This window comes from Clostridium sp. UBA1652 (assembly GCF_002320975.1).
In the GTDB taxonomy this organism is placed as follows: domain Bacteria; phylum Bacillota; class Clostridia; order Clostridiales; family Clostridiaceae; genus Clostridium_T; species Clostridium_T intestinale.
In genome coordinates this window covers 1-90,541 of the sequence record NZ_DCLI01000070.1, presented here as the reverse complement: position 1 = coordinate 90,541, position 90,541 = coordinate 1, and the positions used below count along the sequence as shown (strand labels likewise).

At 29.4% G+C, this 90,541-nt stretch carries 89 protein-coding genes; 72 read left to right on the top strand and 17 right to left on the bottom strand.

Going from position 1 to position 90,541, the window contains the following annotated elements:
• Positions 1 to 90 precede the first annotated feature (90 nt).
• The 19 genes from B3N22_RS14440 to B3N22_RS14350 all read left to right on the top strand — a co-directional run bounded on the left by B3N22_RS14440 (position 91) and on the right by B3N22_RS14350 (position 18,451).
• A complete protein-coding gene (locus B3N22_RS14440) occupies positions 91 to 1,641 on the top strand; it encodes an ATP-binding protein (protein WP_286908222.1) in 1,551 nt (516 codons plus the stop codon).
• Positions 1,642 to 1,657: 16 nt separating this feature from the next.
• Positions 1,658 to 2,344 (top strand): response regulator, encoded by a 687-nt coding sequence (locus B3N22_RS14435; protein WP_286908221.1) that lies wholly within the window; start codon positions 1,658 to 1,660, stop codon positions 2,342 to 2,344.
• A gap of 330 nt (positions 2,345 to 2,674) precedes the next feature.
• Positions 2,675 to 4,105 carry a flavocytochrome c gene (locus B3N22_RS14430; RefSeq protein ID WP_286908219.1) on the top strand — a complete coding sequence of 477 codons (1,431 nt, stop codon included), beginning with the start codon at positions 2,675 to 2,677 and terminating at the stop codon, positions 4,103 to 4,105.
• A 32-nt stretch (positions 4,106 to 4,137) separates the two neighbouring features.
• Positions 4,138 to 4,476 carry an FMN-binding protein gene (locus B3N22_RS14425; RefSeq protein ID WP_021802438.1) on the top strand — a complete coding sequence of 113 codons (339 nt, stop codon included), beginning with the start codon at positions 4,138 to 4,140 and terminating at the stop codon, positions 4,474 to 4,476.
• Between the two features lie 173 nt (positions 4,477 to 4,649).
• Positions 4,650 to 5,222 carry a CatB-related O-acetyltransferase gene (locus B3N22_RS14420; protein WP_286908216.1) on the top strand — a complete coding sequence of 191 codons (573 nt, stop codon included), beginning with the start codon at positions 4,650 to 4,652 and terminating at the stop codon, positions 5,220 to 5,222.
• Positions 5,223 to 5,282: 60 nt separating this feature from the next.
• Entirely contained in the window at positions 5,283 to 5,813 is a 531-nt protein-coding gene (locus B3N22_RS14415) for a CDP-alcohol phosphatidyltransferase family protein (RefSeq protein WP_286908214.1), read from the top strand.
• Between the two features lie 100 nt (positions 5,814 to 5,913).
• Positions 5,914 to 6,636, top strand: a complete 723-nt coding sequence (locus B3N22_RS14410; protein WP_286908212.1) for a DUF421 domain-containing protein — start codon at positions 5,914 to 5,916, stop codon at positions 6,634 to 6,636.
• 149 nt (positions 6,637 to 6,785) lie between these two features.
• Positions 6,786 to 7,808, top strand: coding sequence for an ROK family transcriptional regulator (locus tag B3N22_RS14405; RefSeq protein ID WP_286908211.1), 1,023 nt, complete (start codon positions 6,786 to 6,788; stop codon positions 7,806 to 7,808).
• 19 nt (positions 7,809 to 7,827) lie between these two features.
• The gene (locus tag B3N22_RS14400) at positions 7,828 to 8,709 is read left to right on the top strand and encodes a PHP domain-containing protein (protein WP_286908209.1); all 882 of its coding nucleotides are present in this window, start codon (positions 7,828 to 7,830) and stop codon (positions 8,707 to 8,709) included.
• Positions 8,710 to 8,825: 116 nt separating this feature from the next.
• On the top strand, positions 8,826 to 9,458 hold the full coding sequence (locus B3N22_RS14395) for a DeoR/GlpR family DNA-binding transcription regulator (RefSeq protein WP_073017002.1): 633 nt from the start codon (positions 8,826 to 8,828) through the stop codon (positions 9,456 to 9,458).
• A gap of 14 nt (positions 9,459 to 9,472) precedes the next feature.
• On the top strand, positions 9,473 to 10,225 hold the full coding sequence (locus tag B3N22_RS14390; protein ID WP_286908206.1) for a DeoR/GlpR family DNA-binding transcription regulator: 753 nt from the start codon (positions 9,473 to 9,475) through the stop codon (positions 10,223 to 10,225).
• 128 nt (positions 10,226 to 10,353) lie between these two features.
• Positions 10,354 to 11,736, top strand: coding sequence for a L,D-transpeptidase family protein (locus B3N22_RS14385; protein ID WP_286908204.1), 1,383 nt, complete (start codon positions 10,354 to 10,356; stop codon positions 11,734 to 11,736).
• Positions 11,737 to 11,849: 113 nt separating this feature from the next.
• The gene (locus tag B3N22_RS14380; protein ID WP_286908202.1) at positions 11,850 to 12,041 is read left to right on the top strand and encodes a hypothetical protein; all 192 of its coding nucleotides are present in this window, start codon (positions 11,850 to 11,852) and stop codon (positions 12,039 to 12,041) included.
• 62 nt (positions 12,042 to 12,103) lie between these two features.
• Entirely contained in the window at positions 12,104 to 12,973 is an 870-nt protein-coding gene (locus B3N22_RS14375) for a methionyl aminopeptidase (RefSeq protein ID WP_238904144.1), read from the top strand.
• 84 nt (positions 12,974 to 13,057) lie between these two features.
• Positions 13,058 to 13,804: an N-acetyltransferase gene (locus B3N22_RS14370; RefSeq protein ID WP_286908199.1), complete on the top strand. Its 747-nt coding sequence runs from the start codon at positions 13,058 to 13,060 to the stop codon at positions 13,802 to 13,804.
• Positions 13,805 to 13,914: 110 nt separating this feature from the next.
• Entirely contained in the window at positions 13,915 to 14,475 is a 561-nt protein-coding gene (locus B3N22_RS14365) for a sigma-70 family RNA polymerase sigma factor (RefSeq protein ID WP_238904148.1), read from the top strand.
• Positions 14,472 to 15,548 (top strand): DUF4179 domain-containing protein, encoded by a 1,077-nt coding sequence (locus B3N22_RS14360; RefSeq protein ID WP_286908196.1) that lies wholly within the window; start codon positions 14,472 to 14,474, stop codon positions 15,546 to 15,548. Before B3N22_RS14365 ends, B3N22_RS14360 begins: the two co-directional genes overlap by 4 nt.
• Before the next feature lie 322 nt (positions 15,549 to 15,870).
• Positions 15,871 to 17,553, top strand: a complete 1,683-nt coding sequence (locus B3N22_RS14355; protein WP_073016987.1) for a ribonuclease J — start codon at positions 15,871 to 15,873, stop codon at positions 17,551 to 17,553.
• A gap of 208 nt (positions 17,554 to 17,761) precedes the next feature.
• On the top strand, positions 17,762 to 18,451 hold the full coding sequence (locus tag B3N22_RS14350; RefSeq protein WP_286908193.1) for a 23S rRNA pseudouridine(2604) synthase RluF: 690 nt from the start codon (positions 17,762 to 17,764) through the stop codon (positions 18,449 to 18,451).
• A gap of 27 nt (positions 18,452 to 18,478) precedes the next feature.
• Here the strand turns inward: B3N22_RS14350 and B3N22_RS14345 are convergent, their stop codons facing one another.
• Positions 18,479 to 18,820, bottom strand: a complete 342-nt coding sequence (locus B3N22_RS14345) for a cupin domain-containing protein (RefSeq protein ID WP_286908191.1) — start codon at positions 18,818 to 18,820, stop codon at positions 18,479 to 18,481.
• Between the two features lie 203 nt (positions 18,821 to 19,023).
• Between B3N22_RS14345 and B3N22_RS14340 the strand changes: the two genes are divergently transcribed.
• From B3N22_RS14340 to B3N22_RS14320, 5 genes are all read left to right on the top strand, one after another.
• Positions 19,024 to 19,980, top strand: coding sequence for a DUF2087 domain-containing protein (locus tag B3N22_RS14340; RefSeq protein ID WP_286908189.1), 957 nt, complete (start codon positions 19,024 to 19,026; stop codon positions 19,978 to 19,980).
• Positions 19,981 to 19,991: 11 nt separating this feature from the next.
• Positions 19,992 to 20,780 (top strand): GNAT family N-acetyltransferase, encoded by a 789-nt coding sequence (locus tag B3N22_RS14335; protein ID WP_286908187.1) that lies wholly within the window; start codon positions 19,992 to 19,994, stop codon positions 20,778 to 20,780.
• Between the two features lie 213 nt (positions 20,781 to 20,993).
• Positions 20,994 to 21,116 carry a hypothetical protein gene (locus B3N22_RS14330; protein ID WP_286908186.1) on the top strand — a complete coding sequence of 41 codons (123 nt, stop codon included), beginning with the start codon at positions 20,994 to 20,996 and terminating at the stop codon, positions 21,114 to 21,116.
• 143 nt (positions 21,117 to 21,259) lie between these two features.
• A complete protein-coding gene (locus tag B3N22_RS14325; RefSeq protein WP_286908184.1) occupies positions 21,260 to 21,922 on the top strand; it encodes a Crp/Fnr family transcriptional regulator in 663 nt (220 codons plus the stop codon).
• Positions 21,915 to 22,235, top strand: coding sequence for a rhodanese-like domain-containing protein (locus tag B3N22_RS14320; protein WP_073016974.1), 321 nt, complete (start codon positions 21,915 to 21,917; stop codon positions 22,233 to 22,235). Before B3N22_RS14325 ends, B3N22_RS14320 begins: the two co-directional genes overlap by 8 nt.
• A gap of 56 nt (positions 22,236 to 22,291) precedes the next feature.
• On the opposite strand, the gene B3N22_RS14315 is transcribed toward B3N22_RS14320, so the two are convergent.
• Complete coding sequence (locus B3N22_RS14315) at positions 22,292 to 23,203, bottom strand: DMT family transporter (RefSeq protein WP_286908181.1); 912 nt, start codon at positions 23,201 to 23,203, stop codon at positions 22,292 to 22,294.
• A gap of 301 nt (positions 23,204 to 23,504) precedes the next feature.
• Between B3N22_RS14315 and B3N22_RS14310 the strand changes: the two genes are divergently transcribed.
• On the top strand, positions 23,505 to 23,999 hold the full coding sequence (locus B3N22_RS14310) for an HAD family hydrolase (RefSeq protein ID WP_286908179.1): 495 nt from the start codon (positions 23,505 to 23,507) through the stop codon (positions 23,997 to 23,999).
• Between the two features lie 42 nt (positions 24,000 to 24,041).
• Here the strand turns inward: B3N22_RS14310 and B3N22_RS14305 are convergent, their stop codons facing one another.
• Positions 24,042 to 24,656 carry a manganese efflux pump gene (locus B3N22_RS14305; RefSeq protein ID WP_238904164.1) on the bottom strand — a complete coding sequence of 205 codons (615 nt, stop codon included), beginning with the start codon at positions 24,654 to 24,656 and terminating at the stop codon, positions 24,042 to 24,044.
• A 230-nt stretch (positions 24,657 to 24,886) separates the two neighbouring features.
• Here B3N22_RS14305 and B3N22_RS14300 point away from each other — a divergent pair, with 230 nt between their 5' ends.
• Positions 24,887 to 26,251 carry a DUF2334 domain-containing protein gene (locus B3N22_RS14300; RefSeq protein WP_286908176.1) on the top strand — a complete coding sequence of 455 codons (1,365 nt, stop codon included), beginning with the start codon at positions 24,887 to 24,889 and terminating at the stop codon, positions 26,249 to 26,251.
• Between the two features lie 46 nt (positions 26,252 to 26,297).
• Here the strand turns inward: B3N22_RS14300 and B3N22_RS14295 are convergent, their stop codons facing one another.
• A complete protein-coding gene (locus B3N22_RS14295) occupies positions 26,298 to 28,808 on the bottom strand; it encodes a vitamin B12-dependent ribonucleotide reductase (RefSeq protein ID WP_286908174.1) in 2,511 nt (836 codons plus the stop codon).
• Positions 28,809 to 29,069: 261 nt separating this feature from the next.
• On the opposite strand from B3N22_RS14295, the gene B3N22_RS14290 reads away from it, so the two are divergent.
• On the top strand, positions 29,070 to 29,756 hold the full coding sequence (locus B3N22_RS14290; protein WP_238904170.1) for a putative ABC transporter permease: 687 nt from the start codon (positions 29,070 to 29,072) through the stop codon (positions 29,754 to 29,756).
• Positions 29,757 to 29,794: 38 nt separating this feature from the next.
• Here the strand turns inward: B3N22_RS14290 and B3N22_RS14285 are convergent, their stop codons facing one another.
• Entirely contained in the window at positions 29,795 to 31,180 is a 1,386-nt protein-coding gene (locus tag B3N22_RS14285; protein WP_286908172.1) for an NAD(P)H-dependent oxidoreductase, read from the bottom strand.
• 130 nt (positions 31,181 to 31,310) lie between these two features.
• Here B3N22_RS14285 and B3N22_RS14280 point away from each other — a divergent pair, with 130 nt between their 5' ends.
• The 3 genes from B3N22_RS14280 to B3N22_RS14270 all read left to right on the top strand — a co-directional run bounded on the left by B3N22_RS14280 (position 31,311) and on the right by B3N22_RS14270 (position 35,442).
• Entirely contained in the window at positions 31,311 to 31,904 is a 594-nt protein-coding gene (locus tag B3N22_RS14280; RefSeq protein ID WP_238904174.1) for a TetR/AcrR family transcriptional regulator, read from the top strand.
• A gap of 178 nt (positions 31,905 to 32,082) precedes the next feature.
• Positions 32,083 to 33,744, top strand: a complete 1,662-nt coding sequence (locus tag B3N22_RS14275) for a GH3 auxin-responsive promoter family protein (RefSeq protein ID WP_286908169.1) — start codon at positions 32,083 to 32,085, stop codon at positions 33,742 to 33,744.
• Between the two features lie 150 nt (positions 33,745 to 33,894).
• Positions 33,895 to 35,442 (top strand): carbohydrate-binding protein, encoded by a 1,548-nt coding sequence (locus B3N22_RS14270; protein ID WP_286908167.1) that lies wholly within the window; start codon positions 33,895 to 33,897, stop codon positions 35,440 to 35,442.
• Between the two features lie 64 nt (positions 35,443 to 35,506).
• Here the strand turns inward: B3N22_RS14270 and B3N22_RS14265 are convergent, their stop codons facing one another.
• Positions 35,507 to 36,505 (bottom strand): 3-oxoacyl-[acyl-carrier-protein] synthase III C-terminal domain-containing protein, encoded by a 999-nt coding sequence (locus B3N22_RS14265; RefSeq protein WP_286908165.1) that lies wholly within the window; start codon positions 36,503 to 36,505, stop codon positions 35,507 to 35,509.
• 293 nt (positions 36,506 to 36,798) lie between these two features.
• On the opposite strand from B3N22_RS14265, the gene B3N22_RS14260 reads away from it, so the two are divergent.
• The 7 genes from B3N22_RS14260 (at position 36,799) to B3N22_RS14230 (ending at position 43,677) form a co-directional block, all read left to right on the top strand.
• Positions 36,799 to 38,259 carry a methyl-accepting chemotaxis protein gene (locus tag B3N22_RS14260; RefSeq protein WP_238904180.1) on the top strand — a complete coding sequence of 487 codons (1,461 nt, stop codon included), beginning with the start codon at positions 36,799 to 36,801 and terminating at the stop codon, positions 38,257 to 38,259.
• 152 nt (positions 38,260 to 38,411) lie between these two features.
• Positions 38,412 to 39,581 (top strand): AI-2E family transporter, encoded by a 1,170-nt coding sequence (locus tag B3N22_RS14255; protein WP_238904182.1) that lies wholly within the window; start codon positions 38,412 to 38,414, stop codon positions 39,579 to 39,581.
• A 259-nt stretch (positions 39,582 to 39,840) separates the two neighbouring features.
• Positions 39,841 to 40,635 carry a MerR family transcriptional regulator gene (locus B3N22_RS14250; RefSeq protein ID WP_286908161.1) on the top strand — a complete coding sequence of 265 codons (795 nt, stop codon included), beginning with the start codon at positions 39,841 to 39,843 and terminating at the stop codon, positions 40,633 to 40,635.
• Positions 40,636 to 40,649: 14 nt separating this feature from the next.
• Entirely contained in the window at positions 40,650 to 41,309 is a 660-nt protein-coding gene (locus B3N22_RS14245) for a GyrI-like domain-containing protein (RefSeq protein WP_286908159.1), read from the top strand.
• A 179-nt stretch (positions 41,310 to 41,488) separates the two neighbouring features.
• The gene (locus B3N22_RS14240; protein ID WP_073016933.1) at positions 41,489 to 41,905 is read left to right on the top strand and encodes an EamA family transporter; all 417 of its coding nucleotides are present in this window, start codon (positions 41,489 to 41,491) and stop codon (positions 41,903 to 41,905) included.
• Positions 41,906 to 42,042: 137 nt separating this feature from the next.
• Positions 42,043 to 42,795, top strand: coding sequence for a phosphatase (locus B3N22_RS14235; RefSeq protein WP_286908157.1), 753 nt, complete (start codon positions 42,043 to 42,045; stop codon positions 42,793 to 42,795).
• A 159-nt stretch (positions 42,796 to 42,954) separates the two neighbouring features.
• Positions 42,955 to 43,677 (top strand): MBL fold metallo-hydrolase, encoded by a 723-nt coding sequence (locus B3N22_RS14230; RefSeq protein WP_286908155.1) that lies wholly within the window; start codon positions 42,955 to 42,957, stop codon positions 43,675 to 43,677.
• Positions 43,678 to 43,794: 117 nt separating this feature from the next.
• Here B3N22_RS14230 and B3N22_RS14225 read toward each other — a convergent pair whose 3' ends face one another.
• Positions 43,795 to 44,895, bottom strand: a complete 1,101-nt coding sequence (locus B3N22_RS14225; protein ID WP_286908153.1) for a DNA alkylation repair protein — start codon at positions 44,893 to 44,895, stop codon at positions 43,795 to 43,797.
• 180 nt (positions 44,896 to 45,075) lie between these two features.
• Here B3N22_RS14225 and B3N22_RS14220 point away from each other — a divergent pair, with 180 nt between their 5' ends.
• Together B3N22_RS14220 and B3N22_RS14215 are read left to right on the top strand one after the other, a co-directional pair.
• On the top strand, positions 45,076 to 46,143 hold the full coding sequence (locus B3N22_RS14220) for a sugar ABC transporter substrate-binding protein (RefSeq protein WP_286908151.1): 1,068 nt from the start codon (positions 45,076 to 45,078) through the stop codon (positions 46,141 to 46,143).
• 15 nt (positions 46,144 to 46,158) lie between these two features.
• Complete coding sequence (locus B3N22_RS14215; RefSeq protein ID WP_238904198.1) at positions 46,159 to 46,782, top strand: DUF488 domain-containing protein; 624 nt, start codon at positions 46,159 to 46,161, stop codon at positions 46,780 to 46,782.
• A gap of 32 nt (positions 46,783 to 46,814) precedes the next feature.
• Here the strand turns inward: B3N22_RS14215 and B3N22_RS14210 are convergent, their stop codons facing one another.
• Positions 46,815 to 48,845, bottom strand: coding sequence for a penicillin-binding transpeptidase domain-containing protein (locus B3N22_RS14210; protein ID WP_238904201.1), 2,031 nt, complete (start codon positions 48,843 to 48,845; stop codon positions 46,815 to 46,817).
• A 156-nt stretch (positions 48,846 to 49,001) separates the two neighbouring features.
• Here B3N22_RS14210 and B3N22_RS14205 point away from each other — a divergent pair, with 156 nt between their 5' ends.
• The 6 genes from B3N22_RS14205 (at position 49,002) to ppaX (ending at position 53,464) form a co-directional block, all read left to right on the top strand.
• The gene (locus tag B3N22_RS14205) at positions 49,002 to 49,226 is read left to right on the top strand and encodes a TIGR04540 family protein (protein WP_021802393.1); all 225 of its coding nucleotides are present in this window, start codon (positions 49,002 to 49,004) and stop codon (positions 49,224 to 49,226) included.
• Between the two features lie 107 nt (positions 49,227 to 49,333).
• Positions 49,334 to 49,531 (top strand): hypothetical protein, encoded by a 198-nt coding sequence (locus B3N22_RS14200; RefSeq protein WP_021802392.1) that lies wholly within the window; start codon positions 49,334 to 49,336, stop codon positions 49,529 to 49,531.
• Between the two features lie 122 nt (positions 49,532 to 49,653).
• Positions 49,654 to 50,811 carry a beta-N-acetylhexosaminidase gene (gene nagZ / locus B3N22_RS14195; RefSeq protein ID WP_286908148.1) on the top strand — a complete coding sequence of 386 codons (1,158 nt, stop codon included), beginning with the start codon at positions 49,654 to 49,656 and terminating at the stop codon, positions 50,809 to 50,811.
• Between the two features lie 88 nt (positions 50,812 to 50,899).
• Entirely contained in the window at positions 50,900 to 51,289 is a 390-nt protein-coding gene (locus tag B3N22_RS14190) for a bacteriohemerythrin (protein WP_286908146.1), read from the top strand.
• 52 nt (positions 51,290 to 51,341) lie between these two features.
• On the top strand, positions 51,342 to 52,757 hold the full coding sequence (locus tag B3N22_RS14185) for a glycogen synthase (RefSeq protein ID WP_286908144.1): 1,416 nt from the start codon (positions 51,342 to 51,344) through the stop codon (positions 52,755 to 52,757).
• 59 nt (positions 52,758 to 52,816) lie between these two features.
• The gene (ppaX, locus tag B3N22_RS14180; RefSeq protein WP_286908142.1) at positions 52,817 to 53,464 is read left to right on the top strand and encodes a pyrophosphatase PpaX; all 648 of its coding nucleotides are present in this window, start codon (positions 52,817 to 52,819) and stop codon (positions 53,462 to 53,464) included.
• A gap of 48 nt (positions 53,465 to 53,512) precedes the next feature.
• Here the strand turns inward: ppaX and B3N22_RS14175 are convergent, their stop codons facing one another.
• On the bottom strand, positions 53,513 to 54,781 hold the full coding sequence (locus B3N22_RS14175; protein WP_286908140.1) for a D-alanyl-D-alanine carboxypeptidase family protein: 1,269 nt from the start codon (positions 54,779 to 54,781) through the stop codon (positions 53,513 to 53,515).
• Between the two features lie 121 nt (positions 54,782 to 54,902).
• On the opposite strand from B3N22_RS14175, the gene B3N22_RS14170 reads away from it, so the two are divergent.
• Positions 54,903 to 55,520 carry an NUDIX hydrolase gene (locus tag B3N22_RS14170; RefSeq protein ID WP_286908138.1) on the top strand — a complete coding sequence of 206 codons (618 nt, stop codon included), beginning with the start codon at positions 54,903 to 54,905 and terminating at the stop codon, positions 55,518 to 55,520.
• On the opposite strand, the gene B3N22_RS14165 is transcribed toward B3N22_RS14170, so the two are convergent.
• Both B3N22_RS14165 and B3N22_RS14160 read right to left on the bottom strand, forming a co-directional pair.
• Positions 55,517 to 56,251: a type 1 glutamine amidotransferase gene (locus tag B3N22_RS14165; RefSeq protein ID WP_286908136.1), complete on the bottom strand. Its 735-nt coding sequence runs from the start codon at positions 56,249 to 56,251 to the stop codon at positions 55,517 to 55,519. The genes B3N22_RS14170 and B3N22_RS14165 overlap by 4 nt on opposite strands.
• Before the next feature lie 11 nt (positions 56,252 to 56,262).
• Entirely contained in the window at positions 56,263 to 57,618 is a 1,356-nt protein-coding gene (locus tag B3N22_RS14160) for a Mur ligase family protein (RefSeq protein ID WP_286908224.1), read from the bottom strand.
• A gap of 216 nt (positions 57,619 to 57,834) precedes the next feature.
• Between B3N22_RS14160 and B3N22_RS14155 the strand changes: the two genes are divergently transcribed.
• From B3N22_RS14155 to B3N22_RS14135, 5 genes are all read left to right on the top strand, one after another.
• On the top strand, positions 57,835 to 59,613 hold the full coding sequence (locus tag B3N22_RS14155; protein ID WP_286908134.1) for a tetratricopeptide repeat protein: 1,779 nt from the start codon (positions 57,835 to 57,837) through the stop codon (positions 59,611 to 59,613).
• Positions 59,614 to 59,675: 62 nt separating this feature from the next.
• Complete coding sequence (gene manA / locus B3N22_RS14150; RefSeq protein WP_286908132.1) at positions 59,676 to 60,653, top strand: mannose-6-phosphate isomerase, class I; 978 nt, start codon at positions 59,676 to 59,678, stop codon at positions 60,651 to 60,653.
• Between the two features lie 629 nt (positions 60,654 to 61,282).
• Positions 61,283 to 62,149 carry an undecaprenyl-diphosphate phosphatase gene (locus B3N22_RS14145; protein ID WP_238904219.1) on the top strand — a complete coding sequence of 289 codons (867 nt, stop codon included), beginning with the start codon at positions 61,283 to 61,285 and terminating at the stop codon, positions 62,147 to 62,149.
• Positions 62,150 to 62,454: 305 nt separating this feature from the next.
• On the top strand, positions 62,455 to 63,552 hold the full coding sequence (locus B3N22_RS14140) for a 6-phosphofructokinase (protein ID WP_073016907.1): 1,098 nt from the start codon (positions 62,455 to 62,457) through the stop codon (positions 63,550 to 63,552).
• Positions 63,553 to 63,692: 140 nt separating this feature from the next.
• Positions 63,693 to 64,472 (top strand): serine hydrolase, encoded by a 780-nt coding sequence (locus B3N22_RS14135; RefSeq protein ID WP_286908129.1) that lies wholly within the window; start codon positions 63,693 to 63,695, stop codon positions 64,470 to 64,472.
• Between the two features lie 123 nt (positions 64,473 to 64,595).
• Here the strand turns inward: B3N22_RS14135 and B3N22_RS14130 are convergent, their stop codons facing one another.
• Both B3N22_RS14130 and B3N22_RS14125 read right to left on the bottom strand, forming a co-directional pair.
• Positions 64,596 to 64,913, bottom strand: a complete 318-nt coding sequence (locus B3N22_RS14130) for a hypothetical protein (protein WP_286908127.1) — start codon at positions 64,911 to 64,913, stop codon at positions 64,596 to 64,598.
• A gap of 267 nt (positions 64,914 to 65,180) precedes the next feature.
• Positions 65,181 to 65,498 carry a hypothetical protein gene (locus tag B3N22_RS14125; RefSeq protein ID WP_286908125.1) on the bottom strand — a complete coding sequence of 106 codons (318 nt, stop codon included), beginning with the start codon at positions 65,496 to 65,498 and terminating at the stop codon, positions 65,181 to 65,183.
• 188 nt (positions 65,499 to 65,686) lie between these two features.
• Between B3N22_RS14125 and B3N22_RS14120 the strand changes: the two genes are divergently transcribed.
• The 14 genes from B3N22_RS14120 (at position 65,687) to pflA (ending at position 79,570) form a co-directional block, all read left to right on the top strand.
• Positions 65,687 to 65,878, top strand: coding sequence for an aspartyl-phosphate phosphatase Spo0E family protein (locus B3N22_RS14120; protein WP_286908123.1), 192 nt, complete (start codon positions 65,687 to 65,689; stop codon positions 65,876 to 65,878).
• Between the two features lie 114 nt (positions 65,879 to 65,992).
• Positions 65,993 to 66,232 (top strand): AbrB/MazE/SpoVT family DNA-binding domain-containing protein, encoded by a 240-nt coding sequence (locus B3N22_RS14115; RefSeq protein WP_286908121.1) that lies wholly within the window; start codon positions 65,993 to 65,995, stop codon positions 66,230 to 66,232.
• A 1,029-nt stretch (positions 66,233 to 67,261) separates the two neighbouring features.
• On the top strand, positions 67,262 to 68,158 hold the full coding sequence (locus B3N22_RS14110; RefSeq protein WP_286908119.1) for a DMT family transporter: 897 nt from the start codon (positions 67,262 to 67,264) through the stop codon (positions 68,156 to 68,158).
• Positions 68,159 to 68,320: 162 nt separating this feature from the next.
• Complete coding sequence (locus tag B3N22_RS14105; RefSeq protein WP_286908117.1) at positions 68,321 to 69,826, top strand: methyl-accepting chemotaxis protein; 1,506 nt, start codon at positions 68,321 to 68,323, stop codon at positions 69,824 to 69,826.
• A 151-nt stretch (positions 69,827 to 69,977) separates the two neighbouring features.
• Positions 69,978 to 70,358 (top strand): PilZ domain-containing protein, encoded by a 381-nt coding sequence (locus B3N22_RS14100; RefSeq protein WP_286908115.1) that lies wholly within the window; start codon positions 69,978 to 69,980, stop codon positions 70,356 to 70,358.
• A gap of 232 nt (positions 70,359 to 70,590) precedes the next feature.
• On the top strand, positions 70,591 to 71,514 hold the full coding sequence (gene pyrB / locus B3N22_RS14095; RefSeq protein WP_286908113.1) for an aspartate carbamoyltransferase: 924 nt from the start codon (positions 70,591 to 70,593) through the stop codon (positions 71,512 to 71,514).
• On the top strand, positions 71,514 to 71,945 hold the full coding sequence (locus B3N22_RS14090; protein WP_286908110.1) for an aspartate carbamoyltransferase regulatory subunit: 432 nt from the start codon (positions 71,514 to 71,516) through the stop codon (positions 71,943 to 71,945). Before pyrB ends, B3N22_RS14090 begins: the two co-directional genes overlap by 1 nt.
• 15 nt (positions 71,946 to 71,960) lie before the next feature.
• Positions 71,961 to 73,157 carry a dihydroorotase gene (locus tag B3N22_RS14085; RefSeq protein ID WP_286908108.1) on the top strand — a complete coding sequence of 399 codons (1,197 nt, stop codon included), beginning with the start codon at positions 71,961 to 71,963 and terminating at the stop codon, positions 73,155 to 73,157.
• 8 nt (positions 73,158 to 73,165) lie between these two features.
• Entirely contained in the window at positions 73,166 to 74,038 is an 873-nt protein-coding gene (gene pyrF / locus B3N22_RS14080) for an orotidine-5'-phosphate decarboxylase (protein WP_286908106.1), read from the top strand.
• Between the two features lie 9 nt (positions 74,039 to 74,047).
• A complete protein-coding gene (locus B3N22_RS14075) occupies positions 74,048 to 74,785 on the top strand; it encodes a dihydroorotate dehydrogenase electron transfer subunit (protein WP_286908104.1) in 738 nt (245 codons plus the stop codon).
• A 13-nt stretch (positions 74,786 to 74,798) separates the two neighbouring features.
• Positions 74,799 to 75,701 (top strand): dihydroorotate dehydrogenase, encoded by a 903-nt coding sequence (locus tag B3N22_RS14070; RefSeq protein ID WP_286908102.1) that lies wholly within the window; start codon positions 74,799 to 74,801, stop codon positions 75,699 to 75,701.
• 22 nt (positions 75,702 to 75,723) lie between these two features.
• Positions 75,724 to 76,398 (top strand): orotate phosphoribosyltransferase, encoded by a 675-nt coding sequence (gene pyrE / locus B3N22_RS14065; RefSeq protein ID WP_286908100.1) that lies wholly within the window; start codon positions 75,724 to 75,726, stop codon positions 76,396 to 76,398.
• Positions 76,399 to 76,570: 172 nt separating this feature from the next.
• On the top strand, positions 76,571 to 78,796 hold the full coding sequence (gene pflB / locus B3N22_RS14060) for a formate C-acetyltransferase (RefSeq protein WP_073016871.1): 2,226 nt from the start codon (positions 76,571 to 76,573) through the stop codon (positions 78,794 to 78,796).
• A 54-nt stretch (positions 78,797 to 78,850) separates the two neighbouring features.
• On the top strand, positions 78,851 to 79,570 hold the full coding sequence (pflA, locus tag B3N22_RS14055) for a pyruvate formate-lyase-activating protein (RefSeq protein ID WP_238904237.1): 720 nt from the start codon (positions 78,851 to 78,853) through the stop codon (positions 79,568 to 79,570).
• Positions 79,571 to 79,598: 28 nt separating this feature from the next.
• Here pflA and rd read toward each other — a convergent pair whose 3' ends face one another.
• Positions 79,599 to 79,760, bottom strand: coding sequence for a rubredoxin (gene rd / locus B3N22_RS14050; RefSeq protein WP_073016866.1), 162 nt, complete (start codon positions 79,758 to 79,760; stop codon positions 79,599 to 79,601).
• 189 nt (positions 79,761 to 79,949) lie between these two features.
• Here rd and B3N22_RS14045 point away from each other — a divergent pair, with 189 nt between their 5' ends.
• The gene (locus B3N22_RS14045; RefSeq protein ID WP_286908096.1) at positions 79,950 to 81,206 is read left to right on the top strand and encodes a M48 family metallopeptidase; all 1,257 of its coding nucleotides are present in this window, start codon (positions 79,950 to 79,952) and stop codon (positions 81,204 to 81,206) included.
• Positions 81,207 to 81,313: 107 nt separating this feature from the next.
• Here B3N22_RS14045 and B3N22_RS14040 read toward each other — a convergent pair whose 3' ends face one another.
• On the bottom strand, positions 81,314 to 81,925 hold the full coding sequence (locus tag B3N22_RS14040) for a 3'-5' exonuclease (protein WP_286908094.1): 612 nt from the start codon (positions 81,923 to 81,925) through the stop codon (positions 81,314 to 81,316).
• 96 nt (positions 81,926 to 82,021) lie between these two features.
• Positions 82,022 to 82,924, bottom strand: a complete 903-nt coding sequence (gene rocF / locus B3N22_RS14035) for an arginase (RefSeq protein ID WP_286908092.1) — start codon at positions 82,922 to 82,924, stop codon at positions 82,022 to 82,024.
• A gap of 276 nt (positions 82,925 to 83,200) precedes the next feature.
• Between rocF and B3N22_RS14030 the strand changes: the two genes are divergently transcribed.
• Positions 83,201 to 84,154, top strand: a complete 954-nt coding sequence (locus tag B3N22_RS14030; protein ID WP_286908090.1) for an L-lactate dehydrogenase — start codon at positions 83,201 to 83,203, stop codon at positions 84,152 to 84,154.
• Positions 84,155 to 84,183: 29 nt separating this feature from the next.
• On the opposite strand, the gene B3N22_RS14025 is transcribed toward B3N22_RS14030, so the two are convergent.
• A complete protein-coding gene (locus tag B3N22_RS14025) occupies positions 84,184 to 85,158 on the bottom strand; it encodes a biotin--[acetyl-CoA-carboxylase] ligase (protein WP_286908088.1) in 975 nt (324 codons plus the stop codon).
• Positions 85,159 to 85,291: 133 nt separating this feature from the next.
• Between B3N22_RS14025 and B3N22_RS14020 the strand changes: the two genes are divergently transcribed.
• The 5 genes from B3N22_RS14020 to trmB all read left to right on the top strand — a co-directional run bounded on the left by B3N22_RS14020 (position 85,292) and on the right by trmB (position 90,017).
• On the top strand, positions 85,292 to 86,416 hold the full coding sequence (locus B3N22_RS14020) for an LCP family protein (protein ID WP_286908087.1): 1,125 nt from the start codon (positions 85,292 to 85,294) through the stop codon (positions 86,414 to 86,416).
• A gap of 191 nt (positions 86,417 to 86,607) precedes the next feature.
• On the top strand, positions 86,608 to 87,621 hold the full coding sequence (locus B3N22_RS14015) for a phosphodiester glycosidase family protein (RefSeq protein ID WP_286908086.1): 1,014 nt from the start codon (positions 86,608 to 86,610) through the stop codon (positions 87,619 to 87,621).
• A gap of 15 nt (positions 87,622 to 87,636) precedes the next feature.
• Entirely contained in the window at positions 87,637 to 88,656 is a 1,020-nt protein-coding gene (locus tag B3N22_RS14010; RefSeq protein WP_286908084.1) for a dipeptidyl-peptidase IV, read from the top strand.
• A gap of 75 nt (positions 88,657 to 88,731) precedes the next feature.
• Positions 88,732 to 89,367 carry a site-2 protease family protein gene (locus B3N22_RS14005; RefSeq protein ID WP_286908083.1) on the top strand — a complete coding sequence of 212 codons (636 nt, stop codon included), beginning with the start codon at positions 88,732 to 88,734 and terminating at the stop codon, positions 89,365 to 89,367.
• A gap of 8 nt (positions 89,368 to 89,375) precedes the next feature.
• A complete protein-coding gene (gene trmB, locus B3N22_RS14000) occupies positions 89,376 to 90,017 on the top strand; it encodes a tRNA (guanosine(46)-N7)-methyltransferase TrmB (protein WP_286908081.1) in 642 nt (213 codons plus the stop codon).
• The last annotated feature ends 524 nt before the right edge of the window (positions 90,018 to 90,541 follow it).

Sequence of the window (90,541 nt, the reverse complement as noted above, 5' to 3'; positions counted from 1 at the left end):
TGAGCCGGTGGTACTTGACTTAGCAAAGAAAAAATGCATTAGGAAAATCTCTGTGATATAATTAAGAAAAAAAGCAGAGTAAGAGGAATTATGAAATTACAAAATAAAATCACTACCATGGTTATGATTATAATTATTTCTGTTGTATCTTTAGCGACCTTTATATCAGTATTTGAGATTAATAGAAAAATAAGAGAAAAAGTTGAAAATGGACTCATGGACATGGCGATAACGTTGTCAAAAAGTCCTGTACTAATTGATAATGTTGGAGAGCTAGGTGGAGAGTTAATAATAAATCCCTACGTAAATAATATTAGAGAAGAAGCAGGAATTACATTTATAACTGTCACTGACATGAATAGAGTGAGATATTCTCATCCGCATATTGAAAAAGTAGGTGGGCAGTTTTCAAATAGCACTATAGATAGAGCAATAAAGTATGGTGAAGTTTATGCTGATGAAGGAATTGGAACAATGGGAGCAACAGTTAAGGCTTTTTCGCCAATATTTAGAGGAGATAGACAAGTAGGTGTTGTTTGTGTTGGTACATTAAAAGTAAATATATTTGATGAATACATACAATTCTCAAAAAATCTTCTTCCATTTATAATACTTGTTGCTTTATTTGGGTTGTTTCTTGCTAAGTTTGTTGCCGTAAGTATAAAGAAAACAATATTTGGTTTAGAACCTGAAGAAATCTCCTTATTATTAAAGGAAAGAGAAGTAACTTTAAATAATATAACTGATGGAATCATCGCAGTAAATAAAGATGGCACAATATCATTAATCAACAATAAGGCTATGAAAATATTAGAGGTTCATCAAGATATCAAAAACATGAGTGTAGATAATTTAGATAACAATATAGGAGATACTTTGAGAACGTTATTAGATAAGGAAGAATCAATATTAAATCTAGAACAAACACTAAATAATAATACGAAAATTATAAGTAACTATTCAATAGTTAAAGACAACGAAACAACTGTAGGAGCAATTGTTTCATTTAAAAATATGATAGATGTAGAGGAGCTTGTTGAAGAACTTCAAGTTATTAAAAAGCTTAATTGGGATTTAAGAGCACAAAATCATGAGTTTATGAATAAACTTCATACTATTTTAGGGTTAATACACTTAGAAGCCTATGATGATGCAAAAGAATATATACTTAAAACCAGCAAAAAGCGAAATGAGGTAATGCTTGTTTTAGATAACATAAAAGATAAATCCATATCAGCCTTATTATTAGCAAAGTATAATAGAGCTGCTGAGGCGAAAATTGATATGGCGATTGATAAAGAAAGTAATTATGAAAATGTTGATAATCCTATAGGTCAAGATAAAATAGGATGTATAATAGGAAATCTAGTAGAAAACTCAATTGAGGCTCTTAAAGGAATAAAGAATGGTAAAATATACTTTTCAATAATTCAAAAAGATAAGTTAAAGATAACGGTTAAAAATAACGGACCTAAGATTGAGGATGAGGATTTTGAAAAGATATTTAAAGCTGGGTTTAGTACAAAAGGAGAAAATAGAGGATTAGGTTTATTTAACGTAATCAATATAATAGAAAATGCTAATGGGAAAATATATGTTGAATCAGATGAAGAAGAAACTGTGTGGCATGTAGAGTTATGAAGGGAGAAATGTTAATATGATAAAAATAATGATTGTTGAAGATGACCCTATGGTTAGAAAGATAAACGAAAATTATTCAAATCAATTTGAAAGTATGAATATTGTTTCTTCAGTTTCAGATATAGAGGAAGCAAAAGAATATCTCTTGAAAAACGAAGTGGATTTAATACTTTTAGATGTTTTTCTACCTTCAGGAAATGGACTAGATTTTCTAAAGTGGATTAGAGGAAATGAAATTTCTTCAGATGTAATATTAATAACAGCAGAAAACAAAATAAATTCTATAAATGAAGCCTTTAGATATGGGGTTATGGATTATTTAGTTAAACCCTTTACTTTTGAAAGATTTGAAGAGGCAATGAAGAAATATCTTGTAAGATATAAGGATATAGGATGTTCTGATAGAATAGGACAGGAGTATATAGATAAATATATAACAGGAATAAATCTTAATAAAGATAAAAAAGAATCAAAAGAAAAGGTGCTTATAAGAGGCTTAAATATAGATACCTATAACCAAATTAAAGATCATATTGATAGTTTAGATGATAGCAATACAGCAGAAGTAATTGCAGATGGAGTTGGACTCGCAAGGGTTACTGTAAGAAGATATTTAGACTACATGGTTAAAGAAGGAGACTTAAAACTTATTAGGGTTTATGGAAAAGTAGGAAGACCAATACATCTTTATAAAAAGAAATAATATAAGAAACTGTAATATCAATATTTAGTTAAAGTTGATATTACAGTTTTTTTATGTCCCAGTATTAACTTTCATAGTACTTTTGATAAAACATAAAAGGCCCATCATAATGTGCATCAAAAGTTTAATCAAAAAGCATATCAAAGAGGCCCATCAGAAGGTATATCAAGAGGCCCAAGACAAACATGAACAAGAAATTAATATTTGATGGGACAAGTAAAAACATCAGACCAAAAAGATAAAAAAGATTAAAAAGACCTTAAGATTGAGTTTTTTTTAACAATCAAATAGTATGTATTTGGTGGTAAAAATAATGCGGAGGTAAGGAAAATGAATAAGAAAAAAATAGTTATCGCATTAAGTCTTGTAGTAATGTCTATGGCTACAATGATGGGATGTGGAGCAAAAACAAAATCAAAATCAGAAAGTGCTGACCTTGTAGTAATAGGTGCAGGTGGAGCAGGACTAGCAGCAGCAGTACAGGCAAAGGAAGAGGGAGTAGAAAAAATAGTCGTTCTTGAGAAAATGCCTATGGTTGGAGGAAATACAAACAAAGCAACTGGTGGTATGAATGCAGCAGAGTCTACACCTCAAAAAGCAGCTGGTATAAAAGATAGCATACAAACTATGATAGATGACACAATGAAGGGTGGAAAGAACCTTAATGACCCTGAATTGGTTAAAAAGTTAGCAAACGAAGCTAAAGACGGAGTAGACTGGCTAATTGGGTTAGGCGCAGACTTAAATGAAGTTGCAAGAGCAGGTGGAGCTACTAATGATAGAATACATAGACCAGTAGGTGGAGCCGCTGTTGGAGCAACAATAGTAAAAACTTTAAAAACTGAAGCTGAAAAACAAGGAGTAGATATAAGAACTCTTAATGAAGCAACTGAAATAGTTAAAGATTCAGAAGGAAATATTTCAGGTGTTAAGGCTAAGGATAAAGAAGGAAAAGAGTATACAATAAACACTAAAGTTGTAGTAGTTGCAGCTGGTGGTTTTGGAGCTAACATGGAAATGATTACTGGGTATAAGCCAGAGTTAGAAGGCTTTGCTACAACAAATCATCCAGGAGCTACAGGTGATGGTATAAAACTAGTTGAGAGTCTTGGCGGTGCATTAAGAGATATGGAACAAATCCAAACTCACCCAACAGGAGTAGCTTCTCAAGGGCTTCTTATTAGTGAAGGTGTTAGAGGTGATGGTGCAATATTAGTAAACAAAAGTGCAAAGAGATTCTATAATGAATTAGATACAAGAGATAAAGTATCTAAAGCAGTTTTAGAACAAGAAGGTAAAGAAGCATTTTTAGTTTTTGATGATAATGTTAAAGATGGATTACACGCTATTGAAGAATATGTTGGAGCTGGAGTTGTAGTTGAAGGAAATTCTATAGAAGATTTAGCTAGCAAAATAGGAGTAGATGGAGCTACATTAAAATCAACTATAGATGAATACAACACTTCAGTAGATACTCAAAATGATCCACTAGGAAGAACAAGTCTTTTAAAGAAATTAAACAAAGGTAAGTTCTATGCAATACAAATAACTCCAATAATACATCACACTATGGGTGGAGTTGTTATAAATACAAATGCAGAAGTTTTAGATAGTAACGGAAAAGTAATAAAAGGATTATTTGCAGCTGGAGAAGTTACTGGAGGAGTACATGGAGCAAACAGACTTGGTGGAAACGCAGTAGCAGATATAATAGTATATGGTAGACAAGCTGGAAAAAGCGCAGCAGAATTAATTAAATAATAAGAATGTGGATTTAGGAGGAATAGAATATTATGAAAATAAAAGCATTGATACCAGTAGCAGTTTTAGCAGCAACTTTATTAGTAGGTTGTGGTGGATCAGATAAATTTAAAGATGGAACATATAAAGGTAAAAGTGACGGTCTTAAAGGACCTATAGAAGTTGAAGTTAAAGTTGCAGATGGAAAATTATCTGATATTGTTATTCTTGATAATAAAGAGACTGAAACAATATTTGAATCAATCAAAGAATATTTAATTCCAGATATGATTAAGAAAAATACATCAGAAGTTGAGACAGTAAGTGGAGCAACAACATCTAGTAAAGCAGTTATTAAAGCTGTTGGAAATGCTTTGGAAGAAGCAAAATAGTAGTTTTCATTTGAGTAATTCCCCGATTATTCAATAGATTTAAGGGCAAGTTTAGAAGTAGCAACTAAACTTGCCCTAATTTTATAAAAATTTATTGAGGTAGAACATTAATTTGCTTGTTCATATAATATCAGTGGAATATATTGTAGTAAATTATATGGAGGAAAAAAATTATGGGTACAGATATAAATACAAGTTTTCCAGATAGATATATGTTATATGGAAGAGTTCATATGGGATTTGGAACCTATGGAATACCAATAGTTAGAACATGGGGAGAAAACACAACTCTTGATATAGGTAAGTTTTCTTCTATAGCAGATGCAGTAACAATATTTTTAGGGGGAGAACACAGGAGTGATTGGGTTACAACTTATCCCTTTAATGCGTTTTTAGATGAATATGCTTATATAACTGGGCATCCAAAAACAAAAGGAAATGTGGTAATTGGAAATGATGTTTGGTTATGTCATGGTGCAACAATACTTTCTGGGGTTAATATAGGTGATGGAGCTGTTATTGGATGTAATGCTCTTGTAACAAGAGATGTTCCTCCATATGGAGTAGTTGCTGGAAATCCAGGAAAGGTAGTTAAATATAGATTTGATGAAGCTACTATTAAAGAGTTACTTGAAATTAAATGGTGGGATTGGGATCTAGAAATAATAAAAAAATCAGTTCCATTACTAATGAATGAGGATATTAAATCCTTTATAGAATATGCTAAGAAAATAGAATGTCCATAGTCGCCTTGAGTATCTTTTTATTATATAATTAAGTATAAATATGTATCAGGAGGCAGTTTCGTGAAAAATGTTGCAAACATTATATCTATAAGCAGAATAATATTGTTATCTGGATTATTTTTTACTTTCAATAATATTATAGTATTTATAAGCATTTACCTTATATGTGGATTTACTGATATTTTAGATGGGTATATCGCAAGGAAAACTAATACCCAAAGTGTATTAGGATCTAAATTAGATTCATTTGCAGATCTGATTCTTTTTTTAGTAATAACAACTTCTATAATCATATACTTAGGAGAAAAAATATTAGTTTTTATTCCAGGAGTTATCATAACTTTTATAATTCGTATAATTAACATGGGGGTTGTGGCATATAAATATCACTGTTTTGGAATTTTGCACACTTGGGGAAATAAACTTACAGGCCTCCTTCTTTTTACAGCTCCACTATTTATTATGTTTAATAAAATTCAACTATTATGGATTATAGTTTTAGTTGCAGTGTTATCCTCTATAGAGGAACTAATTATACACCTTACTTCTTCAAAACTTGAATTGGATAGAAAAAGTATATTTAAACAATAAAGTATATGAATGTATGTTTCATGGAGGAGCAATTAAGTAATTTTTTAAGTTAAAATAGGGCAAAGTAACAACATAAATATGTTGTTAGGGAGCTGAAGAAATGAATTTATTTAAGGACTTTATGATAGTATTTTTAAGGATTTTTACTATTTTACCATTCATGCTTATGGTTACTTTATTCATGGGAAGAAGAACAATAGGAGAAATGCCTATATTTGATTTTTTAGTAGTTATAGTAATAGGTGCATTAGTAGGTTCAGATATATCAGAGCCTAATATACCACATATACATACAGTTGTAGCGCTTATCTTTGTAGGGATTTTGCAAAAAATAATATCTACTCTCATGATTAAATATAGGAAAATTGGAAAGCTAATAACCTTTGAGCCAGTGATAGTTATTCAAGATGGGAAATTTATAGCTAAAAGCCTTAAAAAGATTGGATATTCAATAGACAATGTACTTCAGATGCTAAGAGAACAAGAAGTATTTGATGCTGGAGAGATACATTTAGGGATAATAGAGGCTAGTGGTAAGTTGTCTTTGCTTAAAAAACAAAACAAAGCAACTGTTACTATAGAAGATATGCAACTAACTAAAAAGTCCCCATCTTTATCCTACGTTGTTATAATTCGAGGAGAGGTAATTAAAGATGCACTAGATAAACTTAAGCTTTCAACAATATGGTTAGAGGAAGAGCTAATGAAGCTTAATATTACTGCAATTGATGATGTATTTTTTGCTACAGTAAATGATAACAAAGAACTTAGTGTATCACTAAAAGAATATACAGGGGAAGAAACAATCCCTATATATAACTAAAAAAGGCAGATTTATTCTGCCTTTTTAGTTATAATGTTCTAAGTATTAATATTCAATTACACGGATTGACAACATGAAAGCAACATGATAACCTTAATATATACTTATTAAAACACTTTTAAAAAGTATTTTAATAAAAGGAGGAGTAAATGAAAAATATAGGAGGAAATTCTTTAGTTATTAAAGAAATAAATATAAATCTTGTAAAAAAAGCCTTGAAGATTGAAAAATACGCAACGAAGCAGGAAATTGCAAAAGTTACAGGGTTAAGTATTGTTACAGTAAGTACAGTTCTTCAATATTTGGTAAAGCAAAATGAGGTTATTGAAACTGAGTTAATTTCATCTAGAGGGGGAAGACCTGCACAGCAATATAAATATAACGAAGATTTTAATCTTGTACTCGTAATTTTTCCTTATGATAAAGATGATAAAAGCATAGTAAGTGTTTCTGTAGTAAATCTAGGTGGCAATTGTGTCTATGAAAAAGAACATAGAGTTAAGGTTGTAAATATAGCAACTCTTGAAGATATAATTAAGCCTATATTGGAAGAGTATAAACTCATAAAAGCAATAGGATTTGGTAATCCAGGAGTTGAAATTGATGGAGAAATCATACACTCAGATTATTGGATGTTAAAAGGGGTAAATATAATTGAATACTTTAGTAATCTTTATGGAATTAAAGCTGTAATTGAAAATGATGTCAATGCGGCAGTTATTGGATTTAGTGATTCCAATAATTTAAAAGATAAAGGAACTTTTGTGTATTTATATTTTCCAGATAAATATCCTCCTGGTGCAGGTATCTTTATTAACGGAAAAATATTTAAAGGCGGAAGAAATTTTGCAGGAGAAGTTGCAACTATGCCTTTAGGAATAACTTGGAATAAGGAGCTTTATGATACATTTGAGGACTTTTGTGAGGCTGTATCTAAATTAATTGTTTCAGTTTGCAGTATTTTAAATCCAGATGAGATCATAATGAATGGTACTTTCATAAGTGATAAACATATTGAATTAATTAATGGTAAGTGTGAGAGAAAGCTTACAAAAAATATATTGCCTAAATTTTCTCTTTCAAATAACTTCTTAGATGATTATAAAAAAGGGTTAATTGTTGAAGCTTTAAGTGTGTTAGAGCCAGATGTTACATTAATTAAAAATAAATAAAAGAAAGTGAGGATTTATTATGAGTTATATAGACTTGCATATGCATTCATTTTACAGTGATGATGGAGAATTTAGCCCTAAGGAATTGGTTGACTTATGTGTAGGTAAGGGTATCAAATATTTTTCCATAGCTGATCATAATTCGGTTAAGGGAATAAAAGAAGCAAAGGAGTATTGTAAAGATAAAGAGATAAATATAATTCCAGCAGTTGAATTAGATTGTACAGTTGATGGAGTGAATCTTCATGTATTAGGATATGGAATAGATTATAACAATGATATTTTTGATAGAATAGAAGAAGATATCATAAAACAAGAACAAGGTGCATCAAAAAAGAGAATGAAGTTAATAAGAGAGCTTGGAATTGATTTTTCTGATGAAGTAATAAAGAAATTATCTAAAAATGGAGTAGTTAATGGAGAGATGATAGCTGAAGCTGCCATGGAATTTGATAAACATAAAAAAAATCTATTACTACAACCTTACTATGAAAATGGGAATAGAAGTGATAATCCATACGTAAATTTTTATTGGGACTACTGCGCTCAAGGAAAACCAGCTTATGCTGAGGTTAAATATATAAGTTTAGAAAAAGCAATAGAAGTAATTAAAACAAGTGGTGGAATTCCTGTTTTAGCTCACCCAGGAAATAATGTTAAAGAAAAGCATTCGCTTCTTGAATCTATAAGAGTTTGCGGAATAGAAGGAATAGAAGTTTATAGCAGCTATCATAGTAAAGAGCAGGTTGAATATTATAAAGAATATGCTATGAAGAATAAACTTATATTAACTTGTGGTAGTGATTTTCATGGAAAAACCAAACCAAGTATAGCTATTGGATCTACAGATTGTGAAAACAAAGAAAATGATATTATTTCAGAAATAATCAAAGAGGTTTAAACTTTAATGCAGATGAGTGATGATCATCTGCATTTTTGTTACAAAACAATTAATATTACTTAAAGGTGTTGATAAATTACTTAAAATTACTTAAAATTGAAATAAGAGGTGATATCATGAATGATAAAAATGAAATTATAAACCTGTATAAAACTACTAAAGAAGTTGTTAACTTATCACATGAAGAAAGACTTCAATTAAATATTTCAGAAAAAAAGAGTATAGCTGAAAAGGCCTTGATATTTGTTCATAATAACAAAAAGTATTTTTTAGACTCATCTACAAGTGTTCAGCTTTTAGCAAATCTTATAGAAAAGTCTGTAGATGTATATACAAATTCTCTAGATAACATAGAAATTCTTTCTAAAAAAGAAAATGTTGTTATTCATACAACAGGAGAATATCTAAATAAGAATAATAGATTTTTCTATAATAAAGGTGATATCAGTTATTTCAGTGATGATACAGAGTTTGATGTAGCTTTTTTAGGTGCATCAGCGGTACATGAAGATGGTGTGTACTATGTAGATGAAGAAGATGTTGTAATAAAAAAAGAGGTAGTAAGTAAATCAAAGAGGGTGATATTACTTGCCGAACATCAAAAATATCAAAGAAAAGCTATTTATAAGGGGCTAGACTTAAAAGATATACACATCATAATTCTTGATGATATATCATCAAGTCATTTTGCTGATATCATGAACTCAGAAAACATCAAGATAAAACCAGAAACTTTATTGATTATGTAAGGAGATGTTTTTAGATGTACCAAGAAGAAAGACAGTTAAAGATATTAGATTATTTAAATGAAAACATCAATATGTCTGTACATGATATATGTGAGCTTCTTGATGTATCTAGAGATACAGCTAGACGTGATATATTAAAGCTCATAGAAAAAGGTGCTGCCATACGTACTCATGGAGGAATTTCTCTGCCTGTAATAAGAAATACTATTGAAGCTTACAAGGAAAGAGTATTAAAATATTCTACAGAGAAAAAAGATATAGCAAATAAAGCTTTGGAATTTATTAATGAGAAGGAGCACTATTACTTTGATGTTTCTACTACAGTATGTTATTTAGCTGAACTAATTGATAAGAAAATCACAGTAGTAACACATTCCTTAGATAATATACAAATACTTTCAGAAAATCATAAAGTAAATATATGTTCAACGGGAGGAGCCTTTAATAAAAACAATAGATTTTTTTATGGAGATAATGCAAAAACATATATTGAAAATAGATTTTTTGATGTAGCTTTTTTGGGAGCAGGAGCAATAATGCAAGATGGGGTTTATCTCATAGATGAAGAAGATGCAGTAATAAAGCAGACTGTAATAAGAAGAGCTAGAAAGGTTATAGTTCTTGCTGACTCAAAAAAGTTTAATATTTTAAGTTATTATAAAGGTGCAAGTTGGAATCAAATAGACGTTATAATTACAGATAAAAAGCCGCCGGCAATCTTTTTAGATATTATTGAAGATAATAATATACAACTTATTATTACTTAAGTTTAAAAGCTTTTACATATTTTATGTAAGGCTTTTTTTATTATAAATAGGAATATAATGGAGTTTTGTAGATATATTTATAAAGATTGATATTAAATATAGTTAAGTTTTAAAAGAAAGGTATAATTATGGATAAACAAAAAATAAAATCTAATAAAACTTTATTAATGCTTTTAATATTGCTTTCAATATCTATTTTAATATATTTTATGATGTCATTATATTTCATGAAACATTTTTATTTTGGCACTGTAGTTAATTCTGTTAATATTTCTGGAAAAAGTCTAAAAAAAGCTAATGAAAAGATGGAAAATGAATTTAATAACTATACAATCACTCTTAAAGAACGTGGTGATGATGAAAAGATTAATGGAGTTGATATAGTACTAAAATATATACCTAATAATAATCTTGTAGAGTTAAAAAGACAGCAAAATCCATTTTTGTGGATGACTATGTTTTTTAATAAAGAATCCATAAATTTAGATATACTTACTTATGATGAAAAGCTACTAAAAGAAAGTTATGATAAACTTTCTTGCATCACAAACCCCAATATAATAAATCCTGAAAATCCTAAATTAAAGTATGTAGAGGGTGGATATGAAGTTCAAGAGGAGATTTATGGAAATAAGATAAAAAAAGAAAATCTATATAATAGTATAGTAGAAGCTATTAAAAAAGGAGAAAAGACTTTAGATTTAGAAACTAATAATTGTTATGAGAACCCTAAGTATGTTGCATATTCTAAAGAAGTTGTTGATGCTAAGGAGCTTCTTAATAAATACATTAAAGCTGAAATAACTTATATTGTTGGAAAAGAATCTGAAGAACTTGATGGATCCATAATAAATAATTGGATAAATATTAAAGATAATTATGAAGTTGAGATTGATGAAAACAAGGTCAAAAGCTATGTAAAAGAACTAGCAAATACCTATGATACCTATGAAGCGGAGCGAGATTTTCTAACATCGGTAGGGAAGAACGTAAAGGTTTCTGGAGGAAATTATGGCTGGTTAATTGATACTAATAAAGAAACGAAGGAAATTATTTGGACTATAAAACAGGGAGAAAAAGTTTCTAGGGAACCTATTTATGCACAAACTGCTCTTTCAAGAGAAGAAAATGATATTGGGGATACCTATGTAGAAATCAATATGACAAGACAGCAGCTTTGGTTTTATAAAAACGGTAAGCTTTTAACAACAGGAGATGTTGTTACAGGAAATATCAACAGAAGTAGATCAACCCCAACAGGTGTCTTTAGATTAAACTATAAACAAGAAAATGCAACTCTGCAAGGAGAAAACTATAGTGCACCAGTTAAGTTTTGGATGCCTTTTTACGGAAATGTTGGTATTCATGATGCTACATGGAGATCTTCATTTGGCGGTAATATATACAAAACAGATGGCTCTCATGGATGTGTAAATGCTCCTCTTTATTTAGCTAAAACTATTTATGCAAACATTGAATCGGGAACCCCTGTAATTTGTTATTATGAATAAACAATAAGAAATGATTGTACTTTGACAGTAGTACAATCATTTTTTCTATGTTACTATTTATTTATAAGTAAATATGGATATTTTTACAAGATTAGTTTTAAGAGGAGAAGTATATGAGTAATTCAATTAAAGAGATGATTGTAAAGTTTATTGTTATGTTTTGTTTATGGTGCTTAATGGGATTTTTGTGGAAAAGCTCAAATATAGATCTAGAAACAGCTTTTTTTGTAGCGTTAGGGACAGAAATAGTTGATTTTCTAATCTATATAGTAAGAAAATATAGAAATAAGAAAAAGATAGAGTAACACAACTATATTTGTGTTACTACAATATTAAGATAAAAAGATTAAATTAAGGAGAATAATAAATGAGTATTGGTAGAAACGATAGTTGTTGGTGTGGTAGTGGAGTAAAATATAAAAAATGTCATATGAATTTTGATGAAAAGCTAGAGAGTCTTAAGGATAAAGGACATATAATTCCAACACGAAATCTCATAAAAAATAAAGAACAAATTGAGGAAATAAAAAAGAGTGCAGAAATTAATAATGCACTACTAGATTATATAAGTGATAAAGTTAAAGAGGGTATTACTACAGAAGAAATAGATAAACTAGTTTATGAATTTACCGTTTCAAAAGGTGCTATACCTGCACCACTTAATTATGGAGGATTTCCTAAAAGTGTTTGTACATCAATAAATGATGTAATATGTCATGGCATACCAAGTAAAAATGAAGTACTTAAAAATGGTGATATCGTAAATGTAGATGTATCAACTATACTAAATGGTTACTTTTCTGATGCTTCAAGAATGTTTATGATTGGAGAAGTAAGTGAAGAAGCTAGAAATTTAGTTAATGTATGCAAAGAATGTTTGTATAAAGGAATAGAGGCAGCTAAACCTTGGGGATTTGTGGGGGATATTGGTGAAGCTATACAAGAGTATGCTGAAAGCAGAGGATATTCAGTAGTTAGGGATTTTGGTGGACATGGGGTAGGAGTTAAATTTCAAGAAGAACCTTTTATACCTCATTTCGGGAAAAAAGGTCAAGGAATGGTTTTAACTCCAGGAATGATGATAACTATTGAGCCTATGATAAATACAGGTGACTATAGAGCTTATATAGATGAAAAAGATGGTTGGACTGCTAGAACTGTAGATGGCTCGCTTTCAGCTCAGTGGGAGCACATGCTTTTGATAACAGATGATGGTATTGAAATAATATCAAAATAGTAGCTTATCAAGACGAATATGACATGTAGTTGTCTATAATAGAATGTTACTATAAGGGTAATATCTAAAAAGGAGATTAATAAAATGGAGATTATAACATTAAATAAAAACAATATAGACAATGAACATATTTGTTGTGCTATTTCTGATAAAAAGTGCAGAGAAGGTTACGAGAAGAAAAAAGAGCTATTAAAGAAAGAGATAGACAAAGGATACAGCTTCAAAAAGTTTGATGTAAAGCATAAAGTATTTATTGAGTATTGCCCATCAGAGATATCTTGGCTTCCTATAAATGCAGATAATTATATGATTATTAACTGCTTTTGGGTAGCAGGTATGCATGCTGGAAAGGGATACGGTAAGAAACTTTTAGATGAATGTTTTAAGGCAGCTGAAAAAATGAATGGAATTGTTGTATTAACAAGTTCTAAAAAGAAATCATACATGGCTGATAAAAGATTTTTTATAAAGCAGGGGTTTGAGGTTTGTGATAGAGCAGATCCATATTTTGAACTCTTAGTATATAAAAATAAAAGGGATGTAGAAAGTCCAAACTTTAATGATTCAGTTAAAAAAGCTATACCTAAAAGTGATAAAGGTTTATGTTTATATTACTCAAACTTTTGTCCTTTTACAGAGCATTACGCAAAAGTACTTAAAGAATTAGCAGATAAAAGCAATATACCTATAGAAATAATAAAAATTAACAATAGAGAGCAAGGGAAAGAAAATCCGTCGCCATTTATAATTTATAGCTTGTTTTATAATGGAAAGTTTCTAACTCATGAAATTGTGAATGACAAAAGGTTTGATAAACTTATTTTATCTTAAAAAGTGAATATATAATATAAAAATACAGATTAGAAGTCTGTATTTTTTTGTGAAATTAATGAAAGTTACTCCGTATATATTTATGAAGACATATAAGAAAGGAGTTAAATATGGTTATTAAAGAGGACAATCTTATAGAAGAATTGGATAAGAGAAATAGTGAAGCCTTAGAATATATAATTCAGAAGTATGCTAACTTGATTTTTAAGGTAGTTATAAATGTTTTAGGTAGTGATAATAGAGAGCTGGCTAAAGAATGTATTAGTGATATATATATGCTTGTTTGGAATAAATATAAGTTATATAATCCGGAAAAAGCCTCTTTTAAGAATTGGCTACTAACAGTAAGTAAATACAAAGCAATAGATTATAAGAGGGCTTGTAAGAGCTTAGAGAATGTAGAGTTAGATAAAGAAGCTTTAAAAGCACCTATCGACATTGAGAGAGATTTTATAGATAAAGAAAATGTTAAAGATGTATTAGGGTACCTCAACGATGAAAAACCTATAGATAAAGAAATATTTATTAGAAAATATATATATGAAGAAAGTATAGAAGAGATTAGTGAAAATTTAAATTTATCTAAGGGAGCTGTTTATAATAGGCTTTGGAGGACAAGAAACTCTCTTACTGAAAAAATAAAATGTTATAAAAAGGAGGTAATAGAATGAAATCACATTTAAACGAAGATGATATTTTAGTGCTTCTTAATGATATAAATATAAATGAAAATGAGTTAAGCGATTTAGAACTTAATGATAAAGATATAAATCAAATTACTACTGAGGTTTTAAGTAGAATTAAAAACAAAAAGCCAAGAAGGAAAAAGTGGATGATAGCAGCTTCTATCGGGACTATACTTGTAGTTTTGTTTTTGGGACGACCTGTAATCGCAGCTATAAGTTCAAAAATATTTGAGAACAACAAAGATATTAAAAAAGCAGTTGAAAACAACTATGTTCAGAAATTAGATGAGAAAGTTGCTTATGATAACGGGGTTAAAATTGAATTAACAGATGTAGTTTTAGATAAGCGAAAATTGGCCTTATCATTTAAAATCAAGTTTGAAGATAAAAAATTAATTAATAATATAAAGTTAATAAATTTAGATTTGAAAATAGAAGATGAGAATGGAAAAATTATATACGGAAAGATATCTAGTCAAGAAGATGCTAATAAACAAGTTATACAGGGAGGAAAAATAACTAATTGGAATTATGAGGTTTTAAATGATGATGAGGGTACTTTAAGATATGATTTTGTATTAAATTCAATAGATGTAGATATTCCTACATTAAATAAAATGAATATTTGTATTGAAAAAATACTATATGCAGATCACTTAAATGTAAAGTCAGAAGAAGATGTTGAAAAAATTGATGGATTGTGGAATATTGATTTTGACATAGATAGTAAATTTAAAGACGAAAATAAGATAGTGTTTAGATATGAAAATATTAATGATGAAGTGAAGATAATTAGCGCTGAATCAAGCCCTACAGGTTCTGTAATAAAATTTACTACCCCTCCTAATACAGATATTATAAGAGAAGAAGGGATTTCCTTAGTTTCTATTAATGGGAGCATAAATAATGCGGATTTTATGTTCCGTAATACAGATTATAGGGGTATTTCAACTTATACTGTTGAATTTAATATATCAACATTTGATGATTTAAATGATTTGGTTTTCATAGTGAAAAATTATAATGGGGAAGATATAAAGATAAAATTGATTAAATAATAGGTAATGAAAGAGAGTATGAAGAGATATTGATCTTTATACTCTTAATTTTTTTCAGATAATTTTGACTAAACTTGCTAATATAGGGCAGATAATATATAATGAGCCTAGGTTGTAAGTACAGTAATACGAATATAGAATTATTTTTATGCTATAAATTAATAATATATTTATAAAACTAATAAATATTATTGAGTTATTGGTTTATATTTATTGATTTATTGTTCAGAATAGTTTCGGTTAAAATTGTAATACTGTTTTCGGACTTATATTTTTATGTAGAAGCAAGGAAAGATTGAGTTCTTGCTGGATTGGAGATTAAATGAATAACAAAAACAAAGCTAAAAGTAAGAAAAAAGTAAAGATAATACCATTAGGTGGATTAGGTGAAATCGGGAAGAACATAACAGCTGTAGAATATGATGATGAAATCATAGTTATAGATTGTGGTGTAGCATTTCCAGATGTTGAAATGTATGGGGTAGATTTAGTAATTCCAGATATAACTTACCTTTTAAATAGAAAAGAAATGGTTAAAGGAATAGTGTTAACTCATGGTCATGAAGATCATATAGGTGCGCTTCCATATATATTGAAACAGTTAAACGTACCTGTTTATGGAACTAGATTAACCTTAGCATTAGTAAAAAGTAAACTTACAGAACATAATATACTTTCTGATTGTACTTTAAATGAAGTAAATGCAGGAGAGGAAGTTAAAACAGAACATTTTTCTGTTGAATTTATAAGAACCTGTCATAGTATAGCAGATGCTTGTGCATTAGCTATTAAGACTCCAGAAGGGGTTATATTCCATACAGGAGACTTCAAGATAGATTATACTCCTACTTATGGAGAGGGTGTTAATTTTGAACGTTTTGCAAAGCTTGGTAGCCAAAAAGTTCTTTTACTAATGGCTGAAAGTACTAATGTTGAACGTCCAGGATATACAGTTTCAGAAAAAATAATAGGTGAAAACTTAACTAGAATGTTTGGAGAAGCTAAAGGAAGAGTTATAGTAGCATCTTTTGCATCAAACTTAGATAGACTTCAACAAATAATTAATTCCTCTCTTCATTATGGAAGAAAAGTTGCTTTTAGTGGAAGAAGTATGGAGAAAAATTCAACTATAGCTATTGAATTAGGTTACATGCATATACCAGAAGACTTCCTTATAAGCTTAGATGACATAAATAAATATCCACCAGAGAAAATAACTATTATAACTACAGGAAGTCAAGGGGAGCCAATGTCAGCTCTTTCAAGAATAGCATCTGCTACCCATAGAAAGATAACTATTCAAGAAGGTGACTTAGTAATTGTTTCAGCTTCACCTATTCCAGGAAATAAAAAATATATATCTAAAAGTATAGATGAATTATTTAAAAAAGGCGCAAAAGTAATTTATGATGACATAGAAGAAGTTCACGTTTCAGGGCATGCATGTCAAGAGGATTTAAAATTAATTCATAATTTAATTAAACCTAAGTTCTTTATGCCTGTTCATGGAGAATATAGACATTTAAAGAAACATGGGATGTTAGCTGAAAGTTTGGGAATGGATCCTAACAATATATTTATATTAGAAACAGGTGATTCTTTAGAATTAACTAGAAGAGAAGCTAAAAAAGGACCTAATGTCCAAACTGGCGCTGTTATGGTAGATGGATTAGGAATTGGTGACGTAGGAAATGTAGTTTTAAGAGATAGAAAACATTTAGCTCAAGATGGGATATTAACAGTAGTTTTAACTATAGATACAGAGTCTATGAATATTTTATCTGGTCCAGATATAGTTACAAGAGGATTTATATATGTAAAGGAATCTGGTAACTTACTCCATGAAGCTACTAAGGTAGTAAGAGCTGAAATAGATAAATGTATGGAGAAGAAGATTACTGATTTATATGTAATTAAATCCAATATAAGATACTCTCTAGGACAATTTTTATATACTAGAACAAAAAGAAATCCTATTATATTAACTGTAATAATGGAAATTTAATAGATAGAGGTTATCGCAAATTAGTTTGTGGTGACCTCTTTTTTAACCATTAATTGAGGCTTCCTGCATAGAAACATAGGAACATAAGAACACAGGAACATAAAAACATAAAAGCATAGGAACATAAAAACATAAAAACATAAAAACATAAAAACATAAAAACATAAGTGCACAAATGTAAAAAATATAGAATGGAGAATGAGGTACCATGAGAATAAATAAGTTTTTTAGTAATATGGGATACTGCTCTAGGAAGGAAACTAATCGGCTTATAGAAGAAAAGAGAGTAACAGTAAACGGAAAACTCTGCATACCTGGTCAATGGGTAGAAGAAACTGATGTAATTTTGGTAGATAATAAACCGTTAGTGAGTAAAAATAAAGTATATATATTATTAAACAAACCTGTAGGAATTACTTGTACTGCTGCAAGGGAAGTAGAAGGAAATATAGTATCTTACATGGGTTATCCGGAATATATATTTCCTGTAGGAAGATTGGACAAGGAATCTCAAGGATTAATTTTAATGACAAATGATGGTGAACTAGCAAATAAAATATTAAATTCAGATAATGAACATGAAAAAGAGTACATAGTGACCTTAGATAAATCCTTTGATGATAGTTTTATAGAAGGAATGTCTGGTGGAGTTGAAATATTAAATATTAAAACAAAACCCTGCAAAGTTACAAGAGTGAGTGATGATACATTTAGAATTATCCTAACACAAGGGCTTAATAGGCAGATAAGAAGAATGAGTAAAGCTTTTGGCTACAATGTTGAAATCCTTGAAAGAGTAAGAATAATGAATTTGAAGATAGATGGTATAGAAATGGGAAAGTGGAGACACTTAACTAAAATAGAAGAGAATGAACTTAAAAAAGAACTATCCTTATGAGAAGCTAATCTCAAAAGGATAGTTCTTTTAAACTTCCTTTGAATATGGAGAAGATGGATTAGGTGTAAGTACTATAAATAGTGACATGTCTTTAGTTCCTGTATTTTTTAAACTAAAAACTTCTTTTCCATAGCAGTGTATAACATCTCCTTCAGTTATATTATGTAGGCTGCCATCTACAGTCATTTCTCCGTCACCTGCTAAAACATGAACCAACAAATCGCTTTGTTCATGATTATGAGGTGGAACACCTTGACCAGGTTTAAAGTTAAGAATAAAGTTTAAGATTTTATCTTCTTTAAAAATAATTCTTTTAGTAAATGATTCATCTGTAAAAGCTATTTTATTAGCTATCTTTTCTAGTTTCATGACTTTCTCCTTTACTGAAGTTATTTTAATTTTAATATACACATTGGCATAATTTATTATACAATAGATTAAAAACATAGAAAAGTAACCATTTACAGTGGATCATATTTCAAAACATGATAATTTCTATTTATTGGTATTTTATTGACAAGAAAAATATAAAATGCTAAACTGTCTATGAAATTAATAGATAAGAGGTAAATATGAAAGAGTTGATACGTAATGCAAACATAGATGATTTTAAAAGAGGGTTTATTTGGTACAGCAAAAAAGGAGTTTTTGTTTGTTTAACTTGTGGTAAAGATATTGAAGAAAATGAGGAAGAACATGTTATGAGTCATGGAAATAGTATTGAGAGACTTTTAATGTTAGAGAAGAAGATTATTGGTCTTACTGATGTTCAAAAAGAGTTTATATCCATGATTTCAAATAGATATGATGATAAAGAAATAGGAGAAAAACTTGGTTGTACAGAATCTACAGTTAGAAATATGAGGTTTTCTATAAGAGAGAGAGCAAGGCAGGCGAGAGCTTTCTTAGCAATTATTGAATTAGCAGAAGAAAATATGCCTGTTGAAACAAGTTTTAGAATTAGAAATTTTCCAGTAAAAGAGAATAAAAGAAAGTTACTTTTACCGAAGTTTGCAAACCTTTTTGAACCTAATAAAGAATATTCTGAAGCAGAAGTAAACAAAATGATTAAAAATATATATGAAGATTATGCTATTATTCGTAGATATTTAGTAGATTATGATTATCTAACTAGAACTATAGACGGAAGTAAATATTATAGAAAATATGAGGAGAATATTATGGATAAAAGACAATTGATTAATGAATACAAACAAAAAGAAGTGGAGATGGGAATAATACGAATATACAATAGAATAACAGGTTACTCCTATGTTGAGATTAGTGAAAATCTATATAAGCCCTTTGAGGCAATAAAGTTTCAACTAAATATGAATAAATTAAAGCTTAAATATAAGGAACTTCAAGAAGATTGGAATAAGTATGGAGAAGAAAAATTTGATTTTGAAATATTAGAAAAACTTAGTCTTAAAGAGAATGCATCAGATAAAGAAAATATTGAAGAATTAAAAGCTCTGTTAAATATGTGGATAGAAAATCAAGGTGAAAGTTTGAAGCTGTATAATTAAGGGGAGAGTATATGGAGATTAAAATTATTCATGAGAGGGAAATAGTATATAATTTTTTAAAAGAAAAAACTAGATTTAATTATATTTATCAGTTCAATAATATTGATAAGAGTAATTGGGGAAATGTTATATGTTATGGTCTTTTTGAAAATAAGGAACTGAAAGATATAGCAATGCTAAATATTAATTATGGAATTCCAGTTTTATTAGCTGCAAGTTTTGATGATAGTAATTATTCAGTAGAATTAATTAAAAGTATAAAAAACTTTCTCCCAAATGAATTCTATACGCATATTGATAAAGTTACTATAGATAAAGTATTTAATGATTGTGATGTTTTAGAATATGAAGAGTATATAAACATGGGAATAGATAATAATGTAAGTATGAAAGAAATTACTTCTACAGACATTGCTAGATTAGGAAGTAATAATTTAGATGATATAAAGGAACTGATTTTAAACAGTTACCCAGAAGCATGGTTAGATGATGATCTTATAAAATTAAATGAGAACTTTGGTATATATAATAGGGAAAAACTAATTAGCTTTGCTGGAATACATGCTTATTCAGAGGAGATGCAAGTCGCTGCCATAGCCCATGTTACTACCAATCCTGATTATAGAAATAGAGGTTATGCAGAAAATGTAGTAAATGAACTTGTAAGAAGCTTAAAAAATAAAGTAAGTTTTGTCGGACTTAATGTGAAGAATAATAATATAAGTGCAATAAATTGCTATAAAAAACTTGGATTTAAAGAATATGGAGAATTTGTTGCTTGTACAATAAAAATAACTTAGTGTGAAATATTAATACTTAATTTAAATATAATATTATAGCGAGAATGAATTTGATGTTTTTAGAGTTAAATATTAAGTTGAAAAGATATTTATTATCAATAGAGAAAAAAACTAATTGATAACAAAACTTGATAAATGATAAAGGTTATGATATACTTATTAATAAGCAATAAAAAACTATGTTACTTAATTTAGATCAAGGAGGAGAGCAATATGAATATAGATAAAACTAATAATAAATCTATCAAGAGTAGTAAGGCATCCAAGTATGATCTTGAGGAAATAAGAAAACATCTAAAAGAAGCTCTTGATAGTGTTAAAGAATTAAAAAGTTAATGATTTTTGCAGATATTTTCCCTAAGAAGTGTTGAATATAAACTTCTTAGGGACTTTTTTTATACTTGTGTGACCAAGTCACTTAATTTTTTTTGATTTCTTTATATAATTAGAATATAGAAAAGAAAAGGGAGATTTATCAAATGAATATTAAAGAATTATATAATGTATATCCAGTTCTCGAAAAAATAGATAAAGATAATAATGGAATAATAGCTTCAAGAGCAATTTTTAAAACTTTATATTCAGATGAGTATATATCTAGCAATGAATCTTCCTGCCAAGGAGTAGTGTTTGTAATAAAAGGAATGATAAAGATTCAGAAGATTAATAAAGATGGGGAAGAAACAAATCTCTATAACATAAAACAAGGAGAATTTTGTCATGAAGCCTTAAGTTGTTTATCAACACTTAATTCTTTAAATATATCAGGAAAAGCTATCCAAGATTCAGAAATCTGCATTATTCCTTTTGATGTAGTTAAAAAGTATCTCATAAGTAGCAATGAATTTTTGATGTATATGTATGAAGATCTATATAAAAAGTTCAGTTCAATAATAGAAAACAAAGAAGAGAGAATGCATGAATCTTTAGAAAGCAGGATTATTAAATATATCATGGATAGAAATAGTAAGGTTGTATATGTAACCCATAGTCAATTGGCATTTGAAATTGACTCTGTAAGAGAAGTGGTAAGTAGGAAGCTTAAAGTTATGGAGAGACAAGGATACATTAAGTTAGAAAGAGGGAAAATAATAGTTCTTAAGAATTTAAGAGAGTTTGAAGGAGGAAATAAAAATGTTTAATCTATTAAGAAGAAATACTGGAAAAGTAATAAATGTAAATGATATTGATAATGTTATAGGGAAAGTTGAATTAATTGATATAAGGGAAGAATATGAATATAAAGCTGGAAGTATTAGAAGCGCTAAGAATATACCTATGGGGAAACTTTTAAATGAGCCAGAAAGATATTTAGATAAGAATAAGGAATATTATATAGTATGCCAATCTGGAGGAAGAAGTTCAAGAGCCTGTAGCAATTTAGCTAGCAAAGGATTTAATGTTGTTAATGTAGCAGGAGGAGTAGGCTCTTATGTTGGGACAAAAAGAAAATAGATAGAGATATAAAAGGTTCTACAAGCTTATTAGGTTTGTAGAACCTTTTATTTATATTAACTACAAAAACTATTTAAAATCATACCTATAATGACAAGAGATAAACCTATAAAACCTAAGAAAGAAGGAAGGTTATCTTTAAATAGTATAACACTCATTAAAAGAGTAAATAAAATTTCTCCTGCTTGTGTAGATTCTACTATAGATAGTTTTAGAGGGCTTACCTTTACTAACTCTGTAGCTTTAAAAAATAGGGTTGTTGCTATTATTCCAGAAAAAACTGCTACAATTAATGATTGAGCTATTTGATTAGAGCTTGGTGGTCCTATATAAGGTAAACCCATTAGAGATAAAATTGTCCAAAAAGGGAGACTACATAAAGTCATTCCAAATATTCTTTCTAGAGTAGTAAGCTTATTATCACAAATCTCCATCATCTTACGATTACCCAATGGATAAGAGAATGCTGCAATTAATACAGCTACGGTTATTATGAGCGCATTTAGAAATGAAATATTTTTGGCCTCTTGAAATTGCATTATAAATATTCCAGCAAGAATAATTGTTGAATTCATTATAGATTTTTTAGGTATTCTAGATTTCTTTTCAAGTTTTTTAAAAAACATAGGGGATAGCAGGGCTCCTGCAATTATAGTAATTTGCCAAGTACCAGCAACCAACCATGATGCTCCATAAGATGAAGCAAAACATAGGGGAGCATAAAATAAACCGAAACCAACAGTACTCCAAACAAACCATGAAACAGGAGATTTCTTTATAGAATTTATTACATTAATAAGCTGTTTTTTTAATATCATGTAAACTAATAAAATAAAAAACATAAAAAAATATCTTAAAGAGGCGCTCCAAATCCAGCTACCTCCTGCAATGTCCATTTGACGGTTTAGAACAAAGGTAAAGGCAAAAAAGAATGATGATAATATTCCTAGTATGATTGATTTATTCATTGATAGACCTCTCTTATAAAAAGATTACTATATAACATTTTATTATATAATAGAATATATACAAAGGTTTATTCATAGAAATAAAGTCTTTGGAAAGGTACTTGACAACTAAAAAAGTATGTGATGAATGTGAGAGTCTAGATTAGAAGTATTAGATTTTCTATGCAATAACATTTTTGAGCAAGATTCAGAGGTATTGTATAACATCCAAAGTTATATTGAGTTAATATAAAACTCCTATTACATTAATTGCAAATATAATTTATAATTAAAATATCATAAAATTATGCAGGAGGATGGAATGATTAAGAATATAGTATTTGATCTAGGTAATGTATTACTAGATTTTAATCCTTTAGACTATTTAAAAGCCAAGGGAATAGAAGATAGTGTTAAATGTAAAGAGATATTTAATGAAATATTTAAAAGTGAAGAGTGGCTTATGTTAGATAGGGGAACCATAACAGAGGAAGACGCAATAAGAAGTGCTGGCTATAATTTATATGTTCTATCAAATTTTCATTTATTAGCTTATGAAAATGTAACTAAAAGATATCCATTTTTTAATTATTTTCATGGCGGTATTATTTCATATAAAGAAAATCTAATTAAACCAGATGAAGAAATATATTTAAGATTAATTAAAAGATATAATATAATTCCAGAAGAAACAATATTTATAGATGATACATTAGAAAATGTAGAAGCAGCTAAAGTTTTTGGAATTAATGGTATAGTTTTTAAGAATCCGAACAACTTGAGAGAAGAACTTAAAGGATATAAAATTAATATATAGACAAGAGGCTGTTCAAATATTAACAGCCTCTTGTTTATATATTTAGTTAATTAATTCTAAAATACCAAGTATAATTAATAAAAATCCAGATAATAAAGGCGCATATCTTCCTAATAGCTTTCCTAAGAAACTATTTCCTAAATATTGTCCTATAATAATAGTGAAAATGCTTAATATAAAGGTAAAGATTACGGTTAATGAAATGCTAATTCCAGTTACACTAGCAGCAACTCCTGAACCTAAGTTATTAAGTGCCAAACCAAAAGAAATTAAAAGAGATTCTCTCATGTTTATGTCTCCAGAGTTATCTAAATCAGTTTTTTTTGCATATTCAATCATGTCATCTATATCTTTTAAAGCTAGATCATTGCTTTTGCTGTTATTTATAAGGTTGCTTTCACTTTTATATATAAAATATCCCCCTAAGAAAATAATTAATAAAGAGCCTAGAGCATTAGCTATATTGTGTGGTAGAAAATTAGTTATATAAAATCCTATGGACATTGCTAAAAATGTTCCTGTAGAAGTTATAAAAGCTATTATAAGATTAGAAAATATTTTTATATTTATCTTTTTTATACCATAAGCTATGCCTATAACTAAGTTATCAAGATTTGAATATAAGGCAAATAGCATTGCAGATAAAATCACAGACATGTTTATCACCTTCCTTTGTATTCACTTTTTAATATATGAAAAGAGTTAAAAGAAAGTTCTAAATAGTAAGTTAAGTGAATACAGGGTACAAATATATTTCAATGAAAAAGTAATAAGTTAAATAATGGTTAAATAATTATTATATTTATCTTAAATTTAGTTAATATTATACAAAAAGTGTATATTGTGTAGTATTATGGGTAGGTAGCTTATATTGCGGGGGGACGAAAATGAAAAGTAATACGATAAAAAGAATATCAGTTGGTATTTTGATGCTGTTAGTTTTACTAACTGGAGTTTATGGATGTACAAGCAAGACAGTAGCAGTTTCAGGAAATGGACCAGCTGATGTTAACGAAGAAAAAAAATTCGATTACAGTAGTTTTAAAGAGTTATCTTTGAATAAAGATGATATTAAAATTAAATTTGAAGGGAAAAATCTAGACACAACTTTACCTATTTATGTTGAGAACAATAGGTATTACCTACCATTAACAGAGATAGTTGAAAGGTTAGAAGGAAAGATAACTAAAGAAGGAGATGCAATTAAAATATCTCTAAATGGAAATGACATAAGCATAAACACTAAAGATAACAATTTTACAATTAATGATAAAACTCAGAATTTAAAGAAAAAATTAATGATTTCTGAAGACATAGTTTACATATCAATGTTTGATTTTACTAAGATTTTAAATTTTAAAACTGATTGGAGTTTTGATAATAAAACTATCACTTTCTTTAATAATAGAGAAAAGATTGATAAAAAAGAAGTTGGTGATGCACCTAAAACAGCACTTATAAGAATAGAAGATATTGGAGTTAGTAAAAATTATAGATACGTAAATGAAGAAACTTTAGAAAAATTAAGAATTGTTTCAGATTATATGTACTCTGAAGGAATACCTTTTCATGTTGCTTGGGTTCCAAGATATATGGATCCTAAAAGAAATGAGGATAATGATTTAACTAAAGAAAATAATATGTATTATTCAGACTTTTTATTTACTTTAGATTATTTTGAGGACAGAGGTGGACTTATAGGACTTCATGGATATACTCATCAAGCAGGAGATGATGCTAGTATTGAAGGAAAAGAATTTGCAAATTCAAAGGATCCAAAATCTTATACTAAAGAATTTACAGAAGAGAGAATTAAAGCAGCACGTGATACTGCAAATAAATTAGATATTAAGCCATACTTTTTTGAGACTGGTCATTATGCTGGATCAGATGATAATTTTAGAGTTATAGAAAAAGAGTTTGATTATATATATCAGCCTAAAAAAGATGGGTCAAAATATATAGTAAGTGCAAAAAATGAAACTAGAACTGCAAAATATATACCAGCTTACTTAGATTGTATAGATGGTAAACAAGATACAGATAACATGCTTAACAAAATCAACAAATTACCAGCTGATGTTATGGCGTCTTTTTTCTATCATCCTAATATAGAATTTGAAGATATAAAAATTACTAAGGATGATACTGGTTATCCAACTTATACCTACTCAGAAGAGTCAACTTTACATAGAGTAGTTAAGTTACTTGAAAGTAAAGGGTATAAATTTAAGAAAATAACAGACTTATAATATACAAATAGAAAGGACTAGCTGTTTTCAGCAGTCCTTTTCTATTTTAGCTACAACCACTTGTAGAACCACAAACTAAGCATAAAGAGCAAGTTCCATTAGGAACTATTTGTTCACTTCCACAATTATTGCATTTTACCTTATGATGACCTTCTGGGATGATTTCACTTGAAATATCTATTTTAGAAGGTATATTTTTAATCTTATTTTCAAGAGACTTAGCATAATCTAATAGTTCTTTATAATTCATAGATTCAAGAGACTTAGTGGTACCATCTAATGATACATTAAGTGGTTGTGAAACCTTTGAGCCATCTCTGTATAGTGCTATACATTTTACTCCAAGTTTCCAGGCTTCTTCATGAACCTCTTTAAAATCTTCTATAGTAGCATCATTAGGAAGATTTACAGTTTTAGAAATAGCTCCAGAAACAAAGGGAGTTAAAGCAGCAACCATTTTGACATGGCTCGTAGGAGAGATAAATCTATATCCTCCAGAAGACTTATTTGCAGTGTCAAAAATTGAATAATGATTTTCATTTAAATAAGGAGCTCCTTCTATTTTGCCATTTTCATCTATATATGATACTATAGATGAAATTTCTGCACCGCTATAATTTAAGCTTTCTAAAGCAGTTTTAATAGTGGAGTTGACAAGTTTCATGTAGCCTCCACCGCTTAGATTTTTCCATACTATATGTGAGAAAAAAGGCTCTATGGAAGTAGTATCACAATCCATTGCTAAAGCAATTGTACCTGTAGGAGCTATTACTGTTACTTGAGCATTTCTAAACCCAACTTCACTTCCATGTGAATAAGCTAAGTTCCAAGAAGTTTTTAAGGTTTCAGATAAATTGTTTAAAGAAAGCTCATTTAAAATTTTATGGTTAACTTTAATTGGAGTATAATTTAAATCTTCAAAAGCACCAGATAAAGCACCTGCGGCTCTTGAGTGATTTCTAATTACTTTTAACATATATTCCTTATTAATATCAAACTTCGGAAAAGTACCAATTTTCTCAGCCATAAGTGAAGAAACATAATAAGAATATCCAGTAACAATTCCCATTAAAGCTGCAGAAATTGTTCTTCCTTCTTCACTATCATAAGGAATTGCCATAGCCATTAAAGTTGAGCCAGTATTAGCAATACCTAGACCAGTGGTCCTAAACATAAAGGATTTTCTTGCAATTTCTTCTGTAGGAAATTGACCTTGATAAATTGTGGTATCTAAAACAACTTGAATTAATGCAGTTAGATGTGTTAAAGCATCTAAATCAAAGGCTTTCTTATGTTCATCGTAAAATTTTCTTATGTTTATACTTGCTAGGTTACATGCGGTATCATCAAGGAAATGATATTCAGAACAAGGATTTGATGCATTGATTCTGTTGTGTTTAGCATCATATAGACCATCTTCTCCAGCAGGGCAAGTGTGCCATGCATTTATTGTATCATCAAATTGGGGAGCTGGATCTGCACAATTCCAAGAACTTTCATTAAAGCTATCCCACAATTCTTTTACTGAGATTACTCTATTAACAGCATCAGTTTTTCTTCCTTTAAGAAGAATAGTTTCATCAGAATTAGTGGTAGCCTTTTTCATAAATTCATCTGAAAAACGTACAGAATTATTAGCGTTTTGACCAGAAACAGTTTCATATGCTTCTCCTTCAAAACCTATGTCATACCCCATCTTACCTAAATCTCTTACTTTTTGTTCTTCTCTTGATTTCCAAGTTATAAAATCCATTATCTCTGGATGGTCATAATCTAAACAAACCATTTTTGCAGCTCTTCTAGTAGTTCCACCAGATTTTATAGCACCTGCATTTCTATCAAGTACCTTTAAAAAAGACATTAGGCCTGAGGATTTGCCGCCACCAGATAAAGGTTCATCTAATGCTCTTATGTTTGAGAAATTGGTACCTGTACCAGAACCAAGTTTGAAAAGTCTAGTTTCAGTAGTTATTAAATCTGTAATAGAACCAGGGCCAAGTAGCTTATCTTCAATTTTGTTTATAAAACATGCAGAACCTTGAGTCCTAGTGTAGGCATCTTGTGATTGAAGAATGTTACCTAATTCTTCATCATAATAAAAATGTCCCTCAGCTTCCTTAATTATATTATAAGAGAGTTTTAATCCAGTATTAAACCATTGAGGTGAGTTAGGAGCCCACATTTGATTTAAGAGAGCAAAAGCAAGTTCGTCATAAAATATTTGAGAGTTTTCTTTATTTATAAGTCCTTGTTCTAAAGCATAAGCAGTCCAAAAGTTAACTAATCTATGAGTTATTTCCTTCATGCTTCTTTCATAACCAAGAGTGTTTGGAACACCACTTTGTCTAAAATATTTACTGGCTATAATATTACATGCATTTTGTGAATAAAAGTCAGGAAATTCTAAATCTTCTCTAGAAAAAATGGTTTTATTAGTTTTGTAGTCTACAATATGAACAGATACGTTTTTCCATTTAAAAAGATCATAAACACTATTATTAGTAGTGTCTAATTCTTTAGTAAAATATCTAGTTATTAGTTTATATAAGTCATTCATAAAACAAATCTCCTTCAAATAAAAACTTCATTAATATATTTTACACACAATATATTGTGCAATGCAAAAGTTGAAATACTATATATAGTTGAATGTCTGTAGGTTTTATTAGTAAATAATGCTATTATCTTCTCATTTCTAAGTTTTTTAATTCATGAGAAAGAAAGATGGATGAGAAGAGATTATTTGAAATTTAATGGTATATAATTAGGTAAATACATATAAGTAGAAGGAGAAGAAATTTTAAAGGAGAAAGGTAGGATGATAGAAGATAATAAAAATTCTTTAGAAAAAACAAATAAATCTTTTGCTAGTGGGTTAAACTGCTACAAAATTTTTTGGATTTTTTTTATAGGATGTATTTTAGGAGTGGTTATTGAAACTATTTGGTGCATTATAACACGCTTTAGAATTGAGAGCAGAAGTGGTCTTATATATGGACCATTTAATCTTGTATATGGCTTTGGAGCTGTTATAATAACTTTGAGTTTATATTGGTTATATAATAAACGTGATTTGTGGGTATTTGTTGGAGGAATGTTAGTTGGAGGAGTTTACGAGTATTTATGCAGTTGGGTGCAAGAAAAGATATTTGGAACAGTTTCGTGGGAATATAGCCAGATGAATTTTAATTTAAATGGTAGAATTAGTTTATTGTATTGTTTTTTCTGGGGAATATTAGCGCTAATATGGGTAAAACAAATATATCCAGTTTTATCAAATCTAATCGAAAAAATCCCAAATAGAATAGGAGTTTCTTTAACGTGGGTATTATTTATATTTATGATATTTAATACAGGTATTTCAGGTTTGGTAGTAGAGAGGCAAACTGAAAGACGTGAAGGAATACAAGCGGTATCTTTTCTTGATAAATATTTAGATAAACATTATTCAGATGAAGTATTAAGGAAAATATATCCTAATATGATATATGTTATTGAAAAATAAAAGGTTGCCAGTGATTATTTATTACTGGCAACTTTTTCTTATATATTTGGATCTTCGGCAATTTTCTTTAAATTTTGAATCATGCCGGGTTTTATTTGATTTGAATATATTTCATTTTTTATCTTAGGAAACTTAGTCATTATTAAAAATATTGTACTCATTATTTTATATTTAAGAGAATTATGTGAAAAATCGAATATTCCTAATTTCTTATAGGCTTTATAATCTGCTAAAAAAGGAAATCTAAGTTTACCGTAAATATCATCTCTAAAAATCTTCGTACCTCCAACACCAAGGAAGGTTGATGGTTTAATGAAATCAGCTAATGATAAGTTTATAGCTTTTGAAGCTAAAGCATAAAGCTGATTATCTATTTCATTTATAGAAGAATATTCATCTGTAACAAAGTCTACTAGATTTGCTCTCTGCCACTGGGTATAGGACTCAAATATTTGTTTAAGGTTAGGTATTTGAGTTAATGGACCTGATATAATAAATCCAATCTGCTTACCTGTAATAGTCGGAGTATGGGTGTTAAAAAAGCTTCTATCAAAAAATCTTTTCCATAGAGAAGATAAATATCTGTCTTTAATATCTCCACAAAAAATTATTATATCTGAATTTCTAATTTTATTATTATAAAAATCTATAAATTCATCTTTTCCAGTGTAAACACACTCATAGTTATATCCACATTTTATGCAACCTAAGCAGCCACCTTTTATATCTATTTCTTGAAGATTAATTATTTCTATATCATCTATAAAAAAGGAGCTAAAAGTATTGATCATATTTGATAGATTGCTATTTTCAAGAGAGTCAGTTATTAGAGTTAACTTTTTATTAGAAGTATCTATTTTGTTAAAAGTAGCTTCACTTTTATAGACTATTGGATTATAGGATAATTTAGAGTAGTTTTTAGTTGTAGTAATTTTGTTATTAATTGCATTAAAGTAATTTTCATAAAAGGCTAAAATAAGTTTTCTACTGCTTTCTTTTTCTAAATCATCCATATGCAAGGATAAATAATCTACAAAGTTCATGCCTAGGTCATCGCAAATAGCATTTATATAGTTTATTGCAGTATGATCTTGAAAGTGAATTGATGTAGCTAAGGCGCAGGCGTATTTGCCTTTAAAAGAATTAGTGACTTTTCTTTCAAAAATTAATTCAATAAATCTTTTATATTGAGATGCAACTAAGTGATAATAAAGAGGAAATGCCCAGATTACTCCATCACTAAGATTTATTTCATCTATAACTTCCCCAAAAAAGTTCAAGTCTTTTTCAAGCTTATTTATTTGCTGTGCAATATTAATTATATTAAGTTCATGTTTAGGAAATTTCTTTTGAATGTATTTGATATACTGCATAGTAACGCTTATATCACCTTTTGGACTTCCGTTTAAAACTATTATTTTCATTTATTAATCCCCCTTAAGAAACTATGTTTACGGTGTAAACTTTATTCCATTATATGTCGGCAAGTTTACACTGTCAACATATAATGATATAATTTAATAAAGAAATATTTTTTATTTCTAGGAGGAAGATATGAATAGAGAAAATTATCATCATGGAGATTTAAAGCAAGAGCTTATAGATAAAGGATTGTTATTGTTAAATAGGGAGGGCTTTGAGAAATTCTCTTTAAGAAAGGTTGCTAGTATGTGTGGAGTTAGTCATACTGCGCCATATAAGCATTTTAAAGATAAAGAAGAACTAATAGAAGAGATTATCAAAAAAGTGTGGAAAAGTTTTAATATAGCGCTATCAGAATCTACGAATAAGTATAAATTTTCACCTAAAGAAGAAATCATCGAAATGGGAAAAGCCTATGTGAAATTTATGGTTGAAAATCCAGAATACTTAAATTTCATGTTTTTATGGGGGAATAGTACACCAATAAAGATAGAAGAAAATAAATTTAATTCTTATGAAGGAAGTGCTTTTGAAGTATTTAAAAATTCTGCTGAAAGATATTTAAAAGAAATTAATATAGATGACACTGAGTACACTGAAAGAATCTTGACTATGTGGAGTATGGTTCATGGAATAGCTATACTATTAGCTAAAGGAAGTATAAAATATAACGGAGATTATTTGTACCTTACTGAGAAAATGATAAGAAGTGGGTTAGGAATTTAAACACTTAGTTCCTGTAAATGAATAATTGACAATGTAGTATCCAAAAGGATTTAAACCTATACTAAAGGTAAAAAAACACAATATTTATCAGTACCGATAGGCACTTCTTCTAGATTTTTCATATATTAATTATGGAAAAATCTAGGAGGAGTGTTTTATCACGAGTATAATAAGCAAAATGATATATAAAATGATGCTACAAGGTGGGGGAATAGTTGAAAAGAAATTCAACTCAAGTACGGAAAATTACAGTAAGGTAAACAATGAACTGTTATTTAAGATATTAAAAAACAATTCTAAAAGTGAATTTGGAATTAAGTACAAATTTAAGTCTATTAAGTCAATAAAAGTATTTAAGGATAAGGTTAAGTTAAGTGAATATAAGGATTATGAGAGTTATATAAATAGAATGGCAGAGGGTGAGAAAAATGTTTTAGTTAGTGAAGATGTAATATATTTTAGTCATACATCAGGAACTACAGGTAAACAAAAATTAATCCCTTGTACGAAAAGCAGTAGAAAAGTTGCAGCAAAGTATATGGCCTTACTTATTAATAAATTTACCTATAATAATTTTAAGGATACTTGGAAATTGGATAAAGGGCTAATGATAGCTGATATAGTGATGACCACATACACTGAAGGAGAAGTACCTATTTGTTCAGCAACCTCTGGAGGAATTAAAAGTATAAAACCTCTATTACCATTTTTATATACTTCACCAATAGAAGTTATGGAAATAAAAGACAAGGAAACTGCCTATTACTTGCATTTATTATTTGCATTGGAAGAATCTAGACTTTCATATATAAATGGAATTTTTATTTCAAATATATTAGACTTACTGAGAATTTTAGAGGAGAAACATCAAGACTTAGTAAATGATATAAGGAAAGGTCGTATAAATAATAACTTAAACATAGATAAGACTATTAGTGAAAAATTAAATAAGCTTATTGCTCCTAATTCTACTAGAGCGGATGAATTGGAAAAAGAGTTTAAAATAGGATTTGAAGGAATAGCTAAGAGAATATGGCCAAGGCTATCATATATAGCGACAGTAACAGGAGCAAACTTTTCTATATACGATGATAAGGTAAATCATTATACAGACTCAATACCTATATACTCACCTGTTTATGCAGCCAGTGAAGCTATGATTGGAATTAATCCATATGCTGATAAAATAAGATATGTAATTGTCCCAGATACAGCTTTTTATGAATTCATTCATGTTAAAGATGGGGAAACAGAAAGCGGAGATACCTTCAGCTTAGATGAGATTAGATTGGGTGAAAAATATGAAATAGTAGTTACTAATTATGCAGGGTTTTATAGATATAGAATAGGAGATATCATTAAAGTGGTAGGATTTTATAACGGATGTCCAGAGGTTGAATTTGTATGTAGAAAAAACCAGCTGCTAAATATGGTATCTGAAAAGACTAATGAAGAACATATAACAAATTCAATAAAGAAAACAATGAAATATTTAAACTTAAGTTTGGTTGATTATACAACATTACCTGATAATTCTATTACACCTGGAAGATATATTTTCTACTGTGAGTTTAAGAATGACATTTCTATTTCTACTGTGAGATTGATAGAAGAAAAACTAGATAAGGAAATTAAAAATTCTAATTTAGCTTATGATAGAGCAAGAAATACTAATAGATTAGGAAAGGTAAAGATTATAATCCTAGCACCCAAGACATTTAATTCAGTTAAACAATACTTATTTAATAAAGGAATATCTAAAAATCAGATAAAGATACCAAGAGTTATAACCAATAATACAAGCATATTAAATATATTAAATCGCAATAGTAGATTATAGAATGTATTAATAAATATTGAAGGCACCAAAGGATAACTTTGGTGCCTTTTACAAAGTAAATCATGAAAATAGCTTATTGGGTAATGAAACTAAAGAATAAACTACAATAATATCCATATGATATACAAAAAATAAAAGGAGCGAAAAATTTTGATTAAAAGTAAATTAATTAAAAAGGCTGTTTCAGTTATAGCTATGACAACTCTTATGGTTACGGGGGTAATACTTGGGAATACAAAAACAGTATCTGCGGTAACATCAAGTGCTATTCCAACGCATGTCTTAGTAGGTTATTGGCATAATTTTAATAATGGTTCGGGAGACATTAAACTTAGAGATGTTTCATCAAACTTTGATGTCATTAATATTTCTTTTGGAGAACCAACTACAGTTACATCTGGGGATATAAGATTTACTCCATATAATGCAACGGATTCTGAATTTAAAAGTGATGTTCAATATCTTCAAAGTAAAGGAAAAAAAGTTTTACTATCTATAGGAGGACAAAATGGTGAGGTTCAACTAACAAGTGCTGGAGCTGTTACTAGTTTTGTTAATTCCGTAAGTACTATTATTGATAGATATGGATTAGATGGATTAGATGTAGATTTTGAAGGACATTCACTTCATTTAGATGCAGGAGATAAGGATTTTAAGAATCCTACAACGCCAGTTATAGTTAATACTATTAGTGCATTAAAACAATTGAAAGCAAAATACGGTACGAATTTTGTTTTAACTATGGCACCTGAAACTTTTTTTGTTCAACTTGGACATACCTATTATGGCGGATTAAATTCATATGTTGATAATAGAGCAGGATCCTTTTTGCCAGTAATCTATGGACTTAGGGATTCTTTAAATTGGGTTCAAGTACAATATTACAATTCGGGTTCGATAAATGATATAAATGGAAAGGCACAATCCATGGGAACTGGTGAATTTTATGCATCTTTAGCTGATATGTTATTAACTGGCTTTAATGTAAATAATGATCCTAATTATTTCTTCCCAGCATTAAGACAAGATCAAGTTGTTATTGGTGTTCCAAGCTGTAATAGTGCAGGAAATGGGTATGTTTCAAATTCTGAAGTTCAAAGCGCTTTAGATGGATTAATTTACGGAGGAACCGTTGGAAGTTATAAGATTAATAATAAATACCCTAATCTAAGAGGGCTTATGACTTGGTCAATAAATTGGGATAAGTATACAAACTATAATTGGTCAAACTATTTCAGAAACTATTTCAATAATTTAACTCCACCTACTAACACACTTAAGGCAGCAACTTTAAGCTCTTCAGCTGTTACGAGTGGAAACTATACAATATCTGCAGTAATTCCAGGCTACAATACTGCAACTTCATATAAGATTTATGAAGGGACAACTGTAATAACCTCAGGAAGTTTAACTGTTGGGCAGGCAAGTAAAACTATTAACTATAATATTACATCAAAAACTCCAGGCACTTATTCATATAAATGTGAATTAAGTGATGGTAGTAAAACAGTTACTTCGAATCAGATATCAGTAACAGTTTCAAGTTCTACAAATAACAATGCATGGGTTCCAAATCATGCATATAAAGTTGGGGATATAGTAACTTATAATGGTGGCACCTATATGTGCCGTCAAGCCCATACCTCATTAGTAGGTTGGGAACCAAGCTCTGTACCAGCTTTATGGCTAAAGCAATAACAGTGATTTATATGTAAGAAATAAAGAGTTGTCCATAGCTTAGGCTTGAACAACTCTTTATTATTTAATATCTTAAAAGAACACAGGAAGCTATTACTCCAGCGCCTACTGTCCAAAGAATAACATGGTCTCCAGGATTAAGTTTACCATTTTTTATAGAATCAGCTAAAGCTAAAAATGGACTAGTTACACCTGTGTAACCAAACCTGTCTCCAACAAAAGGAAATTTCTCAACTGGTTCTTCTAGCGTAGCTTGAATCATATCAATATTTTTTTTTGCAAATTGAGATAAACAATAAAGTTTAACATCCTTTTTAGTTAAATTATTTCTTCCTAAAATATCATTTATTGAATCTACAGAACTTGCAAAAGCATCGTCTGTATTAAAGTCTATCCACTCTATTATTCTGTTATCTTTTTCAGGTGCTTCTTCGGTTGCAAGAACATTTGAGAATCCTTCAGGTGGGAAGTTTATATAGCAGCTTAAAGAACTGTCCACATAAGAGGAGCTATCTATAAAATCGGAAGGACCGTTATCAACATTTTCTAATAAAACTGCACAAGCTGATTCACCAAAGTTAGCATAAGTTATAGCTTCGGATTTTCTAGAATATCTAATAAGTAAATCTGAGCCAACTAAAAGTGTATATTTTATTCTATTATTACTTTTCATAGTTCTGCAAACTTGATCAAAAGCATTGATCATTCCAGAGCAATTACCGTTCATATCATATGCATTAGTTTGTTTACCTAAACCTAAAGCTTCATGTATTTTGACAGCATTTGTAGGAGATAAATACTCTGGGGTTGAGGATACAAAAACAACTAGATTTATATCGGTTGGATCTATGTCAGAAGTTCTTAAAACTTTTGTACAGGCTTCAATTGCCATAGTCAAAGAGTTTTCATATGGATCTTCTGAAATATATCTCTCTTTTCTCCCTGTAACTTTTAAAAGCCCAGAAATGTCTACTCCTTGTTTAGAGAAATGATCTAAAAAGTATTCGTTTGAATATTTTGTTTTTGGATGATAATAGTCTATCGCTTTTATTTTCACATTCATTTTAAGTTCACCCTGCTTTCAATAATATTTAGTATTTTTGAACTTACAAAAACAAAATTTTATATAAGTAGTTACTATTTTACTAAAAAATATATATAATGGATTATTTTTTTATGTATAAAAATGAACCTTTAGTGAAAAATGAGGAATTATGTAATAAAGTTTGAGATAATATAGAAGAAAATATAATAACATGATAAACTATTAGGGAGATTATGACGAAAATATATATAGATGGATATTAAAACATATTAAGGATGATTATTATACAATCTCTAAGAGGGGGAAAGACAATGGATTATAAAAAGAACATTGATTTAAAAAATAAGATTATGCTTGCAGGATTTATAGGATCCGTAATATTAAGAGTTATATTTGATGTTATTTTGAAAGTAGATCAAAAGGCTATAGTGATTTTAATAGCGGCAGCTATACCTTTAGCTTTAGTTGACATCATTCTAGTGCTAAGAAAAAAAATCATACCGGCTATGTATTTTGGGATATTTATGTATGGGGTCGTAATATTTATAATGTTTATATCTGATCCTAATTGGGCAAATTTTATTTTGATTTATTATGGGGTAATGCTTATTAGTGTTTATCAAGATTTTAAAGTATTGATAATAGAGGCTCTGGTATCCTCAGCATTAATCATATATTTCTTTTTAACATATAAGACAAGCCTATTTGCTTCTGTAGGCTATGAAGAATTGATATTTTACATATTATACATTGTAGCAGCATCAGCTGTACTATCTATTAATGCATTTATAACAAAAACAATATATAAGAACATAGAAGACAACCATAAAGAAACGAAAGAGGCAAAACAAAAAGCAGAAGTATTATTAGAAAAGATATACACCACTATAAAAACTTTAACAGATGCTAACAAAAAAATAAGAAATGGAATCTCTTCAACAGGTCAGATAACAGAGGAGATTACAAGCTCAACTAGTGAGGTTTCAGCAGGAGCTTCAAATCAAGTAGAGGTAGTAGACAGCATGAAATCTGTCATGGAAGTCGGCGTAGAAAAGGTTGAGGAAGTTACAAACGCAATAAGAACTATGGAAGAACTTTCAAGGTCTACGGAAAATGTTGTGTTAGAAGGTACAAATAAAGTGGATATACTATCATCAGAAATGAATAAGGTTAATTCAGATATTACTAGTGTAGTTTCATTAATAACTGAGCTAAGTGAAGAAAATAGCAAAATAGTACAAATAATAAACAGTATTACAGAAATATCAGAGCAAACGAATCTTTTGGCACTTAATGCATCAATTGAAGCAGCAAGAGCTGGAGAACATGGTAAGGGGTTTGCTGTAGTAGCTGAAGAAGTTAGAAAATTGGCAGAGGACTCAAAAGCATCAACAGATAAAGTTGAATCAATACTTAATAATATATCAAATAAAACGCAAGTAGTTGCAAATCAAATACTTAAAGAGCAAAAATCTATACAGGCTTGTAATGACCATACAAATGATGTAAAAGATTTATTTAAAAATGTTAATTCTAATACCTCGAATGTACTTAGTCATTCAAAAAATGTTAGTTCTCAGTATAGAATATTAGAGAAATCTATGAAAGATTCCTTAGATTCTGTTCATAATATCAGCGATAATGTTGAAGAAACAGCAGCATCTATGGAGCAAATATTTTTAGCAATAAATGAATTAAATAAAAGCATAGTAGATATGACAAGCAGTTATAACGAAATTGATAATATATGTAAAGAATTAGAAAGCTTATAAAATAAAAACCATTATTGCATTTGTGATAATGGTTTTTACATATTAGAAATTATTTGTTCTTTACTGATTGACATATATTTATTATAATTATAAATAACCATATAATAAGGTAATGAAAATTATAATACATTATTCAGGAGGATTTGGCATTAATGAAATTAGATAAAAAACTAATACAGTATTGCTTATATTTTGCAGGAACGGCTCTTTTAATTTATGCGGGTATAAGTCTTTTCGATAATATAGGAGGAATAATTAATTTTATTTCACGAACAATAGGATATTTTATGCAGTTAGTAAAGCCTCTTTTTATAGCATTAATAATAGCATATCTACTTTATCCTGGAGTTAAATTTATTGAAGAATTTTTAAGAAAAAATAACATATTTAAAAAAGAAGGCACAAGACGAACAGTTGGAATAGTAACTATGTACATATTAGTAATGGCAATATTTATAGCTATAATTTCTGGTATATATATCATGGTTGGAGGCAAACTTTCAAATAATACATCCATAACAAATATGACCGCGTATTTAACTGATTACTTAAACAATTCAACTCTTTCAGTAAATTCTATAAGTGAAAAGCTAGAAAGTTTAAATATTTCTCTTCTTGGAGGAAATTTAAATGATAAAATAGCGCAAATAGTAAGTTCTATACAGGTATATGTAACAAACAGTATAGGGGCTATGGGGAACTTTGTAGTTAATACAGGTGGAAATATTGCAACATTTTTTATAGCTTTAGTTCTTAGTATTTATCTTATAAAGGATTCAGAATACTTTATGGATTTATGGAATAAGATTTTTAATCTTATCTTTGGAAAGAGCAAGTCTGGAAATAAGTTGAAAGAAATATTTAATATAATCAATGATACTTTTAATAATTATATAAAAGGACAACTATTAGAAGCATTTATGGTTGGAGTATTATCAACAATTGCATTATTCCTTATAGGAATAGACTATGCCTTAGTTATAGGTATAATAGCTGGTATTTGTAACATGATACCATATATAGGACCAGTTGTAGGAACTATACTTGCTGTAGTTATGGCTTTATTAAGTGGAGAACCAATAACTGCCGTATGGGCAATCATAGGAATGCTTGTGGTTCAGCAAATAGACAATAATCTATTAGCACCTAAAATAGTTGGTGATAGTGTAGGGTTACATCCAGTATTTACTATGCTTGCAATACTTATAGGTGGAAATGTTGGTGGTCTTATAGGAATGCTTATAGGAGTACCACTTGCAGCTTCTTTGAAAATACTATTTAGTAGATGGTATGCAAATCATATGGAAAAAGTTGATGTTTAAACATAAAGTTAAGCTACAGAAATCTTTTTGTAGTTTAACTTCTTTTTTTTGATTCTAAAATCATAGGAGCATAACAGCATTGGAACAGCAAAACAGGGAAGCATAATTGCATAAAAACATACTTGCGTAGAAACATAAAAACATAGGAACAGCGGAACAGTGAAGCATTGGAACATTGTAACATTGAAACAGTGTTATGAAAATATATTGACTTTCCAGTGCAGGGGATAGGTTATACTGATGTTATGGAGGGGAAGAAATGTATAAAATAGGTGAGTTTTCAAAGATAACAAATATGACTGTAAAGACTTTAAGATATTATGATGAAGAAAATATACTAACTCCATCTTATAGAGATGAGGATACTAATTATAGGTATTATAGCGAAGAGGATTTTAAAAAGGCGGAGCTAATACTGATGTTACGAAACTTAGATTTTTCTATTTCTGAGATTAAAGATCTACTTAATAGCTATGAGGATAAATCAGATTTATCTTATTATTTACAAGAAAAGAAAGAGTTAATAGAAAAGAAAATTCAGCAAGAAAAACTATTACTTAAAAAGATAGACCTCTATATTAATTTAGATAAGGAAGAGGAGATTAGTATGAGCTATGAAATTAAAATTAAAGAGCTTGAAGCTGTGAGGGTTGCATCAATTAGATTTAAAGGAAAGTATAGCGATGTAGGAAAGCATATTGGGAAAATATATAAAGCAATAAAAGGGAAAGCAGTGGGAGAGCCTTTTAACTGTTATTATGATAGTGAATATGCTGAAGAGGCCGACATAGAACTATGTGTACCAACATCAGAAAAAATTGAAAATGACGAGGTAACAATAAAAGAATTACCTAAGATAAAAGCAGTTGCTACAATTCATAAAGGTGATTATGGGAGCCTAAATATGGCTTATAAATCCATATTAGATTATGCAAAAGATAAAAATTATAAATGTTTAACACCATCAAGAGAAATATATATTAAAGGGCCAGGTAAAATATTTAAAGGCAACCCTAATAATTATATAACTGAAATTATAATTCCAATAGAGTAGGAGGAGAAAATAGAATGACTCAAGTTAAGTTAGATTATAAAAAAGAGTTTAAAGATTTATATCTGCCTAAAAATGAACCAATGGTGGTTGACGTTCCAGAGATGAATTTTATTATGGTAGATGGAAAAGGAAATCCAAATGATGAGGAAGGAGAATATAAATCTGCAGTAGAAATTTTATATGCTTTATCTTATGCTATAAAGATGAGCAAAAAGGGAAGTTATAATATAGAAGGTTATTTCGAATATGTTGTTCCACCGCTTGAAGGTCTTTGGTGGGTAGAGAATGATGAAATGGATTTTACTAAAAAGGATAAATTTGAGTGGACATCAATGATAAGACAGCCTGAATTTGTTACAAAAGAGGTGTTTGAGTGGGCATGTAGTGAGGTATTAAGAAAGAAACCTGATTTAAATGTTTCTAAGGCTAGATTACAAAGTTTCAGAGAAGGTCTTTGTGTTCAAATTATGCACATTGGTTCATATGATGATGAACCTAAAACTGTAGAAAAGTTAGATAAATATGTAGAAGATAATAATTTGATAAATGCAATCTCTACCATAAATGAACAAGGTATAATAAAAAGACATCATGAAATTTATCTGTCTGATCCTAGAAAAACAAGCTTAGATAAACTAAAAACCGTAATAAGGCATCCTGTAAAAAACTCTTAATATCAATAAAGTTAGAAAAATAAGCTTTAAAGTATACTTTTACTAAGCTTTAATTTAGTAGAATGTATACTTTTATTTATGCTATAATACTAAAAATAAATATTTAATTTTGTAACGAATTAATCAAATCAGAATAAGCTAAAGTAAAGAAGTAGTGATTTTTATAGGGAGGGTAAAGAATGTGGAAATTATTTGCCATACTTTCAGCAGTATTTGCAGCGCTTACATCAATTCTAGCCAAAATAGGTATTAAAGGAGTAGATTCTAATTTAGCTACTGCTATAAGAACTGTAGTGATAATAGTTCTAGCATGGGGAATTGTTTTAAGTACAGGAGGATACAAAGGGATAACCAGCTTAACTAAGCAAAATTGGACATTCTTAATACTTTCAGGTATAGCTACCGGATTGTCTTGGGTATTTTATTATAAAGCTATTTCGTTGGGACAAGTTGCACAGGTTGCATTGATTGATAAATTAAGCATAGTACTTACATTGATTTTATCATTTTTCATATTAAAAGAAGATTTCACCATAAAAACATTTATAGCAGGAGCACTTATAACTTCAGGTACTATTTTAATGATCTGGAAATAGATAATTGGATATATTTTGAATTTTAATAAGATAAGAAACCTTGAGAAATTGAGGTTTTTTATTTTTTATAATCTAAGTAAATAAATTAGAGGTATAATAGTTAGTGTAATTAATTGTTATATTTCAAGGAGGTAGAAATGAATATAGAATTGGACGTTCACACACATACAATAGCAAGTGGTCATGCTTATAGCACTATAAGAGAAATGGCTAAAGAGGCTTCTAATAAAGGTTTAAAATTGTTAGGAATTACAGAACATGCAACAGGAATACCAGGAACATGCGCACCTATTTATTTTGCCAACTTACGAGTGGTTCCTAGAGAGATGTATGGAGTAGAACTTATGCTTGGAGCTGAGATAAATATTTTAGATTATGATGGTAAACTTAGTTTAGAGGATAGAATCATAGATAAGTTAGACATAAGAATAGCAGGAATACATCATCATTGTTATACACATGGAACTATGGAACAAAATACAAATGCTATAATAGAGGCAATAAAGAATCCGAGAATAGATATTATAAGTCATCCTGATGATGGGGATTGTCCTTTAAATTATGAGGTTATTGTACAAGCCGCTAAAGAGTATAATACACTTTTAGAGCTTAACAATAACTCCTTAAATCCTATTAATAATAGAAAAAATGCTAGAGAAAACAACATTAATATGTTAGAGCTATGCAAGAAGTATGATGTGGAAATTATAGTATCAAGTGACGCTCATATAGATACAGATATTTGTAAATATGATTTAGCATATGAAGTTTTAAAGGAAGTTAAATTTCCAGAGGAACTTATAATTAATAGATCAATTGAGAAATTCAAACATAAGATAAACTTAAATAGAATTGCTGCACATAAAAATAACATGATTATCACATCATAATTTAAAATTTAAATTATAATATAAATACAAAATCAGTAAGAAGCAGTTGGTAGAAATACTAACTGCTTCTTACTTTATTAATACAGAAACAATTATGAGCAATAAGATTAAAAATAATATGATATAGTATTAAGTATAGATTTATCAAGGAGGGCGAAAATGAGCACTTTAGAAGTATTGGAATTAAAATATTTTTATAATGATTCAGTTAATAGTATTTTTCCTGTGATCTTAAGGGATGATAAAGAAATGATTTTGATTGACTGCGGTTATCCAAATTCATTAGAGTTAATAAAAAAAGCAGCTAAAGAAAATAATGTAGATATAAGTAATTTAACAAAGGTTATAATTACACATCATGACTACGATCATATGGGATCTTTAGCAGAGATAAAAAGAAAGTATCCAAGTGTTGAGATTATTTCATCTTTAGAAGAAGAGAAATATGTAAGCGGAAAAGTAAAATCATTAAGGTTAAAGCAGGCAGAAGATATTTACGATATGCTTCCAGAAGAAGAAAAAGTTGGTGCTAGAGAGTTTCAAAAGCAGCTTGAAGCTTTAGAGAATGTTTATGTAGATAAATGTGTAGAAGATGGAGAAGTTCTTAATTATTGTGGTGGACTAGAGATAATAAATACTCCAGGGCATATGCCGGGACATATATCAATATATGTTAAAGAAAGCAAAACCTTAATTACTGGAGATGCAATGGTTATTGAAAAAGGTCATTTATTTATTGCTAATCCTGAGTATACCTTAGATATGATTAGTGCAAAAGAGTCTATAAAAAAGTTTATGCCCTATAATATAGAAAAGATTATATGCTATCATGGGGGAGTACTTACAAATAATATTAAAGAAGAGCTTGAGAAAGTATTATAAATGGTCAGGATAATGTAGTTGATGGTTGAACGAGCAAGCTTATCATATATAATTAAGACTTTGAAATGAAGTATACAACAAAGTTAAAGCACCTAGATTTTTCTAAGTGCTTTTATTTTACTTAAGGATTAGAGTATCTTTAGAAACTTCATTACCATTTATGAGAAGAGTTATAGAGTGCTCTCCAGGATAATGTTTACGTGTAGTCAAATCTTTAAAGCTATGAGTACGCCTGCCTTCTATATTAATATCTTTTGAAATTTCTTTATCTGATAGAAGAAAGGCTTTGCTGGATTTTTTACCTTTAGCTTTTATAAAATCTATCTTATATTCTATTCTAATTTTAGTTTTTCTATTTACCTCAAGTTTTAAATCGTAATGAAGGTCACAGCTATCTCCTATGGTTATGTTATAAGGATTTATTTTCAGTAAAGCTTTTTTTATTGAAAAATCATTGCTGCCATTAAGAGAATAACCGAAAAGTTCAAGAGCTTTTGGATGCGACCTTTTTATTAAAGTTCTACAACCATGTCTTATTATCCAATCGGTATTAGAATTTACACCTTTCCAAGCTAAAGCTGTTTCTAATACTAAATTAGGATTATCTTTTGAGATATCATTTAAATTATTACTAACGCTTTTTCTTACATAAAGTGATTCATCACTTTTTAATATTTCAAGTACAGATAAAACTGGAATAGGATCTGTTTTAAAAATTGGAAGAGACATTCCCCAAGGTAGACGGGGCCTTAAACCTTCACTAGCTAATCTTCGAACATGTTCATTTGAACTATTAGCCCAAGATTTCATTTGGACTATCATAACTTCAGGCTTTTTAAGTATAAAGGGTCTAACAGCAAATTCAGATGATGACTTAATTGTGAATCTTTCAAGTGCCTTCATTGATAGGGACCAATATTCATCATTTTGACCATATACTTCAACAAAGTCAGGGAAAAATAAATAAGGAAATCCAACACAAGATTCATCAATAGAGAATAATATATCTAATGCTTTTTCGTATTCAGTTGGGAGATGTTCACCTAGTGCAAGAGTTATCTTACGAATTCTCTCTTTTAGCTCAAGACTTTCCCAAGAATTGTCCATTACTGTATGTATAAAACTATCTATATTAAATTTATCATATACTCTATGTATTTTTTTAGCAAAATTACTAAGGAAAGTTTCATCGTACATGTATTTTAAAGGAGTTGGCATTATATCACCTCTTATAATTAGTTATCTTTATTATAAATCAAATAACATGACAATAGTACGTCATATTATTTAAAAGTGCATTAAATTATAATTAATAAAAATAAATAATTTTGTAAAGTAATAAATGAATACAAAAAGAGTATTCTATGTATTAAGGAGTAATTATAGTTAGAGGTAAAAATGTATATATCACTACCAGATACTTTTTTAGTACCAATTCTTTATATTTGTAGCGAGATATTAGAAATCAAAGCAGTGGAATTATATGAATACAACTGGAGAAATCAATTTATAGATAGATATATTGGAAACAGACAAGGATCAATAGGAGTATCATTACCAAGTGAAATACAGAATAGGTGGGCAATAGATGGAAGAGCTATGGAAATGCAGGCTGATATGTTAGGAGTGCCACTTAGAGTTACTATAGCTGAAAATAATGCTAACAGGCAAAATGAGCAAATAGATGAGATGATAGATCAAGGTGTTCAAGTTCTAATAATAGCTCCTATAAATTCTAAAAGCTTAGCCCCTGTACTTGATAGAGCAAAAAAGGCTGGAATTAAAATTATAGCTTATGATAGATTAATACTAGATGCAGATATAGATGCATATATAACATACAGCAGCTTAAGGGTTGGGCAGATTCAAGGAAGATATTTAATAGAAAAAGCTCCAAGAGGAAATTATATAATTCTATTTGGGGACCCAGCGGATAACAATTCATCTCTGCTTAGAGAGGGAGCTATGGAGTATATAAGACCTCGTGTACTACAAAGATATATAAATATAGTAAAAGAAGCACCAGTTATTGATTGGAATCCATTAAATGCATATAATATAGTTAAAAATGCACTTGTAGAAAATAATAATAATGTAGTTGCAATATTATCCCCTAATGACAATATTGCAAGTGCTGTAATTAGAGCATTGGACGAGCAAGGGTTAGCTGGAAAGGTATTAGTAACAGGTCAAGATGGAGAGTTAGAAGCAGCTCGAAGAATTGTAAATGGTACCCAAAGCATGACTGTTTTTAAAGATAGTAGAGAACTTGGAAAGGAGGCAGTTGATCTTGCTGTAAAACTTTCAAAAGGAGATCCTGTGGATGCTAGTACAACTGTTAATAATGGAAGAAAAGATGTTCCAACTATTTTACTCACCCCTGTGTTAGTTGATGAAAATAATTTAGATAGGGTTTTAATAGACAGCGGATATCTTGATAAAAATCAAGTTTACCAAAGATATTAGTAAGGAGTATAATTTATGAAAATTTATACAATAGGACATTCTAATTATTCTGTTGAAAAGTTAATAGATATGCTTAAAATTTTTAATATAGATTGCGTAATAGATATAAGGGGAACACCCTATTCAAAATACAATGTTCAATTTAATAAAGAGACAATAAGAAAAACACTTACTGATAGGGGTTATTTATATATCTATATGGGTAAAGAGTTTGCAGCTCAAAGAATGAATAGAAGTTCTTATACAAAGGAAGGCTATGCAGATTTTGAAAAAGCTATGAGAGATGAACATTTTTTGGAAGGCATAAAACGATTAAAAAATGGTTTAAATAAAGGGTATAAAATAGCTTTGATGGGAGCTATGCAAGATCCTATTAATTGTCATAGAGCAATACTAGTAGGAAGAGCTTTAAGGGAAAAAGGCTTCGATGTTAAACATATATTACATGAAGGAACATTAGCTTCTCAAGATGAATTAGAGGAAAGAATTTTAGAAAAATATTTCAGCACTAGAAATCAACTCACAATTGATGCTCTATTAGGGCAAGAGCCAACTAAAGAAGAGCTCATAATAGAAGCTTATAGGAAAAGTAACAGAGAAATTGGTTATAGAGTAGAAAAATTAAAAGATAAAAAATAGCTATACATTTTAATATGCATAGCTATTTTTTATTATGAACCTAAAGAATATTGAAGAACATTTTTAACTTTAGGTACAAGGTAATGTGTGCCTCCTATGGATTTAGTATCTTCCATCATCATTGCGATTACCATTTTAGGATTATCCATGTTTATTCCAACAAACCAAGAATTCTCAGTGCCTGCAGTATCTCCTTGATTTAATTTTATTTCAGCTGTACCAGTCTTTCCACCTATGTTAACTCCATTTATTTTAGCTAAATTACCTGTAGCTTCCGGACTATTTACAACTGCAATTAAATCATTTTTTAATATATCTATGTTATCCTTACTTATAGCATTTTCTTTCCATATCTTTTGAGGATTAGAATCACTAATTTCAATTATAGGATTCATTATATTACCATTATTAACTACTGCGCTATACATTAAAGCAGCGTGTAAAGGTGTAATTAAAAGTTCCCCTTGTCCATAAGCTGTATCTGCAAGAAGTTCATCGGTTTTTAAGGAATTGTCACTAGATATTTGATTTTTTGCCATAGGGTATGGGAAAGGTAAATCTTCACCTATACCAAAAGATTTAATTCCTTCTACAAACTTATCCTTGTCAACTTTTAATGCTTGTTGTGCAAAATAAATATTGTGTGAGTATATAAAAGCATCTTTAAGATTTACAGGTTTTCCAGGATCAACTGTAGTAGTTATAGTTTTGCCACCCCAAGAACTGTCTTTTTGCCAAGATGCTCCCTTAATATCTAATGCTTCATCTGGTTTTATAACTCCTTGATCTAATCCAATAGAAGCTGTAACAAGCTTAAATATTGAGCCTGGAGCATAGGAATTATTAAATCTGTTTACTGAAATATTAGACCAAGTTGAATCTATTTGTTTCTTCAATGTATCAGATCTATAAGTTACAAAAATGTTAGGATCATAAGAAGGTGAGCTAACTAATGCTAAAACTTCACCAGTTTTAGGATCTAGTGAGGAAGAAGCACCTTTTTTACCGCTCATTTCAGTATAAACTTTTTGTTGTAGTGGTAAATCTATAGTAAGTTTTATATTTTCACCAGGTGATGATTCCTTCTGAAGTATTGTAACATCTTTACCATCTCTTGTTGCGGTTAACTTAAATCCATCTGTTCCTTTGAGTCTTGTTTCAAAAACTTGTTCTAAACCAGCTTTGCCAATATTACTAGTAGAACCGTAACCTTTATCTGAACTTTTTTCAAGCTCTTCTGCAGTTATTGGAGCAGTATATCCTATTAATGACCCTATAGCTTCTCCTCCATTATAGATTCTTGAGGAAACCTCCATATATTGTACACCAGGAAGGCTGGTAGCTTTTTGAATTTTTTCTTTATCATTTAAGGAAATTTTAACTAGTGGAATAAACTCATCTAGCTTATTTTCAGCATCTTTAAACTTATCTTTTATAAAGTCAATACTTAAATCAAGTATTGAGGATAGGGCTTGTATATTAGAATCTTTAGCTGTAAGAAACTTACGTGGATGTATTCCAACAGAAGCCACTTTGCCGTTTGAAGCTAGCTTAGTTCCATTTCTATCCATAAGTTCTCCTCTGACAGCAGTTATTCTTTGAAATTTTACCTTTTCTCCTTTTTCTAATTCAGGAAGTATAAGTTTTTCACTCCACTTAATTTTCCATGGATTAGATTTATCATTTGATTTAGTTAAATCTAGTGAATAGTCAGGGAGGTCTATTTCACCAAAATCACTGTTCATTGATAATGTAAAAGGGATACTAACTGTACTTTCTTTAGTTTTGTCTACAGTAGATAACTCCTCAGAGGATATAGATATGTCTTTTGATCCTAAACTTCCTAATATATTAGTATACTTATTTACAAAATCATCTTCGCTAATATATGATTTTGAGTCTTCATCTAATAACGTATATATTGATTTGTAATCTTGTTTGTTTAAATAATCTTTTAAGTTATTAAAAACTGTTGATGGTTTCTCTTTTTTTGAACATCCGAGAACCATTACAGAAATTAGAGATATAATTAATAACAAAGATATTTTTTTGAAATTTTTCACTTTACTTCCCCCTCAATAAATTAGTCTAACTTAAGTTTAACATAAGATATTAAAAAAAAACAATTTTATAACTTAAGAAAAATATAGAAGTAAATTGAAATTTAGAATATTATAATATATAATATTCTAAATTAATGAAATACAAAGGAGTTTAAAATGAGAACAGTATATAAAAACCCAAAGGAATTAGCAACATTTTTAAAGGATTCAATAGACTCGTATTTAGAAAATCTTATTACCTATGAAAAGTTAGAAGAAAGAGTAAAAAAGATTATTGATTCTAATGGGGAGAGAGTGTATAAGAATGGAATAATATCTCCACAACTTGCCAAGGTTTTAGGAGATTCAAGGATAGAAATAATGGATAAAATAGCTAAATAATACAAGACACCTTAGGGTGTCTTTTTTTACGAATAAAACGAATATGAGAACAAATGTTTGCATATACTTTTAATATAGTTTATAATATATTAAAGAGGTGATTAGTAATGGATATAATAAAAAAATCTATAGAAAATCATAAAGCTGTTACAATTATCTACATGGGTAAAGACAATAATATAACTAAAAGAAATATAGATGTATTAGGTGTAAATGATGAAAATATTAAAGCCTTTTGCCACTTAAGAAATCAAGTTAGATATTTTAAAAAAGATAGTATTTTAGCAGCTGAATACACTCATTAGAGTGTATTTATTTGTGAAATTAAAATGAAATAATTCAGTATGCTTATGATATTTTAGCTGAAAGTATAGAATAAACAAAATATACATAACCTAAGGAATATTAATAGTGAGGAGAATAAAGTATGAATAGATTACTAAAAGTTTTTCTTTCTTTTGTATTGATATTAACCTTAGGGGGATGCAGTATAGCCAAAGATGAGGTTCAAAATATAGATTCTTATCAAGATGTAATAAAAGACAAAGTAAAGAACATGTCTATAGAAGAAAAGATTGATCAGATGATGATGTTATCCATTGATAATGTGGTTGATAACGGGAAAACAATAAGGTTCACCAATGTGAATGAAGAAACTAAAAATTTTTTGAATAAGCATCAGTTAGCTGGAATTATATTATTTGAGTATAATATGGTAAATAAAGATCAGACCCAAAAGTTAACTAAAGATATTCAAGCCTTAAGCAAAGATAATAAGTTTTTTATAGCAGTAGACCAAGAAGGTGGAAAAGTAAGCAAAATACCTACGAGCAATAAAACAAAAAGTGCAAGAGAAATAGGAAATACGAAAGACTCTAAAAATGCATTTATAGCTGGAAGCACTATTGGAGAAGATTTTGAAACTTTAGGATTAAACTTAGATTTTGCACCTGTAATGGATGTTGATACTAATCCTAAAAATCCAGTCATAGGAAATAGAGCTTTTAGTAGTGACGAAAAGGTTGTAGCTGAGTTTGGAGTTGAATTTATAAAAGGACTTAAGTCTAAGGGAATATTAGCTACTGCTAAACATTTCCCAGGACATGGTGATACATCAGGAGATTCTCATAAAGAGCTCGTTAAAGTAATTCACGCAATAGATAGAATTGAGAAAGTTGAATTATATCCATTTAAAAAAGCTATAGAAAATAATGTGGATATGATTATGGTAGGGCATATAATAGTGCCTGCATTAGATGATGATAAAACCCCTGCAACTTTATCTAAGGCAATGATAACGGACTTATTAAAAGAAAAAATGGGGTTTAATGGAGTTGTTATAACTGATGCCTTTAATATGGGAGCTATAGCTAAAAACTATAATATAAAAGATGCAGTTGAAAAATCTATTAATGCAGGAGCAGATATTATTTTGATGCCAGTTACAGTAGTTCCAGGCGGGAATGAAAAAGATTATGAGGAACTTGTAACTTATATAAAAGATAAGGTTATAAAAGGAGAAATATCGGAAGATAGGTTAGATGATGCTGTTAGACGTATTTTGATTTCTAAGGAAAAGATTTAGATAATGAAAAAGATTGTAAATTTTTGATGAATAAAATCACTGAATAATATAATTGTAGTATAATACTGTAAGGGAGAGTGGTAGTATTATGGTACATTGGAAAGAGGAATATGTAATTGGTGTTGAACTTATAGATGAACAACACAAAAAGCTAATCGAAATAGCTAATAAAGTTTATGAATTGTTAAAAAATGATTTTTTAACAGATAAATACGATAGGATTGTTGAAGTTATTGAAGAACTTGCAAATTATACAGTATTTCATTTTAAGTCTGAAGAAGAATATATGCTTAGTATAGGGTATAAGAAATTTTTATCTCATAAGGTAGAGCATGATGAGTTTATTAATAAAATAAATAGTTTTGATTTAAGCAAGATAGATGAAAGTCAAGAAAAACATCTAATAGATATATTAAACTTCATTATTACATGGATAGATGAACATATTATCCAAAAAGATAAACTAATAAATTCTTAATATTTATAAAAGGGCTGTAGGGCTCTTTTTTTATCTAAAAGGGAGTGAATTTATGAAAGTTTTATTTGTAACTGCCGAAGCATATCCTTTTGCGAAAGTTGGAGGTCTTGGAGATGTAGCTTTAGGACTTCCTAAAGCTTTAAGGGACAGAGATATTGATATTAGAATTATAATGCCTAAGTATAAATTTCCTAAATACTATCGTAAAAAAATTAAAACCTTAGCTAAGTATGAGACGTTTATAGGGTGGAGGACAGTTCCTTGTGTATTAGAACATTGTAATTATAAAGGAACAGAGTATTATTTTATAGATAATCCGGATTATTTTTATAGAGAAAAAGTGTATGGTTATGGAGATGATGATGAAAGATTTATATTTTTTTCTAAAGCAGTATTGGAAGGGATAAGATATATAGAGGACTTTGTACCAGACATATTACACTGTAACGATTGGCATTCATCTATGGTTATACCATTAAAAGATATTTATTATAAGGAAGATAAATACAGAAATATTAAAACCCTCTTTACTATTCATAATCTTGCTTATCAAGGGCAGTTTGGGAAAGATACTCTTTGGATGCTTGGAATAGATGAAGAAAGGTATTATACTGAAAAAGAACTAAAGCATAATGAAGGAATTAACTTTATGAAATGGGCAATTAATAAAAGTGATATGGTAACAACAGTAAGTCCAAGTTATTCGAAAGAGGTTAAAGAAAAATATTATGGATTTGGTTTAGAGAAGGTTTTGAAAGATAAAGATGAAAACTTTTTAGGTATACTTAATGGAATAGACTATAATCTATTTAAAGTTCCTATAGAGAATGGAACTATACAAGATTTAATTAAATATAAAAAAATAAATAAAAGAAAACTTCAAGAAAAGTTAAATTTAGTTGTAGATGAAAACACACCTATAATATCTGTAATAAGTAGATTGGTAAACCAAAAAGGAATAGGTTTATTAATATCTAATATTCATGAATTAATTGATAGGGGTATGGAAATAATTGTTTCTGGAACTGGAGAAAGCTATTACGAAGAAGCATTAATGGAATTAGAATCAAGATACAAAGGAAGAGTAAAAACTATAATTGATTTTAATATAAATTTAGCTAATGAAATATACTTATCTTCAGATTTGTTTTTAGCGCCCTCAAAGTTTGAACCTTGCGGATTGACTCAAATGATATCTATGAGATATGGTACTATTCCTATTGTGAGAGAAGTAGGCGGATTAAAGGATAGTGTAAAAGAATTTAATTTTTTAACGGAAAAAGGTAATGGATTTGTTTTTAAGGAATTTGAATCAAGGGATATGTTAGATAGTTTAGATAGAGCTTTAGATGTATACAGAAATAAAAACTTATGGAACAAGGTTGTAGAAAATGCATTTTACTCAGATAATAGTTGGAATAAGGGTTCAAAAAAGTACAAGGATATATATGATAAGTTGAAGAAATAGGGGTTATAAGGTATAGTTATATTTATTGAGGATAACTTTAACGAAAGAAGGGGATTTTTATGATAAAAGCAGTTTTGTTTGATCTAGATGGAACAATACTTGATACTAACGAGCTTATTTTAACTTCTTTTAGAGAAGCATTTAAAAAAGTATTAGATATCGAACCTTCAGACGATGAAATATCAAGACTATTTGGGAAACCGTTAGTTCAATCATTGATACCTTATACTGAAGATAAGTTGGAGGAATTAGTAACTACTTATAGAGATCTTAATGATGTTAAACATGATACTATGTGTTATGCATTTCCAGAAGTGAAGGACATGCTCCAAGAACTTAAAGGAATGGGAGTTAAACTTGGTATAGTAACGTCTAAAAGAAAAATAATGGCAGATAGAGGATTAAAAATAGCAGGAATATATGATTTGTTTGATGTAATTATGACACCTGAGGCTACGGAAAAGCATAAGCCAAGTCCAGAACCAGCTATAGAGGCTTGTAGATTATTAGGAGTTGATCCTTATGAGGCTATAATGGTGGGTGATGCAACTTTTGATATAATCTGTGGAAGAGATGCAGGGTGTAAAACTATAGGAGTCAGGTATACAGTGGTTCCAATAGAGGAATTAATAGGCACTAATCCAGATTATCTTATAGATAGTCCTATTGAGATAGTTAAGATAATAAAAAGTTTAAAGAAAAAATAGTGTAAAATGAAATGCCATAGCTCGATTAGAGTAGCTATGGCATTTATTTTAAAAATATCTTCTTTTTCTACGTCTGCTTTTTGCAGTTAATAATAAATATGTTAAAGTAAATACAACTATTAAAACACCTAAAGTAATCAAATAGGTTACTATGTTAGTTTTAATAAGAGTAAAGGTATTTATATTTATTTTTCCTATATATTTTTGATTATAATCTCTAATAGAAAAGTTAACTTCAGTTTCAGGCTTAGCGGCTAAAGACCAGGCATCTTTTCCTTGAACATCAACAGCTACAGTACCTTCATTTTTGTTAATATCATTATCGTATATAGTTATGTCTTTATCAACTAAAACACTTGCTTCAACTGTTTTCTTTGGTCCAAAGAATTTGAATGCCTTATAATCAACGTTAACTTTAGCAACTTCGGTACCAGAAGAAATGTAGGAAGTTTTTTCAGCAGCATAACTATAGTTTATTAAAGATTCCATATCTTTAAATACTTGAGGATTATTAATATCTTTACCAGAGTTTAAAACAACCCCAACTATCTTTCTTCCATCTCTTTCATATAAAGCAACTAAACATCTTCCTGCTTTTTTGGTAAAACCAGTTTTACCACCTATACATCCATCGAGACCTAAGTTTTCATTTCTATTGTCAACTTTAAACTCCGCAGTTTTGTTTATAGTTATAGTAGCTTCTTTTGTTCCCATTACTTCTTTTACCCAATCATTATGGTAAGCAGCTTTTCCTATAGTAGCTAAATCAAAAGCGGTAGTGTAATGACTATCTCCATTTGGACCATCATCAACTCCATTAGGTGTTACAAAATTAGTGTTTTTAAGGTTTAATTCTTTAGCTTTATCATTCATCATCTTGATAAAGTTGTCAGATGTACCCCCTACAGCATCAGCAACCATGTAAGCAGAATCATTAGCAGAGTATAATAAAAGTGCGTTCATAACATCTGCTGCTGTCATAGTCCCACCAATTGGTATGGGTTGGAAATTAGTATTTAAAGAGTAGGCTGGCTGAGCCTTTGCCTCCTCAGTATATTTAATATCATCATTTTTAGATTTGTTTTCAGCAAATAGTAAAGCTGTCATAAGTTTAGTAGTACTTGCTGGATAAGCCTTTGCATCAATATCTTTAGCATATATTATTTCGCCGGTTTCATAATCAATAGAAATAGCTGAGGTTCCTTTTATACTTGGAGCTTGTAGTTTTTCTACAGCATGGGCTTTAGTTATAAAAGGAGAAATTATTGTTAAAGATAGTGTTAATACTAAAGTAGAAATTAAATTCTTGCGTTTCAAAGTGTCATCTCCCTATCGTATTAATATTTTTAAAATTATACTTTTAAATTTTGGCATTTATAAGTATAACATTATTATAGTATAATAACAACTGTAAAAATAATTACCAAGGAGATACAAAATGGATACAAAATCAATAAAAACATTGCTACAGAATAGAGTACCAAAAGAAATTGGTAGTTATAAAAGAACTTCGGTTATGATTCTTTTATACGAAGAAAATGATGAGATTTATTTGATATTAGAAAAGCGAGCGTTAAATCTAAGACACCAACCAGGAGATATTTGTTTGCCAGGAGGAAAGATCGAAGAGGGAGAAACTCCTATAGAGGCAGCTGTTAGAGAAACGGTTGAGGAGCTTGGAATAGATAAGGAAGATTTAGAGGTATATTCGGCTATGGATTATCTTATTACACCTTTTTCAGTAATAATGTATCCTTTTGTAGCTAAAATAAAGGAGCTCAAGGATACCTATAGTAAGGATGAGGTAGATTCATTAATTAAGATACCATTAAAGTTTCTACTAGAAAATGAACCTATATATCATGAAGGTGAGTTAATAGTAGATAGGGGAGAGGATTTTCCTTATGATCTCATAAGAGGAGGAGAGGGATATAAGTTTTCAAAATGTATGTATGAAACCTACTTCTATATATGGAAAGATGAGGTTGTATGGGGGCATACTGCTAGAATTATTTATGCACTTATAGAACTCATGAAAAAGAATAAACCAAGTTAAGCTGGTTTATTCTTTAAAGAGTTTATTACATTTTCTTTAGCTTTTAATTCAAAGGAATCATTTAAAGGAGTAAGATCTATTTCAATTCCTTTATGAGCTAAAGCATTTTTAATTAATCTATCAGCAAATTCAGGATTTTTAGAAAGAAGTGGACCATGAAAATAACTTCCGTAAGTATTTTTATAAATACATCCTTCCATACCATCTTCACCGTTATTACCATAACCTGTGATGCATTTTCCAAGAGGTTTTAATCCCTCACCTAGATAAGTTCTTCCAGAGTGGTTTTCAAATCCTACATAGGTCTCATTAAAATCTTCATTATGAATCATAGTATTACCTATAAACCTATTATCTCCACCTTCTGTATAAAGGTCTAAAATATTTAATCCATCTAACTTTTCTCCATTTGGTGCAGAATAATATTTTCCTAAAAGCTGATATCCACCACATATAGATAAAAAAACTTTTCCATTCTCTATATAATCTCTTATGGCATCCCTTTTTTCTCCTGTTAAATCTCTTGAAACAATGGATTGCTCATAATCTTGACCACCACCAAAAAATACTATATCATATTCATCTTTCATAAAAGGTTCATCTAAAGAGAGATTTATTATGTTTACATTAATTCCTCTTTTTTCACATCTGTGTTTTAATATTAATATGTTTCCTAAATCACCGTATACATTCAATAAATCAGGGTAAAGGTGACAAATATTTATTTCCATAACTAAACCTCCTACCAAAGTTTTTCTATATATCCTTTTGAGTGAAGATATTTTCTATAATTAATCATAGCAGTGTAAGTAGCTAAAATATAAATATTTTTACTTTCACTAGCTAATATAGAACTTGTAAGTCCTTCATAATCCTCTTTAACTATAAACTTTTCATCATTAAGACCAGCTATTTTAAGTCTTAGAGCCATATCATACATTCTTATTCCGGAGATGAATATATCCTTTAAGTTAAGAGTGTTTAATTTTTCAAAGTGAACATCCCATATCCAAGATACATCTCTACCATCAGCGTAATTATCATTAAGCAAAAAGGCTGCTGAGAACTCGTCTTTATTAAGACAAAGAGTATCTATAGCTTGATTATATCCAGCAGGATTTTTAACTAATATTATTTTAATTTCCTTATTGTTTATGGTTAATGTCTCTTGTCTACCAAAACTTGAGGATTGATTGCCTAGTGATTCAATTATTTTTTCATCCGTTAAACCAAGTTCTTTAGCAATAGAGTAAGCACATAAACCATTGTAAATATTATAAACACCAGATTGAGTTAAAACCACTTCATTACCATTAAAGGTTATTTTGGAACTATCTGCAGTAAGTTCTAGAATATTATCAACACTATACTTAAGGTCTTCTCTCTTAAAATCACATTCTGGACAATAATAATCACCTAAATGATTGTAGGTAATAAAATTATAAGAATAAGGAGCTTTACAGAACTTACAGAACTTAGCATCAGCGTTTATATCTATTTTATTATCATCATTAACAGAAGCGTTAAAGCCATAATAAACTTTAGGATTAGGTAGATCTAATCGTCCAAGTAGGGACTCGTCTCCATTTAGAACTAAGGTGCTGTTTGGAACCTTCTTAATTCCTTCAAGAATTTTTTCTAAAGTTGTATAAACTTCGCCATATCTATCTAATTGATCTCTAAATAGATTAGTTATTGTAATTATATCAGGGGAGATATGTTCAGTTATAAACTTAACATTAGCTTCATCAACCTCAATTACAGCATATCTTAATTCTTTAGAGAAGAACTTGTAGTTTTCAACAAAACATGAAACTATTCCAGATAACATGTTGGCTCCGGTACTATTAGTAATTACAGAAAGACCATTATTTTTTATGATATTAGTAATCATGGAAGTAGTAGTGGTCTTACCATTAGTACCTGTTACAAGGATTACTTTATAATTTTTAGCTATATCTTTTAATATTCTTTTATTTAACTTTAAAGATACTCTACCAGGAAAATTACTTCCTCCCTTAAAGAGCTTCTTCGATAAAAATATTGTTGTTTTACCGGCTATTATACTAATTAAAGACTTAATATTAATTTTGCCCACCACCTTTAAAAATCTTTTAACATAATTTATATACACTAAAATTTTCAATTAATCAATCTTTTTAGATTATTGACTATAATATATATTTTAAATCTAATTAGAAGTATAACATAATGGATAATTTATATAAAATAAATTTGTACAACAAAATTTATAGCTTTTTAAGAAGTATTTTGTTAGAATCTACTTAGGAATTATGAAATTTTAGGAGGAAATATGGATAATTTCAAGGAAAACCTATACATGATTAAGGATAAGTGTAAGAAATTAATTAAAACACTTTATAGTAAATATAATAAGGCGGCTGAGAAATGGAGTTTCTTAAAATCTAAAACATTTGTAGGGATTGTAGTAGCAGTTTTATGTATTGTTATTTTCTCCACAGTAGCTAACCTTAAAAAGGGACGATTAACCATTGCGAATAACAAGGCAGAGGCTCTTTTTTATGAAAGAGATTTTGAAAATTCTTTAGTTGAATATAAAAAGATACAAGAAGATGATAAATGGCCTATATGGACAGTGAAAATGGCAGAGGTATACTCAGTTAAAAGAGATTACGAGCAGTCAAATAATCTATTAAAGGAAGCAATGGAAAAAAGAAATGAACTTATGGTTTCAAAAACTGAAAAACTTATAGAGAAGGATAAAGAGTTCATAAATCATGTAGTTTTTACTTATTTCATGAATAAGGATTATGATGATGCACTTAAAATAGGTGAGGAATTTTTAAATACATATGAAGGGTACAAACCTTTAATAAAAACCATGTATACAGTATATATGGTAAATGGTGAAAAAGATAAAGCAGAAGAGTTAGTTAAAGAATATCCTGTTGATGAGGAATCAGCTTATGATATGGCTGTTTTAGCTAAGATGCAGATGATTCTAAATGATTGGGACAAAGGATTAGATACATTAAAAGAAGCTTGGAATAAGGATAAAGATGAGCAGAAGGTTTTTGATATAATAGCTCAAGAAGCTGCTTATAATAAGAATTTTATTTTAGAGAAATTGGTTGAGAGAGTTTCTAAAGAGCCAGAAGAACTTGCGTACAAAATGTGGATTGCTAAGGTTTATTCTATGTCTTCTGTATCAGCAGATATGGCAGACAAGTATCTACAAGAGCTAGAAGGAAAAGATGTTGGTAAAGTAAATATAAAAATAATTAAAGCTAAAAATTATGAGAATTTAGGAGAAAGTGAAAAAGCAGCAGAGTTATTAGGCGAAATTACAAAAGAAAATAAAAACTCCTACATTGCATACCATACTGAAGCTTGGAATTATTACGAAAAAGGTGAATATGATAAAGCTTTAGAAATGGCTGATAAAAGTATTTTAGCTAATAAGGATTACCCAGATAATTACGGATTTTTAATACCTGATGTAATGATGAAAAAAGGGAATACAGAAGAGGCAGAGCCATATTTTAGAACAGCTCTACTTAAGGAACCGTTTAATTTCAATATAATGGTTAAAATAGCGGACTTCTATTGGTATACAGCCAAGGATAGTAATGCAGCATATGAGTATTTTAATTTAGCATCATTAGTAAAACCTATGGATTCAGAAGTTAATTATAATATGGCTATGATTAAAGTAACCAACAATGAAATGGATGCAGCAGTAGAATTATTAAAAAAATCAATTTCTTTAAATGAAGCAATTCCTAAATATCATAGAACATTAGGAACGGTATACATGAATAAAGAAAAATATACTGAAGCTATAAAAGAAGTTAGGTATGCTTATTCTGCAGATAAGGCAGATCCTCTAACTTTAAATAATGCAGGCTGTTTTTACATTTCTATAAATGGAGATTTAGATAGAGGAATGATAAACTTAAAGGCAGCATTAGATGGGAAAGATTCAATTAATGATGAAGAAATAAAAAAGGCTATAGAGGATAATTATAATAAAGCTAAAAATCTTTATGATGAATTTCAAAAAGAAACTGGAGCATCGCTACCTGTCCCTGAATTTACCTTGTTTTATTAATTAATAGTGGAATTTTATTGGATTTTGTATTATGCTAAAATGAGATTAAAGGAGGTATGTACATGTATCCAATTATATTTGAAAATTTGTATTATGATAGAATATGGGGAGGAAGAGAGTTCGAGAAATTCAGAGATAATCTTCCAGAAGGTGTTATTGGTGAGAGCTGGGATATAGCATGTCATCCAAATGGAACTGGAATAGTTGCAAATGGTGAGTATAAAGGAATGACTTTTACTCAATTAATAGAGGAAAAAGGAACAACTTTATTAGGAACAGAAATCAAAGGAGATAGATTTCCTCTTTTATTAAAACTTATAACTTCAAACGATAGTTTATCAGTTCAAGTTCATCCTAATGACGAATATGCATTGAAAAATGAAGGAGATTTAGGAAAAACTGAAGCTTGGTATGTAATAGATGCTAAAGAAGGTGCAAAACTTGTTGTTGGAACAAAAGACTGCACAAAGGAACAATTTGCAAAAGTCATAGAGGAAGGAAATTTAGAAAAGTATCTAAATGAAGTTCCTGTAAAGCCTGGAGATATGTTTTTTGTGAAAAGTGGATTAGTTCACGCTATTGGAGAAGGCGTATTAATAGCTGAAATTCAACAAAATAGTGATACTACTTATAGAGTATATGATTATAATAGAGGAAGAGAAATTCATGTAGAAAAAGCTTTAGATGTAATAGATTTTTCACTTAAGGGAGAAAAATCTAATGGAATTACAGTAAAATATGATGGATATGAAAAAACTTATCTTTCTTTATGTGAATACTTTTCTATTGAAAAATACGATATAAAAACTGAAGTTAAAGAGGTAAGTGATAAAGAAAGATTTTATCTTTTAACTTGTGTAGAAGGAAATGGTGAAATACATTATGAAAATGGGGATTTAACCATTACTAAAGGAGATTCAGTTTTTATTCCGGCAACATTAGGAGAATACAGTGTTAAAGGTAATTTAAAAGTTTTAAAATCTTATGTTCCAGATGTTAAAAAAGTTGAAGAAGAGCTTTTAAATAATATTAGAGGATAATATATAGAAATGACACCTAAAAATAGGTGTCATTTTTCATATAAAAATATTCTAAAGAGGAAGGGGAAGGATGTACGTGGTATATGAAAAAATAAAGAACAAATAAGATTAAACTAACACCATTATAAATAATTTATTATACATAGATAATCTTTCGACTAAATACAAATAAATCACTACCTATAACAATGGTTCGTTCCACCATATAAAATATTTACACAACCCTATATAACCTCACGGCTATATAACATCATTACAACACCTTATATGATGTTAGCTAAACCCTATATGATAAGTTGGAATATTAGTATAATAAGAAGTTTTAGTTTCCGACTANNAAAAACACTTTTCCTAACCATATAGAATTCACTAGATCAAATATAAATCTGAATCAACTTATACTCAATTCTAGCAAGCTTAAATAAATCTAAAAGAATCATTTAAGTATTGGCTTAATCATTATTTGTTCCATGCTATTATATTAACCAGAATTAGTTTTTATATTCTGGAAAGTTATGGAGAATAATTAGTAACATATTTATTAAGAAACTTTCAATAAGATGGACAAGCAAAGTCATAGGTTCTATAATTAAGTTTAGATTATAAATATTAGGTTAAGGAGAGAAAGAATGGGAATTGATTATTTAGTTATTTTAAAAGCTATAGTTATAGCAGTAGTTGAAGGAATAACAGAATTTATACCAATATCATCAACAGGTCATATGATATTAGTTGGGAACCTTATAGATTTTAAAGGTGAATTTGCAGATATGTTTGAAGTAGTTATTCAACTAGGTGCTATTTTAGCTGTTGTAGTTCTATATTGGAAGAAGATATACACTACTGTATTAGAATTTTTTAATTTTCTTTTTGGTGGGAAAAAAGAAGCTAAAAGAGGATTTGATTTTTGGATATCGGTTTTAATAGGTACAATCCCTGCCATTATATTAGGTTTTGCATTTCATGATCTTATTAAAGAAAAATTATTTTCAACAAAAACAGTTGCTATTGGATTTATAGTAGGTGGAATTCTTTTAATATTAATTGAAAATAATTTTAGAAGAAATCTTAAATACAAAAAAAATGTTACAAGAGATATAGATAAGATATCTTTTGTTCAAGCTATAAAAGTTGGTATATTTCAATGCCTTGCTATGTGGCCTGGTATGTCAAGAAGTGCATCGACTATTATGGGAGGATGGGTTTCTGGTTTAAGTACTCCAGTATCGGCAGAATTTTCATTCTTTTTAGCAATACCAGCTATGATAGGAGCATCAGGTCTTGATTTAATAAAATATAAAGGATATGCAACTATGACTTCAACTGAATGGTTAGCTTTAGCAGTAGGATTTGTGGTGGCATTTCTAGTAGCTTTACTTGTTATTGAAGGCTTTATTGCATTTTTAAAGAAAAAGCCAATGAGAATTTTTGCTATTTACAGAATTTTTGCAGGAATAATATTAGTAGCATTAATAGCTACAGGTGTAATTAAATAGATTGAATAACTATAAAGAGTATAAATAGATTTTGTTGAAATTATTATTTATGCTCTTTTTATTTAAAATGCATACAATATAAAGTTAAAAAAGGATATGATTCATTAATATTTAACAATGAAAAGAGATGAAAAATGTCTTTGCACTTTCAGAATATTATGATATCATTTAATTGTAACAATAGTCTGAAAATTTGCAAACGTTTTGCAAAAAGTCCTTTGAATAGTTTAAACATTAGAAAGTTTATAGTACTTTCAATGCAATATAAATTTAAGAATAACCTACAGAAGTAGAGGGGGATTAATATGGTACAAGGAATCAAAAAAATTGCACTACTAACAGGAGGCGGAGATTGTCCGGGATTAAACGCTGTAATTAGAGCAGTAACTAGAACAGCAATATTAAACTATGGGTATGAAGTTATAGGGTATAGATATGGGTATAGAGGACTATATAATAATGATTATGTTCCTTTAACATTAGAAAGTGTATCAGGGATTCTTCATAGAGGAGGAACTATTTTATATAGTTCAAACAAAGATAACCTTTTTGATTATACAGTAGAAGAAAATGGAGCCATGGTTAAAAAAGATGTTTCTGATGTAGCTGTAGAAAACATGAAAAAAGAAGGCGTAGATGTTTTAGTTGTTATAGGAGGAGATGGGACTTTAACTTCTGCAAGAGATTTTGCAAGAAAAGGTGTTAAGGTTATAGGAGTTCCTAAAACTATAGATAATGACTTGGCATCAACAGATATAACTTTTGGATTTAACACTGCTATAGGAGTTGCTACGGAGGCTTTAGATAGACTTCATACAACAGCAGAATCACATCATAGAATTATGGTTTGTGAAGTTATGGGAAGAAATGCTGGATGGATTGCATTAGAATCAGGAATAGCTGGATCAGCAGATGTAATTTTAATTCCAGAAATACCATACGATATAAATAGAGTTGTAGATAAGATAAATGAAAGAAAGCAAAATGGTAAACCATTCTCTATAGTTGTCGTGGCAGAAGGTGCTAAGTCAAAAGATGGAGATGTGGTGGTAGCTAAAATAGTTAAAGATTCTCCAGATCCAATAAGATTAGGTGGAATTGGGAATAAATTAGCAGAAGATTTAGAGAGTATAATAAAAGAAAATGAAGTTAGATGTACAGTTTTAGGTCATGTTCAAAGAGGCGGTATTACTTCACCATTTGATAGAATATTATCAACTAGATATGGAGTAGCAGCTGCTGATTTAATTAGTAAAGGAAAGTTTGGAAATATGGTTTGCTTAAAAGGAAATCTTATTTCATATGATTCTTTAGAAAATGTAATTGGAGCTAACAAAAATGTAAATCCTACCGGTGAGCTAGTAACTATAGCTAAAAAAATTGGTATTTCTTTTGGAGATTAAAATAAAAGCACTAATTCCCCAATGGAATTAGTGCTTTTCTAAATTTAAAAATAATTCTAATAAATGTTAAAATACTTCAAAATTTTCTGACAATATGTTATAATATATGTAGCAGAACAGAATGGAAGCTGGAGGGTATTATGAAAGAGATTAAGAGATATTTAGAATCAAGAATAGGTAATTATAGTTTCTACTTTGAGGATTTACATTCAGGATACATGTATAGTTACAATGAAAACGTTCAAATGGTAGCGGCTGGATGTATGAAGTTGCCAATAGCTGTATCATTAATAAAATCTGTTGAGGAAGGCAGATTTACATTTTTAGATAAAATAAAGATTGAAAGTAAAGATAAAGTTTACGGTACTGGTATAATCCATGAGTTTAATGAGAGAGAATACACTATATTTGAATTACTAGTAGCTATGCTAATACAGAGTGATAATACTGCTGCTAATAAAATTATTGATTTAGTAAGTATGGAAAAAATCAATAAAGATATTAAAGAAATGGGATTAAGAAGTACTATTCTTAATAGAAAGACCACAGATGAAAGATCAAATCAAAGTGAATTAGAAAACATAACTTCAGCATATGACCTTTCAAAGATATGGAAGCATTTATATAACGGAACTTTCTTAAATAAAGAAAATAGTACTATGGTTATAGATATTTTAAGAAGACAGCAGATAAAAAATAAATTAGCATTATATATATCTGATGATTTAAAATATGATATATCATCTAAAACAGGGGATAAAAAAGGTGTAGAAAATGACACTGAACTTATCCAATTATCCAAAGGAAATTTTGTTTTCACAATTCTATCTATGGATATACCAAACAGTGTTTACGGAACCGTTACTTTAGCAAAATGTGGTAAGATGATGTGGGATAATGTAATGAATAACTGGCACTAAGCCATGAAATACTGATAACTCCTAGGTTCTAGGAGTTATCTTTTTTTGATTTTAGCCAAACGTCACAAATCCGTCACAAATTTTATTTTTTAGAGAAATTTTATATCCTTAATAAGGATTCTATTAATATCCAGAATCATCAAGTTGAGATAAAAAGTAATCTCTATCAATTGGTGTCATTGCTATGACCTGGTCAATAAAAAGGGTGAAAGTAAAATCGGTATAATTAGTTTTTACTCCATTATTATTAATAATTATTACATCAGTGAGTGAAATTTGACTAGATATATAATTACCTTCTGGATCTTTATAAGGTTTACCAATAACTTGTCCAAACGAAGTTAAGAAAAGACTATCAGCATAGTCGTTTGCAATTAATAACGCTAAAAAGGAATATTCTTTTAAAGTACATTTTGTTTTTAAAAGTTCATTATATTCCATAGTAACACCACCTTTTAACAAAATTTTACCATAAGGAGATACATAATACTAGACAGAAGAAATTGATTGTTGCTTGTAATTGGGAAAATAAATAGAGACAGTAGAAGAACATAAAATCAAGTTAATTTAATTAGCAATTTTATTTTACTTGATAATGTAAAATATATGATATTAAAAAGAATCATACCGTAGAAGCCTAGTTTACTACAGGTATGATTCTAAAACAGTAAATATCAAAGCAAATTTAAAGATGTTTATTAGTACCTTTTAAGAGATATATGCTTCTCCATCACCTATAATAACAATTCTATGCTCTGGCTTTAATGATATCAAATTGAATTTTTGAGATTTAGGAGGTAGGCGTATAGCTTGTTGTGCTATCTGATCTTTATCATAAATTTGCAAAAAAATAGAACCTTTTTCAGATATATTTTGAATATAGTAAAGATTACCTTCTGAAAAATTAAAGTCGGATACTTTATAAACTCCCTCTTTAAAGGTATTTGATTTTGGAACAGCATTAGCTTTATATGGAGTTAAAAATAAGAACAAAAGAATTAAAAAAGTACTAGTAAATTTCCTCATATGCATAGCCACCTTTCATCTTATTTTGATAATATAAAAACTTAAATATTCATAAACTGAAAAAAATATTAAAAAATCATCTTAAGAAATTTATGAAATAACTTAACAAAAGTTTCAGTTTATTTTAAGAAAAGAGCTGTATTATATAGATAATCGAATATTGATGAAAATTTGAGAGGAGATTGAAGATGATAAGAATATTTTCGATAATAGAGAGAAAGAGAAGAAGTTTACATAAATCTATCAATACTTATGGAATTAGTGATAATAGGGTATTAACTAAGAGTAGAGAGCTTGATAAGCTAATACTTATAGAGCAAAGGAGAAGGTTATGTTTATTAAATACTGCCAAGTATTTCAATGCATGTGCAGAGAAGTAAAGGATATTATTAAAGGTTATGATGTTGTATGCAGTGGAGAGTGTTATAATTGTAATGAGTGCAAGGACTTGACAAAAGAAGAAACTGAAGAATAAATTTTTTAGGAGGATAATTATGAAAAGTACAGGAATGGTAAGAAAAGTAGACGAGCTAGGAAGAATAGTACTACCAAAGGAGTTAAGAACCGTAATGAATATAGATATCGCTGACTCCCTTGAGGTATTCACTGAGGATAAAACAATGATTCTAAGAAAATATAATCCGGGCTGCACTATCTGTGGCAATATAAAAGGTGGACAAGACTTTAAAGGTAAGTATGTTTGTGAGGATTGCTTGGAGGGGATTAAGAAGTAGTTTTTGCCTAATAAGGATTCTGTTTGGTATTAAAAAGAAATAAAAGAGCTAATAGAAGAGATGATAAATTTGATTAATTTTTGTTAACAGAATGTTTATTGTAATGACACATGAAGGACACATAGTAGCTCTATAATAAACTCATAAGTTGAAATTAAGTTTTTTCATTACTCTTCTCCCTTTTAAATAAAGCAGTCACTGTTGAGTGGCTGCTTTATATTATTTGTATATAATGCCTATTGCAAAGGCGTGATGAACAAATTTTAAAAAATACTCCAAAATCAGCTAAATAATATTCAAAGATTTTAGGTGATTTATAGGCTTCTTCTCAGGCTTCATTAAATTCATTTCACCCCCTGCTCTGTAGAAGGCGATCCCCAGCCTTCATCAAATCATTCTCCTACATTAATACTGTAGAGGCGTTCCTCAGCTTCATTAGAGTCATTTTACTTAAATATTATGTTTAATAAAAAGTTAAACACATTAATACTGTAGAAGCGATCCTCAGCTTCATAAGAATCATTTTTGCTAAAATTATGTTTAATAAAAAGTTAAACACATTAATACTGTAGAAGCGATCCACAGCTTCATTAGAGTCATTTTACTTAAATATTATGTTTAATAAAAAGTTAAACACCTTATTCCTGTAGAAGCGTTCCACAGCTTCATTAGAGTCATTTTACTTAAATATTATGTTTAATAAAAAGTTAAATGCTTAAAAAGTTAAAAAGTTAAATGTTTAAACATTTAAAAAGAAAACCATTTAAAAAGTTAAAAAGCTGACTAGGTACCAATTAATATAGATGTAATCTGAAATATTATAAATGCAGAAAAGCCTAGGAGAATATACTCTTAGGCTTTTCTATATTTAATAAATAATATAAATAATATGAGTCAATAAAACTTTCAATATTATTATATGCTCAGAAATATTTGGTGTCACAATATAGTGAGGATTTTGAATTAATTTGTAGAAAAAATTGTGGTTGTGGTATTATAATAGAGAATTTAATCTAAGGGGGAGAATAAATGAATAATAAAAGATTAGCTGCTAATTCACTTCTATTGCTAGTTGCAGCTATATGGGGTTTTGCATTTGTTGCACAAAGAACTGGGGCGAATTATGTAGGTGCATTTAGTTTTAATGGAATAAGGTTTGCAATAGGTAGTATTTCGCTTGTTCCATTAATTGTTTTTTTTGATAAAAGAAAAAAGAAAGAGAAAAAGTATGATGTTGGCTTTAAGAAATCTATATTGCCTGGAATTATAGTAGGTCTTATTCTTTATGCTGGGGCAAGCTTACAGCAGATTGGACTTATGTATACAACAGCTGGAAAGGCCAGTTTTATAACAGGTCTTTATGTGGTTTTAGTACCCATTATAGGAATTTTATTAAAACATAAAATTGAAAAAAATGCATGGCTTGGAGTAATTATTTCAGTAGTTGGTTTGTATCTATTAAGTGTTAATGAGAATTTTTCAATAGCTTATGGAGACTTGCTTGAGATTATAGGAGCTGTTTTTTGGGCTATACATATTTTAGCTATAGATTATTTTTCAGATAAGATAGATGCTCTAAAATTATCTTGTATACAGTTCGCAACTTGTTCTATATTAAGTTTAATCACTTCGGCTATATTTGAACAAACTACTTTAAGTGGGGTATCTCAGGCGTTAGTTCCAATACTCTATGGAGGAATTTTATCGGTTGGAGTGGCTTATACACTTCAAGTTGTAGCTCAAAAGAATGCCAAACCTTCTCATGCTGCAATAATATTGAGTATGGAGTCTGTGTTTGGTGCCTTAGGGGGAGTTGTTTTATTAGGTGAAACTATGAGTATTAGAGGGTACATAGGGTGTATGTTTATATTTTTGGGAATAATTTTATCTCAAATTAAATTTAGTGAGGATACTAACTTTAAATAATATTTTATTATGTTATTTAAAAAAAGTTAAAATTAGAGTATAATTAGTTATAAATTATTTAATATTGATACGCAATAAAGAGGTTGTGGCTTAGCTGCTCTTAAGGAGCGGTAAGTTGTGATCTCTTTTTATTGTAGATATTTTAAAGAGGGGATTATACAAATGAATTATTTAAATTTTATTGAACTTATTATAATAGGTATACTTATTTTAGCTTTTACCTTTCAGGTGATAAAAAATAGAAAAATAAAAGATGAATATAAAAAAGCTATAGAAAAGATAGTTTCTGGAGATTTGACTTTAAATATTGAAGATAATAAATTTATAGACAATGATTTAGGTAAAGTAACTGAAAAACTAATATCTTGGATATATAATACTTTAAGATCTTCAACTAGAATTTCACAGCAGCTTAATAACATATATTCTTCTTGTACTACATCTATGGATACTGCTAAAAGTGTAGGCGAAAAAATAGATGGATTTGAACATAAGGCAGAACATACTTTTAAAAGAATTGATGAACTAAACTCACTTACTAATAATATATACAATTCACAGCAGGAGATGTACGCTCTTTCAAATAAGGTAAGAGAAAGTGCAGCTCAAACAGAAGATTCTATAAAAATGGGAGGAAAGACTGTTGAAGATGCTGTAGAAATTCTTGAAGATATGAATGTACATATGGACGATCTGATAGGTGATATAACTAATTTAGCAAATGTTACGGATACTGTTGAGAAGATGGCTGATTTAATAAGTAAGCTTGCAAAAAATATAAATCTACTATCATTAAACGCTGCAATAGAAGCTGCTAGAGCAGGTGAAAGTGGCAGAGGATTTGGTGTTGTAGCAACTGAAGTTGGAAAATTAGCGGACGAAAGTGCAGTTTATGCAAAGGATATAAGAAGCAATATAGAAAACATAAAGGTTAAAAGTAATGCGGCTGTTGAGGCAATAAATATATTAGGTGAAAAAGGCAAAAAGGTTCAGACCTCTACGAGTTCTATAAAAGAATGTTTTAATGACATAAATACTGAGGTTACGGATATAATAGGGTCAGTTCATTTAGTTTCTAAAAAGATAGAGGAGCAATTATCTTCTAACGAAAAAATTAAGGTAGTATCTGATGATGCTTCAGAATTTTTTAAAGATTTTAATGTTGAAGTTAATAATATAGTTGTAGATATAAAGAAGCAATATGAACTAGAAAGATTAAATATTTATAGTTGCGATAATATGTCTAAAGATATTAAAACATTGCTAGAATTTACTCAAGAATTTGAAAATATTATTTCAGAAAAACTAGTAAGCCATTGTGAAGTTTTAGCAAAACAGATGTGCAGTGAAAAGATAAACAACGAGTTTCTTGATAAATATTCAACTGAAAGTGGAATATCAGAATTTTACATAACAGATGGGGACGGGGTTACAATATTATCAAATAATAAGTTTGGCATAGGATTTAGATTTACTGAGGATGAAACTTCACAAGCCCATGTATTTAGGAATATACTTAAAGATAATAAACTTATAGTAACTCAAAACTTTATGAAAAGAGATGTGGATGATAAATACTATAAGTTTGTTGCTATATCAAGAAAAGATGGAGAAGGAATTGTACAAGCTGGGCTTGATCTTGAGGACATACTAAAATTAAAAATATAAGAACTAAAATTCTAAACCACCAAAAATTTTTGTCAACATAAATTTTTATTTTAAAATAAAAATAGCTTAGTTACAAGCTTTAGATAGAATGATATAATTAGATTACAAATTTAAAGATATTGATTTCAAAAGCGTATAAAGGTGGGTTAGTATGGAATCAGCAAAAAATAATAAAGTATACTCATTTTTGAAGGAAAAGAGAGTAAGCAAGAGAATTGATTTTGACTTAGAAATCATGTATCCGAGAATAAATGATAAAAATGTAAATAATCCTAGCGGAGATCCTATTATGAGAGCACTGAATATATCTGAGGCAGGAATCTGTGTAAGTAGCGATATTCCACTTAAGAAAGGGGATTTTTTAGATATTCTTCTATCTATTAAGGGAAGCCCTTCTTTTACAGCTATTATGGAAATAAAATGGGTAGGATATGATGATAAAGCTTTTCTAGCTGGGGGAGAGTTTTTATGTTTGACAATGGATCAAATAAATACAATTAGAAGTTTTGTTAATAAATCTTTAGAAAGTTAATAAAGCGTATAGCTCTTAAATTTAGTACAGGGCTATTGACAATAGGTTATATTTTTGCTATTCTCTATGTAATATAGAGCCTTTAATTTGATCCAGAGAGGTCATTAAGGAAGTAAAGTTACCATACTAAATGGACGTATTACGCCTTCCTTTAAGGAAGGCTTTTTTTTAGGCAAAAATGCCTTATTAGTCCCTTTAAATTTAACACAGAGAGGTTAAAAAGGAGGAAATTATGAATAAAATTAAACATTTAATAGATCCTATGGATCTTACTGTAGATGAGCTAAATGAAATTTTTAATTTAGCTGAGGATATTATAAAATATCCTAAAGAATATTCAAGTCTAATGAAGGGAAGAATCCTTGCAACTCTATTCTATGAACCAAGCACTAGAACTAGATTTTCCTTTGAAGCTGCTATGATGAGGCTTGGAGGAAGTGTATTAGGGTTCTCAGAACCAAATTCCTCATCTGTTTCAAAGGGGGAAAGTCTTTCTGATACTATTCAAATAGTTTCTACCTATTCAGATATTATTGCAATGAGACATCCAAAAGAAGGTTCAGCAAAGGTTGCAACAATGTTCTCAAGTGTTCCAGTTATAAATGCAGGTGATGGTGGGCATCAGCACCCAACCCAAACTCTTACTGATTTGTTATCCATAAGAAATTTAAAAGAGAGTATAGAAAATAATGTTATAGGAATATGTGGTGATTTAAAGTTTGGAAGAACTGTTCATTCACTTTTAAAAGCCATGTCTAGATATAAAAACAACAAGTTTATATTAATATCACCAAAAGAACTTACAATTCCAGAATATATAAGAGAAGAAATACTTATAGAAAACAATATAGAATTTATGGAAGTTGAAAGATTAGAGGATGTAATTGATAAATTAGATATCTTATATATGACTAGAGTTCAAAAAGAAAGATTCTTTAATGAAGAGGAGTATATAAGATTAAAAGATAGCTATATTTTAGATAAAAACAAGATGAAGTTAGCTAAAAAGGATATGATAGTACTTCATCCACTACCTAGATTAAATGAGATTTCAAAAGAGGTGGATAACGATCCAAGGGCATGTTACTTCAAACAAGCTGAGTATGGAATGTATGTAAGAATGGCACTTATATTAAAGCTTTTGGAGGTGAAGTAATGCTTAAGATAACAACAATTAAAAAGGGAATAGTAATGGATCATATAAAAGCAGGAACTGGGATAAAGATATTTAATCATCTAGAACTTGATAAGGTTGAATACCCAGTGGCATTAATTATGAATGTAGAAAGCTCTAAACTTGGTAGAAAAGATATTATAAAGATTGAGGATAATGTATCTCTAGACTACACATTTTTAAGATTATTATCGCCAACTATAACGATTAATATAGTAGATGATGAACGAATAGTAGATAAGATAAAGCCAACTTTACCAGAGAAGGTTGTAAATATAATTTCATGTAGAAATCCAAGATGCATAACTACAATAGAGAGGGATATACCCCAGGTTTTTAATCTTACTAGTAAAGAAAAAGGTGTATATAGATGTGACTATTGTTATGAAACTAGTGAATTTTGCAATTTATAAACTGGAGGGAAAGGTATGAATATATTAATAAAAAACGTAAATATAGTTGATGAAAGTCATAGTTTTTATGGAGATTTATATATAGAAAATGGAAAAATAAAAGAAATTGGATTAGATATTAAAAGAGATTGTGAAACCTTAGATGGAAATGGATTAACGTTAATGCCTAGTTTTATAGATATGCATGTTCATTTTAGAGATCCAGGTTTTACTTATAAAGAAGACATTGAAACAGGCGGGAGAGCTGCTTTAAGAGGGGGATTTACCTATGTAAACTTAATGGCGAATACTAATCCTATATGTTCAAGTCTAGAGGTTTTAGAGTATGTAAATAATAAAGCTAGGGAAATAGGACTTATAGATTTACATCAATGTTTATCTATAACTAAAGATTTTGATGGAAAGACTTTAACGCCTCTAAAGGAGCTCTCAGGAAATAAGCTAATAAAAGCAATTTCTGATGACGGTAAAGGTGTTATGGGTTCAAGAACAATGATGGATGCTATGAATATAGCTCGTGAAAATAATTGGGTAGTAATCTCACATGCCGAAGATCATGAGTTTTCAGATATAGATATGAGACTAGCTGAAAATATGATGACCTGGAGAGATATAAGTTTAGCTAAATATACAGGTGCAAAACTTCACATGGCACATGTAAGTACTAAAGAGGCTATGGAATATATAATTGAAGCAAAATCAAATGGGTATAGCAATATAACTTTAGAAGTAACTCCACATCATATTGCTTTAAATACAGAGATGTCAAACTATAGAGTTAATCCACCTATAAGAGAAGAGGAAGATAGAAAATTTTTAATAGACGCTATAAAAAAGGGCTATGTGGATGCTATTGGAACAGACCACGCCCCTCATAGTAAAGAGGATAAAGAAAAAGGAGCACCTGGAATGGTGGGATTGGAAACAGCATTTTCTATAAGCTATACAACTTTAGTAAAAGAAAATAACCTTTCTTTAAATAACTTAAGCAAGCTTATGTCTGGAAGACCAGGAGAGATTTTAGGAATAAAAAAAGGAAAGCTTACGCCAGGTTATGACGGAGATGTAGTTTTGGTAGATTTAAATAAAAAGACTAAAGTTAATTCAGAAGAGTTTGCTTCTAAAAGCAAGAATACGCCATTTGAAGGAATGGAGTATTATGGCGAAGTTGTTACTACTATAAAAGGTGGAAAAATATCGTATAAAAGGTAGGGGGATATATGAATATTATTGATAGATTATATAAAAGCGTAGAGGAAAAGGGTGTAGTATGTATAGGCTTAGATACAAGTATAGAATATGTTCCAGAATATATAATGGAAACATCAAAAAATGAAGCAGATGCAATATTTAACTTTAATAAAGAGATAATAAATGAAACCTTAGATGTTGCTGCTTGTTATAAAGTTCAGATAGCTTACTACGAATCATTAGGACTAAAAGGACTAGATGCTTATAAAAGAACACTTGAATACTTAAGAGAAAAGAATGCTATAATTATCGCAGATATTAAAAGAGGGGATATAGCAGCTACTGCAAAAATGTATGCTAAAGCACATTTTGAAGGGGATTTTGAAGCTGATTTTATAACTTTAAGTCCATATATGGGAATGGATTCAATAGAGCCATATCTACCTTACATGAAGGATGGTAAAAAAGGAGTATTTTCCTTAGTCAGAACTTCTAATCCGGGAGCAGAGGATATAGAATTTTTAGATACTACTAAAGGGCATAAGGTATATCATGAGGTTGGGGATAGACTTTGTAATATAGGTAATGATTATCTAGGTGAGTATGGGTATTCACAAATAGGTGGAGTACTAGGGTGTACACATAAAGAAGAGGCAAAGGAATTAAGAGAGAGATTTAAAAATATGTTTTTCTTAATACCTGGGTATGGAGCTCAAGGTGGAAAGGCTGAAGATGTGGCTATGTACTTAAATAATGGGAATGGGGGAGTTGTCAACTCATCAAGAAAGATTCTTTTAGCTTATAAAGAAGGAAATGGTAATGAAAGAGTAGGATATTACGCTAAATTGGAAGCGATTAGGATGAGAGATGAGATTAGAGAAGCAATAAGCAGTAAAATCTAGGAGGGCTTTATGAATTATAAATTAGTTGAAGTTATAGAGAATAAAGAAATATGTTCAGGAATATTTAGTCTTAAAATTAAAGAAGAAGTTAAAGGAAAAGCTGGACAGTTTTATATGTTAAAACTTCAAGGAGGAACCTTACTTCCAAGACCAATATCTTTATGTGAATGGGAAGATGGTGTAGCAACCTTTTTATATGCTGTAGTTGGAAATGGAACTAAAGAATATTCAACTCTTAAAGCTGGACAAACAATAAATGTTACAGGGCCTTTAGGAAATGGGTTCACTACAGATGAAGATTTGGGGAGAGTGGCATTGGTGGCAGGAGGAATTGGTACAGCACCATTTTTACAAGTATCTAAAGAATTAAGAAATAATTTCCCAAGAAATATTATTGACATGTATGTTGGTTTTAGAGAAGAAGTATATCTTATAGAAGAGCTAAAAGGATACTGTAATGAAGTTAACATAGCTACTAATACAGGGAAGTTTGGGGTAAAAGGTTTTGTTACAGATATTTTAGATTTAGATAAATATGATACAGTACTTTGCTGTGGACCTGAGATTATGATGAAAAAGGTTGTAGATATGGCAAAGGAAAAAGGTAAAAACATATATGTTTCTTTAGAAAAGCATATGGCTTGTGGGGTTGGTGCATGTTTAGTATGTACTTGTAAAACTAAAGAAGGCAATAAACGAACTTGCAAAGATGGTCCTGTTTTTGATGGATACTTTGTGGAATTATAAGGGGGCTAATAATATGATAAATGTTAATATAAATGGAGTTGAGTTTAAAAATCCAGTAATAGCGGCCTCCGGAACTTTTGGGTTTGGAGAAGAGTACAATAATTTTTATGATGTTGGAATATTAGGTGGAATTTCTTCAAAAGGATTAACTATAAATCCTAAGGAAGGAAATGATGGAATTAGAGTTTATGAAACTCCTATGGGGATGATGAATTCAGTAGGACTTCAAAATCCAGGAATAGATAGGTTCATTGAAGTTGAACTTCCTAATATGAAAAGATATAACACTAATATTTTAGCTAATGTTGGTGGGGCAACAATTGAAGATTATGAAATGGCTTGTGAGAAGCTAAACCAAACTAATATTGATATAATAGAACTTAATATATCCTGTCCAAATGTAAAATCTGGGGGAATGGCTTTTGGAATTAAAGGATGTATTGCAGCTGAAGTTGTTTCAAAGATAAAGAAGATAACAAATAAGCCTTTAATGGTTAAGCTTTCACCTAATGCAGAGGATATAGTTGATATGGCTTATTCTTGTGTAAATGCTGGAGCAGATTCACTATCACTAGTAAATACCTTTAAAGGATTAGCTATAGATATAAATAAAAGAAAACCTGTTTTTAATAATGTTTTTGCAGGAGTGTCTGGACCAGCAATTAAGCCTATAGCTTTAAGAATGGTGTATGAGGTTTCAAAGGCTGTAAATGTACCAATAGTTGGGCTTGGAGGGATTTCAGATTATAAGGATGCTATAGAATTTATGATGGCTGGGGCAACAGCTATACAGATTGGAACTATTAACTTCTCAAATCCACTTGCTGGTAAGGAAATAATTAAGGGAATAGAAGAGTTTTTACTTAAAGAAGGCATAAAAGATATAAATGATATCATAGGGATTGCTAAAATATAGATATATTGATAGGAGTGTAAACATGGAAGCATATAAAAAAGAGTTTATAGAGTTTATGATAGAGTGTGGAGTATTAACATTTGGAGATTTTGTAACAAAAAGCGGAAGGAAAACTCCTTTTTTTGTAAATACAGGAAATTATAAAACAGGTAGCCAATTAAGTAGATTAGGAGATTTTTATGCCAAAGCAATAAAAGATAATTTTGTAGATACTTACGATGTAGTTTTTGGTCCTGCTTATAAAGGAATCCCCTTAAGTGTAACTACTTCTATATCATTATCAAAACTATATGGTATTGATAAAAGATATTGCTCTAATAGAAAAGAGATAAAAGATCATGGTGATAAGGGAATTCTATTAGGTAGTAATCTTAGTGATGGTGATAGAGTTTTAATAGTTGAAGATGTAACTACTGCTGGAACATCAATATACGAAACTATGCCTATATTAAAGTCTCAAGGAGATGTAACTGTAGAAGGACTTATAATTTCTGTAGATAGAATGGAAAGAGGACAAGGAGATAATTCAGCTTTAGTTGAGATAAGAGAAAAGTTTGGATTTAAAACTTGTGCAATTGTAACAATGAGAGAAGTTATAAATTATCTTTACAAAAGAGAAATCCACGGTAAAATATATATTGATGATGAGATTATGGGTAGAATAGAAGAATATTATAAAACATATGGAGCTAAATAAAATAAATTGTTAAACATTTATCAATTAAAACCTTATCATTTTCATATATTGGAATTAAACGATAATTATTATTAACGATAAATGAATATTTGTTTCAAATGGAAAAACCTATTAACAAATTGATAATTATAGGTTATAATAAAAGCGTAATCTTTTACCAGGAGGAATGAATATGTTTAAACAATGGAATGGTTTCAGTGAGGGAGTATGGCAAGAGAGAATTGACGTTAGAAACTTCATACAAAAAAATTATACACCTTATGAAGGAGATGACTCTTTCTTAGAAGGTATATCTGATAAAACTAAAAATGTTTGGGAAAAATCAAGTAATCTTATAGTTGAAGAAATAAAGAAAGGTATAATCGATGTAGCTACTGATAGAATATCAGGAATTGATAGTTATGAAGCTGGATATATTGATAAAGACAATGAAGTAATAGTAGGACTTCAAACTGATGCTCCACTTAAAAGAATTGTAAATCCTTTTGGTGGTTGGAGAATGGTTGAACAATCATTAGAAGCTTATGGATTTAAGATGGATGAACAAATAAGCGAGTTCTTCCCTAAATATAGAAAAACTCATAACCAAGGGGTTTTTGATGCTTATACTGATGAAATAAGATGGGCTAGAAGTGCTGGTCTTTTAACTGGTCTTCCAGACGCTTATGGTAGAGGTAGAATAATAGGTGACTATAGAAGAGTTGCTTTATACGGTATTGATTTCTTAATTCAAGAAAAGAAAAAAGACTTAAAAGCTCTTAAAGGCGATATGTTAGATGAGCTTATAAGAAAGAGAGAAGAAGTTTCTGAACAAATAAGAGCACTAAGTGCTATAAAGAGTATGGCCGCAAAATATGGTGTTGATTTATCAGAACCTGCTTCAAATGCAAAAGAAGCTGTTCAAGCAGTTTACTTAGCTTATCTTTCAGCAGTAAAAGAAAATAATGGAGCAGCTATGTCTCTTGGAAGAACTGCAACATTCTTAGATGTATATATCGAAAGAGATTTAAAAGCTGGTCTTATTACTGAGTTAGAAGCTCAAGAAATAATTGACCAATTTATAATTAAGTTAAGATTAGTTAGACATTTAAGAACACCAGAATATAATGATCTATTTGCAGGAGATCCAACTTGGGTAACTGAGTCATTAGGTGGTATGGGAGTTAACGGTAATACATTAGTTACTAAAAACTCTTTCAGATATCTACATACTTTAACTAATTTAGGATCAGCTCCAGAACCAAATATGACAGTATTATGGTCTGATAAATTACCAGAAGGATTCAAAAAATACTGTGCAAAAATGTCAATATTAACAGACTCAATTCAATATGAAAATGATGAAGTTATGAGACCTGTATATGGAGACGACTATGCAATTGCTTGTTGCGTATCTGCTATGAGAGTAGGAAAGCAAATGCAATTCTTTGGTGCTAGATGTAACCTTGCTAAAGCTTTACTTTACACTATAAATGGTGGAGTAGATGAAAAGAAAGGTACAGTAGTTATTCAAGGTTTAGAAAAAATTGAGGATGAAGTACTTGATTTTGAAAAAGTAAAAAATAATTACTACAAAGTATTAGACTATGTAGCGAAGCTATATGTTGATACAATGAATATAATTCACTGCATGCATGATAAGTATGCTTATGAAGCAGGTCAAATGGCTCTTCATGATACAGAAGTAGGTAGATTAATGGCATTTGGTATAGCTGGACTTTCAGTAGTTGCTGACTCTTTAAGTGCTATAAAGTACGCAAAAGTTAAGCCTATAAGAGAAAATGGAATAGCTGTTGACTTTGAAATAGAAGGGGAATTCCCTAAATACGGAAATGACGATGCTAGAGTTGATGATATAGCTGTAGAATTAGTTAATAAATTCTCTAAAGAATTAAAGAAACATCCTTTATATAGAGATGCTAAACATACACTATCTGTTTTAACTATAACTTCAAACGTTGTTTATGGTAAGAAAACAGGAGCTACACCAGATGGAAGAAAAGCTGGAGAAGCATTTGCTCCAGGTGCTAACCCAATGCATGGAAGAGATATTAACGGAGCTTTAGCTTCATTAAACTCAGTAGCTAAAATACCTTACAATGAAGTTTGTGAAGATGGAGTATCTAATACTTTCTCTATAGTACCTCAAGCTTTAGGAAAAGAAGATGAACAACAAGTAACTAACTTAGTTGGAGTTCTTGATGGATACTTTACTCAAGGAGCTCATCACTTAAATGTTAATGTATTAAATAGAGCAACTTTAATGGATGCTATGGAAAATCCAGAAAAGTACCCTACTTTAACAATAAGAGTATCAGGTTATGCTGTTAACTTTAATAGATTAACAAAAAATCAACAAATGGAAGTTATAAGCAGAACTTTCCACGAAAGTTTATAAGATTTAAGGAAGCTAGTTTACTAGCTTCCTTATAAATTTAGGAGGAGTGTATTTATGATAAAAGGCAACATACATTCTATAGAAACTATGGGGCTTGTAGATGGGCCCGGAATAAGAGTTGTTGTATTTTTTCAAGGATGTGCATTAAGATGTACATTCTGTCATAATCCAGATACTTGGGCTATTTCAGGAGGGGAAAGTATAACTCCTGTAGAGCTTGTTGATAAAATTGAAAGATATAAGACATATTTTAAAAACTCAGGTGGAGGAGTGACTTTTTCAGGAGGAGAACCACTACTTCAACCAGATTTTTTAATTGAAGTTCTGAAGTTGTGTAGAGAAAGAGGGATACATACAACCATTGATACAGCTGGAGTAGGTGCAGGTAGATACGAAGAAATATTAAGATATGTAGATTTGATTCTTTTTGATGTTAAGCATTATAATCCTAAGGAATATAGTGAAATAACAGGACGAGAAGTTAGGGAAAGTTTGAAATTTTTAGAAATTGCTCAAGAAATGAATGTTAAGATGTGGATACGTCATGTGGTTATGCCTGGAGTTACGGACACAGTTGAAGATATGCAAAACTTAGCAGATTTTATTAAAGAGTTAAAAAATGTAGAAAAAATAGAACTTTTACCATATCACCTATTAGGAACTAACAAATATGAAATATTAAACATGGAATATAAGTTAGAAGGAATGCCTGCCATGGATAAGGCTAAAGCTAAAGAACTAGAGAAAATTTTAATAGATTTAGTCAAAAAATAAAAAACATCAGCTGAGGCTGATGTTTTTTCTATTCTACTACAGAGAATTCATCTTTACCTACTCCGCAAAGTGGGCATACCCAATCTTCTGGAATATCTTCAAAAGAAGTTCCTGGAGCTATTCCATTGTCCTCGTCGCCTATTGCTGGATCATATACATATCCACAAACATCACAAATATAACTTTTCATAGTAATTACCTCCATTGTTAAATAATAATAATTATTATTACCTGTGAGTATATTATACCATATAGTATAATAATATCAAGGTAATATTTGCCACTACATAATATTTTTACTTAATATTTCACAATGAAAGAATATTTTGCTATAGTAAAAATATTATTATATGTATAAAGATTAAAAGGGGTTGACGAATTGAAGAAAGTTCTTTCACAGTTATTAGTATTTGTTACAATAGTATTTTTTATTACTGCTGGAGTAACTTTATTTATAGAATATAAAAATAAAGAATCTCTAGGAGAAAAAAGCAAAATTGAGGTTAAAATAGAAAATAACAAGATAATAGTTCCAGAGGAAACATCAATAGTTAAAACTAACTATATCTTTTCTAAAAATTATTTTCTTATAAGAACAATATTAGCTATTTTAATACCAATATTTATATTAAAATCATCTCTTTTAGAATATGCTGAGGAATTATTTAATAAAAAAATTAAAAATAATTTTTCTCAGGGAGTTATCATGGGAATAGCATATACTATTATAAATTTTGTTATCTTGTTCCCTATAGCATTTTTTTCGTCTTTTTATAGATTAAAGCTTGTAGGACTGCTTAATTATGGATTTATTGATTGGCTTCTAGACTTATTAAAAGGAGAGATTCTAAATTTAGTTATATTTTCTCTGTTTTTAGGCATTTCATTTTATATAATAAAAAATATAAAAAGATGGATACTTTCGCTTGGAGTTTTATATGCACTCATAATGATTTTTGGAGTATTTATATATCCTGTTGTTATTGATCCTTTAATAAATGATATAAAGCCTGTTAGCGATAAAGCGCTTGAAACTAAAATCATTAATTTAGCTGAAAAAAATGGGATTAAAAATCTAAAAGTATATGAAATCAAAAAAAGTGATGAAACATCAGCTTTAAATGCTTACATGACAGGAATATTTTCTACTAAGAGAATAGTTATATGGGATACTACCTTACAAAGTTTAAATGAGGATGAGATATTATCTGTAGTTGCTCATGAGATAGGCCACTATAAATTAAATCATATACCTAAAGGTATGGTGTTAGAAGCTGTGCTAAGCATAATTACATATGGTTCATCTATAATATTGCTTTTGATGATTAATAGAAAGTCTAGAAGAGCTTTAAAGGGGCCTTATGGGTTAGGATATGTATTACTTTACTCAACTATAATAAGCATGGTTACTTCACCGATATCCTTATATTATTCGAGGAAAATAGAGATTGAAGCAGATAGATTTGCAATTGAAGCTACAAATGATAATTTAACTAATGGAATTTTGGAATTAAGATTTATGGAAACAAATCTATCACCATATAACGTTGATGAATGGTATAAGATATTAAGATTTGATCATCCTACTGCAAAAGAAAGAATAGAACTTTCAAATAGTTATGATTATGATAAATAATTTATGGATTTATGAAGCTGAGAAACGCTTCTACAGTATAGAAGTGAGGAAATAAAAAGAGATTTACTGGTATATTTAAGTAATATATCTGTAAATCTCTTAGTTTTTTATTTTACTTTAGAAGAAAAGTATCCAGGAGCAATTAATCCCTTTTTAATACCTTCAACAACTATAAGATAGGTAGCAGCGGTATCAAATCTTGCGTCATGATAGTTTCCACTTCCTTCAAATAGTTTGTCAGCAGTTTCTGTGATTTTATCCTTTGTTATAGATAGATAATCAACTACCTCTTGAAGTTTAGGGTTTTTAAAGTCGCCGCTTGGTCTATAGAGTTTTAATACATTTTTGTAATAATTCATGGTACAGAAAGTATTTTTAGCTTTAAAATCTTCTCCCAATATGTATAGTAGTTCACTGTTTAAAAATTTTAAATCAAAAGATACATTATGACCAATTATAAAATCAGCTTGTATAAAATCATCTATAAAATTTTCAAAACTATCTTCAAAATAATTACCTTCACTTAATTCATAAAGCTTTTCTAAAGAAAATCCATGAACTTCTTGAGCTGATGGATCCATTTCATCTACTGTAAAAAAATAATTTTTTCCGTAAGTTTTTTGTGGTTTTTCGTTTGAATCAACTACTATATAGCTTAGTTGACAAATATGCCCTGGCTTTATACTAGTTGTTTCAGTATCAAAAAAAAGTAATTTCATAATTTGTCCTCCTAAAAATTACATAACTATATGATAATATAAATCAGTTAAATAATAAAGGATTTTAATGAAAAAAGTCTCGCTTATGGGCAAGACTTATTTAATCAAGGCTGATACATGTTCAAGAATTTCAAGACAATTGTTTAAAGTTACAGATTCTTTGTCTAATAAAGGATTAAATTCTACAAAGTCCATAGACCTAACTTTAGAAGTTGAGAAAACTCCTGTTAAAATATTTTTTATGTCTTTTATATTCATGCCATCATGTACTGGCGTTCCTGTACCTGGTACTAATGTTGAGTCTAGTGAATCTATATCAAAGCTTAAATGAAGATTATTAATATTGATGTTTGACAATCTGTTATTAAAATCCTCTAAAAATGCTGTAACACCTATAGAATTTATATCTTTTGTAGTCCAGACATTTATATTTAATTCTGTAATTAAATCTAGTTCTCCTTGATCTAAATCACGAGCACAAATTATAAATACTTTTTTAGGATCTATTTTTCTTCCTCTAAAATATAGGTCTCTTAATACGGTATGACCTAATCCCATTGCTGCTGATAAAGGCATTCCATGAACATTTCCAGAAGGTGTAGTCAGATAAGTATTTATATCTCCGTGAGCATCTACCCAAATAACACCTAAATCATCCTTAAAATATCTAGATGCACCACTTAAGCTTCCAAGGCCTAAAGAATGATCTCCACCAATTACAAATGGGAAGGAGTTAGAAGACAATGAAGCATATACCGCATGGGCTAAATTTCTATTTGTCTCAACAATAGCAGATAAATATTTCATATTTTCATGTTCTTTAAATTTATCTTCAACTAATAATTCAGGAACATATATGTTTCCTAAATCAAAAACTATATTGTTGCTTTTTTTTAGTATTTTTAACAATCCATTTTCTCTTAATGTATTAGGACCTAAATTTACGCCTTCAATATCACAACCGTAAAAAATAGGAACTCCTATTGTATTAATTTCCATGGAATCACCTCCAATGTATAAAGTAATTCATCCTCGCATATCTTATGGTTAAGACACACCTGATAAATTATATATCATATTAAGACAAAATATAAGAGTCAATTTTTAAAATTTTGTTAAAATTTTTAAATCATATTATATTTAGTTTGTCGAATTATAAATAAATAATTAATGAAAAAATTAACAATGTTATTGAAAGTTGTTATCATTAGTAATATAATGAAAATATAGATAATTATTATTAAATAACAATAACTAAACTAGGAGGTTTAGATTATGATTAAGGAAAAAGGAAACAAAATCTCAATTATAGGTGCAGGATTTGTAGGTTCTACTACTGCTTATGCATTAATGCTGGAAGGGCTTGCATCTGAAATAGTTATAGTTGATATAAATAAAGAAAAAGCTTTAGCAGAGGCTATGGATTTATCTCACGGTGCTGCATTTGTTAAAGCTGTTGATGTGAGAGCAGGTGAATATAAAGACACTGAAGATTCAGATATAGTAATAGTTACGGCTGGAGTAGGACAAAAACCAGGAGAAACAAGGCTAGATATTATAAATAAAAACATTCCTATATTTAAGAGCATAATACCAGAAGTAGTTAAATATAGCCCTAATGCTATATTGTTAATTGTATCAAACCCAGTGGATATATTAACTTATATTGCCTACAAGATATCTGGATTGCCAGCTAATAGGGTAATAGGTTCTGGAACTGTGTTAGATACTTCTAGATTTAAATATATGCTTAGTGAACATTTTGAAATAGACGCTAGGAATATCCATACTTATATAATAGGAGAACACGGCGATTCAGAAATAGCTGCCTGGAGTTTAACTAATATAGCTGGAATATCAGCTGATGAATATTGTGAAAAGATGTGTAAGAGATGTGATTCATCTTTTAAAAATGATATACCTAAAGAGGTAAAAGAGGCAGCCTACAGTATAATAAATAAAAAAGGTTATACAAACTATGCAGTTGGGTTAGCTATAAGGAGAATTGTAGAGGCTATTTTAAGAGATGAAGACTCTATTTTAACAGTTAGTTCTCTATTGAACGGTGAATATGGACTTGAAGATGTTTATTTAGCTATACCTACAATTGTGGATAGAGAAGGAGCTAAAAAGATATTAGAAGTTTCATTAAATCCAGAAGAAAAGGAAAAATTAGAAGAGTCAGCGGAAATAATAAAAAAGCATTTAAAAGAAGCAGGAATACAATAGGTGAAGAGGAAAGATCCCTCTTCACTTTTCTAATTTTTTACTCTAAGTGAAACTTCTCCAGAATATATTTGTTCAATCTTATCATTTATATCTAAAAGCAGCTCACCATTTTCACCTAAATCTATAACTTTACCTGTTATGCTTTCTTTCCCTTTAAGTATAATAACTTCTTTATTTAAAACATAGGAGTTTTCTTTAATTATTTTAAAAGCTTCTTTGCTTTCGGAATTGTTAAGTAAAGCTTTATAAAAATGTTCAAAATTGTTTAAAATAGATACAAGAATATCTTCTCGGCTAAAATCATGGTTAAAATAGCTTTTTAGAGATAAGGCTGTTTTATCAATATCTTCAGGAAAATCTTCTTTACTTTGATTTATATTTAATCCAAAACCTATAATTAAGTAATTAATCTCATCCATATCACACTTCATTTCTGTAAGAATTCCACCTAGTTTTTTACCATCTAAGTATATATCATTAGGCCATTTAACTGAAATAGGAATATTCATATCAAGTAAGGATTTAGCTATTGAGGCACAGATTATTGAAGTTATTTTTGAAATATCATAAGGCGACAATTTAGGTTTAAGAAAAATAGAGCAGAATATACCAGTACCTTTAGGTGAAAACCAGGGTCTGTTAAATCTACCTCTTCCTTGAGTTTGAGTTTCAGCTAATACCAAAGTGCCATTTTTAAGAGTATCAGAACTATTTTTACAAAAATCATTAGTAGAATCTATAGTATTATAATGCAAAATCTCTTTGATTAAAGAATTATTAACTAATGAAGAATTTAAATCCTCAACAGAAAAAATATTAGGGGATGAGATTAATTTATAACCCTTACGTGAATAAGACTCTATTACATATCCTTCTTCACGTAAGGTTTTTATATATTTCCATACAGCAGCTCGAGAGATTCCAAGCTTATCACTTATATCCTCTCCAGATGTAAATTCTTTAGGATTAGAAGATAAAGTTAATAAAATTTCATCTTTTAACATATAGTGCTCCTTAAAACATTTTTTAGTCAATTATAACATTAAAATGTCATACTTTTGAAATGTTTGGTGAAAATATTACTGTATAATTATATATTATGATTAATTTCTATGAATAGAGGGGATCAGAGAAAGAATGGGTAAGAAGAAAAAAGTTATTTTGTTAATAGCTATATTAGTTATTATAATAGCTTCTATAGCCTTAGGAAGTTATTTTTATATGAGAACCAAAATATATACTCCTGTGGAACCGAAGTTAGAGGTTACCCCAGAAGTAAAAGAAGAAATAAAATATCATGAAGAAAAAGGAATTACAAATATATTATTAATTGGAACAGATGCAAGGACATTAGATGAGGCGGCAAGAAGCGACTCCATAATTATTGCAACTATTGATGGAAGTAATCAAAAACTTAAATTTACTTCTATAATGAGAGATACGTACGTAAAGATACCAGGATATAGCGATCAAAAAATAAATGCAGCCTACGCATTAGGTGGAGCTGAGTTATTAATGAAAACCATAAAAGAAAACTTCGGAGTAGCTTTAGATAAATATATAGTAGTTAATTTTTGGGGTTTTGAAGATATTGTTGATGCTATGGGAGGTTTAGAAATAGATGTAAAGGATTATGAGATTGAGGAAATTAATAAGTACATAGGGGAAGTCAGAGAAGATAAATCTCTACCACTTGAAAAAGCTGGACTACAAAATTTAGATGGGCAACAAGCATTAGCTTATTCGCGAATAAGGAAGGTAGGAAATGGTAGTTATGAAAGAACTGAAAGGCAGAGAAATGTTTTAACACTTATTGCAACTAAAGCTAGAGACATATCTCCATTAAAGTATCCATCAGTAGCAAATGCTCTGTTAAGTTGTGTAAAAACTAATATTGAACCTGCCAAACTTTTTGATTACGGATATACATTTTATAAATTTAATCCACCTACATACGATCAGCTTCAAATACCTATTAATGAATTAAGCCAAGGAGGAGAATTTTTAGATAAAGGTTGGGTGCTACTTATAGATAAAGAGCAAAATGGTAATGCCATGAAAGAGTTTATCTTTAATGATAAAAAGTGGGATGCTTCAAACTATAATAACTTAAGTTTTAAAAATGTTATGAGTCAATACAAAAATCAACAAGTTCAATTCAATAAAGTTAAAGAACAGCAAGAAAAGGTATCTTTACCTGATGATAGACAAAAAACACAGATTAATGAGGATGAAGAAGAAAAAGCTAATTTAAGTGATTAATAGTAAGTAAGTCATGAGATAATAGGTGAAATGGAAGAAATTTAAAGATTTATAGGATTTTATAACTATATTTTCCATTAAAATATTATTAATTAATTTTAAATTTATTGAAATAATAATGCATAAATTATATAATTAAGCAGGTAAACTCATTTACTTGCTTAATTAATTGAAAGAAAGGATTTGAATACATGAACAAAAATAAATCTAAAGCAAAAACTAGGAAGAAGAAAAGAAGGAAAAAAATATCTTTAAAAAGAGTATTTGCTTTTATTTTATTTGAAATTGTATTTACTGCTATAGTTGGACCATTTTATCTATATTATGGACCTTTTGAAAATGTAAAAAAAGGATTTGTTGGTTCAGCAATGACATCTTATAAAAGCCAGTTTTTGGCGACTTGGTTTTTGAGTGAAGAAAGAATCAATAAAATTTTAGCAGAAAATAATAATAATGATGAAGAGATATCTCAGGATGTAGAATCAAAACAAGTAGAAATACCTAAAACCCATGATGAAACAATAGAAAGATATGATATAGATGGTGGAGATAAGTTTAAAGGTTATCTTTTAATAGTTAAAGATCCAACAAGAGTAAAAGTTGGATATAGCTCTAAAATAGGTAAAGAAGGACAAACCCTATCTCAAATTTCTGAAGATAATGATGCTGTAGCGGGTATTAATGCAGGTGGATTTGCTAACGGGATTGATACAGGAACTGGTGGACAACCTGAAGGAATAATAATTAAAGATGGAAACGTGGTTTTCAAAGGGATAGATGAAAATCATAAAACTGATATGATAGCTATAAATAAGGACGGAAGACTTATCATAGGAAAATATTCCTTAAATGAGTTAAAGGAATTAGGTGCTAAAGAGGCAGTGAGCTTTCCACCTGCTTTGGTTGTAAATGGGAAACCAACCACTAGTGGTATTGGTGGATGGGGAATTGCACCAAGAACAGCAATTGGACAAAGAAATGATGGGTCTATAATGTTATTGGTAATTGACGGAAGACAATTGTTTGGAAGCGTAGGAGCTTCATTAAAAGAAGTTCAAGATTTAATGATAGAATATGGAGCTGTAAATGTAGCAAATCTTGATGGAGGAAAATCTACTACTATGTATTATGAAGGTGAAGTCATAAACACTCCATCTGATGCTTTAGGAGAAAGAAGTATTCCAACAGCATTTATAGTTAAATAAGAAGGGGAGAAATTAATGAAGCTTTTAAAACGAATAACAATTTGGATAGCTATTTCTTTAACAATCCAATCTTTAGGACTGCTTTATTTAGATAAAAAGATTTTCGCTAATACTAATACTTTTAAAGCTGTAAAGGTAGAGGAAAAACCTAAAAATAAGGATATAGAAATAACTTTACCAGAAGGCAAAGATTTTAACATAAGTTTTGATGGTAAGTTTATATCTTATTTAGAAAATGGACAAATGAACTTAATAAATACTAAAACTGGAGAATCTATAAAGGTAGAAAATGAAGCTGATTCTGAGGTCTCTAATTATGAATGGCTATCTGATAGAAATAGATTACTTTTAGTGGAAAAGAAAAAACAATCAAGCACAAAAAGTAAGCTTACAATATATTATTATGATGCTAGTAAAAAAGAAAAGGGTAAAATGGAGGAGCTTGACAACGTTGCAGAAAGTGCAAAGGTTGATAAGATCAAAGCCTCAACACTAACTAATGTTACTTACATAAAAGTAAATGAAAAAGGAGTTAAAAGTTCTATATATAGAATAGATATTAATCATAATATTACACGTCCTAATCTTATGAGTTCGGCAGTAAGTAATATGGATGTTTTTCTTCGAGATGACATTTTTGTTTACGAAGACAGCATAAATGGAAGCATATATACTACTAAATCTAATAAAAAGCTTGCCTTTAATGAGAAGGTAACATTATTAAAAATTGATAACGAAGATATTGTTTATGTTGGTTCATTGAGTGGAGATAAGATATCTAAAATAACTTATGGAAAACTGAGTGATGAAACTAGCAAATGGAAAACTACAACATTAAAAGAACCTATGGACAAAAAAGATATTCGTATTACTAGAAAAGGTGAACTATTAGTTAATGATAACTTAAATGGTATAGTGACTAATCTAACTACTTCTAAAGAGACAAGCTATAAAGGAAATCTTTTATGTATTTATGATACGGGGATTGCCTCCGTATCTCAAGGAAAATTAATAAAAACAGAGTTTAATAAATAGACAGGATTTACCTGTCTATTTTATTGAAGATTACTAAATTTATGTTATAATGTGAATATTATGAAGGAGGTCAAGATGAGGGAAGAGATTTTATATAAGATTTTAAGTATTCCAGCTATATTAGTAGCTTTTACTTTTCATGAATATGCTCATGGAATAGTTGCAGATAAATTAGGCGATAAAACGGCTAGATTTCAAGGAAGGCTAAATCTAAATCCACTTGTACATATAGACCCTATTGGATTTATATTAATCCTAATAGCTGGATTTGGATGGGCAAAACCTATTAGAGTTAATAGAGGTGCTTTTAAAAACTACTATATGGATGATTTAAAGGTATCAATAGCTGGACCTTTAGCTAACCTTTTTACAGCCATAGTTTTTTCAATAATTTCAGGTTTCTATTTCAAATTTACTTATGAGGCTTATGGAACTATGATATCAATTATAGCAGGTATACTAGTAAACGTAGTTAGTATTAACGTGATTTTATTTTTATTTAATCTATTACCAGTACCAGGTTTTGATGGATTCAGTATTTTGGAAGATTTATTTCCTAAGGTTTTTGGTAAGATAGGATATAATCTTTATAAATACCAACAATTAATATTTATTGGAGTTGTATTTTTTGCATGGAGAATTTTGACCGTACCAAGCAATTATATATTTAGCTTATTAAATAAACTAATAGAGTTTATTGTATTTTTATAGGAGGAATCATGAGACTAAGGAAAAAATGGTGGGTTAGACCAGAACTTGAGAAGGATTCAAAGGTAGTTACTAACCCTAGAGAATTAAAAGGAATTTGGAAAGAAAATTTTAAAAATAATAATGATATATTTTTAGAATTAGGCTGTGGAAGAGGAGATTTTGCAGTAACTAAAGCTAAAAATAATCCAGACATTAATTATATAGCAGTTGATCTTAAGGATGAGGTTTTAATTTATGTCTTAAATAAGGCTAATGAAGCTGAAGTAGAAAATATAAGAATAGTTCCACTTAATATTAGCTTTATTAGTGAAATATTTAGTGAGGATGAGGTATCGAGGATTTTTATAAATTTCTGCAATCCTTGGCCAAAAGATAGACATAAAAAGAGAAGACTTACACATACAAAATTTCTTGATGAATATAAGAAGTTTTTAAAGAAAGATTCTGAGATTTGGTTTAAAACCGATGATAAAGAACTATTTGATGAGTCTCAAGAGTACTTTAAGGAAGCTGGTTTTGAGATAGAATACTTAACCTACGATTTACACAAATCTGATTTTAAAGAAAACATAGTAACTGAATATGAATCTAAGTGGACTAGTATGGGAATGAATATTATGTTTCTGATTGGGCGACTTAAGAAAGAATAGAAGAGGGCTGTAGCACTAATATGAACTGCTCACTGTCAAGTAGACAGGGAACAGTTCATATTTAGTGAGACAGCCTTTAATATAGGAAAAAATGGTGAGGTTAAGGGGAAGGCTGGGGATCGCATTCTATAGAGCAACGGTGAAATGAATTTAAGGAAACTCTTGAGAAGAAGAGTTCGTAAAGAATAGGAAGTGTACAAACGTAGAAACGTAGAAATTTAGAAATTTAGAAAATTAGAAATTTAGAAATTTAGAAACGTACAAATTTAGAAATTTACAAAAAGAATTTAATGCAACCACTCCTATGTCGGGTTGCTACAGTATTAAGTGGAGAATGATTTGATGAAGGCTGGGGATCGCCTTCCACAGAGCAGGGGGGTGAAATGAATTTAATGGAGCATTCCTGCGGAATCTCCTACAGCAACAAGGTGTTTAACTTTTTATTAAACATAATTGTAGCAAAAATGATTCTAATGAAGCTGAGGAACGCTTCTACAGCAATAAGGTGCAACATAAACTAATCC

Excerpts from the sequence above, each read along its gene's own strand:
- pflA (WP_238904237.1), top strand. The coding sequence starts at position 78,851 with ATGATAAAAGGCAACATACATTCTATAGAAACTATGGGGCTTGTAGAT.
- B3N22_RS14235 (WP_286908157.1), top strand. The coding sequence starts at position 42,043 with ATGAATATAGAATTGGACGTTCACACACATACAATAGCAAGTGGTCAT.
- B3N22_RS14285 (WP_286908172.1), bottom strand. The coding sequence starts at position 31,180 with ATGAAAATAATAGTTTTAAACGGAAGTCCAAAAGGTGATATAAGCGTT.
- B3N22_RS14215 (WP_238904198.1), top strand. The coding sequence starts at position 46,159 with ATGAAAATTTATACAATAGGACATTCTAATTATTCTGTTGAAAAGTTA.
- B3N22_RS14115 (WP_286908121.1), top strand. The coding sequence starts at position 65,993 with ATGAAAAGTACAGGAATGGTAAGAAAAGTAGACGAGCTAGGAAGAATA.
- B3N22_RS14255 (WP_238904182.1), top strand. The coding sequence starts at position 38,412 with ATGAAATTAGATAAAAAACTAATACAGTATTGCTTATATTTTGCAGGA.
- rocF (WP_286908092.1), bottom strand. The coding sequence starts at position 82,924 with ATGGAAATTAATACAATAGGAGTTCCTATTTTTTACGGTTGTGATATT.
- B3N22_RS14240 (WP_073016933.1), top strand. The coding sequence starts at position 41,489 with ATGTGGAAATTATTTGCCATACTTTCAGCAGTATTTGCAGCGCTTACA.
- B3N22_RS14315 (WP_286908181.1), bottom strand. The coding sequence starts at position 23,203 with ATGAATAAATCAATCATACTAGGAATATTATCATCATTCTTTTTTGCC.
- B3N22_RS14125 (WP_286908125.1), bottom strand. The coding sequence starts at position 65,498 with ATGAGGAAATTTACTAGTACTTTTTTAATTCTTTTGTTCTTATTTTTA.
- B3N22_RS14145 (WP_238904219.1), top strand. The coding sequence starts at position 61,283 with ATGGGAATTGATTATTTAGTTATTTTAAAAGCTATAGTTATAGCAGTA.
- B3N22_RS14380 (WP_286908202.1), top strand. The coding sequence starts at position 11,850 with ATGAGTAATTCAATTAAAGAGATGATTGTAAAGTTTATTGTTATGTTT.
- B3N22_RS14440 (WP_286908222.1), top strand. The coding sequence starts at position 91 with ATGAAATTACAAAATAAAATCACTACCATGGTTATGATTATAATTATT.
- B3N22_RS14335 (WP_286908187.1), top strand. The coding sequence starts at position 19,992 with ATGGAGATTAAAATTATTCATGAGAGGGAAATAGTATATAATTTTTTA.
- B3N22_RS14355 (WP_073016987.1), top strand. The coding sequence starts at position 15,871 with ATGAATAACAAAAACAAAGCTAAAAGTAAGAAAAAAGTAAAGATAATA.
- B3N22_RS14245 (WP_286908159.1), top strand. The coding sequence starts at position 40,650 with ATGACTCAAGTTAAGTTAGATTATAAAAAAGAGTTTAAAGATTTATAT.
- B3N22_RS14265 (WP_286908165.1), bottom strand. The coding sequence starts at position 36,505 with ATGAATGTGAAAATAAAAGCGATAGACTATTATCATCCAAAAACAAAA.
- B3N22_RS14400 (WP_286908209.1), top strand. The coding sequence starts at position 7,828 with ATGAGTTATATAGACTTGCATATGCATTCATTTTACAGTGATGATGGA.
- B3N22_RS14025 (WP_286908088.1), bottom strand. The coding sequence starts at position 85,158 with ATGTTAAAAGATGAAATTTTATTAACTTTATCTTCTAATCCTAAAGAA.
- B3N22_RS14280 (WP_238904174.1), top strand. The coding sequence starts at position 31,311 with ATGAATAGAGAAAATTATCATCATGGAGATTTAAAGCAAGAGCTTATA.
- B3N22_RS14405 (WP_286908211.1), top strand. The coding sequence starts at position 6,786 with ATGAAAAATATAGGAGGAAATTCTTTAGTTATTAAAGAAATAAATATA.
- B3N22_RS14295 (WP_286908174.1), bottom strand. The coding sequence starts at position 28,808 with ATGAATGACTTATATAAACTAATAACTAGATATTTTACTAAAGAATTA.
- B3N22_RS14375 (WP_238904144.1), top strand. The coding sequence starts at position 12,104 with ATGAGTATTGGTAGAAACGATAGTTGTTGGTGTGGTAGTGGAGTAAAA.
- pflB (WP_073016871.1), top strand. The coding sequence starts at position 76,571 with ATGTTTAAACAATGGAATGGTTTCAGTGAGGGAGTATGGCAAGAGAGA.
- B3N22_RS14325 (WP_286908184.1), top strand. The coding sequence starts at position 21,260 with ATGAATATTAAAGAATTATATAATGTATATCCAGTTCTCGAAAAAATA.
- B3N22_RS14040 (WP_286908094.1), bottom strand. The coding sequence starts at position 81,925 with ATGAAATTACTTTTTTTTGATACTGAAACAACTAGTATAAAGCCAGGG.
- B3N22_RS14350 (WP_286908193.1), top strand. The coding sequence starts at position 17,762 with ATGAGAATAAATAAGTTTTTTAGTAATATGGGATACTGCTCTAGGAAG.
- B3N22_RS14275 (WP_286908169.1), top strand. The coding sequence starts at position 32,083 with ATGATATATAAAATGATGCTACAAGGTGGGGGAATAGTTGAAAAGAAA.
- B3N22_RS14230 (WP_286908155.1), top strand. The coding sequence starts at position 42,955 with ATGAGCACTTTAGAAGTATTGGAATTAAAATATTTTTATAATGATTCA.
- B3N22_RS14360 (WP_286908196.1), top strand. The coding sequence starts at position 14,472 with ATGAAATCACATTTAAACGAAGATGATATTTTAGTGCTTCTTAATGAT.
- B3N22_RS14070 (WP_286908102.1), top strand. The coding sequence starts at position 74,799 with ATGATAAATGTTAATATAAATGGAGTTGAGTTTAAAAATCCAGTAATA.
- B3N22_RS14260 (WP_238904180.1), top strand. The coding sequence starts at position 36,799 with ATGGATTATAAAAAGAACATTGATTTAAAAAATAAGATTATGCTTGCA.
- pyrF (WP_286908106.1), top strand. The coding sequence starts at position 73,166 with ATGAATATTATTGATAGATTATATAAAAGCGTAGAGGAAAAGGGTGTA.
- B3N22_RS14345 (WP_286908191.1), bottom strand. The coding sequence starts at position 18,820 with ATGAAACTAGAAAAGATAGCTAATAAAATAGCTTTTACAGATGAATCA.
- B3N22_RS14200 (WP_021802392.1), top strand. The coding sequence starts at position 49,334 with ATGGATATAATAAAAAAATCTATAGAAAATCATAAAGCTGTTACAATT.
- B3N22_RS14310 (WP_286908179.1), top strand. The coding sequence starts at position 23,505 with ATGATTAAGAATATAGTATTTGATCTAGGTAATGTATTACTAGATTTT.
- B3N22_RS14110 (WP_286908119.1), top strand. The coding sequence starts at position 67,262 with ATGAATAATAAAAGATTAGCTGCTAATTCACTTCTATTGCTAGTTGCA.
- B3N22_RS14120 (WP_286908123.1), top strand. The coding sequence starts at position 65,687 with ATGATAAGAATATTTTCGATAATAGAGAGAAAGAGAAGAAGTTTACAT.
- B3N22_RS14320 (WP_073016974.1), top strand. The coding sequence starts at position 21,915 with ATGTTTAATCTATTAAGAAGAAATACTGGAAAAGTAATAAATGTAAAT.
- B3N22_RS14085 (WP_286908108.1), top strand. The coding sequence starts at position 71,961 with ATGAATATATTAATAAAAAACGTAAATATAGTTGATGAAAGTCATAGT.
- B3N22_RS14020 (WP_286908087.1), top strand. The coding sequence starts at position 85,292 with ATGGGTAAGAAGAAAAAAGTTATTTTGTTAATAGCTATATTAGTTATT.
- rd (WP_073016866.1), bottom strand. The coding sequence starts at position 79,760 with ATGAAAAGTTATATTTGTGATGTTTGTGGATATGTATATGATCCAGCA.
- B3N22_RS14170 (WP_286908138.1), top strand. The coding sequence starts at position 54,903 with ATGGATACAAAATCAATAAAAACATTGCTACAGAATAGAGTACCAAAA.
- B3N22_RS14220 (WP_286908151.1), top strand. The coding sequence starts at position 45,076 with ATGTATATATCACTACCAGATACTTTTTTAGTACCAATTCTTTATATT.
- B3N22_RS14370 (WP_286908199.1), top strand. The coding sequence starts at position 13,058 with ATGGAGATTATAACATTAAATAAAAACAATATAGACAATGAACATATT.
- B3N22_RS14090 (WP_286908110.1), top strand. The coding sequence starts at position 71,514 with ATGCTTAAGATAACAACAATTAAAAAGGGAATAGTAATGGATCATATA.
- B3N22_RS14250 (WP_286908161.1), top strand. The coding sequence starts at position 39,841 with ATGTATAAAATAGGTGAGTTTTCAAAGATAACAAATATGACTGTAAAG.
- manA (WP_286908132.1), top strand. The coding sequence starts at position 59,676 with ATGTATCCAATTATATTTGAAAATTTGTATTATGATAGAATATGGGGA.
- B3N22_RS14205 (WP_021802393.1), top strand. The coding sequence starts at position 49,002 with ATGAGAACAGTATATAAAAACCCAAAGGAATTAGCAACATTTTTAAAG.
- pyrE (WP_286908100.1), top strand. The coding sequence starts at position 75,724 with ATGGAAGCATATAAAAAAGAGTTTATAGAGTTTATGATAGAGTGTGGA.
- B3N22_RS14135 (WP_286908129.1), top strand. The coding sequence starts at position 63,693 with ATGAAAGAGATTAAGAGATATTTAGAATCAAGAATAGGTAATTATAGT.
- pyrB (WP_286908113.1), top strand. The coding sequence starts at position 70,591 with ATGAATAAAATTAAACATTTAATAGATCCTATGGATCTTACTGTAGAT.
- B3N22_RS14420 (WP_286908216.1), top strand. The coding sequence starts at position 4,650 with ATGGGTACAGATATAAATACAAGTTTTCCAGATAGATATATGTTATAT.
- B3N22_RS14005 (WP_286908083.1), top strand. The coding sequence starts at position 88,732 with ATGAGGGAAGAGATTTTATATAAGATTTTAAGTATTCCAGCTATATTA.
- B3N22_RS14165 (WP_286908136.1), bottom strand. The coding sequence starts at position 56,251 with ATGGAAATAAATATTTGTCACCTTTACCCTGATTTATTGAATGTATAC.
- B3N22_RS14140 (WP_073016907.1), top strand. The coding sequence starts at position 62,455 with ATGGTACAAGGAATCAAAAAAATTGCACTACTAACAGGAGGCGGAGAT.
- trmB (WP_286908081.1), top strand. The coding sequence starts at position 89,376 with ATGAGACTAAGGAAAAAATGGTGGGTTAGACCAGAACTTGAGAAGGAT.
- B3N22_RS14010 (WP_286908084.1), top strand. The coding sequence starts at position 87,637 with ATGAAGCTTTTAAAACGAATAACAATTTGGATAGCTATTTCTTTAACA.
- B3N22_RS14430 (WP_286908219.1), top strand. The coding sequence starts at position 2,675 with ATGAATAAGAAAAAAATAGTTATCGCATTAAGTCTTGTAGTAATGTCT.
- B3N22_RS14305 (WP_238904164.1), bottom strand. The coding sequence starts at position 24,656 with ATGTCTGTGATTTTATCTGCAATGCTATTTGCCTTATATTCAAATCTT.
- B3N22_RS14155 (WP_286908134.1), top strand. The coding sequence starts at position 57,835 with ATGGATAATTTCAAGGAAAACCTATACATGATTAAGGATAAGTGTAAG.
- B3N22_RS14185 (WP_286908144.1), top strand. The coding sequence starts at position 51,342 with ATGAAAGTTTTATTTGTAACTGCCGAAGCATATCCTTTTGCGAAAGTT.
- B3N22_RS14100 (WP_286908115.1), top strand. The coding sequence starts at position 69,978 with ATGGAATCAGCAAAAAATAATAAAGTATACTCATTTTTGAAGGAAAAG.
- B3N22_RS14435 (WP_286908221.1), top strand. The coding sequence starts at position 1,658 with ATGATAAAAATAATGATTGTTGAAGATGACCCTATGGTTAGAAAGATA.
- B3N22_RS14340 (WP_286908189.1), top strand. The coding sequence starts at position 19,024 with ATGAAAGAGTTGATACGTAATGCAAACATAGATGATTTTAAAAGAGGG.
- B3N22_RS14390 (WP_286908206.1), top strand. The coding sequence starts at position 9,473 with ATGTACCAAGAAGAAAGACAGTTAAAGATATTAGATTATTTAAATGAA.
- B3N22_RS14225 (WP_286908153.1), bottom strand. The coding sequence starts at position 44,895 with ATGCCAACTCCTTTAAAATACATGTACGATGAAACTTTCCTTAGTAAT.
- B3N22_RS14425 (WP_021802438.1), top strand. The coding sequence starts at position 4,138 with ATGAAAATAAAAGCATTGATACCAGTAGCAGTTTTAGCAGCAACTTTA.
- ppaX (WP_286908142.1), top strand. The coding sequence starts at position 52,817 with ATGATAAAAGCAGTTTTGTTTGATCTAGATGGAACAATACTTGATACT.
- B3N22_RS14300 (WP_286908176.1), top strand. The coding sequence starts at position 24,887 with ATGAAAAGTAATACGATAAAAAGAATATCAGTTGGTATTTTGATGCTG.
- B3N22_RS14075 (WP_286908104.1), top strand. The coding sequence starts at position 74,048 with ATGAATTATAAATTAGTTGAAGTTATAGAGAATAAAGAAATATGTTCA.
- B3N22_RS14290 (WP_238904170.1), top strand. The coding sequence starts at position 29,070 with ATGATAGAAGATAATAAAAATTCTTTAGAAAAAACAAATAAATCTTTT.
- B3N22_RS14015 (WP_286908086.1), top strand. The coding sequence starts at position 86,608 with ATGAACAAAAATAAATCTAAAGCAAAAACTAGGAAGAAGAAAAGAAGG.
- B3N22_RS14130 (WP_286908127.1), bottom strand. The coding sequence starts at position 64,913 with ATGGAATATAATGAACTTTTAAAAACAAAATGTACTTTAAAAGAATAT.
- nagZ (WP_286908148.1), top strand. The coding sequence starts at position 49,654 with ATGAATAGATTACTAAAAGTTTTTCTTTCTTTTGTATTGATATTAACC.
- B3N22_RS14030 (WP_286908090.1), top strand. The coding sequence starts at position 83,201 with ATGATTAAGGAAAAAGGAAACAAAATCTCAATTATAGGTGCAGGATTT.
- B3N22_RS14330 (WP_286908186.1), top strand. The coding sequence starts at position 20,994 with ATGAATATAGATAAAACTAATAATAAATCTATCAAGAGTAGTAAGGCA.
- B3N22_RS14385 (WP_286908204.1), top strand. The coding sequence starts at position 10,354 with ATGGATAAACAAAAAATAAAATCTAATAAAACTTTATTAATGCTTTTA.
- B3N22_RS14105 (WP_286908117.1), top strand. The coding sequence starts at position 68,321 with ATGAATTATTTAAATTTTATTGAACTTATTATAATAGGTATACTTATT.
- B3N22_RS14395 (WP_073017002.1), top strand. The coding sequence starts at position 8,826 with ATGAATGATAAAAATGAAATTATAAACCTGTATAAAACTACTAAAGAA.
- B3N22_RS14410 (WP_286908212.1), top strand. The coding sequence starts at position 5,914 with ATGAATTTATTTAAGGACTTTATGATAGTATTTTTAAGGATTTTTACT.
- B3N22_RS14365 (WP_238904148.1), top strand. The coding sequence starts at position 13,915 with ATGGTTATTAAAGAGGACAATCTTATAGAAGAATTGGATAAGAGAAAT.
- B3N22_RS14190 (WP_286908146.1), top strand. The coding sequence starts at position 50,900 with ATGGTACATTGGAAAGAGGAATATGTAATTGGTGTTGAACTTATAGAT.